Source organism: Moorena sp. SIO4A1 (genome assembly GCF_010672065.1).
In the GTDB taxonomy this organism is placed as follows: Bacteria; Cyanobacteriota; Cyanobacteriia; order Cyanobacteriales; family Coleofasciculaceae; genus Moorena.
On record NZ_JAAHHX010000002.1, the window covers coordinates 173,015 to 288,357 of the forward strand.

The window sequence follows — 115,343 nt, forward strand, 5'->3', positions numbered from 1 at the left end:
TTTTGTTTGTCTAAACGCGATTTCGTCAGATTTTTATAAGCGGGAAATGGGTATATAGGGATAATTATCCCCATTTCCCGCTTCTGTTGACTCCCCACTTTCGACTGTATATAGGGTTTTTATTTGAGATGTAAACGTGTATGGTCTTTTTTGATTGGACAATAAAACTTTGAATCTCTTTCCCCTCTTGCGTTTTGCATCTTGCCTCTTGCTTTTTTGAGCAATAATTTTGTTTACAACCTATATAAAAACCATATATATGAGTTTTTACATGAGTTTTTACATGAGTTTTTACATGAGTTTTTACATGAGTTTTATGAGATTAACAGACTAAAAACCGCTATACTCTCAAATGGTGATCGGGTATCGAGGTCAAAAATGTGGAGTACAAATCGTAAGCATATGCGCTACTTGAGGTGCTACTTGAGGTGCCGTCAGCCGTCAGCCGTCAGCCTAAGGCTCACGGCTGATAGCTGATAGCTGATAGCTGAATGCTTACTACAACAAATCAGCCCTGGACTCCAGTGGAGACCATACACCATTGTGTTGATCAATCAATTATGATCTCAGATATTCAATTAGAAGCCACTTCTACTGCATTGGGCCAATCTCATCACGTTTCACAGAAAGAGTTTTGGCAGCAATGGCGGCAATATCAAGATTATCTCTATCATCGCTGTCTCAGGTGGATGGGTGGAAACCCTACCGATGCTGAAGATGCCCTGAGTCGAGCGATGCTCAAGGCATGGGAGAAGGTGCAAAAATTTGCCGGGAAAATCGCTAATTTTAAGGCTTGGCTGACAAAGCTGACTCATAACCTCTGCGTGGATATACATCGAGAACATGGTCGCAGCGCGAACCACGTTGAGGATATAGAAGGGATTCGAGAGGAAAAAGGACTGGTTTCCTGTGAGGATACCCCAGAAAGGGCTTTGGAAACAGACGAGAAAAAGATTGCTATCAGCAGTGCCATTGATAACTTACCTGCTCGGCTCCACCACACCTTTATCCTGCATTTTTATCAAGAACTGTCTTATCGAGAGATAGCCCAACAGCAAAATATTTCCTACCAGAATGTCTGCAAGCGCATCTCCCAGGCGCGGGCGATTCTGAGAGAGGAGTTGAGGGGATATTTTATCGGCGAGGATGAGACTGATCAGGATTTATCGGTTACACCAACTAATCAGGCAACTGAGTCAGCAATTGGGGAAATGTCCCAGCCGAATGCGGAAGTTGAACCGATTGTGGGCGAGACGGTGACATCATCTGTTGCGGTGGAAGAACTGGACAGTGGTGTTGGTGAGGAAGTGCAGGAGGTAGTGCGATTGGTGCAGGAGTCTGAGTCGGTTCCTGTTGCAGCTACTTCTGATCAGAAGTTAGAAGTCAACAATGAGGCATTGCTGAGGGGCGGGATAAATATCAGTGGGGTGGGCATCTTGCCTGCCCGGAAATTGAAACAGGCAAGATGCCCGTTCCACCAAGATGGCCATTCCACAGCCAGATGCCTGTTCCAGCAAGATGGCCATTCCACAGCCAGATGCCCACCCCACCAAGATGGCCATTTCACCAAGATGCCTGTTCCACCAAGATGGCCATTCTACAAAACTCTTAAAATCATCCCCCATTTATGCAACCCTAAACATGGTTGTCTGTGTGTTGAAGCAGCGGTGTGTGAAAGGCAGCCTGCACCAATTAATAAAAATCTCCTCCATCTTCCCATTCTTCCCACACTCCCCACCTCCCCATCTCCCCATAGTCCCCAACAGTTATAGATTTACAACAAAAAGATGCACCCATCGTGTAGGTTGGACTCAAGGCAATGAAATCCAACATTATCTCTCCCTTTTGTTACCTTGAGAGAGTTAGATTTCAGAAAGTTCAACCCAACCTACGGCTACTGCTATAAAGTTCGATAAAGTGCCTTCCCGTAGCGGCTTGTACCGATAATCCCGTAGCGGCTCTTTCAGAGAATCGCTTTTTGGACGAGGTACAAATTTCTGGGTTTTAGAGAGCTAAGGCCGTAGCCCACGTTTTGGCCTACGGCCTCCGCTGCGCGTTCGCGTAGCGTGGCCCACGGCCAAACGCGAACAGAGCAGGAAATAGGAAACTTCAAAATTGGGAACAGGGAAGAAATTCTGTGTACCTCGAAAAACCCTGTCTTGAGACTTATTTATAAAAAAAGCCAACTAAAAAAATTCAGAAAAGGCTCTCTGGAATCGTCTTTAAAGTGTAGAGACTGAAGACAAAAAGTAAAATTTGTCCATCGGTTTATCCAAATTTAGAGGTTAAATCTACATGAAACTTAACAAGATTTTGAAGAGCTTCCTCATTGTTTTTGCTGGGTTCCTTATTACACTCAACTTCATGGCTGGTTCTGCGTTGGCGGATGCGCCTATCAAACTCGACCTGGCTGGACAATTTAAGGTGTATGCCAATAACGAACAAGGTGTTAAAGTTTTCTACCCCGCCACTAAATTTTCTGACTATGGAGATTACTTTTTTCACGCAGACGGTATATGGAAAGGAGGACCGGATATAGATAAATGTGGACCTGAAGGGGATCCAGATTACTGGAATCGAGGACAAATGATGGATCCTCAGTATGATCCATTTTCTCTGATTATAAACTGTGACATACCCTTAGAAGAATATCAATATACCAGGAATCCCGAAATACCACTGTATAAAGATCAAACCTGTGCCTTTTTGATGAATGATGCAAACTATCCCGACAACACAGGTTATCTAACTGTTGAGTACGTACGTATGAACTAACAGTTTAGGTGATATATGTATTTGTTGAATGTAGTAGACGTGTCCGAAAATTTGAAAGCAAGTCTAAGACAACCTTTGACTTCTGTTGAATGAGTTTGAATAAAAAACTCATACGCAACGATATTTAGGTACTCAGAAGCTTTTAATTTCAATAAAAGTGCGATCGCGAAGCGTAGCCCTTTGGGCTAATCGCCGATCTTGTCGGGTGCGTTAACAAAGTGTAACGCACCTGTTTAAATTATCAGTAATGGAATGGCTTATCCTAGGATTAATACTCCCATGGTAGAATCTACAACTAGTCGATTTTCATTCCCGGCTACATTTACCCCTGACCAGTCTGATGGCGGGTTTGTGGTAACTTTCAGGATTTGCCAGAAGCTATTACTCAGGGAGATTCCATGGAAGAAGCCTTAGCTGAAGCAGCTGACTGTTTGGAAGAAGCGATGCGCGCGCATTGAGCCGCTACGCGATCGCACTCGAGAATTGATGACCAACTCGACATCCCCAATCCCTCACCCGGTGGCAGGCGGAGACTATTTAGTCCCGGTGCCAATTCAGACTGCCTTAAAAGCTGCCTTTACCTGGGGATAACTGAGGCAGGGATCACATCACTGCTACTGGCCGATACTCTACAATTAGAATAGGAAGTTCTTGAGGAAGAAAGCCAATGACATGGCAAGAATTGCAAAACCAAGCATTGCAATTACCAATAAGCGTACGCTGGCGTTTAGTCCAGTCCCTTTTGGCCTCAATTGAACAAGAAACCCTGTTATCTAGGTCTTATAGCTCAAGTTCAACACCAATGACTGGTCTTGATCCTTGGACTCAAAGCCTACTTGGTGTGGTTGAGCTAAGTCCAGAGGATTCCAAAGAGTCGTACATCGATTATCTTGAGGCAAAATACAAGTGAGACGGGTGTTGTTTGATAGCGACGTATTACTTGATGTTCTAGCTCAACGCCAACCATTTGTGGTTGCTTCGGCACAAGCATTAAATACAGTAACCCAGGAAGACGTTGAAGGATATGTTTCAGGCCATGCCATAACCAATATTTTCTATATTTTGCGTCGTCAGGTGGGCAGTGAGGTTGCACTGAGACTACTATCAACTTTATTAGAACGTATTGAAGTTGCCAGCATAACCGATCAGGTGATTCGAGCTGCTCTGCAAAGCTCCATGACGGATTTTGAGGATGCAGTGAGCAGTGAAGCTGCACTTGCCTTAGGTCTCGACCTGATCGTTACACGCAATATATCTGATTTTGTGTCATCTTCAGTTCCCGTAATGCTACCGGAGGAATTCTTGGCAGCGCGATCAGAATCAACTTAAGTGCAGGGTTTTCGAGCGATGCAGCGCGGTCTTGGGGGTTTCCCCCATGAGCGACTGCATCAAGACAGAGAGCGATCGCATTTCTATTTTCAACCCCACACCCGACCCAAATCCAACACAAAACCCGGTAACACCTCTTCCCCCGACAACTCAGTTGGATTCTGCAACACTTCCACCGCCAAACCCGGTCGATAAATTTCCACCAGTCGCTGCTGTGGATCGATTAACCAGGCCAGTCTCGCGCCATTGTCGATATACTCTGTCATTTTAGCTTCCAGAGACTGAACCCGATCTGAGCTAGACCGTAACTCAAGCACAAAATCCGGGCAGATATTAGCAAACGTGCCTTTTTGTTCTGGAGTAAGTGCCTGCCAACGTTCTCGGCTCACCCAACAGGCATCGGGAGAACAAGTCGCACCATTAGGTAAAATGAAGCCAGTAGAAGAGTCAAAGGCTTTACCTGGTTCCCCTGCATTACGCCACCACAAATACAACTCTCCAGAAATACTCCAATTTAGTTTTCCAGTTTTCCAGCCTGTTGGTGGGTTCACAATTAACTCTCCAAGTGCCGTTCTTTCCAGTCTCAAGTCGCGGTTGGCTGCTGCAAGGGCTGTAAACTGTTCCTGGGTGACGTACAACCCGATTGTCCTAGGCAACTCAATCAATAGGGTTTCAGTTTCTGGACTGGCAGGTGTTTGTATCATCTTGACCTATATTTATAAGACCCGGTGGTAAGGAAATCCTCGTGTCACTATTCAAAAGGGAAAGAGTGGAAAGGCTAAAGTTTATCAAGTTCGTCAAGTCTTAGAGGCTATTGATAAGTTGGAGGACAGTAATGAAAGTTAATCACCAACACTACACTTATAGCATCACATGGTTAAAAGAAGACGAGGAGTTTGTAGGATTATGTGCCGAATTTCCCAGTCTATCTCACCTTGACACATCTCTGGTAGCTGCTTTAGAAGGCATTAGTAATTTAGTCGCAGAAGTTCTCGAAGACATGGAAACCTCTGGAGAACCTATGCCACAACCTCTTGCCGAGAAAAAATATACCGGTCAGTCTTATGAAGATGAAAGGATGATTCAAGCTATCCTTCAAGAGGGAGAAGGTGGAGAGCGTGAGGTGGAGTCACCAGTCGGCTACGTTGATTTGTTAACTGATGAGTATGTAATCGAGGTCAAACACGTTAAAGTCTGGAAGGACGGCACTAAAGTGCTTCTGTATGCTCCCTACTTTCCAGGTCGAAAACCACGAGTTCATCTGTTTGGTGGCTATAGTAAGGATTTCCGAACTCTGCTAGAAAATTCCTTTGAGACGTTGGGTATTACTACAACTTGGGAGCGTGAACCCTTTTAGGGTGTATCCACTGATGAAAAAGCGATCGCAACTCTTTGTGATTGGCCGTAGGCCACGCTACGCGAACGAAAAATTGCGATCGCCCTTGACTTTACCCTTAGAAAAGGAAAGTGCTTGAGGCAGAGAGCCAATGACATGGTAAGAATTGCCAAACCAAGCCTTGCAATTACCTATAGGGTTTATCCTACTTATGAGGTATAATAATACAGAGATTAACTAGTGAGTTATAACAATCTGGGATAAAACCTTACTCAATTGACTTTCGGCCAAAAATTCTAGAAGTCCATAAAAACTAAAATCTATTAATATGAGTAAGAAAAAAAAGAAAAAACATCCTGGGGGACATAAGTTTTATGAACCTAGCGACTATAGGCCGGTAAACTGTAAAAACGTCCCAGGAGAACGAGCTAGGAAAAAGTGTAAAAAATGGAACAAATTTGTTGCAGAAAGAGCTAAGCTGAAGAAACAAGGTCTGTTTGAAGAGATGAAAAAACTAGAGCAAGAGTATCACGGAATAGACTTAACAGAAGAGACGACTGTGGATACTCCAGATTGCCTTGAAGAAGAAGAATTGTACTACGACGGTTATTTAGATGAATACAGAACTTGGTTTTAAGTCACTGGTTTGACCTAGCCTATGAATGCTTCCCATTTAATCAGCTCTCCAAACTTTTCTGATAATCTAAGTTAAGAAATAGAAGTATATTACCAATGGTAATCCCGATGACGATAAATTGAGGGAAAACTACTGAAAGTAAATCACCCCAAATATTTTTCATAAAAGGAAGACTAGTTAAGACACTATTCAAGATAAATTGTAAGCATAAAACACTCAATACACTTAGAAAAATGAAGAAGAATACTTTCCACCAATTCCCTTCAACGATAGAGCGACTGTAATCGAAAGCATCTTTTCCCCTTTGGTCTCGGAGAATAAAAGCCAGCCCATAGTATTGATTATTTACCGCATAAACTATCCCTGGGATTATAAGTAGTATAAATCTGATCAAATAGTTAATACTAAATATCAAAGATAGCCCAACTAGAGGAATGAAACTCGAAACTATTTTTTGGACTATAGTCTGATAAGTGGTATGTCTTCCATGAAGAGAATTTTCTGTAATCAGCGATAGGGCTATGTAATAGTCAAACTTGCTAAACCTATAACAATAGAAACAACTACAAAAAAAGCCAGAAACAATCCTTAAGTCTTATTTGTATTTTCCGGGTTCAAAGCTGACAAAATTATCAGCAAAGGGAAATAGATTGTACAAAACAACAGTAGGATAGGCTTCAAATTTTTCAGATAAACACCAAATCCCATTGAGATTAATTCAATTAATCCAAGTTTTCGGCTTTTAAGTTCAGATAGACTACTCATAGTTACGGCTCCATCAACGGGTATTTATATAGTAGTTATCAACTAGGTAAGGTTGAGGTTACTTTTTGAGTTTAGGTAATAGGTAAAAGGTAACCGAAAAAAAATATGTTTACCTTATTACTAGGATAAGCGCTATCAAATAAACAAGGGTTTAATTCTATGTGATTTAATCTAAATTTCCTACTGGTATAGAAAAAAGGACTCGAAAGGCGATTGTCAGAAGTTTGATCACCAGAAGGAACGCCCTTGGGATAGCTAGAACGACACAAGTTGGGAGTCTCAAGCCAACAGCCACCCCATATGCCTCAATGTGAAGCTCTATAGTTAGTTGTCCTAGCGGTTTCGCCTACAGTTTTATTAGTATAATTAATTGTAATTATAAATTATAGTTATAGCAGTTTTCGTAGTAATGAGGTAAACAGGATTTTTTCCCACTTTCGTTCCCCCCTTATTAAGTTCCCCCCTTATTAAGGGGGGTTAGGAGGGATCCCTTTTCTGACTTCCCGACTCCCGACTCCCGACTCCCGACTCCCATTAACCCTGCAACTGTCTACCTGACCGATTTGAGAAATGCTAGATCATACCGGTGGTCGGCACACTACTCCCAGACAAAACCCATGCCAATCATCTAGTCCAATGGCATGAGCTGCTTCTTGATTGACCTTTGTAGGTTTCTGCTGAACACTTAACTTTCTAAACTTGATATAAGCCAACAATTAACAGCCGACAACCAAAGAGAGGTCTTCTGTCTGATGGAGTTATACAAACCTGGGCTTGTCCCTGACGATCCCTTGACAAAGAGAAAACGGTTTAACCAAGCCTCCCTAGGTTTAGTCTCTACTCTAAGTTTTCCAGTAATTGTTAGTACTGCTGACGCCATGCTCAAGTCAGCAGAAGTTACCCTTGTGGGTTATGAAAAAACTGGTAGTGGTCACTGCACTGCCATTGTGCGGGGAGCGATCGCTGAGGTGCGAATTGCTGTCGAATCGGGTAAGGATTATGCTCAACGAGAGGGTGAGTTGCTCTCCTCGACAATCATTGCGCGACCACTTCCCAACCTGGAAGTGATATTTCCCATCGGTGTTCACCTACTCGATCAAGTTAACCAAAATCATCGTAGCCGGGTCAGTAATCATGCCCTAGGTCTTTTAGAAACCAGGGGATTGCCAGCAATGGTTGGTGCCTCGGATGCCATGCTCAAAGCTGCCAATGTACAGCTTACTGCCTACGAAACCATTGGGGCGGGTTTATGTACTGCCATTATTCGGGGTCGTGTGGCAGATGTAGCAGTTGCTTTACAAGTTGGAATGGCTGAAGCCCAGCGTATTGGTGAACTAACCGCTGTGACAGTGATTCCTAGACCTCTTGAAGATTTAGAGAAAAGCTTGCCAGTAGCGAGTTGCCTGATCGAGGAGCAACCACAACCGTTGAGAATACCAGTTAAGGTAAAGGAAGCAGAAAAAGAGCTTGTAGAACTACCAGATTTAAGAAACTTACCCATACGTACCAAAGATTCATAATAGCTACCATGGAAAAAAGTCCACCATGAACACCATGAAATTCCCTTTTCCCCATTTCCCACTCCCTACTCCTGACTTTCAAGACTGTCAAAGACTAAGATCTATATCCTCATAGGAGTAATATCATTGAAGCAAGCCACATTGCATCAGTTAAGGGTCTTTGAAGCAGTCGCTCGGCACCACAGCTTTACACGAGCTGCAGAAGAACTGTTTCTCACCCAACCCACTGTCTCTATGCAGGTGAAGCAGCTAACCAAAGTTGTTGGTATGCCTCTGTTTGACCAGGTAGGTAAGCGAATCTACCTGACCCAGGTTGGTGAGGCACTAGTTAAAACCTGCCGCGATATCTTTGAGAATTTAGACCAGTTTGAGATGAAAGTGGCAGATCTCAAAGGTTTAAAACAGGGGCGTCTGCGCTTAGCAGTGATTACAACTGCGAAATATTTTATTCCTCGTTTACTAGGTCCGTTTTGCCAGCGTTATCCAGGCATTGATATTTCTCTCCAAGTCACCAACCACGAATACATCCTTGGTCGTCTCAGTGAGAATCTAGATGACTTATACATTATGAGTCAGCTTCCGGAAAACCAGGAGACCTGCTATAAACCAGTGCAAGAAAACCCCCTGGTTGTGATCGCACGGGTCGATCATCCTCTAGCTCAGGAAAAAAATATCCCCCTTAAACGTCTAGCTCAAGAAACCTTTATTATGAGGGAGCCTGGTTCGGGAACACGCAAAGCTGTACAAAAACTATTCGATTACCACCAGATTTCACCAAAGGTGCGGCTGGATTTGGGGAGTAATGAGGCAATTAAGCAAGCGATCGCAGGGGGTTTAGGAATTTCTGTATTATCTCGTCATACCTTAGTTATGGAAGGGGTTAACTCTGAGCTGGTGGTTTTGGATGTAGAACACTTTCCCATCGAGCGTTACTGGTATGCTGTCTATCCGCGTAGCAAACAACTATCGATTGTTGCTGGTACTTTTCTAGATTATCTATTGAGTTCAGAGCCACTGATTTGCCACAAATAAGATTGGTCAATAGCTCAAGCAAACCAGCTGTATCCTCCTTTTGACGGAACAGCTGGCTATTGTGCTTTTGCGCAAAGGTGCTATCGCTTAATTGGTTGACGCGGGATTTATTGAGATTTATTCAAATAATTTTGAGCTTGTTTGAGAGCGATCGCACCAATATTGTAAGCTACCCAGCCTAGTGCTAGGAGTAAAGGCAATAAGACTATTAATAGACGTAAATCCATGGTTCTAGTATCCTCCCTATAATGCTTGAAGTATTTTTACCCTCCCACCCCTAGAAGAAGTGGGGTTATTGGTTGAACAAGTTGCCGTGACTCAGTAATCAAATAACTCTTACCAAGCTAGATGGGTAACCTCCCTCAGCTTGATATGCCTTGTACCGGACGGTACTTAGTTGTTTATATATATAGTCGCACCTAATGGGTCAATTTTTTTTAGTTAATTTTTCAGTAAGCTGATCACCCATTTGTTCAAGACGTTGCACGCTTCTTGGGAAAAACTTAATCAAAGTCAATCAAAGTTACCCACAGTTTACTAATTGGGAAGGAATCGGTAAAACGCGATGCAGCGCTGTTCTGATGGTGTTTTTCTCAATTATTGTCCACTGTTCCGGGATCGGAAGTTCCCTGTTCCGGGTTCCGGGCAACGGCAGCGAAGTATTATGTTAGACTAAACCCTAAATCTGTGCCTTTACCTGCATGAACTAGAGCCAACTTTTCATAGTGCCGTGCATGTTCAATCAGTTCAGCGGCTTGAGCCTCCGAAACATCCCGTAATTTTTTGGCAGGTACACCGACTACCAGGGACAGGGGAGGAACGTCTTTACTAACCACAGCTCCAGCGCCCACGATACTACCATGACCGACACGAACCCCATCGATTACCACTGCTCCAATACCAATCAAGCTACCCTGTTCAATATATGCTGAATGAATGACAGCGCGATGACCAACAGTGACATGGTCTTCTAAAACTGTTGGCTTGCCGGGATCTCCGTGTAAAATTGCGCCATCTTGAATATTAGTGCGATCGCCAATCTCGATGCGCTCCACATCACCTCTGACTACAGCACCATACCAAATGCTAACTCCTGCAGCTACGGACACCTGACCCATAACTACAGCATTAGGGGCGACAAAGGCAGCAAGAGAAAGATCTGGGGGAGGCCAAAAAGATGTCAGTATTGGGGTTTGAGGTAAGGGATAATCCACAATTAATCACAATAGGGAGATAATGGTAATTAATACCTTAGGTTTTACATAGGTTTTACAGTGGGGTCACTGAGACCAACACCACTAAATACCCAGTTATAATGATGGAGCCATTAGGTAATAGCATATACCTCTAAGGCACTCCCTAGCATTTAATGATTGATTCTAGCTTGCAGTACCCGATATTCGGTTCAGAAATTAAATGTCCTCACTGCCGTCAGATAATTCCGGCATTGACGTTGACTGACACTTACTTGTGTCCACGTCATGGTGCGTTTGAAGCCAACCCAAAAACTGGGGAACTGATTCATTTACAATCTGGGCGTCACTGGCGTCTATGGCAAGATAAATGGTACCGACAGCACACTCATCCTGATGGAATTCGCTTTGAGATTCACGAAGCCCTAGACAAGCTATACACTGAAGGATATCGGGCAACACGGGTAATTATTGCCAGTCGTTATCGGGATTTAGTGAGTGCCTACCTAGAGCGCAGTACCCCCTGGCGAGGGAACTCAGAGTCAGGCCAACCCAGGTTGTATGGCTTGCCGGTAGAATTTAGCCCAGAACCTGAGGAAGAACCTTGTTGGGAAGTGATCAATTTTGATTTGGAAAAAGAACCTGGAGTACCTGTGCGCTACCCTTATTTCCGATTGTTTTAGTTATTGGTGATTGGTGATTAGTGATTGGTGATTGGTGATTGGTGATTTCACTACACCTGTTGTTGGTTAGAAAGGAAAAAGGGTAAAGGAAAAAGGCCAAAGGACAAAACCCATGCATCATGCTTCGATTCGCACAGCCAATATTCATCGCGCGATCGCATTTTATGAGAAGTTGGGATTCACGGTATCTGAACGCTTCACTACTGGCATGACTCTAGCGTGTTGGATGAAGGGACTGGGTGGACGCTTGGAACTAATCCAAATTCCTGAACCATTACCAGCACCGGATGCCTTTGGGGATGAGCATTATGTGGGGTATTACCACGTGTCTTTTGACCTAACGGATAGGGCTACTGACTTGCCAAGTTGGTTAGAGTCCTTGAAAGAAAGTTTTAAAGAGGCTTCTGAGCAGAACCCAGAGCAGTTTCAGCCCTTGAAGGTTCTGTTGGAACCTACCCAACAGATGATCGGTAATCATGTTTATGAGGTAGCCTTTATCGCTGATACTGATGGTTTACCGTTGGAGTTTTTGTATCTCATAAAAACCTAGACATAGCTAGACATAGGTGTTAGGAAGTCGGGAGCGGTGCGACCCGAAGGTGCGACCCAAGGGCGCGAGCAATCCCTCGCGCCCTTGGAGGCGCGCACCTTGAGCGAATTTAATTACGGGTCAAGCGCACCGAGGGAGTCGGAATGCCCTGAAAAAAAAATTACTGGTCTGTATAGCGGTTTTTCCCCTAATGAGGTAGACAGAATTTTTGCCCTGTTCTCTGTTCCCTGTTCCCTGTTCCCTGTTCCCTGTTCCCTGTTCCCTGTTCCCTGTTCCCTGTTCCCTGTTCCCTGTTCCCTGTTCCCTGTTCCCTGTTCCCTGTTCCCTGTTCCCTGTTCCCTGTTCCCTAAAACCAGAAACTCTGTATCTCACCAAATTGAAAACCGCTATATTGGTCACTTTTACCTTTTAGCTTTTACCTTGTGCCTTCTTTGCCGTCGTTCTGCTATATACTGGCGGCGACTTTGTATAGACACAACTTTCGCCTCACTACTCTCTCGTGCCACCCGAATCAACAACCCAGCGGAACACAAACTGGAAATCATCGAACTTCCCCCATAACTAAAGAATGGGAAGGGTAAACCAGTAGTGGGAAGAGCCCCAGAAGCAACACCAATATTTAACAGAGACTGTCCGACAATAAACAGCATTGCCCCAATCGCGATTAACTGATAGACTCGGTTTCTGGCCTTAATAGCTACAATCACCGCTAGGGTCATGTATGTCATCAACAATAACATTAGCGCTATACTACCAGCAAAGCCAAATTCCTCAGCAAAGACAGAAAAGATAAAATCAGTGTGTTGAATGGGTAAATAGAATAACTTTTGTTGGGATAACCCAAAGCCAGAGCCCCAAGTCCCACCGGAGCCAATAGCCAGAAGACTTTGAACCAATTGGTATCCATCTCGCATCGGATCAGCCCAAGGATTTAGGAATGACATCACCCGACGCCGTTGGTAATCCTTGATGCTGATACTGAGTACTGCCAGCAGGACACCACCAAATGCTGTACCTCCCAAGTAAGAAAACGGTAACCCTGCTGCTAGAGCAACTAGCCACAAGGTCATCCCACAAAGTGCTGTTGTACTCAGATTAGGCTGTAACAAAATTCCCACCAACACCACCATAAAAATCCCCAGCCACGTGAAACGGGTCCGCCACTGAAGCCGGTCCCACTGCCCAAATACCCGAGCTGCTTGTAACACTAGAAACGGCTTCATTAACTCTGAAGGTTGCAGGGGAACCGAACCGAAAGATAACCAGCGAGTTGCCCCATTAACCGTTGTTCCCACACCAGGAATTAAAGTCAATAACAGCAGCACCAAGAGCACCAAGACCAACCAATGGCTGATTTTTAGCAAATAACGCAACGGTGATCGCACCAATAGGTTAAATCCCACTAAACCCAAGACTACCCACATCAGCTGTCGCTTGACGTAGTATGTTCCATCCCCTAACTCGACATCTGCGATCGCATAAGAAGCTGAGAACAGAATTACTATTCCGATCAACAGCCATAGAAACGTTAACCACTTCAGTAACCGAGCAGTTACTGCCCAGTCTGTAGTGGAGGGATTAAATAATAGAATCAGGTTACGTAGAGCCACGTTTCATCAGGTTGGTTAAAGGTTATGTGGTTGAACGCGATCCCGTGGCCAAACGCGCCCCGCGTGGCCAATAGGCCAAGGCCAAGGTTATGTGGTTGAAGGTTATGTGGTTGAAGGTTATGTGGTTGAAAGTTATGTGGTTGAAGGTTATGTGGTTGAAGGTTATGTGGTTGAAGGTTATGTGGTTGAAGGTTATGTGGTTGAAAGTTATGTGCTTGAAGGTTATGTGGTTGAACGCGATGGACGAAGTCCCGCTTTCAGCGATCGCGTGGCCTTTTGGCCAAGGTTATTTGGTTATGTAGTTGTTGGCCCTCTCTTGCTTCTGTTTCCATCCCCCCATTTTGAACCAAAAATCACAAAGGGGTCCTAGTAGACCCCCTGAAATTTTTTTTTTGATAAACAGCTATTATCGAAAAATCCTTACAAACCGGTGTTTGTACCTTGCTTACCAGTTGCCAGCTTAACTTTAATAATTTTGCCACCCATTTTCTGGATGCGCTGCTGCTCACGGAACCAGTTCTCGTAGGAAACGAGCTTGGTAAAAAAAGTATTCTGTAACTCCCGTTGTGTCCTAATTCTGCTTTGGCTTGGCACACAAGCAGTTATTTCAAACGTCCGCATGAGGTTATTTCTCCTAGTAAAATTCCAGAAAATTTTAATTTTCGTTTGATTCCAAGATGGATAAAAAATCCCTACCGCCTATAGCGAGGGAACAAATTCGTTAATCGAATATCTCAACTATTCCAAAGTCTGGGAGTTAATTGTCAATACTAGACTGTCAAAACTCATCTGCTGCTTAACTAACGTGAGCCAGATTCGCCTTTAACAAGCTAGCACTCACAATCAACTTCCCAGACCTTAATTACACAGACAACTACAGGCTGGCGAATTCCATCAACACTAGCTAACTTAGCTTAAGCCAGAGCAGATGTAGTCAAAGTATACACCCATTTCCTTACCAGCATCAGGACCAACTAAGCTAGCGGTAACTTCCTTCATGCCTTGGATGGAATTGGTGGTATTGCCAATGGGAACACCAAGGGAGTTGTAGGTTTCCTTCAAGCCATTGAGTACGCGCTCATCAAGGATAGATGGGTCACCGGCTAACATGGCATAGGTAGCATAACGCAAGAAGTAATCCATGTCACGGATACAAGCTGCGTAGCGGCGAGTGGTGTACATATTGCCACCAGGACGAGTGCTGTCGGAATACAACAGGGTTTTAGCAACTGCTTCCTTAACGATGGTAGCAGCATTAGCACTAATGGCAGTTGCTGCACGTACCCGCAGCTCACCAGTTTGGAAATAGCCCTTGAGCTTTTCCATAGCGGAGTCGTCTAGATATTTACCTTGGACGTCCGCAGAGTTGATAACAGCAGTAATTGCGTCTTGCATGATTCTATTTCCTTATTTAACTCAAGTTGTGATTATCGGTTCTACAGACAGACTTGCCTCAGAACACTAGGCCAAGGGGTATTTATTGCCCTACAACAATCCACCAATCACATAGTCGAAGTAAGAGCCAGCTTCAGCAGCATCGTCTCCAGACATCATGCCAGTAGCGATACCCTTCATGCAACGGACGCTTTCGGCAACAGCATCAATGGAGGTACCTAAAGACTTGTACATTTCCTTAGCACCTACTAGACCAATTTCTTCAATTGGTGTGGTATCACCAGCCACAATACCGTAGGTAATCAAGCGTAGGTAGTAATCCATGTCCCGCAGGCAAGTAGCGGTCATTTCCGGACCGTAGGCGTTACCACCAGGAGAGACAACATCTGGACGCTTTTGGAATAGTTGGTCTCCAGCTTGCTTAACAATTGTCTCACGGGAGCCTGTTAAGGTTTGAGCGATACGTAAGCGCTGCTCACCAGAAGTAACAAAGCTTTTGATACCGTCTAATTCACTAGGGCTCAGATAGCGAGCCTCAGCATCTGCATTCACGATGGATTTCGTGACAATACTCATAGATGGATTCCTCCAGAAAAAAATATCACCAGGTTTGTGTAAACCGGCATTTCCAAAAATGAACGCTCTCTAACTAACCTTGCGGTGTAATTAGAGCTTCTGTCCCATTGCAGTTACTCGCAATGTGCCGGGTAAATCGCCGTTCTCGATACGCCGTCAGCACAGAGCGCCGACGCACGTCCCAGCAAAACTTGGTTTGGCTAACCCTGCCTAAATTAAAGGCCTAAATCAAAGCCTAAATCAAAGCAGGTTAATCATAAACCTAGCTTCCGGGAATATTTTGCTACAGATTGTTGACATTTTTCCCAGCTTCGCAACACATCGTAACATTTTCCCTAATCAAGTATGAAGTATGAAGTATGAAGTATGAAGGGTGAGTTACAGGTTAGTGGCCTTAGTTAAGGGAGTAGGGAGTAGGGAGTAGGGAGTAGGGAGTAGGGATTGCGAAAATTGACTGTACCTCAGTGATGGCAAAGTAATTTTAGTTTGGGGTTGCTATTCCGGCTTGATCAGGTTTGGGGGTTGAAAGTTGAACCTTTAAGGCTAGTCCAACCTACCGACAGCCTTTAAACCTCCAAACCTCCAAACCTTTAATTTTCAACCTTCAACCTTCAACCTTCAACCTTCAACCTTTAATTTTCAACCTTCAACCTTCAACCTTCAACCTTCAACCTTCAACCTCCCAACCTTGGCCAATAGGCCACGCGATCGCGTTCAACTTCCAACCTTCATAATTCAGACTTTTTGCTAACTAACCCGCTGATAGGGGACTAAGTCTTCACCAAAGAAGCGGGAGTATTCTGAACTATCAACCATAGCGGTTACTGCAGCTTCTAGACCCTGTCCCGCCAACAGCTGCTGGTAGGTTTGAACCTCACCGTGAGTGTTAGGGGTACGTCCGAGTAAGTGCCGGAACAATAACTCAACTACTTTCGCAGGGGGATAAGCCTGGTAAAACCGCTGACTATAGGTGTTACTACTCGCCAAGGCTTTAACAAACTGCCGCACGGAAATTTCCCCATTGCGCAGTTGACTGTCTAGATGCTGTTGCCGGTATTTTGGTGGTACTGGTTCACCGAATAAATCCAGGACCTGGTCATAAATGGAATCAATCACCACTGCGCTTTCGACCTGAGAAATGTTTGGGGTGATGCGGAAAATCCGTGTTGGCTTAGCAGATTTAGGATTCAAGGTTGGTTGGTTCCGATTAGAGGAACGACCTACCTTGGCCAGCTCGGAGGGGTTGGTAGCCATCTCCCACTTTTGGGCAGCCATATCTGCGATCGCTTTTCCGGTCAAAGGTAGCTTAGACGAATCCATGCGAGGCTCGACTGGATCAAAGCTTGGTACCACCACATCACTATTCTGCTTGGTCTGCTGATTATACAGCTTCTCGGTGTTCGGGAAATTAGCAGCTGGTAAGGTGGGGAAGCGGCGGTAAGGGACAGTATCTTCTCCAAATGCCTGAGCATATTCCATGCCATTGACCATTGCGCCAATAAAGCTCCGAATCCCTTCAGAGGCTAGAATTGCGTTGTAGGTCTGGATTTCCTTTTGAGTTAAGGGGGCACGTCCTAGGAAGTGCTTGGTACCCAGCTCAATCACCTTGGTGTTGGGGTAGGGGGTGTAGAACTCTTTGATGTAGAGATCAGAACAACCTAAGGCTTCAATAAACTCCTTGAGATTAATTTCGCCATTACTCAGTCGGCTTTCCAGGGAGGTGAATGCTGCTCTGATCACATAGGGTTCAAGATCCCGCTCAAATATCTGCCGATAAGCTGCTCCAATCAGGACTTTCAAGGCTGGCTTATCATTAAGGTCAATCAGCTTAAAGATCTTGGTTTGTTCACGCTGTACACTGACCCCCTGATTAATCCGGAATTCAACTTCCGGTTCGGTGAGCATGTCTTTGCCCATACCCAGCTCAACAAAGCGAGGTACTTTCTCCTCACCCATGATTGCCATTGCTGATGTCACGCTACCAGACACTCCGGTGCGCATTTTTAAACCAGCTGCCGTCACATAGCGCTCATAGGGAACCGTATCTTCCCCAAATGCCTCAGAGTACTCTTTTGTGTTGACAATTGCCTCTACTACACCGTAGAAACCTTTTTTATAGGCAACATCATAGTAACTGTTCATCTCGGAGCGCCCATAGCTAGGACGACCGAGCAAACGTCGGTGGATATATTCTATTGCCTTGACCACATACAATGGTGTCCAGTAACGTTTGCGGAAACCATCAGACTTCGCCAGCATTAGGATAAACTCGCGGACGGTAATTTCACCGTTTTCCAGCCGAGCTTCTGCTGAAGTCAGCCGTTCACCTTCATAGGGCATAAAGCCAAACACTTGAAGGTAACAGGCACGAATTACCCTTTGAGTAGAGCTTTCGGCAAATTTGATACTCTTGTCTTGTGTACTAGGGATCTGGTCAAGGCGGATCACCTTAGAGCCAAGGGAACCGGGGGACATACCCCTTGCCCCTGGATTACTATTTTGGTTATTGATCCCTGGGCCTTGGTGGATCAGCAGGCGTTTAGTATCTTTGCCAAAGAGAGCGGGGGTGGTAGTAGGATTCCGGGTTTCTTTCGGGAAAATTGCCCCAAACTGAATTTCCAAGGAGTCATTACCAGAACCATAGACATGTTGGTCAGGTAGGGGTTGCTCGTATTTGGCAAAGGTATTGAGAAACTGGGCATCCTTACGGAAGGGAGCACTATAGCGCAATAAATCTTGCTGCATCCCCCAGTTGCGGCATTCTTGAGCCTCTTGACCATAACCCCTCAGATAGGGAACCGTTTCTTCGGCAAAGTAATCCGAGTATTCCTCAGAATCCACCAGGGCATCTACTAGAGCGGGTAGACCACCATCGGAAACAATGGAGAAGTAGCTTTGCACTTCTTCCCTTGAAGATGGACCCCTACCTAGGAAATGGCGGAAAGCCAGTTCTAAGGCCCGACTATTGATAAAAGGTTCAAAGAATTGCTTCCGGTATAGTTCAGATTTGCCCAAACGGCGAACAAACTCCTTCATGGAAATGTTCCCGTTTTTCACTAGAGATTCTAGATAAGAAATCGACAAACCGTAGGCGCGGGTAATGTCACGCTCAAATATTTGCCGGTAGGCAGCTTTAACTACCTCAGTTTTTTCTGAGGATGACAGACCGGGCTTCATCACAAACTTAGGACGCCGCTCGGCTGCATTAAAGTAACTTTGGGGCAATTGCAGCCCTTGTTGGTCTATCGAAGGGCGTTGCCGCAGTTTATCGGAGGGTGTAGCAGCTTTAAATTCGTTCAGGGTAATGTCAAAGTACTGGGCAACAATCTCCTGTGCCGACTGATCACCTTTGAAATAATCTAGTGAAGCCGCCCGCATTCCCTGGATTGCCACGATTGTGGCATCAGCTGAACAAGCATTTTCAATGACTTCCCGCAAACCTCGAACATTAACCACTAGGATGTTGGGATCACCAGCAACAATGGCGTAAGTGATATAGCGCAACGTCCAAGATAGGTCCCGCAAGGACTTTTGCATATTCCTCGGGCCATAGCGGTTGATGTCGATGGGACGGAAACTCGCTGGGGTTGGTCCAGTCGGAGAACTAAACAGAGCGCGGAAGCCCGAAAATAATCCACCTCCACTCTCGACAAAGGTACTAGTTCCCAAGGTTTTGGTGTCGGGAACCCCTGCAGCCCCAGCCCCTACTAGGGCAGGTTCTTCCTTAGGCTTTTCCAGGAAAGCCATTGGGGAACCACCCACAAAAATCCGGTTAGCCGCCTTGGATACGATTAGGTCTGAGTTTTTGGTGATCAGATCAGCAATTGCTAAACGCTTTTCTCCAGAACGGAAGTAATCCAGTAGCTCGTTGATCTCTCCATTTCCTAAGAAGCGGTCTTGCTGTTCTGCTTGGATAATGGTTGCAGATGGGACAGTTTGATAGAGTTGCACAGGGGCAACTGAGCTTCCACCACTTGCCTTGACACTCATTGGTTTGTTAAAGCTCCTAAATTTTTATGCTGTCATTGCGGACTTATGCCGCAGTTAATAAACACGTTTTAGACACCCATTTGGTGGGTAGGCATTTGATGTTAGTCCTATCCAATCTCACGAAGAAAGACGGGAGTAGAACAAGCCCCACGTCTAATGACCGGGGAGGAAAAACGACACGAGCGGTTTTAACCGTCGTCAAACCACCCTTTTCAGGGTGAGGGATTAAAAAATCCCTCAAAACTCCCATTTCTGGGGTTAAGTTTGCCTCGCCAATGTTATCGATCGGTACTCTCCAGATGGCACTGTCTTACCCCTCGTACAACTGTTTAACCATCCGGTTCTAGAGCTTGAGACTGGCACGCATCCCAAGGTAGGAACTTTAACTCTTATCGATAACGTAGTCCTCGTAAGACTTAGGCTGGTCAGCTATCTAAATAAAGAGGCTCGTTCGTGTAAGCGTGTGCTTCGCACAAAGCCCCGTCTTTTCAGAGCGGGGTGCTGACTGCTAAACTCGACTAGCTTTTAGATTAAAACTTTTCTGATCTCTACGGTTTATTTATTAAGAATTGTATAGAATTTAGGGGATCCAGTTCAGGATTGATGGCCATTGATCCCAGTAAACCCTCGAAATTATACTTTATTTTCGTAAAAAATTTCTCCGAATAATTAACTTTTGTAAAGTTTTGTGATGAAAACCTCTCAAGAAACCGCTGCTGCCGTTGAGCGCCTCTACGATACCTACCCTTTTCCCCCAGAACCCTTACTCGATGAGCCACCTCCTGGATACAACTGGCGCTGGAATTGGCGAGCTGCTTATAGTTTTTGTACTGGGCAAACACCCCAAAGAGAGGAGATTCGGATTCTAGATGCTGGTTGTGGAACAGGGGTAGGCACAGAGTATCTGGTTCACCTCAATCCCCAAGCCTCAGTAGTGGGGATTGATATTAGTGCTGGGGCCTTGAAGGTAGCCCAGGAACGCTGTCGCCGCTCAGGTGCTGATCGGGTCGAGTTTCATCACTTGAGCTTGTATGATGTTGACCAAATCGAGGGTCAGTTCGATCTAATTAACTGTGTAGGAGTGTTACATCACTTGCCAGACCCGATCCGTGGGATTCAATCGATAGCTAAGAAACTAGCACCGGGAGGCTTATTTCATATCTTTGTCTATGCTGAATTAGGACGCTGGGAAATCCAGTTGATGCAGCAAGCGATCGCACTTTTGCAGGGTCAAAACCAGGGAGACTACCAGGATGGGGTGAAAGTAGGTCGTCAATTATTTGAAGCATTACCAGAAAACAACCGAATTGTCAAGCGAGACCGGGAACGCTGGGCTTTGGAAAACCATCAGGATGAATGCTTCGCGGATATGTACGTTCATCCCCAAGAGATTGACTATAACATTGAAACCCTATTTGAACTAATCGATGCCGCTGGCTTAGAGTTTCTTGGGTTTTCCAATCCCCGCTACTGGCAGAAAGAGCGCTTATTTGGCAAAAATCCAGAGTTAATGGCACGCTCAGAAGGTCTCAGTGAACGGGAGCTATATCGGTTAATTGAATTATTAGATCCCGAACTGACTCATTATGAGTTTTTCCTGACCCGTCCTCCCTTAGAGCGGGTAGATTGGTCAGAAGATAACGACATGTTAGCAGCAATTCCAGAACGGCACCCTTGTATGACTGGTTGGCCAAGTAAGTCCCTATTTGACTATGATTACCAGCTGGTTAAGCTATCAGACGAAGAATTTAAGTTTCTCGAAGCCTGTGACCAGAATGGTAACTCAGCCGACAACTCATCCCAATCCCAAACTGTAGCAGAAATTATCAAGCATGTTAACTTCGATTTAGATGGAGTGCGATCGCTACTCCAACGCCAGTTGATTATGCTCAACATTGATAGATAATGCAAGCGGTCAGCGGTCAGCGGTCAGCGGTCAGCGGTCAGCGGTCAGCGGTCAGCGGTCAGCGGTCAGCGGTCAGCGGTCAGCGGTCAGCGGTCAGCCTTGGCCAAAGGCCACGCTACGCGAACAGCTTTGTGGAACAGGCTTCTAGCCTGTGAGGTGACTTCACTCAGATTAAACCAATGCTTACCTGTTTTATTCAAAAGCTGATAGCTGATAACTGATAGCTGATAGCTCTATCCCGATTCCCGATTCCCGATTCCCGATTCCCAATTCCCGATTCCCGATTCCCGATTCCCGATTCCCTGTTCAACACTTCTGCCATTAGCCATTACCCGATGACAAATGACAAATGTTTGCCCAAGGTTTCAGTAGTTGTACCAATCTACAACGGTGAAGCAGATTTACCAGACTTAGTCCGTTGTTTACAGGCACAGACCTATCCCACTGACCAAGTAGAGTATCTGTTAGTGGATAATAATAGCCGCGATCGCACAGCCTCACTCATCGAAACTGCTGTTACTGAGGGAGCATCTGAGGGCATAACCTTCCACTACATCCTAGAAGACCAGATTCAAAGCTCCTATGCCGCGCGTAACAAAGGAATTCGAGCGGCTTCGGGGGAAATAATTGCCTTTACTGATGCAGACTGTCGTCCCAAACCCCATTGGTTAGCAGACCTGGTCTCACCCTTTGCTAAGGTTAGTATTGGTATTGTTGCTGGTCAAATCATCGGCTTGCCCGGTAAAACCTGGCTAGAAAAACACGCTGAGTACCATAATGTTCTATCTCAGGAACATACCTTAAACCATTCCTATTGTCCCTACGGTCAAACCGCTAACCTAGCAATCCGACGGCAAGCATTAGAGGAAGTGGGATTGTTCCGTCCTTACCTGACCACTGGTGGTGATGCTGATATCTGCTGGCGTATTCAAAAGCAAAGCAAGTGGCAATTACACCTTGCCCCAACCGCCATAGTAGAGCACCGACACCGTTCCACCTTTCGGGAGTATCACAGTCAATGGCATCGCTATGGTCGCTCTAACCGTTACTTACATCAGCTCCATGGTGTGCCCTTGATGCGGGATATTCCACCAAGGGAATATCTGTATCGGATCAGTCGTTGGTTGCTGAAAGAACTACCGCGCAATAGTATTAAGGCGATCGCAGGCAAAACCGATCCGATTGAGTTAATCAGCACACCGATTGGTCTATTTGGAACTTGGGCAAGGGCAAAGGGACAACAGGAAGCCCGGCTGCCAGACAAAGCCGATCAGATAGAGTGGTTTTCCCATGGAAGCTGATAGCTGCATCCCGATTCTCGATTCCCGATTCCCGATTCCCGATTCCCGATTCCCGATTCCCGATTCTCGATTAATCACAAATCACTAATAACCAGTAAATTGCACTACATTGCGCTACACTAAGGCTAGTAGGGGTTAAGGAATTAGCGATGTCAGCAAAACTCTTATTGGTAGACGACGAACCAGGAGTAAGGGAAGCAGTGAAAGAGTATTTGGCAGAATTTGGTTTTACCGTACAGGTTGCCAGCAATGCTAATGATGCTTGGCAGATGTTACAGCAGAGCACACCCGAACTAGTAATTTCTGACATCATGATGCCTAAAGTGGATGGGTATCAATTCCTACAGCAGCTTCGAGATGACCCCCGTTTTAAAGCACTGCCAGTGGTGTTTCTGACCGCCCGTGGCATGACCTCAGATCGAATTCAGGGTTATCAGGCCGGTTGTGATGCGTACCTACCGAAGCCCTTTGATCCAGATGAATTAGTCGCTATTGTTCAAAACCTCTTGGAGCGTCGCGCTGCTAACTCGGAAGATAGTGTAGGGAGTACAGAGCTTGAAAAGATAGCCAAGCAAGTGGCTGAAATTCGCGCAATGTTAGACCAGAAGCATGGGATTGTCCAAACTCCTCCACCCTTGCGCATTGATTTTACCGCTAGAGAGCAGAGTGTCTTAGATTTGGTTGCCCAAGGGCTAATGAATAAAGAAATTGCCCGACGTTTAGAGACTAGTGTTCGTAATGTTGAGAAATACGTTAGTCGTTTGTTTAGCAAAACGGGAACCAATAGTCGTACCGAGTTAGTTCGCTATGCTTTGGAACATGGTTTAACGAAATAGAGGATAAAGCATTTATAGCAATTCTCATAATCATGAGGTACAAAGTTCTGGCTTTTAGGGAGCAGGGAGCAGGGAGCAGGGAAGAGGGAAGTCGGAAGTCGGAAGTGGAGAAACAATGTGTACCTAACAGTTATGCAAACCGCCGTAAGCAACGCCATTAGCAATGCCGAAAATTTAGATGTACCTGACTAGACTAGGAAACGCTATCCTATCCGTCAGGTTTTGTAAATTTATGTTACAAAAAACCGCTCCCTGCATAAAAAGTACCAATCACTCAGAGTAATAATTAAACCCACAAATATTTAGCCAATATCGCAGGAAACGATGGTTAATAGGATTTATGCCTTGCTAGTGGGGATCGATCACTACCCACCGGATTCAGTTCTTAAAGTGGATCCATTACAAGGCTCTGCTAACGACATTACAGCAATATAAGAGTATCTTAACGAACGCGATGAGTTATTGCATAAACTAACCTACTGAAGTTGGTTGACAAAATTTAGGTGCAGCGATCGCAATTTTGATGTGATATTTCCCAGAGTAACTGGATAACACTCGGTAGCTAAACTTGGACTGTAATTAATTGGATATATAACCTATGGACAGAACTGCTAAAATTGCCTATATTCTTGAAAAGCGCCAACCTTTGGCTAATAGAATTGAAGAGGTCGGAGTAAATTTAAACTCTCTTTATTCTAAACTTAGCTATCTCGACAATTATCGCCAACAGCTACTGGAAAAGGTTGATGAACCAAGCATAAATGGACGCTTGAAGGAAATCGATTTTTCCAAGATTCAGCAGGATCTTGTATCTGAGTTACAAGCACTGGCTAAACTCAAAACTCGTTTCTCGCGAGATACTCTTAACATCGGTGTGATTGGACGAGCAAGACAGGGTAAGAGTCGTTTATTACAAAGTTTAACTGGATTGACTGCAGCAGAAATTCCTGATGGCAGCGGTCAACACTGTACGGGGGTTCGCAGCAAGATTCACCATAACCCAAATGTTGAAACATATGGTGAGGTCTTGTTCTATACAGACCGTACTTTTATGGATGAGGTTATTGCTCCTTACTATGAGCAGTTAAAATTGGGAACTAAACCAATTGATATCGATGATTTTGCCAAAAAAGACCTGCCTTCGCTACCGAACGACCTTAAGGGTGCAGAGGTTAAGGCCAAATATGAACATCTACGCCAATATCATGAGAATGTAGATAAATATCGTCTCCTGTTGCAAGCCCCTTCCCCACGCCAGATCAAGAAAGAAGAGATTCGAGAATATGTAGCCCAAGACAACCTCCAAGGGGAGCGTATTTATTTCAACTATCTGGCAGTTCGAGAGGTCAGAATTATCTGCAAGTTTCCCAAGGATGATCTTGGAAAGATTGCTTTAGTTGATATGCCGGGATTAGGAGATACAGGAATTGGTGATGAAAAGAGGATGGTAAAAACCATTGGTGAGGATATTGATGCAGTGCTATTTGTCCGGATGCCAAAGAGTACAGGGGACTTTTGGGGGGACGTTGATGTGCAACTGTACGACACAGCCTATAGAGCTTTGAATGATCTGCCCCTGCCACTATGGTCTTTTATGGTTCTCAACAAACTGAGTGATGAGAGTAACTTACAACTCTGCCAACAATTGAAAACCGACATTACCAACAAACACATCAATGTTGCAGACTGTGTCATAGCTAACTGCGCTGAAGCTCAAGAGGCTAACGATCAGGTTTTAGATCCGATTCTTAACTACTTAGCTAAAACAATTACTGACCTAGATCAGCAATATGCCTCTGCTTGTCAGGATCGAATCAAGCAAATCCAAACATCAGTGGTGGCTGAGTTAGATAAAGCCCGTCAAGCATTAGGACAAGGAAAAATTTCAGGAGAGATGGTTGAATTCATCCCATTGTTTAATGGGCTTTGGGACGATTTGACCAGCGGTCTTGAAAAACTACTTAAACAACTTAGTAACCAAATTAATGAGCAAGACCGAGACTTTAAACAATCTGTAGAAGAGGCTATACAAAATTGCTATAACGATACCAAAATTCCCTCATCTTTGGAAGAAATTGAAAGTAGGCGTGATAGTAAAGGGGCTTACACAAGTGCCTATAGCGATTACCTCAATGAAATTCGCGCTCACCTATCACAACATTTTCTATCTCTAGATACTGGTTTGAAAAAATCGTTGGATAGGGTAAAATATCTAGTAGTAGAGGTATTAATTGTAAAGGCACATTTAGGAGGAATCACAGAAGCACAAGGGTCTGATTTTCTTGGAGAGCTCGCTAACCTACTGCCTGATCAAATTTTAGAGGGGCAACCCAGTAGACTAAAATTTGGATTCCAAATCCTCTCTGAATTTCAGCTTTCTTATCGAGGTACTATCCAACACCGAATTCGCCAGTGTCTTAATGGATTAACTCCTGATAGGACTGATCTGCATCTGTCTGGGAAGTCTCCCAATGCAGAGCAAATCAAGAGCAATCTCGAATCACTTCATGCAGCAGCTGTTTTTCAATGCGAAACAGCCTTAGAAGATTTTCTTTGTGAACCTTCCCAAGCTGCTTTTGCCATAGTAGAAGAATTTCTTGACCGTGTACTCCGTGCTGAAGCAGTCAAGGATGAATGGCAAATTTTTCTTTACCAGGAACGCGCTTCTATCTGGCCTAAGGAATTTGAGTTATTGGGTGAACGCTCGAGGGTACGCCAAGAGTGGCTAGAGGCAGTAGAACAGGCAACAAACCTAAATCAGCAAGAGTTGATGTCATTATTCAAGTAACACAACAAGGAGAATCAAATGCCCAAAGAACTTAAAGTCACAATGCTAGGACATAGAGGTGTAGGCAAGACAAGTGTTTTAACTGCCATGTATGAGCAGTTCTCTGATACGTTTAAGGAAGCCGATTTGCAACTGACTCCCGATCCTGAAAGTTCCGCACTTCTCCAACAGCGTTTAGGAGAGCTAAAAGGTCTGCTTGATGATTTTGAAGCGACGGGAGGATTGGAAGGAACAGAGAATCCCCAATCTTTTAAGTTTGGTCTAGGGAAGATTGGTGACAAACCATCTTTACAACTGACTTTTCAAGATTTTCCCGGTGGCTACCTGGATGATAAGGATGGGGAATTTGTCAAAAAGATAATGCATGAATGTGTTGCAGTTCTGATTGCTATTGACGCTCCTGCACTCATGGAAGCCAACGGCAAATGGCATCATTTGATGAACAGACCCAAGCAGATTTGCGATATTTTTAGCAGAAGCTATGGAGATTTAAAAGAACCTAGGCTCGTTATCCTTGTTCCTGTTCGTTGTGAAAAATATTTGCAAAATGAAGAAGATGCCACAAAGTTACTACACTGCATCAAAGATAAATATGCTGAATTATTGAGGTTATTCAAGAGCGAAAATTTGCTGACTAAGATTGCGTGCGTAATTACACCTATTCAAACTGTAGGAACTGTGATATTCAATAATATTAGAGTAGTGAATCAAAGACCGCGTTTTTACTTTCGCAAAATTAGTCATGATGCTGGATATAGTCCCAAAGATAGCGATCAGCCGTTACGGTATCTTTTGAGTTTCCTACTCAAACTTCATTACGATACGAAATGGGGCTGGTTTAATCCTATTCGTCATTGGCTAGGTTGGGATAAATTTCTTTTAAAAGCTGCGAAAAAGTCTGCTGATAAATGTAAATCAGCTCATGGTTTTGCTATTATACAAGGTAAAGATAAATTTTATATTAATAAATAGGAGTTAGCCATGAAACTTTATGTTCAAAGTGCTGGTTTGTCTCAAGATCAGGATTACTTTTGGCAAGAAATTACAAAGCATGAACAAAAGCCAATAGATGAACCAGATTTGGTTAAAAAATCTAAACTATTGCTTGAAACCCAAGCGTATTCGATTTTTATAGGGCGTGAGAGTGGTAACTTAATTTTGCTTGTCACAGGCATGAAAGCAAGCAAACGCAAAGATTATCGAGGTCGCACTATACGCAACTCTATAGCGTTGATTGCTCAAGATAATGAACAGAATGAGCAACAAATACGAGGAATCGCTGTGCTTGCATTAGAGGGAAAATTCCCAAATGACATTGACAGTGCTATTAAGGAAGGAGGGGAATACGGATTTGAAATTTCTTATGAACAAATCGAGAATGCCATCAAAGCATCGCTTCAAACCAAGAACTCCACTGGAACGAAGCATCTGATGATAGGGAAAAACTCAGACGATAATAGAAAAATTATTGCTGAGGAACTTAAAGAATACCGTCTACCTCAGAAAAGCAATGCTTCGGCTTCAGAAGCATTAGTCGTTGTTACCGGAATTAAGAAACAAGACGATCTCAAAAAAGCAGGAGTTTGGCGGGGATTATCGAATCTTGGAGATAACGAAGACCTTTCTCCCTATGAGCCACCGAATTCAGTTCAAAAAAATTTTCCAAGCTTGGAGATCCCAAGCTTTGACGAAAGTAAAAAATATAATCCCCAATTGGTAATAAGATTGATAATTTTTGGCGTGATTGGGCTAATTGCTCTAGGGTTTTTGGGTTTTTTGCGGAATATTTTTTTGATAGGAAAACAAAATCATTCTGAGCCAAACACTGTTGTTTTAGCTGCTATTAGCCCAGGTGGTGAGTATTTTGTAACTGCTGATCCTCATGGTAAAGTGCTAGTGCAAGATCCCCAAGGTAAAACTAATAATACCATTAAAAATAAGGCTGCGGTCAAATCAGTTGCCCTTAGCTCTGATGGAAGTTATGTCGTTACTGGCGATGAGACTGGAAAGGTGCAATTGTGGGATGTAACTAACAAAAAAAACATTGAGCTAAGACGTAATGTCAATTTAAAACATGAAAAAGCAGTTTTGTCACTGGCGATCAATTCTAATTCTTCTAGGGATAAAGTAAAAATAGTTAGTGGTGGTGCTGATGGGCAAGTGCTGTTGTGGAACGTAAATGTTAATGTTAACCAAGGTAAGGGCGAAGCTAACATCGAACGTTATATTCCATGATTAAGTAATCAGGTTGGGTCCCACCGTCACAAACGGGCAAGATGCCCATTCCACAGGTGCGACCCAAGGGCGGAACGGGCAAGATGCCCATTCCACAGGTGCGACCCAAGGGCGGAACGGGCAAGATGCCCATTCCACAAAACTTTTAAAATCATTCCATTATTAAGCAACGCCCACACTTTAGTTAGTATTAACTTATGTAAAGTTACGTTAAGATACGTTGCAGTTTCTTATCAAGCTTGTCAAAAGTTTGTTATCGTTCATTATCGGCATACATAAATTTAACAAAGAAAAAGAGATATGAAGACTTCTCAAACTCCCAACCATTTGGGTCAATCAGTGGCTCTAGGTCTGGTTTTAGTGGTAGCCAGTGTTGGTATTTTCATCCTGATGATGGTTCAAAGTGGTGCTTTGCAATCCTAGTTATCGTTGTGAATATGGATCAGGTTTGCTATACCTGGTTCAACTTTTCCTGAAACTCAATAAACCCAGCTATAGCGCTATAGCTGGGTCATAAATAAAAAAGACATCTACTATATATATCTATATCAGGATTGTTAGGTTATTAAAATTAAACTTGACATCATCCAAGAATAACCCTTCCGGTCTAGGCCGGAAGGGTTATTATCATAAGTTGACCCCAAACAATCCTGTAGCTTAACAAAACTTAACCAAAATTTATCCCAACTAACCCTTCCCGATTAGCGGGTGTTCATGGTAAAAATCATCAGTAAGTGAACCTCCCAAAGTACACGAGCCTGATGACTATGAAAACATTGACCTTGCTACAGCAAACTTTGTTCCTCCTTCTTAGCTTATTTTTTTCCGTAGTGGCAACCCCCCTGCCAGAAATTGCTGAAGCAATGCCAACTCTGGTATCTAGCCGACAGCAGTATAATCAACACCTCAATGACCTTCTCCATCAAGCACGAGAGTTGGTAGATGCGGGGGACTATGAGGGAGCTGTTGCGGTTTATAAAGAAGCAGCTAAGCTGGAGCAGAGAAACCCTAAGATTTTTTCGGGCATTGGCTATTTAAAGGCAAGTTTGGGCAAATTCCAAGAAGCTGCCGCCGCTTACAAAAAAGCGATCGCACTAGAGCCAGAAAATGCTAATTTCCATTACGCACTGGGTTACAGTCTCGCCAATGCTGGGGACAATGCTGGTGCTGCTACGGCCTATCGTCGTGCCACTAGACTGAACCGAGAGAATATTAACGCCTATTTTGGTTTGGCCATTACCCTGCTACGTCAAAAGGACTATCAAGGGGCCATAGAAACCTATGAAAAAATCCTGGAAATTGAGCCAGACAACCTAACAGTATACCAGTTAATCGGTGCAGCCTGGTTAGAGCAGGAAAATTCCGAAGAAGCCATTAAAGTGTTCCAAAAAGCAGCGGAAATTGCTCCGAACGAAACCCGTATCCAACTAAGTTTGGGCACAGCTTGGTTGATAGATGGAGATGAGATGGCTGGACTGGCGGCTTTTGAAAAAGCGGTGAAATTAGCCCCTCGTAATCCTGAAATTCACCTCCAAATCGGTCAAATTCTGGAATCGAGAGGGAATTTATCCAGGGCCCTCAAAGCATTTCGGCGAGCAGCTTCTGCCCAACCTGATTTAGTAGAAGCACAGGAGTACATCGGGAAAATTCTTCTGACCCAAGAACAATATGTACCAGCAGTAGTGACCTATAGACGTTTGATTGAACTGGCTCCAGAAAATGCCCAAGCTCACTATAACCTAGCAGTAGCCTTAAAAAAACGTTCTCGCGTCACCGAAGCTCTCACTGCTATCGAAAAAGCCCTAGAACTTTACCAGACTCAACGGGATAACGAAGGGATTGAGCAGACCGAGTCTCTGCTTAAGCAACTGCAAGAGTTTCTTTAAGGATCAGCACAGATCCAAATCTTTTGGATCTATCCCTTTAGCTTTTAATTGCGACCGCAATGCTTTCATACGACTTCTTTCTTGGGCCAAGGTTTTTTGAGCTTGGTTTAAAGCTTCCTGTGCTTCTTCTAAAGCTTCCTCTGCTTGCTCTGCCCGTTGACGTTCTTGTTCTGCCTGTTGTTGAGCCCTATCTTTGAGCTCACTAATTTCCAAATAGCTAGCAAACCGCTGTCCATTTGGAGAATAAAGCACTAATTCCGACTCTACTAACTCAAAGGTAATTGCTAAACGGGGACTAACCCAACCTACCATCTGAGGGATGGGTTCTAAGGTTTCTCCTGAACGCAACCAGCCTTTTAGTTTTATCCGATTTGGGTCAAAAAGATAGTACTCTTCTACTTCATGGCTCTGATAAAACTTGAGTTTATCCTCTTCTAATTCTTTGATAGTGTTAGTTTCTGATGCAATTTCAAACACCACCTGGGGATTAAGATTATCTTCAACCCAGGTCTTGTAGGAACGCCGATGCCCTTTCGGTCTACCGACAACCACCATCACATCCGGTGCTTGGTTAATTTTTGGTTTTCCTTGTACTGGATACCACAACAAATCCCCAGCGACGAAAACATTGGGGTCATCCTTGAATCGGACTTCTAGGCCATACTTAATGGTGGTAATTAGTTCAAATTGAAGAGTATTGTCCACCAAAGGTTTGCCGTCACTTTCCGGATATAAGATGTCATCGGTGGTCGGCTGTAGCGGCTGAACCATTGGAAAAACTGTTACCTGAGCTGATAAGCCTATTTTATCTTATCTAGGGTTTGTATATGGGTTGTAAACACAGTAATTGCCATAAAAGGCTTGCATAAAAGAGGCAAAAGGCAAGAGCTCCGGAGTTTTATTGGAGAAAAAAAAAAGACCATTACAGTTTACATATCATTTATAACCCCTATACCAACGGTTTCAGAGATCAAAAACCGAAACTATCAATCCGCACGATTTTCGTAAATTTTTGTTAAAAATAACCTAAAAATTCCGTAAACTGCCTGGCTTTCCCTGGAAAATAAATAATAATCTAGAGGTAAAGTTCCTTGACTGCTATAGGTACTCCAGACAACTAGCTAGTTGTGCAGAGGCGGACAGATGAATAATCAGCAAAGTAAGCCCTCAACCAGAGGGCTAGGGATATTGCCCTTAACTGAGGGAGCCATAACCCTAGTGGGATGGATGGTGATGGCTTTTTCGGGAAATTATGCCCTAGCCCAGATTAGCCCTGATCAAACTTTGGGTAATGAATCTTCAGTGGTAACACCAAATCTAAGTATTAGGGGAGAGCCAGGGGACTTGATTGAAGGGGGAGCAGCGCGAGGTAGTAACCTGTTCCACAGCTTTCAAGATTTTAATGTTGGTCAGCTACAGCGGGTTTACTTTGCCAATCCAGCCGGAATCGAGAACATTCTCTCTCGGGTGACCGGGAGTAATATCTCCAACATTCTAGGCACTCTTGGTGTCGATGGTGGAGCGAATCTGTTTTTACTCAATCCCAATGGCATCGTGTTTGGCCAGAATGCCAGGTTAGATGTGGCAGGTTCCTTTGTCGCCAGTACAGCCAATAGTTTAGTGTTCAACAACGGTACAGAATTCAGTGCCACCAATCCACAAGCCCCCCCTTTATTGAGTATTAATATTACTCCGGGATTGCAGTATGGCTTGAATCACCCCAAACCCATAATCACTAACGGTGGTTATTTAGTAGTCGGGCAAGACCTAACCCTAGCTGCTGGCAATCTTGACTTACAAGGTCAACTAATTGCTGGAGGAGATGTGACACTCCATGGAGAAGATACAGTTCAAATACGCGATAGTATCGGGCGACCATTTATTGCCGCTGCTGGCGGTAAGTTATTGATTCAGGGCAATCAAGGGGTGGATATATTTGCCTTGAACCATCCAGACAGTGGTCTGTTTTCCGGTGGGGATCTGGTTTTGCGATCGCAAAATACTGTCGCAGGTGATGCCCACTATTGGAGTGGTGGCAGTTTCCGGATTGAACAGCTCGATGGCAGTCTCGGAGATTTATTTAGTCCCGATGACCCGATTATTCGCTCAGTTGGGGATGTTAGTTTCAACAGCTATCTAGGCACCTCCCTACATATTGTGGCAGGGGGAGCGGTAGAGATCGGCTCTGTGATCATTACAGGCTCAGAAACAGGTACAGAAGGAATAGACTTTATTTCCGAAGCCATTACCTTATCTAATGGCACAGTAGTGAATATTAACGGTCAGACTGAACCGACTCTTGATATTCGTGCTGGAGTAGATCCGAATCAAGTTGATCCCCGTGGACTTACAGGCAAGCAATTCCGTGACATTTTCAATGGGAATATCTTTTTTGGCAGACCCACTATTACAGATAGTGCTACGAGTGCAGATATTAAAATCGGCACTATCGCTTTTACTAATCTCAATGATCTGTTGGCAGGAACCGTTTTACTAACCAATCAGTACAAGCCTAATCCCTTACTAGCAGGAGATATTGAAGTTTCAGCTACTCTAGATTTTTTAGCGCCAAATCTAGCCATTCAGAACGGCGAAGTATCCAAGGGAGGATCAGTTACTATCGATTCTCGCGGTAGCATTACTCTCAACGGTATAGTAAATACCATTGCTATTCCAAATAATGATGCGTCTAACCCTTTCTCTGGCAATGGGGGTGATGTCACGTTTTTGGCCAATGAGAACATCACCCTCAATCCAGGTTCTTTCATTGCTTCTGCTGGAATAGTGGGTGGTAATATCACCCTCAACAGCGGTAGCAACTTTTTGCTGGATGACTCTGGTGTTGTTACTGTTACAACTGGGGCAGGTGTAGGAGGAAATTTAATTGTCAATGCCCCTGAGTCAGTGACATTAATTAATAGAGAAGGGTCAGGCTTCAAAAATTTAGGGAATTTGGTCAACGAGTTTACCAATTCAGACTTGGTAGAACAGCTCCTAGGTTTCGAGGGGTCTGGCTTGGCAACGGTTACAATTGGACCAGGGAATTCTGGGGACTTAACTATTGACACCAGAACTTTGAGTATCCAAAACCAAGCATCACAGAATCAAGAATCACCTAGTTATGCTGGAGCTACTACTATCGCTTTAGGTGGTAGTCGTGGCAAGAGTGGAAATTTAACTGTTAACGCTGAGTCGGTAGAAATTGTTGGCAACGAAACGGGTCCATTTACCCCTACTCCTAACGAACGGTTAGCCTTGGCTATCAGAGATATTCCCACGGGGTTGACGACTGCTACTGTAGGTAGTGGTCAGGGAGGGGACTTAACCATTAATACCCAACGTTTAACAATTCAGAATGGAGCTGGAGTAACCACAGGAACTGTTGCCAGAAGCCTAGAAAACCCAGGGGATGGGGGAAATTTAACCATAAATGCTACTGAGTCAGTGACATTGTCTGGTAAGGCGGCTTTGGCTACCGGTACCTTGAACTCATCTCAGGCAGGTAAGTTGGAGGTCAAAACACCCACATTGACTCTCGGGGATGGAGCGGTGATTGCTTCTGATACCATTGGTTCAGGGAATGCTGGGGACTTAACGATTAACACCGAGCAACTGTTAGTACGTGATGGCTCCAGAATTGGCGCAGCAACAGGAAATAGTGGTACGGGAGCCAATATAACCATTGCTTCGGACTTAGTCGAGTTAGTTGGTACTGCTGTCGATGATCAGAATACTGTAGTTCCTAGTGGTATATTCGCTAACTCTCAATTCATTGACATTGAAAATTTTACAAATGAACTTGGCGATGCTGGGAATATTAACATTGATACAGAAAATTTGATTGTTGGGGATGGGGCAGTTGTATTGAGTTCTACCGAAGGTCAAGGCATCGGTGGAACGATAACTATTGATGTTAATACTCTCGAAATTACTACTGGTGGACAACTTCGCACCACTGCCTTTGGGGAAGGTGGGGCTGGTGACATTACCCTGAATATCGATAACAGGGTGCTGATCGCAAATCTCAATAGCGGACTGTTAGCAGAGACTGAAGGCGCTGGGGCTGGTGGAACGATCACGATTAATACTCCAGAGCTGACACTCCAGGATCAAGGACAGATTTCTGCATTTACCTCTGGTACAGGAACTTCTGGAAGCATTGTTGTTGAGAATGCTGACTCTGTCGAGCTTGCCGACAACAGCTCAATTTCAACGGAGGTAAGGGCTGGTGCAAAGGTAAACCCTAGCCCAGGGGAGGAAGTGGGTAAGATTGATATTAAAACGCGATCGCTTACTTTAAACAATGACTCTCAAATAACTGCCAGCACATCTGGGCTTGGGAATGCAGGTAGTATCTTTATAAAAGATGCTCAACAGGTTAACCTTGATCTCAATAGTTCGATATCCACAGCAGTAAACCCTGGTGCAGTTGGCAATGGTGGGGATGTCGATATTGAAACCAAGTCTCTATCTCTAGATAACACCTCGGAAATTGAAGCAAGTACTGCCGGTACCGGAGATGCAGGTAGTATCACAATCCCAGATGCCCAGGAGGTTAACCTTGATCGGAATAGTTCGATATCCACAGCAGTAAATACTGGTGCAGTTGCCCAAAAAGACAGCAATATTGCGATTAAAACGCGATCGCTTACTTTAAACAATGACTCTGACATAACTGCCAGCACCTCTGGGATAGGGAATGCCGGTAGTATCACCATACAAGAGGCTCAACAGGTTGACCTGAATCGGAATAGTTCCATATCGACAGCAGTAAACTTTGGTGCAGAGGGCAATGGTGGGAATGTCGAGATTGAAACCAAGTCTCTATCCCTGGACAATCAGTCGCAAATTGAAGCGAGTACTGCCGGTAACGGAAATGCCGGTAGTATCAAAATCCCAGACGCAGAGGAAGTTTCCCTTAATCGGAATAGTTCGATCTCTACAGAGGTGAAGAAAGGTGCAATTGTCCAAAAAGACAACAATATTGATATTGACAGCAATATTGATATTAAAACGCGATCGCTTACTTTAAACAATGACTCTGACATAACTGCCAGCACCTCTGGGATAGGGAATGCCGGTAGTATCACCATACAAGAGGCTCAACAGGTTGACCTGAATCGGAATAGTTCCATATCCACAGCAGTAAATACTGGAGCAGAGGGCAATGGTGGGAATGTCGAGATTGAAACCAAGTCTCTATCCCTGGACAATCAGTCGCAAATTGAAGCGAGTACTGCCGGTAACGGAAATGCAGGTAGTATCACCATCCCAGATGCCGAGGAGGTTAACCTTAATCGGAATAGTTCGATATCTACAGAGATTAAGGAAGGTGCAGTTGCCGAAAAAGCTAGCAATATTGATCTAAAAACGCGATCGCTTACTTTAACCAATGACTCTGACATAACTGCCAGCACCTCTGGGATAGGGAATGCCGGTAGTATCACCATACAAGAGGCTCAACAGGTTAACCTTGATCGGAACAGTTCCATATCCACAGCAGTCAATACTGGAGCAGTTGGCAATGGTGGGAATGTCGAGATTGAAACCAAGTCTTTATCCCTGGACAATCAGTCGCAAATTGAAGCGAGTACTGCCGGTACCGGAGATGCCGGTAGTATCACCATCCCAGACGCAGAGGAGGTTAACCTTAATCGGAAGAGTTCGATATCCACAGCAGTAAACCCTGGTGCAGTTGGCGATGGTGGGAATATTGATCTAAAAACGCGGACGCTAAAATTAAATCAATCTCAAATAACTGCTGCTAGTACTGATGCTCAGGGCGATGCCGGTCAAGTCCAAGTGCGGGATGCTCAACAGGTTGACCTTAATCGGAATAGTTCGATATCTACAGAGATTAAGGAAGGTGCAGTTGCCGAAAAAGCTAGCAATATTGATCTAAAAACGCGATCGCTTACCTTAAACAATGACTCTAACATAACTGCCAGCACCTCTGGGATAGGGGATGCCGGTAGTATCACAATACAAGAGGCTGAACAGGTTAACCTTGATCGGAAGAGTTCGATATCCACAGCAGTAAACCCTGGTGCAGTTGGTAATGGTGGGGATATTGATCTAAAAACGCGGACGCTAAAATTAAATCAATCTCAAATAACTGCTAGTACTGATGCTCAGGGCGATGCTGGTAGTATCTTCATACAAGAGGCTCAACAGGTTAACCTTAATCGGAATAGTTCCATATCCACAGCAGTAAACTCTGGAGCAGATGCTGAAAAAGCCGGTAATATTGATCTAAAAACGCGATCGCTTACCTTAACTAATGACTCTCAAATAACTGCCAGCACTTCTGGGAAAGGGGATGCCGGTCAAATCAAAATACAAGAGGCTCAACAGGTTGACCTTAATCGGAATAGTTCCATATCCACAGCAGTAAACCCTGGTGCAGTTGGTAATGGTGGGGATATTGATCTAAAAACGCGATCGCTTACCTTAACCAATGAATCTGAAATAACTTCCAGCACTGCTGGTGATGGAGATGCCGGTAACATCACCCTTCAGGCTAAGCAAGTGACCATCCAGGGAGACTCACAGGTGTCAGCCACTACAACTTCTGGTGGTAAGGGTGGCAACATTGAAATAATTGAGGCCAATCGGTTTGAGGCTACCGACGGTGGCAACGTCAGAACCACCACCGAAGGTACTAACCAGGCTGGTGATATTACTCTGGAAGTACGAGATGATATTACTTTAGCTGGAACTGGAAGTGGGCTGTTTGCCAACACCACGTCCGGTTCTAGCGGCGATGGTGGCAATATTTTCGTTGACCCCAGAACTGTCACCATTCGGGATGGAGCCAAGATAGCTGTAGATAGCCAAGGCACCGGAAAAGGGGGCAATATTGAGCTTCAGGCAGGCACACTCACCCTTAATAATCAAGCAGAGCTATCCGCAGAAACGGCTAGCAACCAAGGGGGCAATATTACCTTAACCATTGACGAGTTGTTGTTCTTGCGACGGGAGAGTAAAATATCCACTACCGCAGGTACTGCTCAAGCTGGTGGAAACGGCGGCAATATTACGATTAATGCTCCCTTTATCATAGGCATTCGTCAAGAAAATAGCGACATTACTGCTAATGCTTTTGAAGGCAATGGCGGCAATATCAACATCACCACCCAAGGTATCATTGGGCTAGAGTTCCGAGAAAACCTCACTCCCCTCAGTGACATTACCGCTAGCTCTGAGTTTGGTGTAGATGGTACCGTCAACATCAATGCACCTCAAATTGACCCCAGCCGAGGGTTGTCGGAATTGCCAAGCGATGTCATTGATGTCTCTCAACTAATTGAAAAAAACCTCTGTGCTGCCGGTGAGGGCAGTGAATTTATTGCCACAGGTCGTGGTGGCTTACCGATTTCTCCTAACGAAACCCTGAACCCCAATGCTACATGGGACGATTGGCGTATCACTGAGCAACCTCAAACTAGGATCAGAAAACGTCGGTCAAGGTCAAGGCAGCATCAACTACAGATTAATCAACCACAGACCAATAACCCTAAACCTAAACAAATTGTAGAAGCCCAAGGCTGGGTTATCGGTGCCAACGGGGAGGTAATTCTCACCGCCCATCCAGTCATAGTGACTCCGAAGGGTACGTGGTTACATCAAGTAGATTGTCCGATGCTTCACCAAACCTTTAAGTAGCTGCGGTGAGTTTTCTGGGGAAGCCAGAGGATAGATCCTCCTCCCGTCCCCCTTAACAAGGGGGAAGCCAGAGGATAGATCCTCCTCCCGTCCCTCTTAACAAGATAGATCCCCCTCCCGTCCCCCTTAACAAGGGGGAAGCCAGAGGATAGATCCTCCTCCCGTCCCTCTTAACAAGATAGATCCCCCTCCCGTCCCCCTTAACAAGATAGATCCCCCTCCCGTCCCCCTTAACAAGGGGGAAGCTGTGCGATCGCTTTTCCCTGCTCCCTGCTCCCTGCTCCCTGCTCCCTGTTCCCTGTTCCCTGTTCCCTGTTCCCTAAAAACCCGGGACTGTGTACCTAACCGAATTGAGAACTGCCATAAATGAAGCGCCTAATTCAGTTTATTTTAATGACCTTGTTGGGGCTAATCTTAAGCCGTGGTGTACACGCACTACCCTTCTATGCTGCCCATCAGCACTCAGTCATCAGCACTCAGCCATCAGCAGTCAGCCATCAGCACTCAACTATCAGCACTGACCTATTAGCACTCAATAACAGTGAGCAGAACGCAACAGTAAGCAAGACACAACAGCAAGCAGGAAGCACGAAGCACTACCTGCTGCTGGAAAAAGGCAAACAATATTACGATGCTGGACAATATTCTGATGCTGCACGAGTATTGCAGCAGGCGGCACAAGCTTATCAAGCCACAGGAGATATCCTCAACCAAGCCCAAGCCCTGTGTTTGCTGTCCTTAGTCACTCAGCAACTTGGGGAATGGGATAAAGCCCAAGCAGCCATTGACTCCAGTTTGTCGTTGCTAGAAACTGTATCCAGGGGCGGTGAGGGAGTATTGGCTAAAGTGTTGAACACTCAAGGGCGTTTGCAATTGGTACAGGGAAATGCTGAAGCTGCCCTGAACACCTGGCAAAATGCTGAAGCACTGTATGCTAAAGCCAATGATCGGGTTGGTGTGCTTGGTAGCCAGATTAATCAAGCCCAAGCGATGCAGTCTTTGGGACTTTACCGTCGAGCCAAGAAGCTATTGACTCAGGTAAGACAAACCCTGCTGGCACAACCGGATTCTCCTCTAAAAGCTATTGGCTTACACAATCTTGGTAATGTGTTTCGACAAGCAGGGGATTTAAAGCAATCTAAACAGACCTTAACCAAAAGTTGGACAGTCGCACAACGAATAAAATCTCCAGAATCCCAGAGTCAAGTGTTACTGAGTTTAGGTAATACTGAGCGAGCCTTAGCCACAAGAGCAAAAGACTTGAATAATAACAAAGCATTCCAGCAGCATATCCAAGAGGCGATAACTCACTATCAACAAGCAGCAGCAACCACCACCTCACCTATCACCCAAATTCAAGCACAATTGAATCAGCTAAGTTTACTCATCGAAACAGACCAGGAGAAATCTGTTCAAGCGTTGTTGCCACAAATCCAGACATTGCTAACTAAATTACCATCCAGTAGAGCATCAGTTTACGCCCACGTAAATTTCGCTCAAAGTCTGATCAAGATCAGAAATCGAAAATTGCGTACGCAAATTACCAAACCAATTCCCACACCAATTCCCAATTCCCAAGACATTGCTCAACTACTCAACACAGCCATTGAGCAAGCTAAAACCCTAGAAGACAAACGAGCAGAATCCTATGCCCTGGGCACCCTTGGTAACTGGTTTGAACAAACTAAAGATTCGTCAAATGCCATAACCTTTACCAAGTCAGCGCTTCTGATTGCCCAAGGGATTAATGCACCAGATATTGCTTATCAGTGGCAGTGGCAAATGGGACGTATACTTAAGGCTGAAGCCGAACAAGCCACTAAAACCAGAAATGGTGATAGTGAAACAGTAAGCGACCTGATCCAGAATGCGATCGCTTATTATACCCAAGCCTCTAATACCTTAACGAATTTACGGAGTGATTTAGTTACTCTCAATCCTGACATCCAGTTTTCCTTCCGAGAACAAGTAGAACCGGTTTATCGACAGTTAGTTGATTTACTATTGCGTTCTCCTCAACCAAGTAACGATAATCTCAAACAAGCCCGTGATGCTATTGAAGCACTCCAGCTTGCTGAAATCGACAACTTCTTTCGAGACGCCTGCGCCAAGCCAGAAAAGGTCAACATTGATAATTTAGACCCTACAGCAGCGGTCATTTACCCGATTATCTTAAAAGACGGCTTAGCGGTAATCCTCAAATTGCCTGAACCAGATAACTTGCGTTACTATATCCATCATAACATATCAGAAGCTCAAGTAGACGAAGCGGTCAAAAAGTTCAGGAATTTCCTAAGAAGACGTAGCACTAGTATTAGCAAAGTCAAAAAAGAATCCCAACAAATTTATGACTGGCTAATCAGACCCTTTGAAGAAGAACTAGAGAGTAACCCTGAGGCAGACCAAAGCCCAATAAAAACCCTAGTATTTGTTCTAGATGGGTCATTACGAAATGTTCCTGTAGCAGCCCTTTATGATGGCAAACAGTATTTAATAGAACGGTATGCTGTAGCTGTGACCCCTGGCTTACAGTTAGTGGACCCCAAACCATTGCCACGGCAACAGCTAACAGCCCTAATTGCTGGAGCTACTAACGCTCCCAGCTTTAAAAAAGAAGGTTTAGGACCAATCGATAACGTAGGATTCGAGTTAACCAAAATTGGGGAACAGGTCAACCGTAGTCAGAAACTGGAAAATCAAGAATTTATCAAAGAAAACCTGCAAAATCAACTAACAGCAGCGTCTTTCAATGTTGTTCATATTGCCACTCACGGCCAGTTCAGTTCCAACCCAGAGCAAACATTTATCCTAGACTGGGATGAACGCATCAAAGTCAAGGATTTAGATAACTTACTACGGATGAGTGACTCCAGTGGCACCACCCCCATTGAACTGTTGTTGCTGAGTGCTTGTCAGACTGCTACTGGGGACAAACGAGCCGCTTTAGGACTAGCTGGGATAGCGATTAGAGCAGGAGCACGCAGTACCCTAGCCACCTTGTGGCAAGTTAATGATGCCTCTACAGCCGAATTTATGAATCAGTTCTACCAACAGTTAAATAATTCACAGTTGACTAAAGCCGAAGCCCTGCGAAATGCTCAATTAGCGTTTCTGAAGAAGAAATATCCCAGCACAGACTACCATCGTCCTCATATTTGGGCACCATTTATTTTGGTTGGGAATTGGCTGTGAATTCCAGTATGTTTAAGTTAAAGGTTGAATATTAGAGGTTGAATGTTGAATGTTGCAGGTTGAATGTTGCAGGTTGAATGTTGCAGGTTGAGAGGTTAAATGTTGTTCGCCCCGTATTCGGTGTAGGGTAGGTTGTCTGTTATAATTCTAACTTCTAACTTCTAACTTCTAACTTCTAACTTCTAAAACGAGCACCGCTATAATTTACTGAAGGTTACCCAAAATGTTTGTTTTAGAAATTGTTTCTACGAAACTTTGATCAGTCAATAGCTTAATCCAAGCAGTTTCAAGATTCATATTTTGTGGATCTTGCAGCCGTAATTCAGCTAGCTCAGTTAGGGTATCATACCATATGTGATGCTTGCCATAAGCTGCAATTCTCTCTAGAGGAGTATTAGCCCCATTTAACTCCCTTTCTAAGTCTTTAGACTGGGCAACTCGGCGAACTAGTCCTGTCACAGACGCTGGAGTTGGTAATTCATTGGATAATTCCGTAGAAGGGCAATTGATCTCTAGATTCCAGCGATAGGTTTGACCAACTTCCAAGGGATTTTCTGTCTTAGGAAGCGTAATACTAACAATGCCTGGCTGGTCTGGTAGCTTAACAGATTCTCGGTAAATATCGTTTTCCCCATCCTCATCCTGCAAGGAAAATTCTCCCGACGGTGCATCCTCTGAGGTGTAAGGTAGATATATCCAAAAGGTTGGATAATCACTTACGCTTAAATCCAAATTATAACCACCTACTAAAGGAGTCAGTAGTGGAAGCTCCGGCTTGTATAGGCAATCACCACGGGTTCCAGTACCGTGGGGAGCAGAAGGAGTCCCATTGTCTGGGGGTTTGGGATTGGGTTGGATAAAGTAAATTGGTACTTGCCCAAGATTGATGGATTGATCAGCCTCTACTCGGGAGACCAAGAAACAGCTGATCCAGCCAACAAAGACTAAATTAGAGGCAAATAGGTATTTAAGCCGAAATAATTTAGTTAACATCATAACTCAAAATTCAGATCAACATCGATAGATGTTTACCTGATATATCCAATTGATGGATTCAGATAAACACCCCTGTATATCACAACTTCCAGATAAAAATCCGGTCAAGTGTTGTGATTAGTTATTAGTAATTAGTCATACCAAATCCGGGTTAATAATCCCATTTTTAGTCAGTATGGGCAGACAAATTTTTTTTATTATATTATAATTAGCCCAATTTATTATAGCATCAACCACTATAATAAGTCGCGGCTAAAGGGGGGTTATCAAAAGTAATTTGGTATCATTATTCATTGGTCATTTGTAACTAGCAAGAGACTTAATGTAGATCACAAAAGACTAATTACTAATTACGAGTCAATTACTATGATCTCTTCTCTAAACGACAGTAAACGACCACACCAGTAGCCACCAATGCTATAGTAGCGGAAATTAATGGCACCCAACCACCTGTTACTATAAGCAAAACCCAGCAACTTCCATATAAAACAACCACAGCAGTTCCAGTACCCAACAGGACGGAACGCAGCACGTTAAAGTTTCCAGCAACCGTACCCCCGAGCGCAGCCCAGCACCAAATCCAGAGCGCTTCACCAGGCTCAGACCACCACCAAATCAACGGTCGGTTATCCAGCACTGCACTGAGGATGTGACTGATCATCTGTGCCTGAATTTCTATCCCACTCATGGTCTCAACAGACCACTGACCACCACTGTAGGGTGTGCGCCAAAAATTATCATTAAAACTAGGCGCAATGGTACCGATGATCACAATGCGATTCCTGACTAAGTCAGGATTGAACTGATCCCTAAAAACCTCTGCAAGGGAAACGGTCTCAGCAATTTGACCGGAAGCTCGATAATTCAGTAATAGTTGCTGACCACGAGAGTCTAGATTGTGATATCCACCAGAATCCTTTTCTAGGGTCTTAAAAACTGTAGTGCCAAGCTTTAAGTAATTTTCTGTCACCTCCAACTGGATTCCTAGATCAGCCAGATAACGTGTTGCCAACTGGACATTAAATGAGTAGTAGCTCTGACAAGGAGATGGTGACCCTACAGCCAACAAATGGCGACGGATAATGCGATCGGGGTCGAGTAAAACATTATTAAAGCCTTGGCGAACCTCTGGGACTTCTGGAGGTGGGGAAACTCCTGGGTCTCCGTATTGGCAGATGGCAAAAAAGTGATCACTAGTTTGCATCCGAGTCGCTAAATCCTGGTATTCCCCTCCCACAGGATTCTCCCGATAAATATCCAAACCAATAGCTCTCGGTTGATACTGCTCCAGCTTTGCCAGCAGTTTGGCTAAGGAACGATCCGATAAGGAGGCGGCTCTTCTTTCTTCCTTAGGTTGAGACTGCACATCCTCTTCAGTGATTGTGACTAATAACAGTCGCTGATCTGGTCCTTCATGGGGTCGCAGCCGCATCAACTGGTCAAACCCTTGCAGTTCCCAGGGCTGCAATAGGCCAAGCGATCGCACTCCCATTACCAAGCTAGTGACCACTATGCTAGATAGCAGCACTCTCTGGACACTACGCCACTTGCCTTTAGAAGAGACCGATGGTGTTTGTGATGGTGTTTGTGATGGTGTTTCCGATGGTATTTCTGATGGTATTTCTGATGGTATTTCTGACTCTTGGTACAAATCTTCCCAAGCTGGGGGTTCTTGTCCTAGATTCTGGTAAATTACTGGCAACCAACTGGCGCAGGGAAACTGACGCTCCAACCCCTGCAATTTCTCCCGTGCTTCCCGCGTTGCCAGATATAAAGACTTACCATTAGCAAACCCGTTCAAAAAATACTTCAAAAATTTTTGAGCGACCTGATCTGGCACCAACTCCCGCATTATAATCATTTGGGGAATTTGCAAATCATGGAGTTTCCGTGCCAATCCCAACCCATCACAAGAATTAAAAATTGCCAGTTTTAAGCCCTGGGCCACGGCTTTTTTGAGGGCATACCACAGTTCATCAATGGTTAAGCTATCAGTAGGATTAATATAAATTCGACCCGTTTCCCCCTCTGTCTCACTATGTCCTGCGAAAAAGATAATATCCCAAGGTTGCTCCCATAACTGGTCATTAATTTCGTGATGTTTGGGCTTCACTAAAAAGACGGTTTCTGCATGAGATAAATTCTCCAGCAGTTGTCGATCTGCCTTAATATTAATACCAGCACTATGACCTAAAATTGCTAAAATTTTAACTTTAGATTTCCCGGTAGGTGCAGAGCCTTCGGGTCGCTTAAACTGTTTTCCACTCAGAGCAAATTCAGCCTTGGGGTAACGCTCAAAAAAATCCCACAGATGCCAAGGCAGCTTTTGTAACTGGGTATTTTCCGTGCGAATCAGCACCCGAATGGTTTCCTCTGGGTTTAACTCTTCCCGTAATCGCTTATCAATGGGACGAAACTGTTCAGAATCCAGCCATCGTTTTAGTCTATTACCTAACTCATGGGCTGAATCCCCACATTCCTTGAGCTTTTGGTTAATGGAACCACCATAGATAATTTTTCCGGGCTGGATTCTCGCGGGTGAACCTAGGCTCCGATATTTTTCGCGCCAATGGTCTTGTAAGTAAGTAGTGAGTTCTGAATCTGCAGGCAAGTAACCTGTCATTTCCAGCGTTGGGCGTGACCCTTCTTCACCAATTTCTAAGCGTACCTGAAACCCCTGCTGCTGGGAATCATCATCTAGACTCAGGACAACTAACTTTCCCATTTTTGGTAATTATTTATTAGGTATTAAGTATTAGTAATCGAGTAAGTATTGAGCTATCAGCTATCAGCTATCAGATTATGCGCCCCAGCGTCGTTCGCACAGCGTGGCCAAACGCGCCCCGCGTGGCCTAAAGGCCAAGGCCAAAGCCTGTGCCACGCTACTTGAGGTGCTATCACCCATCATGGGCGTAGCGTGCATGGCTCAAAGGCCTTTGGCCTTGGCTGACTGCTGACTGCTGACTGCTGAATGCTTACGTAATCGATAAAAATATTCCCCATTACCCCTTACTTCTGATTAAGAAATTTTATGCAATAGCGATGGATTTATAGACGATGCTTTCCCTGAGTCAGTTTCTCACTAAAAAACTAGCCCTACTTACTCGGGCTTTCCTATAATAATACCAAATCCCCTTTATTACCCCTACTTCCTATAAGCCAAAATCTAGACAACTGCTATAGTAATATTATATCTAATTAATAATCGGATTAATACAAGGCTGGGTTTACGAAGCATACCGGTAGCGCAATCGCCGCTAACTTTAGATTAAAAAATTTTCCGTAATACTGACATCATTCAAAACTAACTTAATGCTAAAACGTTCTCTCGGTTCACCACTTACTTGCAACTTAATATTTTCCGTCTCTCTAGCTTGGGTTTGAATCACCGCAATTCCCTCGTGATCCAGCACCATAATCTGTAGATTCTTGGGAAGACGGTCTCTATCACCACGAGGATAAAGTTCAATGAATATATTCATTTTCGGTGAGTCCGTTGGATGTAGCTCTACAAATAAAGCCACCTTCTCACCACCCCAGGCGATTTCCGAACCGAGTAGTTTACCTCGTTTTACTCCCACGGTAGTATGCAATCCTTTACTAGGTTGGTCAAAGGGGAAACTTCTCAAATCCAGCCAAGGCTCCGGTGCTGGCTGTAAGATAGTTTCCACAGTCTTCCAATCTGCATCAAAACTATTGTCTAACCACTGGCTTAATCGCACTACTGCTGTCTGGCTTTGTGGTTGCTGTTGTTGGCTAGAGTCTGTTTCCATAGTGTTGGAGGGTGAAGCATCGGGACAGAAGACCTTGGGTTTGAGAGCATGACTATGGCTCGACTGCTTTGCCCCTGCCTGGGATTTAGGACATTGCCGATACTCTCTAATGTGTGGCGGTAACTCTTTCAGGGTTCGCAATTGGTTGAGGGGTAATTCTTCTGTTACCACTGTATCAATAAATCCTAGCAGAGTTGCCTCCTCCAATGCTTGATCAAGCTCCACCGCCACATAACCAATTCGTTCCTGCCAGACTGCTGCTGGAACTTTGACACACTTAGCCTCAGGTAAAACAAGTCTACACTCCAACTTACCATGATTTTTCACAGTCAGATCCGCAACATCCATCAGGGTTTGCATCACTGGGTTCCAACTGTCGCTTTCCTCTAAGTTTGTCTCAAATCCCATACACCGCAAGTAAAAGTTAACTGCATACACTGCCAGAGTATTGAAATAAACCTGTTTCGCTTTAGTCAGATTAGCTTGGTGTTGTTGAAATTCCTTTGCTCTGGGATGTGCTGCTAAAGCTAGCGGAACTCTAAAGGTTAACGGTTTAACAAAACTCGCCAAGATGTCCACTCTCTGTCAGAAATAAATTGTGGGCTATACCTATCAATATTCCGCTCTAGATCATGGGTTATATCAAGTCTGGTTGAATACCCATAATTAAGGAAAGGGTGGGAGGTGTGGGGAGATGGGGAGATGGGGAGGTGGGAACCCACCCCTAACCCCTCCCAGGAGGGGAATATGGGGAGGTGGGGAGATTTTTATTAAGGGTAAATCGGGTAAGTCAGCGGGATTGCTCCCGCTTCGTCCCCAAAGCACCGTGCGAACAAGTCTCCAAGTACACGGCGCAACCAATTCCAAAAGAACTCACTTATCATTGCTACTTCTTTTCCTTGACTCGCCATGAATTTAGTATTCGTAAACACTTCCAAAAAGAAGGGTTACAGCTCTCGGAAGACTTACTCACAGAGTTAAATTTATATGATCATGTTATCTACCGCTGTGTAGTAGGGTCGAGAGCATTTGGTCTGGATGATGAAAACTCTGATACAGACAGACGGGGTATTTACCTGCCACCAGCTGTGGTTCACTGGTCTTTGTATGGAATTCCGGAACAGTTAGAAAACCACGAGACTCAGGAGTGCTACTGGGAGCTGCAAAAGTTTATCATTTTGGCACTGAAAGCTAATCCAAATGTGTTGGAATGTCTCTACACACCACTAGTGGAAACAGCCACTCCCCTAGCCAAGGAATTGCTAGCTATTCGAGATATTTTTCTGTCTAAGTTGGTTTACCAAACCTATAATGGGTATGTGATGTCCCAATTTAAGAAAATGGAGCAAGATTTTCGGACTAAAGGAGCAGTTCGATTAAAACATGCTATGCACTTAATCCGTTTATTGCTCTCAGGGATCACAGTCTTGAAAGAGGGGTTTGTACCAGTGAAAGTTGAGGAGTATCGGCAACAACTCCTAGCCATCCGTCGGGATGAAATGCCATGGCAGGAGGTTACTGCTTGGCGATTGAGTTTACATCAAGAGTTTGATGCTGCTTTTGCCAACACTAATTTGCCAGAACGTCCGGATTATGAAGCAGCTAATCAGTTTTTGATTAAAGCACGTCAAAGTATGGTTTATAGGAAAGGGAACAGGGAATAGGGAATAGGGAACAGGGAACAGGGAGTAGGGAGTAGGCAACAGGAAACCAAAATTATCACAATTATTACACGGATTGCTATAGTTATACAGCGTTTTTCCTAACTATTAGGTGCGCTTGACCCATTAAGAATTAAATTCACCACAGGTCGCACCTGAGTTACACAGGATTGTTTCACTATTGCCTCTTGCCTCTTGCCTCTTGCCTCTTGCCTGCTCCCTTCTCCCTGCTCCCTACTCCCTGCTTCCTAAAAACATGTACCTCACCCAATTGAAAACTGCTGTATATGAATTTAAACCAAAAACTACTAACTGTAATTTATACTCAACCCCATCCACTGTTATTTGCTACCCTCAGTGGAGCCCATTTGTATGGTTTCCCTTCACCAGATTCTGATTATGATTTGCGTGGTAGTCACATTCTGCCAGTGCAGAAGGTTATAGGACTGGACCCGGGACCGGAAACGATTGAAGTCTCGGAAATTCGGGATTCCATAGAACTGGATCTAGTCACTCACGATATCAAAAAGTTCTTTGAGATGCTGCTGAAAAAGAATGGTTATGTCTTAGAGCAGCTGTACTCACCCCTAGTTATTCACACTACACCGGAGCATGAGGAATTAAAAGCGATCGCAAAACAATGCATTACTCGCTACCATGCCCATCACTATCTAGGATTTTCCCGAACTCAATGGAAACTGTTTCAAAAGATGAGTCCATGTCGTGTCAAACCTTTGCTTTACGTCTATCGGGTGCTGTTGACTGGTATCCATTTAATGAAAACTGGGGAAATAGAGGCTAACTTGGTTAAGCTGAATGAGGTGTTCCAGTTACCTTATATTCCAGATTTAATTGCTCGAAAGCTAGCAGGAGTAGAAAAGTCTGTATTGGAAGATACAAATTTGAATTTTCATGAGGGAGAATATAATCGTCTACAGAGTAAATTAGAGGAAGCATCTGAGTCTAGTTGGTTACCAGAAGCACCATCAGCTAAGGATGCTTTGAATGATTTGCTCTGTAGATTGAGGATGGCAAATTTACATTGAAATTGCTATATAGCAAAGGGAACAGGGAGCAGGGAGCAGGGAGCAGGGAGCAGGGAGCAGGGAGCAGGGAGCAAGGAATAAAATTTCTAGAAAATGCTATAATAATAATTATAAATAAATTTTTAAATGAAAGTAAAACAATTAGCAATTTCTAGTATGATATTTGCTCTGCTTGTGCTTGGTTGTGCTAGTGAAACCCCAGCAGATAAGACCCAGCCTCAGCAGGTAGCAGGGGATTGTGGTGAACGCCAATGTCAGGAAGTTTTAGCTGACCTTGGCGATAGTTTTCCCGAACAAATAGCTGAATGGGAAAGGGAGTGTAGTGATAGCAAAAGTTTCAGTTTAAAGGTTTTTCAGAATCAAGAAGAACCCCAGCGAGTCAGCTTTATTTGTTGGGATAAACCCGTAGGAAATGGCAATCGCACTGGTACATGGTTAGGGGTTTTGCCGTTAGTAGCGAATGATTATACTTTTGTGAAGCCATTGGTTTGCTCTAATTCTGACCAACAGTGCCAGAAAGTATTGCCTCAATTACGCAGAAATGCTCCAGAGCTAGTCCAGAAAGCAGAATTTAAATGCGCGACCAAACAGGGGTCTCTATTTTTGAGAGTTTCTGAGCAGGAAATCGATATTCGTTGCGGGTTTTTTGCGACCTCTGTTTGGGATGAAAATGGCGATGGTTTAGTGGATAATGAAGACCCAGTTAGTGTTGATATTTCAGTGGGTACTTTTAAACGCTAAAGTTTTATAATTAAGGGGATAGCTGATATCTAATACTATAGCATTTCCAAATATATCATGAAAACTCAGGCTAATTTACACTGCCCCCTACTCCCTACTCCCTACTCCCTACTCCCTACTCCCTACTCCCTACTCCCTACTCCCTACTCCCTACTCCCTACGGGGAGCGCTAATAAATGTCTATAGATAGAATTAACAATGCCAATGCCTTAATTATCGGTTCCAATGGAGGTATTGGTCTGGCTTTTGTCAAACAATTGCTGCAAGATGAATCCTTTACCAAGATTTATGGCACTTATCGTAACCGTGATTCTAGTTCGGAATTAATTGCCCTTGAAAGCAACTATCCTAATCGATTAGTTTGTCTATCGATGGATATCACCGACGAGTTGCAAGTATCTGAAGCTGTCAAACAAATTAGTGTAGGGATAGACAAACTCCACTTAGTGATTAATTGTGTTGGATTGCTTCATGACGGCAGCTTACAACCAGAAAAAAGCCTGAAACAGATTAATTCAGAACACTTGATGCGTTACTTCCAGGTTAACAGTATTGGAGCAGTGTTGCTGGCTAAACATTTATTACCATTATTCCGTCATAGCGATCGCAGTATTTTTGCTAGCATTTCTGCAAAAATTGGCAGTATTGGTGATAACCAACTGGGAGGATGGTATGGCTATCGAGCATCGAAAGCAGCCTTAAATATGTTTATGCGAACGGTGGCGATTGAATACAGTAGAAAAAGTCCTCAAACTATCGTTGTCACGTTACATCCTGGTACAACCAATACGCGCCTTTCTAAACCCTTTAAAAAAAATGTACCTGCTGATAAGTTATTCCCAGTAGAGCGTACTGTTAATCAACTACTGGCGGTGATTGAAAAGCTGGATAAAGGGGATAGTGGACAGTTTTTCTCCTGGGATGGAAGCCAGTTACCTTGGTAAACTAGTGTAAGCATTTAGCTATCAGCTATCAGCTATCAGCTATCAGCTATCAGCTATCAGCTATCAGCTATTAGCTATCAGTTATCAGCTATCAGTTATCAGCTATCAGCTATCAGCTATCAGCTATCAGCTATCAGCTTTTGAAGAAAACAGCTAAGGATTAGTTTAATTTGAGGAAAGTCTTTTAAAGAAAACAGGTAAGGATTAGTTTAATAGTCACGAAAGAGGTTGATTTTAAGCTGACCACTGACCGCTGACCGCTGTTCGCGTAGCGTGCGCGTAGCGCATATGCTTACATAAAGCCTTTATTCAGTCTTTAGGACTGACTCTTTTGAGTCGTCTTTGGCAACGTTATCTCTGGGAAAACCGGATATCAATCCGCTTTCAATCATCAAACCAATCCCGGCATTAATCACAACTAAGCTTAAGGTTCCTAACCAAAACCAAGGCTCTCCTTCAATTCTTTTAGAAACGGCTTCTCCAAATAAGCATAAGCCTAAGGGAAAAAGCAGAACTCCAGCTTGAGATTTGATATACCAAATTAGTTTCTTGTTCATGAGATTGCTATAGTCTTTACCAAGATAATATAGTAGCTTAATGGTGATCAATTTAAAAGGGGGCTTATTTACTAACTGTTTACCAACTGTTGTTAATAAAACGCTAAATTGTAACGGGCAAGATGCCCATTCCACATTGTGCTACACGGGCAAGATGCCCATTCCACATTGTGCTACACGGGCAAGATGCCCATTCCACATTGTGCTACACGGGCAAGATGCCCATTCCACATTGTGCTACGGGAACCCATGGGATTATACCAGATAGATGTTACACTTACCTGATAACTGAACACCATTATTAAAACCCGTGGCAAATTCCCCAGCATCTCCAGAGTCCCAATCCGAAACCCCTAAATTGGCTCGCACTCCCCTATTTGACCAGGTGGTAGCACAAAATGCCCGCTTGACAGCTTTTGCGGGTTGGGAAATGCCAGTCCAATTTAGTGGATTGAAAAAAGAACATGCTGCAGTACGAACTGCTGTCGGAATTTTCGACATCTCCCACATGGGTAAGTTTGCTTTTCATGGTAAGCAACTACGGGAGCAATTGCAGTCTCTAGTACCTTCGGATTTAACCCGCCTGCAACCGGGTCAAGCTCAATACACGGTGTTGTTAAATCCCAATGGTGGAATCATTGATGACATTATCTTCTACTACCAAGGTGAAGAGGAGTCTGGGGAGCAGCGGGGGATGATGATTGTTAATGGAGCAACCTGCACCAAAGACAAAGACTGGTTGTTAGCTCACCTGGATGCTGACTTAGTTACCTTACAAGACCTCTCAACATCAAAAGTGTTGATCGCAGTACAGGGACCATTGGCGATATCACATCTTCAGCCATTTGTCAAAGAAGCGTTAGCACCAGTCAAAGCCTTTGGACATCTAGAGGCAACGGTGTTGGGGAAACCGGCATTTATGGCTAGAACCGGCTACACGGGGGAAGATGGATTTGAGCTGATGCTAGACCCAGATGTGGGCATAGAGCTGTGGCTGACACTTTTAGAGTCTGGTGTCACTCCCTGTGGTTTAGGTGCCAGAGATACCCTGCGCCTAGAAGCAGCAATGGCACTGTACGGACAAGATATTGATGATACCACGACACCTTTAGAAGCTGGGTTAGGTTGGCTAGTGCATCTTGATAGCAAAGGAGACTTCATCGGACGCTCGGTGCTAGAGCAACAAAAAGCAACAGGGATCCAGCGCAAGCTAGTTGGGATCCAGATGCAAGGAAGGCAGATTGCTCGCCATGGTTACCCAGTCCTAGCTGATGGTGAGGTGGTAGGAGTTGTCACTAGTGGTACATTAGCACCAACCTTAGGAAATGCGATCGCACTAGCCTATGTTCCCAGAAAGTTGGGCAAAGTTGGACAGCAGCTGGAAGTAGAAATCCGGGGTAAATCCTATCCCGCCGTTGTGGTCAAGAAGCCTTTTTATCGCTCTGAAAATCGTCCATCGGCCAAGTAAAGCTATCCATGGCTGACAGATAACCTTAAACTTTCAACTTTCAACTTTCAACTTTCAACTCTCAACTCTCAACTTTCAACTTTCAACTTTCAACTTTCAACTTTCAACTCTCAACTTTCAACTTTCAACTTTCAACTTTCAACTCTCAACTTTCAACTTTCGATTGCCTAATGCCTAATATATTTCTGGACAACTTCCCAACCAGTCAGGGAAACCCAGGTAAATCCCACTAGCAAGGCAATGTTGGTAGCAACGTGAACAGCCCTTGCTAAGGGTTGTTGAGGACTAATTTGGGTAGCACTAAAGGCTGAGAGCAACACCAGTGCTACCACAGACCATCCAGCTATTAAGTGGGCTGAATGACCTAGATGACCGTAATGGCCGATGGTACCTACTAAACCAATCCCCAGCAGAACTAAGACTAGAGCGACCATGATCCAGCCAATGATGTAGTGCAAAGGGCGTAACCAAGTCGGTCGTGGGCGTCCGGAGTGACGTTGATAAAACGCAATGCTGCCGGTGATTGCCAGGAGTACATAGGCAAAGAGGGATAAACCCATTGACCAAGCAGCAATTTTCCAGAGCCAGAGAAAAGAAGGGAGATTCACAGGGTGATGGGGTGATGGGGTGATGGGGTGATGGGGTGATGGGGTGATGGAACAGAATCTCAAGATCTGTTCTTGTTCACTTTTGAATTACCCTTGCTATGGTTACAGACCAAGTGACAAGTTACAAGTCTAGCACTATAGCCTATTTAGCTTGAACTTTCAACCTACCTGACAAGGGACGCCTGGGTAAGAACAACCTTGGCCAAAAGGCCACGCTACGCGAACAACCTTGGCCAAAAGGCCACGCTACGCGAACAACCTTGGCCAAAAGGCCACGCTACGCGAACAACCTTGGCCAAAAGGCCACGCTACGCGAACAACTTTCAACTTTTAACCTTCAACCTTCAACCTTCAACTAGACAACCTTCAACCAAACCACCTTCAACCAAACCACCTTCAACCAAACAACCTTCAACCTTCAACCAATGAAAAAGGGGTTGCTCCTGTTGTAAGCAACCCCAAAGTATAGATTATAGTAACTAGACCGCGCTAACCAGCCTAGGCAATTTTTCAGCTAACACTCTTGGACTATCAACTGTTTCTGGATGTGGTTTGATATCAGCAGGTTTGGCTGATTGGGCGGAAACAGCATAGCCATAAGCATTACCACTTTGGCTAACCAATAAGCGGTAACAAGGGATGGTATCTGAGAGAATAGAACTTGCCATCATCCCCGTATGTATTTCTAGAAGAGCCTGTGGCGGTGCTTCAAAAACTAAGCGCTGCCCTGGGAAAACAACTCTTTCAAAGTACCAGTTAGGTATATTAGTTATTCTAGCAATCTGGATCTGGCTAGTAGCGTTCACATAGCAGCACAGAAGGGAATCTTGGCTATCTGAAGGAATAGGATCAAAAACTTGTGTCATATCTATTAATTCTCTAAAGGTTAATTTATTACAAACACCAAGGTAGCATTGATGATCCCGGCGAGCTGTAAACATGGCTACTAATTATTGGAGTTTACCTCAGCCGATCACCAACAAAACACCGTTAATATGCTGATTATTGGGATTATTTAGGATTATTTGCTGGTTTTAGCGATATTCAGCATCATTCAGGTGTAATGCTCACTCTAGAAACCCTATTATATGACTTTACTCTATTAGATGACTTTATGCTGATTTTTGATCCCTATAGACAAAACTACCATACGCTTGAGGTAAGTCCCTAATTTTGGTAAAGTTAAGATATGTAAACACCAATTTCATAATTGTTGCCCACCCTTGGTAAGTTCTGCCCGCCGTAGTCTCAAAGTAGAGAAAACGGCGGTAGATAAATCTGTCTATAACTCTAGCTATAACTCTAGGTATAGATCTGCCTTGAAATCTTGAGCTTAATTGGCCTTTGGGCCACGCTACGCGAACGGAATTGGTCAAGAATAACCCAAACTAACCTTCCTGATAAAAAAAACTTATAATAACAAAAAATCATTACTATAAACAGTTACCAATGGAACAGAAAATACTATATGTTCGCCTTCCGTGTAATCCAATCTTTCCGATCGGGGTGGTTTATTTAGCTGACCATGTTCATAAACAGTTCCCGGATGTAGAACAGCGCATTTTTGACTTGGGAACTGTACCTCCCCTAGACTTTGGCAGCGCCTTGGATACTGAGATAGACCAGTTTAAACCAACCCTGTTGGTATTTTCCTGGCGCGACATTCAAATCTATGCTCCAGTGGGTGGTAGGGGTGGTAACCCGCTCCAAAATGCCTTTGAGTTTTACTATGCTGGCAATCCCTTGGTGAAATTACGGGGAGCGCTGGGGGGTCTGCGTTTAGCTGCCTCTTACTATGGCGAACTGTGGGGGAACTTGGGGTTAATCAAACAAGGACTCAAACGAGCTAAACGATATAACCCAGACGCTCGCCTGATTGTGGGGGGTGGAGCAGTTAGTGTATTCTATGAGCAGTTGGAAAATAAACTGCCAACTGGAACCATCGTTTCCGTTGGAGAAGGGGAAACCTTACTCACGAAACTTCTCCGGGGTCAGGACTTCGATGATCAGCGCTGTTATGTGGTAGGGCAAGCTAAGCCACGCGATCGCATGATCCATGAGTCTCCCACTGCCATTGAAAAAATTGCTTGCAACTACGACTATATTCAAAGCATCTGGCCGAGCTTTGATTATTACTTCCAACAGAACGACTTTTACATTGGAGTTCAAACCAAGCGTGGGTGTCCCCATAACTGCTGCTACTGTATCTATACCGTTGTAGAAGGCAAACAGGTACGGATTAACCCGGCAGATGAAGTGGTAGCAGAAATGCGGCAACTCTATGACCGAGGCATCCGCAAGTTCTGGTTCACTGATGCTCAGTTCATTCCTGCCAAAAAATTCATTGGTGATGCGGTTGAACTGTTGCAAAAAATCCTTGATTCTGGTATGAGTGACATTAACTGGGCAGCATACATTCGGGCAGACAATCTTACCCCAGAATTATGCGACCTGATGGTAAAAACCGGGATGAATTACTTTGAAATCGGGATTACCAGTGGTTCTCAGGAACTGGTGCGGAAAATGCGCATGGGCTATAACCTACGCACCGTACTGCAAAACTGTCGTGATTTAAAAGCAGCTGGCTTCAATGACCTAGTTTCCGTCAACTATTCTTTCAATGTGATCGATGAAACCTTTGACACCATTCGTCAGACTATTGCCTATCACCGGGAACTAGAGCAAATATTTGGTAGGGATAAAGTAGAACCAGCCATCTTCTTCATTGGTCTACAACCCCATACCCATTTAGAACAGTACGCCTTTGACAAAACTATCCTCAACCGGGACTATGATCCCATGAGTTTGATGCCCTGGACAGCAAAGAAACTCCTATGGAATCCCGAACCCCTAGGGTCTTTCTTTGGTGAAGTTTGTCTGGAAGCTTGGCGGCAAAATTCTAATGATTTTGGGCGTGAAGTGATGAAAATCCTTGAAGAAAGACTAGGAGTGGCTCCATTAGAAGCAGCCCTCACTGCCCCAATATTACCAAATAAACACCAAGAAAAAAAACTAGTTTTAAATAACTAGAAAGGGATAATGGCAAAATTAAATTAACAAGTTTAAATAACAAAATTTAATTAACAATTTTTAAGTAACCATGCGCTCAGGTTCAATTTTACAAAAACTAGAACAAGCCTATCGCGGCACCAAAAAACCTCTAAGCTTTGGAGTTTATTACAAAAATACCTTAGTGTCGCTGTGCCATGCCCTAGAAGACTTTATCCTAGAGTCTGACAGTCCTCCACTAATGATTACCGCCTTCCAGCGGGGCCAATGGTATCTTGAGGAAGCTGAACGCTATGGCGATATAGCACTGAAATCATCTCAGGTGGTAATTCTAGCCGCACCGGATGCTGGCTTTGCTGAACATCCCACCAGCCAGCGGTCGAATGTTGCCCTAGTTAGTTTAGAGTCCTCCGATCCTGTAGCTCAAGAGTGGCACTTGATTATTATTTCTGAGACATACACAGCAATGGTGTTATGTCAAGAATTATCTGAGTCGGATTATGGCACTCAAGGACTGCCAGAGCAAGACCGAGAGCGCAAATTCTACGGATTCTGGACATTTGAGCCAGACTTGGTCAGGGAGACAGTGGAGTTTGCGATCGCTCATATTGGTAACTATAACCCAGACTTGCAAGCCAGCTTAACTGCACAACTTCAACAGATGATCGACAGCACCAGGCCACGAGACTATATTGGGGCAGTGGTGAATCGGGTCGTGAACTATCTTCAGAAAGGTCAACAAGAGTTACCGTCCCATACCTCCCCGAGCCATGTTCAGGTGTTAGACGATAACCTCGTTTCTAATGAAATGCAAGCTTTCTTGCGTATGGCTCAGCTAATTGACCAAGCGGATGCTGTCAATCCCAACGCTGGCGCTGAGGTAAAAAGCTTGTCTGAGACTATAGGCCAGTTGCTGGATTTACCAGCATGGCAACTGAAACGTTTAAGTCTGGCAGCACTCTTGCACCGTCTATCTCCCTTGCAGGGGGTCAAGATAGAACTACCCCCTAAGTCAGCTGCTCAGAAAGAGGTGATCGAGAAGCAGGAATCTCTTCCGAGGGGATCGGTGTTACGGATTATGCCTCGATTGCAGGCTGTCGCTAACATTATTACCCACCAAACCGAATCCTGGGATGGTTCAGGACAACCGGATGGCTTAGCTTACGATAACATTCCCTTGGAATCGAGGATTTTGAGGCTGATGGCTTATTTTCAGCAGCAACTCAATACCTATAAATCTGAGGAGGATGCTCTGTCTCAAGCTCTAAGAAACTGTCAGGCATTGTCAGGGGAAGCCTTTGACCCTAAACTGGTGGAAACCCTGGGACTGATAGTGATGGGAATGCAGCAGGGTATGAGTTTGCAGGCTAATCAGCCTAAAATTGCTTCAGGGATGTGGTTGCTTGATTCCTTATCTGAGGAAAAAGTAACGGTTGAAGGATGAAGGTTGAAGGTTGAAGGTTATCAAGGTTGAAGGTTATCAAGGTTGAAGGTTATCAAGGTTGAAGGTTATCAAGGTTGAAGGTTATCAAGGTTGTTCGCCTTTGGCGTTCCCGTAGGGTAGGTTGAACGCGATTGCGTGGCCTTTTGGCCAAGGTTGAACAGTTCAAGATTGTTCTTGCCCAGGGGTCTGGTGTAGGGTAGGTTGAAGGATGAACAGTTCAAGGTTATCTGGTTGATGGAAATTGAAGCAATTCGGGCGGGGAAAGTAAAGCAACTGCCAGGAGCAGATTTGGAAGATGAGGATCTTTCCGGTAGCCAATTGGAAAAAATTAATCTTGCTGGTGCAACACTTGTGGGGGTAAATTTTTCTGGCTCTAATTTAAATGGTGCTCGTCTCGATGGTGCTAACTTAATCGGTGCCAAACTGGAATCTGCTGACTTACGGGCAAATTTGCTTGGTGCTAATTTGATGCAGGCGGATTTGAGTGGTGCGGACTTGCGGGGTGGTAATCTGCGCGGCGCTAATTTGATGGGGGCTAAGTTGAGTCAGGCTTGCTTTACCGGTGCTTTTTTAAGTGGTGCCAATTTGATGGGGGTGAATTTGCAAGGGGTGGATTTGCGAGGGGCAGATTTGCGAGGAGCTAATCTTAATGGTGCCAATTTGAAGGGAGCTGATTTGTCTCAGGCGGATTTACAAGGGGCAACCTTAAGTGAAGCAAATCTGGAAGAGGCCGATCTCCGTGGAGCTAATCTATCTGGTAGTAATCTCAGTGGGGCGAACTTGCTTTGTGCTGAGATGGATGGGGCTTCTTTAAGTGGTGTTAATTTGGATCGAGCTTGTTTAGTGGGGACCTGTGTGCCTGAGGAATAATTGACAATAGTGGGTAACGGATAGAAAGGATGGCAGCTGGGGAGGTGTGTGATGGAATTGCTTAGCAAGAAGTAAAAGTTATCTGGATTGAAAAAATTGATTTTTTAATTCCCGTAACATTCGGCTTGTTCCTTGATTAATTGCCTGTTCTACGAGTTGAGGAATCTGTGTAGTTAAGGATAAATTGGGAAAGGTTGGACTGAACGACTTTTCTTGATAATTTCCATCTTTGATGATGTAAATTTTAAGTTGTTGTTTGCTATAAATCCATACTTCAGGAACACCAATGGCTGCATAAACCTCAAGAGTTGTTTTTGAAGTAACATCAGATTCAATAGCTAAGTCTGGGGGTGGATAAATGTCCAAGTCAATGTGAGTACAGCCTCGCATTTGAGGAGCATTCTGAATATAAAGACAGGTATCCGGTTCAACACCAGCAATTTCAGGACGTTTAAAGGTAGTTGAACCAAAATCTTCCCAGTCGCGCCCCTGTAGGTTTAATATGCCTTTAACAATATCGGCAATAATCCGGTGGGGTCTTTCGTGAATAGCAAGGGGGGACATGATTTCTAAATTTCCTTGATAGTAGGTCAGCCGCACTCGTCGCTTTTCCCCAAGTTCGTCAAGAATTGTTTCAAAGTCTTGCCATTTAAGGTTATCTATAGTAATGGCACTACCGGGTGTGAGTTGGATAGCTTTGATGGGTATGGTAACGGTCATGGTTTTTCCTCAACTGTACCGACGTGATGGGTAAGTCCTAATTGGATTAATTTGAGGGGCGGAGTGCGATCGCAAAATGCCTACACAAAATGCGATCGCATTTACAAATCCTAACTAGTCCCTGGGTTTAAGCAACACCGTTCAGCAGTCAACAAAGAAATCTATTCCACAGTCACCGACTTCGCCAAATTCCTGGGCTGATCCACATCCAACCCTCGCCTTGCCGCAATGTGATAGGCTAACAACTGCAACGGAATCACCGCCAGAATTGGTGAAAGCAACTCCTCCACCTCTGGTACAGGCAACAAATCATCAAAGATATCCATCGCCTCTTTGCCATTGCTCGGTGTCACCCCAATCAACCGAGCATCCCGAGCCTTAGCTTCCTGAGCATTAGAAATTACCTTCTCATAGACAGTACCAGGCATTGCGATCGCAACCACAGGCACCTTAGCATCCAGCAGAGCAATCGGACCATGCTTCATTTCCCCAGCTGGGTAGCCTTCAGCATGAATATAGCTAATTTCCTTAAGTTTCAGCGCCCCTTCTAAAGCAATCGGAAAATTAATCCCCCGTCCTACAAAGATAAAGTCTTGGGTTTCCGCAAAGTCATGGGCTAATTCTTCAATATACTTTTCTTGACTTTCCAGCACCTGCTCAATCTGATTAGGCAATTGCCGCAAGCCTGCCATAATTGCTTGAATTTTTTCAGGGGCGAGAGTATTACGTCGATCTGCTAAATCTAGCGCTAGACAATAAAAGGCCACTAACTGGGTCACAAAGGTTTTAGTAGCCGCCACCCCAATTTCAATCCCTGCCTGGGTATCAATCACATCAGGCACCAACTGAGCCAAAGAACTTTCTGGTCGATTCGTAATTCCCAGCAGTCGGGGCTGATACAGAGGGTCTAATCCACTGCGACGGTGTTTTTCCATCTCCAGTGCTGCTAAGGTATCAGCAGTTTCCCCAGACTGAGTTACCCCAATAGTTAGGGTATTCTTAGTTAACGGACCTGGTGCATAACGAAACTCAGATGCATACTGCACCATGGTAGGAATTCCTGCCAACTGCTCCAACAAATATTTACCCACCAAACTAGCGTGCCAACTGGTTCCGCACGCCAGAATCTGAATCTGTTCTACATCCTCGTACAGTGACTCTGGTATGCCTAACTGAACTGGGGAATTAGCCAGGTCTGCCTCTGTCTGTGTAGGATTAGCATGCCAATTACTATTGAGATACCGCTCGAAACAGTTGCGCACTACCCCTGGTTGCTCATAAATTTCCTTAAGCATAAAGTGTCGGAATCCTTGCTTTTCCACTTGAAAGGGATTCCAACTGAGGGTACGGGGGAACTTATTCAACCGACGACCCTCAAAGTCGTAAACTTCTGCCCCTAGGGGAGTTAACCGTGCGATTTCCCCATTGTCTAAGTTCAATACTGCCCTGGTATGGGGTAACAATGCTGGGGTATCCGAGCCAAAGAAAAATTCCCCTTGACCAAACCCAATAATCAGAGGAGCCTGTTGCCGCACTCCAATCAATTCATCAGGATAGTCAGCACAAAGGATAGCTAGGGCAAAAGCTCCCTCTAATCGATTCACGGTTTGCCGCACTGCTTCTAGGAAAGGAGAGAAGAAGGAAGAGGAAGAAGCCGAATTTTGGTGTAAACACTCAGCAATTAGATGGGGAATAACTTCTGTATCGGTATCGGAGCGGAATTCATGTCCCTGCTGGATCAATTCTTCCCGCAATTCCCGGTAGTTTTCAACAATGCCATTTTGTACCACTGCCACCCGCATTGCCATATCCATGTGGGGGTGAGCATTATACTCTTCCGGTTTACCATGGGTTGCCCAGCGCGTGTGTCCAATGCCAATCCGCGCCTGGTTTTCGATTTGTACCAGTTTTTCCCGCAAATTGTGCAATTTTCCCTTAGCACGTACACAATGAACGTCCCCTTCCGAGACTGTAGCAATCCCAGCAGAATCATAGCCTCGATATTCGAGTTTCTCTAATCCTGCCATTAAAATTTCTGTAGCGATTTGCGGACCGATATAGCCGACTATTCCACACATAGTGTTGAGTTTAGTAAGTAACCATAATACTCAAACTATAGCCGTGCTAACAGTGGAGTGTCCTGTGTTGACGGTTAACCGTCAACGGTTGACCATCAACAGTCAACCGTCAACATCAGATAGATTGCTAGGTTAATGGTTAGTAAGCCAAGCCCATGCTACGAGTTGTTTCAGCTCCCAGGTAAACCCGGATGCTCAAGAAGTCAGTAGGACAAGCAGTTTCGCACCGCTTGCAACCAATACAGTCTTCTGTACGAGGAGAAGAGGCAATCTGACCAGCTTTACAGCCATCCCAGGGAACCATCTCCAATACATCTAGAGGGCAAGCCCGAACACATTGGGTGCAACCAATACAGGTATCGTAAATTTTAACGCTATGAGACATTGATTTAAGAACTCCTACATTTTTTTATCGGACATTGCGGAAAAACCGCTGACCTGTCTCCTTGGGAAAATTGGGGATATTCCCGATGATTCCACCAGGATTATCTTTGCCTAGGTTCGTGCTTGTTGGCGTTTCAGGCAAACGACAGGGAATTTTAAGGATCAAGGGCTAGTTTACCGCAGGGTTTTGATAGTCTTGCGCCAGAGGTTACAGAACTTTAAATTCTTTAATATATCAGTATCAGAAACTATTGTGTGATCGAGCCTAATCTATGGGTCAACCTCAAGAAGAGCGATAACGGGGAAACCTTGGTAATTCAATAGACGCTAAGGATTTGCGCCCTTTGGAGGGACGTAGGGGATAGAGTACTGGTGATGGCGACTTACCCTGAGACGGAAATACGTCATTGGTCTGATTTGACTGTGACTCAGCCTCTATGATATCTTCTGGCAATTCCTGACTCGATGGATTTGCTTCAGGCTCCAAGGTCTGAGTATGGTCTGACCTACTGGTTTGCTCAAGGTCACTAGTCAATTCAACGGTTTGGTCAGATTCATCTGAGTTAGTCGTTTCTAGTTCTGATCTGCCATCGACTTTGGCATTAGCCGACTCTGATGGCAACTCCGACAACCCAAATTCCTCTGCCAGGGCAGACATTTGCTCAATTAACTGTTGTGCTACTTCTATCTCTTTGGCTGTCACATTTTCAGGGGAGATTACCTGAGTTTGCCCTGGACCCGAGGCATCTGCTGGGGATATAGGATCAGTTTGGTTAGGTTGGCTGCTGTCAACCGATAACGCTTCTGTGGTAGATTGAGACTGGACAGAAGAATTACCAGTACTGCTGAAAATAAATTCTTCTGCAAATAACTCTGGGTCAGCAGACCAGGGTCTAATCGCCTGGGCTTTTTGTAGCAGAGATTGCTGAGCAATGATGCTCCGACTCTCTTGCTGTTGTAGTACAGAATTCTCAGAGGCAGGCATTTCCAGACACTTTTCTAAGGCTACCTTAAATTGCAAGGTTTGCTGTTGTTGTCGGTATAGACGGGTTCTAAGTTCTCGACAGGTATCTTTCAATTGCACCAGCTGATGAGATTGTTCGTTGTAGCGCTGCTGGGTTTGGGAATAGTCCTGTTCGAGTCTGGCAACTTGATCCTGAGAGCTTTGTAACTGTTCTGATAAGGTTTCAACCAAAATTTGCTGGCGTTGACCGGATTGATGGGATGATTCTAGAGTGTGGAACAAACGGGTTAATTGGTCTTGAACTGTATTGAGTTCCAGATCTTTTGTGGACAGGAGTTTGTCGTACTCTCGCAATTGCTTAGCTTGTCCGTTTAACTCCTGCTGTTTTTCCTGGAGTGCTTGCTGCAGCTGGGTCACTTGCTGCTGTAAGCGATGATTGTCCAAGCGCAGTTTTTGGGCTAAGGCAAACCATTCACCATCCTTGGCTAACTGTTCCTCAGAAACATCAGCTATCTCAGTGTCAATATCAGTGTTATCAGTATCATCAGTGCCATCATTATCGGCTTCTGTAACTGATGATGCCATGGTGGTAAGGAGAGATTCTATAGTCTGTTCTAGTATTGACTGTTCAATAAGATTATCTATATCATCAGATACTATGGTGAAATCATCAGGTACTGGTGCGAAGCTGAGCATTTTTGGGTTATGGTCGGTCTGCTGCTGATCTGGCTTCTTAGTATCCTGGTTATCCATTTCGGTAGTAGACTCAGGAAGGGGAAGGTTATTGGGGTTTTCAGATTCACTCATTGCTCTTCATCAAGGGGTTCACAATTTCACCATTGGGGCAAGGAGCCAAAAAGTCAATCGCTCAAGATGATTTTAGTCTTGAGGGGCAACTTTGGGTCAAGATGCAGACTCTCGAAAGTGCCGATGGCTTGGCATTGACTTAAGTTTGGGCGCAGATGGTTGAGATTACCTTACTACTTACTAACCCAAGAGTAATGCATAAAAATTGACTGGCTAAAAATTTTGAGACAAAAAATGGATGCTGATTAGAAAACAGGAGCTAGGGAGCAACACTTTAATACAAATGTACTATCATTGAGCAATGAGCTAATGCGTTCCCGTAGCGTGGCTGTAGACCAATCGCAATTTCAGTTTTTGATAAATCTGATTACTATATACCGTTTTACTATGAAAAACTAGCAGTATTTTTCATTAGCTATTTTCCAAGAGTATAGATCTTAAATTAAGTCATTTATCTTTGATAATAGCATTTTATTTATTCAATTGTCAACTAGTAAAATTTCAATCCCTTCATCTGTTTTAAAGACAGGGCAAGGGATTACAGAGAGGGCAAAGTTTGGCTTGAAATGAGACGAAGGGGGATTGATATGAGAGTCCGAAATAACCCGTGGCTGATAACCAGTGAAAAAAGCGATTGGCCTCTGGCCACGCTACGCGATTGACCTTGGCCTAAAGGCCACGCTACGCGAATGGTCACGCTACGCGATGCTCGGTACGAGCCGCTACGCGAACGCATAACCAGTATGGGGACGAACGTCTGGTGGGTGAAACCCTAGCACAATATCTGATTTGGGAACCCCTGCGGCGACCAGTTCTTCTGTGATGCCATCTTCGATACCATCCCGTTGAATCCAGATTTTTCCATCAATAATCTGAACATGGGTAATGCAGCCGTGGACTCGACGTTTGCCATCCCAGCCAACAACCATTGGCCTAAAGGCCACGCTACGCGATCAGCATAAAGTGATTGTTTAGAGAATCGGCAATGGCATAACTTTGGATATCGCCGTGACTGTAACTAATCCGAGCTTGACACTCCCCGGTCTAAAGACGCGGGGATTCTTCATTCAACGAGCCAACTTGCTCAATCAGGCCGGAACCAGAAAGAGTAGAGGTCGATTCTCCTGAAGCGTTGGGATAATGGATCCAGGTTCCGGTGTGCCCCACCGTACCCAAGGCTCTTTTTAGGATGTTGATTGCAGCGTTATGGTCTCTATCAAGTTCACACCCACATTCGCACACGTGAGTTCTAGTCGATAATGACTTCTTGACTATTTCGCCGCACTCTGAGCAGTTTTGGCTTGTATAAGCAGGATTTACCGCAACGGTGACCCTACCGAATTTTTGGCCAAAGTGCTCCAACCATTTTCTAAATTGATACCAACCTGCATCGTTAATAGATTTAGCTAGACAGTGATTTTTAACCAGGTTTTTCACTCTTAAATCTTCATAGGCGACCAGGTCGTTAGACCGGATTACGCAACGCGCCAGTCTCTTGGCATGTTCTTTACGTTGCCTACTTACTTTAAGGTGATGCCTACCTAATCTATTGACGGCTTTCTTACGGTTGGATGAGCCTTTCTTTTTCCGGGAAACCCGGCGTTGATAAAATTTTAGACGCTTTTCTCCTTTTCTATAAAAGCGGGGATTAGGTTCAGAGTGACCATCAGAATCAGTGTAGAAGTCTTTTAACCCAACATCTAATCCGATAGTTGTTCTAGATGGTTCCAATTCTTCTTTTATGTTTACTGAAACACAGAATTGGACATAGTACCCATCAGCTCTTTTGACTATGCGAACCCGTTTTATTTGTTTTTTGTCAAAGCGCCACAAGTCCCAGGTACCTTTGAGCTTTAGTCTACCGATTCCTTTCTTGTCACTAAAGGTGATTGATTTTTTGTCAGGGGACAACTTCCAACCTGACTGTTTGTATTCAACCGTTCGCGCAGCGTCGGCTACGCCGAATCTACAGTGTTTTTGAAAACGGGGAAAACCTTTCTTCCCTGGAACTTTTTTCTTACAGTTTTCAAAAAAGCGAGAAATTGATGACCGGAGATGAAACCTTAGAATAGTGGAGCCTTTATAGGCGATAGGCTATGCAGAAAAGGGTTAAAACTCATGAAATAAGGCTCCACTATTCTTACGGTAACTTCTAACCATGCTCTCTCGGCAGCAGCCTGTCGAGCGGTAGAGTTCAATTCATTAGCAAAAGGGAATTCCTTTGCCAGTATTTGAGAATACTTACTAAGGTCGTACTTCCCTGTACCTTTGTTGTCTATCCATAAACGAAGGCAGCTATTTCGGATAAATTTAACTGTCCGAATTGCCTCGTCTATAGCTTGATACTGAATGGGCTTACCGTAGGCTTTTAACTCTAGAATAATCATCATAAATCGACATCAATTTAGACAATTTTATAATAACAAAGTTGGCGTAAACCGTCAAGTCTTGCCTGATATATTTTCACGGCGACTAAAGTCGCTGCCTGGCTTTCATCCCGGAGACGAAACCTTAGAATAGGGCAGCCTTAATCATAAAGTTTTAAACCTTTTATGCATAGCCGACCAACCATAAAGGCTGCCCTATTCTTGCGGTAACTTCTAACCCGGTTTTAAAACACGAGGCTTTCAGCCTGGAGCGTTTCCGTAACGCTCTAGAATTTCTCGAATTAATCTGGAATACTCATCTAATCTATCCATTCCAAGATTTCCTCCCCGTTGGCATCAAAAACTAGCAAATTTAACTGATTGCTATCAATAGCAATTCGAGCAATTTTATCTTGAAAAAAATCTAAGTAAACTGCATTGCGAATCCCTAGATATAATCTTCGATATCGATCGTAACTTGATCACGCTTTAGGAATTGGTAACAAGCATAAACTTTGAATCTTGAAATAAAACGTTACACAAACCGCTAGATTTTTACGATATTGCTTTATATCCTAATGAGATACACAGGATTTTTCACCTATTGCCTATTGCCTATTGCCTATTGCCTATTGCCTATTGCCTATTGCCTATTGCCTATTGCCTATTGCCTATTGCCTATTGCCTATTGCCTATTGCCTATTGCCTATTGCCTATTGCCTATTGCCTCTTGCCTCTTGCCTCTTGCCTGTTCCCTATTCCCTGTTCCCTATTCCCTGCTCCCTGCTCCCTGCTCCCTAAAAATGTACCTCTGCTAGTTAATCCATGGGCAAGTCCCGCAGGAAATAAAAGCAATCACTTTTACTATCCGTTTCCTTGATTCGCCCCAAGTAGCCAGTTAAGGGAGAAGAAAGCTCAATCAATATTTCGTGTAGTTCTGGCTGAGTCAAGGACTGGGGTGGATTGGAGAAGTTATAGGCTCCATAGATCATCTCTACTCCCACCGTGTGATTATCTCTATCGTCAATTAGCTTTTTCACCAGCTGGACAATATGCGATCGCAATTTCAGTTTTTCAGAAATATGATTAATATATTTTTCAACTTCCTGATCAGCTTGACCAGCTATCAAGTAATTCTTTAGTATAATTAAATCAACGGAATTGGGATACTGGCTTTGGAGTTTCACCAGCTTCTGAAGAGTGTCAGGATTAATAATTGCCATACCATGTACAATAGCTGCATCCATAAGTTGTTTAGTCGGCTCACCAGGGCCAATAATTAACTTAGCAGTTTTCTTAAGTAGTTCTTGATTGTTTAAACGTAACGTTCCTAAATTCAACAGTTGTACTGCCGTATCGTTAGGAATTTTTTTCCCAGCCTTGCACTCACCCACCAAAGGATAAGGTTTTGAGCAGAATAAATCTAAACCACCAGCACCACCTTTGTGAGCATGGTCGATGGTAAATCCCAGAAACTTAAGGCTATCACGAACAATATTTTCAAAATCTGTTCCAGCTTGATAATTAGTTTTACCTTGATCCAACTCTTTGCTGCGATTTCCCAATGCTGCTATGGTATTTATCCAAGCTAAATCTGGATTAGATGACGTTAACTGCTTGTTGCTACTCCAGCCTATAAATTTTTTGATCTCTTCGTCAAGGGCTTCAGCCGCTGGGTTAGTAATCGCCAGGTTAGCGATTTGACTCTGTAATTCTTCCAATTCCGGATACAGTGGCGGGAGTCGATTTTCTAGCTGGTGTCGCCGTTGGCTGAAAATGCGATCGCTTAATACTGGCCAATCGTCACTAACCCTAATATTATCACCTAAACTAACAAACTTCCCAAGGGGCTGACTAGTATTATTTATAGCTACTTCAAGCACTTTAGGCAACTGATAGACCCGCAAGTAAGCCAGGAAAATACCCTGTTTTTTCTCAAGTCTTGCTTGTAATCCTGCTGCTGTCCATACCGTTAACGGTGATAAGCTCTCCAAGGATTCAGTTTTATTCAGGTGTTGGCAAAGTTCACACCTAGCCCAAGCCTTAATCAAAACTGTCTCAGAATTCAGTGCCGTTAGACTTTTTTGGGCTATTTCTCTAAAACTAGGGCGATAATAGTGCTCAAGAGACAGGGGATTACTTGATGTATGATTATTACTTGATAGTGTACTACTTGATAGTGTAGACGGATATAGGGCAAATTTCCGCCCTGGATTGATAAATAGCTGAGGGATAGCAGCAATCATTCGCCCTTGGATTAAGGCTTCGATATCTGGTGCTGGTAAAAGGAGAGCTCTTGGAATTAAATCTTGCTGACTCATTATCTTACTGACTCAATAGTAGATATCTATATCACTTCCTATCAATCAATCTCATTCCTGCCTGGCATCGTCAACTTTGTAAGTCTTGTTAACTCTAGCAGTTAAAACTAAACCATCTATAAGAATCTGTGTAGGAACTGTGATAATTTTGTTTTCTTTTCCCTACTCCCTACTCCCTTTTCCCTACTCCCTACTCCCTATTTCCATATCCGCTTTTACCTATTCCCTTTGCTATATAGATCCATTGAGTTAATCATCCTTTAACTTTACGCCTCTTCATCCACTGCCTCTTCAGTAATTTGTCCCGATGGAGCACTCAAAATTTCTCGCAGTAATCGGTTATCTATAGCTAGCTTTGTGTTAGAGATAAAATCTTTAATCTGCTCTTCACTCAACTCATAGTCTTCACGACTGTCATAAACAGCGCGAATCGCAATTAAAGGCTTAACCTCCTCTGTTTTCAACGCTACGGATTTTCCTCCTTGAGCCTTAAGGTTATTCAAAGACTCTTGAGCCTTCTTGGCATTTGGACTTATCGGTTTAGAGCGGACTAAACAACCACGGGTCAGATCATATTTTTTATAATTCCCAAGATGAGATAACCCAGTCGTTACCCTGTTTCCAAAAGATGCTTGGATCACTGCTAGTCCGATTTTGACCGTATTACCTTCTTGTTTACCAACTATCTTGACGCCGAGGTATTTATTTTTTGGTTTAACGGGAGCTTCAATTTTTTCGATTGTGACTCCTTCCACTATCTGTCCTATGAGTTGCTTGAGAGCAAACTTAATAGCGTTAGTTAGTTGAGAGTCATCCTCCATGTACTCTTCATTGTCAATATTGTCAATATTTTTGATCTCGTTATTATAAGCAGAGCTAACGGGATTTATAGGAGGTCTATGGGATGAAACTTGCTGACCATTAGGTAATCCCCAGTTAGTTTGACACCATTGCAGAACCCTTCTTGCTGTTGGTCGTTGTTTCCCCAATTCTTTCAGTGTTTCTTCGGTAAAGGGATAAACCCGCTGAGGAGGAGTCAGTTTATTTTCAGCATAAAACCCTTTTAACCATAGGGAAACTAAATCAATGATCTGCTCAGAGTTGAGATAATTCAACTCAACTACTCGCTCGCCTATTCTGTCAACAACTGCCTCATCCAAAGGTAATGCTCTGATTTGATGTGTCCAAGTGTCAGGATACATAGCAGTCAGAAGCACACCCCGTTTAAGGCTACTGTATAAATCTGTTGCTAAGCTAGCAATAACTTGTGCTCTGGTAAACCCTATATCATTACATTCTATACCATCTAATTGATCAAAACATACCACCAAGGGATTGTAATCACTAATTAGAGCTAAAATTTGACAAGTTATATCAAAAGCGTCTTTGTCATCTTCCGAATCGTTGGGTAAATCCATCTCGTCAGCTTTTTTCTGAGATAAACTTTTCCCAGACAGCCATTTAATAGCATAAGGAGCATGCTGCTTTGATAATGTCCATAAAATCGCTCTGATCAGATCCGGATTGTCGATGTCGGTCTTGATTTCAAGAACTTTATCAGTCAGTTGATCAATTAGCTTAGGATTTTTAGCCAAGGCATTGTGAAATACATTGACTAACTGCTGAGATGTGTAATTTTTTTGCATCGCCTCATTGGCTAAAGCAGTTCCTAACTCTTGCCACTGAGTCACCCCCTGGCTACCAACCTCCTTAAGACTTAATGCCAGGGTCTTCAAAAATTCCGGCTTGATCCGATTAAGGTCATTGTAATCAGTCATGTATACAAACCAAGCACCGCCTTCAGCTTGAAGAATTTGATGGCGAACCCTACTGAGCAAATGAGTTTTGCCTAACCCTTTTTCCGCCTTGATGGTAATGCCAATAACGTGACGCTCCCCGGTACGCACTTGTTCAACTGCCTTAAAAACAGCGTCGGAGGCATGAGCATTGATAGAAGGAACGTCAGGAAATGCTTTTTGCCATACATTTTGCTTCTTGACAACTAGCTCTTTGTTAAAAGGGTTTTGTTTTTTGATGATATTTTGGAGTTGTTCAAGGGGAGATGAACTGTTATTCATGAGCAACTGTTAGTCATTTTGGTGTGAGGAAACGCTACAAACAGTCAACAGAGATTTATTACAATAACCAGGGCAGCCTAGGATTATAGCCGCTTAGCATAGCAGCGTAATCCACTTAGTTCTGTGGTGATGGAATCTTCAATTTTGGATGGATCGCTATCCGGTAAGCTACCACCTTGGAGTTGTAAAATCTCGTTAGCTTGCATTTCCAACAACCACTCATTAAACTGGGAACGACTGACACTATCTCCAATTTCCCGTCTAATCCGATAAATCGGTACGAGATCATCAAGGTTATAGTCCTGATTTAGCTTGTCATACACCTCCAAGACCACCGACTCAAAGGTTTCATAAGAAGCGATCGCATTTTCCCCAGTTTTCCCAGCATCAGCGCCTGCCTCAACGACCTTAGCCACTGAGCTTCTCTCTCTAATCCAATTTAGAACAGCCTTGACATCCTTGGCTCTGACCAGACTACCATCAAACTCAAAATCAGCGCTTTTGATGCCAGCGTCTAGCACTTCCAAGCCTTGCTCTGTCAAAAACACATACTCGATTCGGGCTTTTTTTGTTTTCTTGATCGTCCCATCTGTTTCCAATGTTTTAAAGATGTCAGTATAATCACCAGACCTCTCATTATTCAGTTTCACTGTGTCACTTAAGTCTTTTCTTTTCACTTCCTGCTTTGATCCCCCTAGATCCCACAAGTGTAGCAGCAGGCGAGTTGTAGCTTGAGCTGGGGTTCCTCGTAACCCTTTCTTATTTTCTTTCTTATTTTCGGGTTCAGGGTTTGTGGACATTTCCGTTTGTTCTGTTTGTTCTACTGTTGACATTTCCATTTGTTCTAGGTATTTTTTTCCAGTATTTACGTAGATCAGATTATGGCTTGTCACCTCTCTATCCAGTGATAGCCTACCCAATAGTCTGATGCCAATTCGGCACGATTGAGTCAGAAGCCATAAATTTTTATGGCTAGCCTAGCCTTAGGCAAGCCAAATTAAGCCTCTGCCTTTGTATAGCCCTAAAATTGCATTTTGAGGGCTATGAGTCATAGCTAAGTCAATCACACTTCCGCAATCACAATTCCCCATGGGATTGCCCCTTGGGGTGCTGCGAAAAGCGAAATCGTACTCACTTGCCTCTAGGATCAGAATTTCAAAACTATCCAGTCTTTCCCCCCAGAAAGCGATCGCATTTACTGGGAAAATCTCCAATTCTGCTAGCTTGAGTAGAGCAAGGTAGTCGAGTCTCGATATTATATCACTTCTGTTCAGTCCTAGGTTACTTTCAACTATTATTTCTGTGCCCCCTCTGGTTCCTCTGCTCCCTCTGTGCTGATCGGATCACACTTCTCTAACTAAATAGGTTTGAGCCAAATCAGCTGGACTCATGGACTCATAAGGTTCAAAAGGCTGATGAATCCAAGGATTATCTGGCAAATAATCCACATAGTAATCAGGAGCAATCCCAGAACAGCCTTTATACCAGATCACAGCAGTACGAATCTCCTCAATTTCTGTACCATAATGACTATAAAGCCATTTAATCCCCTCTCGTAGACTAATACCAGAATCCACTAAATCATCCACCAACAGGATCCGATTACCTAATTTTGCCGTTGTCATTGCCAGGTGGCTCGAAAACGTAATCGGTCCTCGGATCCGATTGTCTGCTCCGGTATAGGAAGCAGCAGACAGAATCCCTAAGGGCTGATTGTAAATGCGGCAGAGGATATCACCAACCCGTAATCCTCCCTTAGCAATACAGACAATCTGGTTGAAATCCCAATCGGCTTGATAGAGTTTGACAGCTAGCCGTTCGATTTTTTCATAGTACTCTGACCAGGAGACATAAAGTTCTGACATAGTTCGCGCAATTGATATTGGTTAGGTATTGTTCAGGGAATCGACCATTAGCAAAAGTCGAAAACTATTCGACCATTACCAGCGGTTGTTCCGAATTTCCCAAGTTCGGAATTTCCCTACTTATACAAGAAGTCTAATGTTAGAAATGGCTTATGAGTGATTCGTTTTGCTAAAAAAATCCCGATCACCACATTGCCTAGCTAAATTATCTTATCGGTTATGAGTGATGTTTCTAGTTCTGATGCCAGTAATCCTGCCCAAGTCTCCGGTGGACTCGAAAAGCTTAACTTTACCACCAAACTAGCTTATGGTGCTGGAGATATGGGTCCAGCCATGACCGCCAATCTCTTAGTCTTTTACCTCCTGCCATTTTTAACCAATGTGGCTGGTTTACCAGCGGGTTTGGCAGGGAGCATTCTGATGATTGGCAAAGTTTCCGATGCCATCAATGATCCCATGGTTGGGATTATGAGCGATCGCACTCGTTCTAGTTGGGGGCGTCGCATTCCCTGGATGCTCTTTGGGGCAATTCCGTTTGGTGTTCTGTTTTTCTTACAGTGGATTGTCCCCCACTTCAGTCATAACAATACTATCAATAACTGGTTGCTGTTTAGCTACTACCTTCTGATTGCTATTCTGTTCAACATTGCCTACACTGCAGTTAACCTACCCTACACCGCCCTAACTCCAGAACTCACCCAAGACTACAACGAACGCACTAGCCTCAACAGCTTTCGCTTTACCTTTTCCATCGGTGGCAGCATCCTAACCTTAGTTCTAGGCGGATTAATTTTTAGTGCCTATGCCGGTGATAGTGGTCAGCAATATCTAGTGCTAGGGTTAGTCACCACCTTGCTGGCGGTGGTGCCGATATTGTGGTGTGTGCTGCGCATCCAAGAACGAGGTGCACAGCCTATATTGGGAACTCAGCAGAAAAAGACTGTAGGAACTCTGCTCACCCTAATTGGACCCCTATCATTTTTCTATGGCATTGCCCGGATTATCCCAGTGACTGCCCAATTATTGGGTGCCACTAGCAACCCTGATATCACTGGTATCTTTCTCAGTCTTCTTGGTTTACTAATTACCGTCTTTGGTATAACTCTGATATTTTCTACCCCAGAACCCCACCTGAAAGATAGCTCTGCTTTCACAGAGCGCTCTGAAGCTGACACTTCAGCCTCCTTATCTTTTTTTGAGCAACTGCGGATTGTATTCAGTAACCAGCCTTTTCTCTATGTGATTGGCATTTATCTGTGTTCCTGGTTAGGTGTCCAGTTAATCGGTTCTATCCTGCTTTACTTCGTAGTCAATTGGATGGGATTGCCCGAGTCTACCTTTCCCTTAGTCGCCCTTGCGGTTCAAGGTACTGCCTTATTAATGCTGTTTTTCTGGAAGATGGTCAGTGAGCGATTGGGCAAAAAAACCGCTTACTTTATGGGCACTAGTATCTGGGTTATCGCTCAAGTTGGTCTATTTTTGCTACAACCTGGTCAAGTGGCCTTAATGTACTGTTTAGCTGTTATGGCTGGTTTTGGCGTTTCTGTGGCTTATCTGATCCCCTGGTCCATGGTGCCCGATGTGATTGAACTCGATGAATTGACCACAGGTCAGCGTCGGGAAGGGGTATTTTATGGCTTCATGGTTTTGCTGCAAAAACTTGGTTTAGCCCTAGGACTGTTTTTAGTCGGTATTGTCCTAGAGTGGTCAGGATTCATCTCATCTACTGCTGGGCAACCAGTCCCCACCCAACCCGATTCCGCACTGCTAGCCATCCGTATCGCTATTGGACCATTGCCAACCCTATTCTTGATTGGTGGTATAGCACTCGCTTACTTCTATCCCATCACCAAGGAATTTCATGCCCAAATTCTCTTGCAGCTACGAGAGCGTGATCAAGCTACTAGGCAAGGGGAATAGGAATTGATCGGTTCTGTTGAAGATCTAGTTTGACTCAGGAGTAGTTTTCTAAAAATAGGAATGGGTCAGCCTGGGGTTAATTTGCCAATCAATGGCAATCAATGATCAAAAAGGTAGATGCGTTATAGCTTGAGTCGTAGCAATTACGATCACCATCTTGGCTTGAGTTTAAGACGCCTGCCATTCCAATTCAGGCAGACTCTCCCAGGCTTGGACAACGAGGTCATTGAGTAATACTCTTTGTGAGTGATCAAGCCAATCGTCTTCTGCTAAGACTTCGGCAGTTAAATCGTCAAGGGACTGTCCCTCTTGACGGGCAATGTGAATGACACCAGCAATCGCCACTACCACCAGTTCTTCATCAACCGGTTGTTGACGTAGGGCGACTATTTCTTGTGGACTGGCTGGAATGGGATAATTCATACCTAACAAACAAGGGCACCCTTGACTATAACTAAACTGAAATCAATGTAAAGTATTTTTACGAATATTAAACAAGTCGATACTTGGAAGCTTAGCGTATTTTCAGCACTGATTACCTCCGTCTCTCCTCTTAATGACATTTATGATCACATAACCCCTATGAAAGAGATTCTGTACGTAGAAATCCCTACACCAGACACAAAGAGTGTCTGCCACTGGTTGCAACAGGAATGGCAGCCTAAGCTCGGGGATAAGATAATCACGCCGGATGGTATCCGTCTGCAATGGGAGACTACTCCTGATGAGAATTCTAATCACAAGACTACAGTTGTAGTTTCTTTGATTCCAGAAATCTCGATTTTTGTGTGGTCCGTGCAGCGAACCACCTACCTCAAAGCCTTTCGTTGGTCCGAAAAGCCCCTGAGCGGCGAAAACCTAATTCTAAGACAGCTGACCCAAAGTCTTCGGGACCAATTCCCCTACCACTATCCAGAACCACCGGATGTAGAGTTATCTGAGCAATCCATCTTTGAAGCATTAGCACCCTATTATCCTCAGACTGTGCACTTTTTCCGGAAAATGCCTAGAGGAGAATATGACCTTAATCGAGTTTATTGGTGGGAAAAGCGCTGGCGTGAGGGGGTTCGTAACCCCCAGCAGCCCAAGCAGGTAGTGTTTAAGGGGTTGAAGGTTGAAAGTTCCCAACAGTTGAAGGTTGGCCAGTTGCAGGTTGAAGGTTCCCAACAGTTGAAGGTTGGCCAGTTGCAGGTTGAAGGTTCCCAACAGTTGAAGGTTGGCCAGTTGCAGGTTGAAGGTTCCCAACAGTTGAAGGTTGGCCAGTTGCAGGTTGAAGGTTCCCAAAACAACCTTGGCCAAAAGGCCACGCTACGCGAACAACCATCTAACCTTCAACCATCTAACCTTCAACCATCTAACCTTGAACCAACTAACCTTCAACCATCTAACCTTCAACCATCTAACCTTCAACCATCTAACCTTCAACCAACTAACCTTCAAGCATCTAACCTTCAACCTTCAACCTCTAAGTACGACGTAATCTACATCGGTGGTGCCTTGGGAGTGATCCATGCTGCAACAATGGCGCAGCGGGGTTATCGGGTATTGCTGATTGAGCGGTTAACCTTTGGGCGGATGAACCGGGAATGGAATATTTCACGGGATGAGTTTCAAAACCTGATTGATTTGGGTTTATTTACCCCAACTGAGTTTGAAGGGATCATTGCTAGGGAATACGTTGATGGATTCAATAAGTTCTTTGATAGCAACAACCCACCCCACTTGAAAGCAGCCATCTTGCACACCCCAAGGGTGCTCAATATCGCCATTGATTCTGCTAAGTTTTTGCAACTGTGTGGGAAAAAGCTAAAGAGTGCTGGGGGAGAAATCTGGGATGAGACAGAGTTTATCCAAGCAACTATCACCCCAGAGGAAGTTGTGGTGGACTTGCAACACTTACCGACTAAATCTAACCGACAAGTGAGTGGTCGTCTGTTGGTGGATGCCATGGGAACGGCTTCACCAATTGCTTGGCAGCTCAATGGGGGTAGGGCGTTTAATAGTGTCTGTCCCACCGTGGGGGCTGTGATTGAGGGATTAGAGCCTCAGGTGTGGGATCCCGATTATGGTGATGTTCTCAATAGTCATGGGGATATTTCACGGGGACGTCAGCTGATTTGGGAGTTGTTCCCTGGTGCAGGTGAGGAATTGACAATTTATTTGTTCCATTACCATCAGATACATCCTGAGAATCCCGGCTCTTTATTAGAAATGTATGAAGATTTCTTTACTATCTTACCGGAATACCGCAGATGTGATATAGAAAAGTTGGTGTGGAAGAAGCCAACCTTTGGGTATATTCCCGGACATTTTACGGTGGGAAGTCGCGATCGCATTGTGGCCTTTGACCGACTGGTTGCCATTGGTGATGCTGCTTCCCTTCAGTCCCCCTTGGTGTTCACTGGCTTCGGTTCCTTAGTGCGTAACCTCTATCGCTTAACCGATCTCTTGGACACTGCCTTGCGGCACAATCTTTTGAGTGTTAAGGATTTAAATCAAATTCGTGCCTATCAAAGTAATATTGCTGTGACCTGGCTCTTTTCCCAGGGGATGATGGTACCAACAGGTCGTCATCTACCACCCCAACGGATTAACGCCATGCTCAATACCTTTTTTGGGTTGTTGGCAGATGAACCACCGGAGGTACCAGATACGTTTATTAAAGACCGTTTCAGTTGGTTAACCTTTAATCGACTGGCACTCAAAGCAGCTCGGCGAAACCCTGCCCTCATCCCCTGGATTTTGGAAATGGCTGGTGCTAAGGATTTCTTGCTTTGGGTAGGCAGTTACTTAAGTTTTACTAGCAATGCCTTGGTCAGCGGGTTGCTCAAAGGTTGGTTTCCCAGTCTAGTTCGACGGTTACAGCCCTGGCTTGAAAAGCGTTCTCCACGGCTTTGGTTACAGTTGTTGGCTCAAAGTTATGCCATCACAGCTGGGATGGGGCGTCCTGAGAAAATAAACCGTGAGCTCAAATTCCATTGAATACTTATCATTGAAGGTTATTCGTTAATTGTTAATTAACGAATAATCAAGAATTAAAATGATGATGAGTAAAAGAAAGAGTTTAGTAATTATCTGTCTAATTTTAATCGCTGTTGTCGGTGTTGTCATTAATGTCAAACTTTTGCAAGTTTGGAACTATAACACTGAGGGACACGATATTTACTATAGCTGGGTAGAAGGGAAGCGAATTTTATCGGGGGAAAATCCCTACGCTAGAGTCTTATCGGGAAATATGAGAGAAAATCAGAAGTATGCTACGTATTTCCCCCTTTTTTATTGGCTTTCAGCATTAACTCAATTATTAGGATTCCAAGACTATTCAGACTGGATTTCCCTATGGCGACCGATATTTTTAATGGTTAATATCGGGATTGCTGGTTTAATTTTATATCATTTGTATAACCATAACCTATTTATTTTTGGCTGGTTTGCTGCTTTATTATGGTTACTGAACCGATGGACGCTTTATGTGAGTATCGACGCTAACTTAGATTTCCTAGCCATATTTTTTCTGATTCTTTCCCTGATGTTACTGCCGAAACACAAGTCCACAGCTTTCTTGATGTTTAGCTTGTCTTTAGCGATTAAACAAATTGCTATCTTTTTACTACCACTTTATCTGATTTGGGCTTGGCAATCATCAGAGGAGAATCCTGTCAAGGATACCTTTATCGCTTTGTTATTAATACTTGTTATCCCTGGGATAACGTCACTACCATTTATTTTATGGAATGCAGAAGGGTTCTTTAAATCGATTCTATTTTCAGCCACTAGAAATCCAGACGGACATGTTAATGCTCCTTCCTTAGATGGGTTAATTACATTATCAAATCCTGATTTCATTGGTATCAAAGCTAAGTTGCCAATGGTGTTGGTAATGAGTCTAGTATTTCTGAGTGCCATGAAGCGACAAATTGGCATCTATACTAGTGCTTTGCTGACCATGTCGGTATTTATTGAATTCAATTCAGTAATATTTAACCAATATTTTTGTTGGGTTGTACCTTTGTTGCCTCTCGCTAGTTGCGAGATACTTCTTAAGAAGGATGCCAAATGAGATATCCTTCCGTTAAACGTGATGCTCGGTACGAGCCGCTACGCGAACGCATCAGGATCTCAATAGCGAAACCCAACAAAACCATTGCCAATGTTGGGTTTAGCTACCGCTCCACCGCTGCCTATCTAAAATCAAGGGTTTTAGGAGTAAAGTCAGTCAATCACCGTCTAGCACTAGCCCCCTGCCCCCTCAAGGGTGGAGCTATACACACCAAGTGCGCACCTCAAGGACTCAGAGAAAATCATCGATGTGGTGAGCCTAAGTCTGCAAGCTTAGTTTGTGTAGTCGCTACCTATGGGTTACATGCACCCATCCCTTGCCCCATTTATCATCACCCTGTCAGCCGAAACCCTTACTTATACCGCACTTCCGAGGAATTAGTTATTTTTCTACCAGATTTGTTAAGTATTGTGACCTTTCCCATGATATGATTACCTCTGGTTTGTGAAAACAAGCCAGATGACTGGACTAGCATTTGCTGCTACCGGTGAACTTGTCAGATGACCCTCTTGAGAAACCATTGACCATGGAGGAAAACACGCAAACAAGTTACTTGTCCCCTTCAACGAGTTCGTCAATGCAGGAGTATTACCAACTCAAACAAACTCTGTTGTTGGTCACCCTAGTCGCGACAGGGATTATTTTCATCTGTGTGTGGCTGGTTTACTCCCTCAACATTGCCTTAAATTATTTGATCGGGGCGTGTACTGGTATGGTTTACTTGAGAATGTTGGCTAAAGACGTAGAGCGGCTAAGCCAACAAAATAGGCGTCCGAGCATGGCTCGGTTTGCGGTTTTTATTGGGATAATTGTAGTAGCCAGTCAATGGCAAAAATTACAAATACTTCCTATATTTTTAGGGTTTCTGACGTACAAAGCCGCAATTATCGTCTATATCCTGCAAAGCCTACTAAATCCTACCTCTAAGTAAGATTTATTTAAGTCGGATTTCTTGGTAGGATAAACAGACGTTTCACCCTTGACAGAAATCTGGGTAAATCTCCAGAATGGAAATGATAAATTCTTTAAACGTTCTGAATTCTTTACCCCTTGCTTCCTTAGAAGTTGGTGAACACTTTTATTGGCGGATTGGCAATTTAACATTACACGGTCAGGTTTTTCTCACCTCCTGGGTAGTGATTGCTATTCTGGTAGTAGCTTCCCTTGCGGCAACTCGAAATGTCCAAATGGTTCCTGGCGGTATCCAAAATTTGATGGAGTACGCCCTAGAATTTTTGAGGGATTTAGCGAAAAACCAGCTGGGGGAAAAAGAATATCGCCCTTGGGTACCTTTTATCGGTACACTGTTTTTGTTTATCTTCGTGTCAAACTGGTCAGGAGCCCTCATTCCTTGGAGTATTATCGAGCTCCCATCCGGTGAGCTGGCGGCTCCTACCAATGACATCAATACCACCGTTGCTTTAGCCTTACTAACATCGTTGGCGTATTTTTACGCTGGTTTGAGCAAGAAGGGTTTAGGTTACTTCGCTGGCTATATTCAGCCAATACCAATCCTCTTGCCGATCAAGATTTTAGAAGACTTCACCAAACCCCTCTCCCTAAGCTTCCGTTTATTTGGCAATATTCTGGCAGATGAACTGGTAGTAGCCGTGTTGGTGCTGCTAGTGCCTCTGTTTATCCCGTTGCCAATTATGGCGCTAGGTCTATTTACCAGTGCAATTCAAGCCCTGGTCTTCGCTACCTTGGCAGCTGCCTACATTCACGAGGCAATAGAAGTCGAAGGCGAAGAACATTAAGGGATAACCTTATGATGGGAATGGCACGGTAGCCTTAAATTAGGAATAGTTGGAATTGATCACTCCTTCGGAGAATCCTTCTGACTAGTAGCTCTCTATTTTGTTCTTTACTCACGGATAAGAAAAATCATCATGGATCCAATCATTGCTGCTGCTTCAGTTGTCGCTGCTGCTCTCGCTGTCGGTTTAGCTGCTATCGGCCCTGGTATCGGTCAAGGAAATGCTGCTGGTCAAGCTGTAGAAGGTATTGCTCGTCAGCCGGAAGCTGAAGGAAAAATTCGCGGTACTCTCCTGTTAACCTTGGCATTCATGGAATCCCTGACTATCTATGGTCTGGTAATTTCTCTGGTACTGCTGTTTGCTAACCCATTTTCTTAGAACCTGATACTTTATGTAGAGACGTTGCAGGCAACGTCTCTACATGGTAGGTCTGATAAGGTGAATTGTTCGGTTTTATTCCGATTTGGGATTTGTAAAAAATGTTTGATTTTGATGCTACTCTGCCTCTGATGGCATTGCAGTTTCTGGTTTTGACAGTTGTATTAAATACCATATTCTATAAGCCACTGACAAAAACGCTGGATGAGCGTGACGAATACATCCGGAATCAGGAATCTGATGCCAAAAAACGCTTGTCTAAAGCCGAAGAAATGGCTAAAGAGTATGAAGAACAGTTGGGTCAAGCCCGGAAGCAGTCTCAAGCTGTGATCGCTTCTGCTCAAGAAGATGCCAGAAAAATGGCAGCTCAAGCGATCGCTGAAGCCCAACAAGAAGCTCAGGCTGAACGAGCAAAAGCTCAAGAAGAAATTGATCAACAGAAACAGCAAGCAATGGCTTCCCTCGAACAACAGGTGGATGATCTATCTCGCCAAATCTTAGAAAAATTGTTAGGGCCAGCGTTAGTAAGATAAATGGTGGCGTCTTGACCGCCTGACCCATATATTTACTAAAACTCCTAAGAGATTGGCGATGTGGGAGTACTGTCAAACTATTTCAAACTATTAATTATCTTGAGATAATTGTCTTGAGATAATTGTCTTGAAATAATTGTCTTGAGATAATTATCTTGAGAGTAGGTGGACAGGTCATAGCTTAGCAAGATTATGCGTTCAAAACAATTGTAAACGGATATGATGGGGAATTTAGTATTATTGGCAACAGAAGCTCATGGAGAAGGTGGTTTTGGATTAAACTTTAATATTCTTGAAACCAACCTAATCAACCTGAGTATTTTGTTGGGAGTACTCTACTACTTCGGAAGCAAATTAGTGGGAAACATTTTGAGTGAGCGACGCTCAAAAATTGAACAGGCGATTAAAGAAGTAGAAGCTCGTCAAAGACAAGGAGCCGAAGCCTTAGCAGATCAACAGCAGAAGTTAGCTCAAGCCCAAGTCGAGGCAGAAAACATTCGTGCTGCAGCAGAAGTTAATGCTAAAGCAGCTAAAGAGGCAATTTTGGCCGCTTCGGCTCAAGAGATTGAACGGATGAAAGAATCAGCAGTTCAGGATTTGAACTCGGAGAGGGAACGAGCCATGGCCGAACTACGCCAGCGAGTTGCTACCATGGCAATGGCTAAGGTTGATTCCCAACTAAGAGAGACATTAGATAATTCCGCTCAACAACAATTAATTGACCGCAACATCGCTCTGTTGGGAGGTGGCTCATGAAAGGTGGTTTTTTGAGTGGCCAAGTACTCGAACCTTATGCAGAAGCGTTGCTCGATTTGGCTAAGTCCGATAACGAACTCAAAGGCAAACTGAGTGAGGATGTAGATACTCTGCTGAGTCTTTTGAAAGAATCGCCACAATTGCAGGAGTTTTTAGGCTCTCCTGTGGTCAGAGCTGAGGATAAAATCGGGGTCTTGCAACAAATTGCTGGGGACCAACTTCACCCCTACACCATGAATTTTTTGAGGATTCTAGTAGACCGTGGGCGCATTGCGTTTTTGGAAGGCATTTGCCTGAAGTACCAAGAACTTCTCAGAGAGTTAGATCAAACTGTTTTGGCTGAGGTGAGTTCAGCAATAGAACTTTCTGAAGCTCAGCAAGAATCAGTTCGTGAGAAAGTTAAGTCCCTCACGGGAGCCAATCAGGTAGAACTGGATACAAAAATTGACCCGGATGTAATTGGTGGTGTGATCATTAAAGTCGGGTCTGAGATATTTGATGCCAGTCTAAAAGGACAACTCCGTCGCATCGGTATGGCTCTGACGAGTTGAAGTACGTCACGTTCGTTGTTCGCCCAAGACGAGTCGGTGTAGGGTAAGTTAGTTGGTTCCCTAAGGCTTACCTTTTAGGGTAGGTTAGTTGGTTAAAGATTAACCCCTTGGGACATAACCTTGAACAGTCAACAGTCAACAGTCAACAGTTAATAGTTAACAGTAAACAATTAGTTAGTTAACGATAAAAACACATCATGATTAGCATTAGACCAGACGAAATTAGCAGCATTATTCGGCAGCAAATTCAAGGATATAACCAAGGTTTTGCCGTTTCCAACGTTGGAACGGTTTTGCAAGTTGGTGATGGTATTGCCCGGATTTATGGCTTGGAAAAGTGCATGGCTGGGGAACTGCTGGAGTTTGAAGATGGCACCGTTGGCATTGCCCAGAACTTAGAACAGGACAATGTGGGTGCAGTGCTGATGGGGGATGGTTTAAATATCCAGGAAGGTAGCTCGGTTACTGCTACTGGTAAAATTGCTCAGGTACCCGTCGGAGAGGCACTGATTGGTCGGGTAGTTGATGGCTTGGGTCGTCCCATTGATGGTAAGGGGGACATTCAAAGCACTGAATCCCGTCTGGTTGAATCCATGGCCCCAGGGATTATTGCGCGGCGTTCAGTTTGTGAACCCATGCAAACGGGAATCACCGCTATTGACGCTATGATTCCCGTTGGACGCGGTCAGCGGGAGTTGATTATCGGTGACCGACAAACCGGGAAAACTGCTATTGCTGTAGACACAATCATCAACCAGAAACAGGAAGATGTAATTTGTGTCTATGTTGCTATTGGTCAGAAGGCATCTACTGTAGCCCAAGTGGTGAATACCCTCCAGGAAAAAGGAGCATTAGACTACACTGTGGTCGTGGCAGCGAACGCCAATGACCCAGCTACTCTACAGTTCTTGGCTCCCTACACTGGTGCCTCGATTGCCGAGTACTTTATGTACAACGGTAAGGCAACCCTAGTGATTTATGATGACTTGTCTAAGCAAGCTCAAGCCTATCGCCAGATGTCCCTACTGCTGCGCCGTCCACCAGGACGGGAAGCTTATCCAGGAGATGTGTTCTACGTCCACTCCCGGTTGTTGGAACGGGCAGCAAAACTGAATGATGAACTAGGTGGTGGTAGTATGACCGCACTGCCTATTATTGAAACTCAGGCTGGTGACGTATCAGCTTACATCCCGACTAATGTAATTTCTATTACTGATGGTCAAATCTTCCTCTCCTCTGACCTATTTAACTCTGGTGTCAGACCAGCGATTAACCCTGGTATCTCAGTGTCACGGGTAGGTTCTGCGGCCCAAACCAAGGCCATGAAGAAAGTGGCTGGTAAGTTGAAGCTAGAACTAGCCCAGTTTGACGACTTGCAAGCTTTTGCTCAGTTTGCCTCCGACTTGGATGCCGCTACCCAAGCTCAGTTGGCTCGGGGTCAGCGTTTACGGGAAGTGTTGAAGCAACCTCAGAATTCCCCCCTAGCTGTGTTTGAGCAAGTGGCAATCGTTTACGCTGGACTCAATGGCTATCTAGATGATGTGCCTACTGATAAGGTGACAACTTTTACTCAGGGACTGCGGGAGTACTTGAAAACCAGCAAGCCAGAGTACGTTGAGATCATCAAAAAGGAGAAGAAGCTCACTGATGAAGCCGAAAGCATTCTAAAGGAAGCGATCGCAGAATACAAACAGACCTTCCTAGTCTCCGCTTAACAGGTTAAAGATTAGTTTCGGTTGCAGGTTAGTTTCCGTTGCAGGTTGCAGGTTAGTAGGTTGCAGGTTAGTAGGTTGCAGGTTGCAGGTTAGTAGGTTGCAGGTTAGTAGGTTGCAGGTTCTATAAAAAACAGTCAACCTTAAACCTTAAACCTTCAACCTACCCTTCACCGAACGCCTTTGGCGAACAACCTTTTTGAATTAAGAATGCGCGAATGCAGAATGTAGAATTCTTAATTCTTAATTCTTAATTCTACATTCGCGCATTCTGCATTCTGACAAACAACCTTCAACCCGAGACAAATTTAACCCTTCATCCTTCATCCTTGAACAGATTATGCCTAATCTAAAAGATATTCGCGATCGCATTAAGTCAGTCAAAAATACCCGGAAAATCACCGAAGCGATGCGCCTTGTGGCTGCGGCTAAGGTACGTCGTGCTCAACAACAGGTAACTGCCACCCGTCCCTTTGCTGACCGCTTAACACAAGTTCTCTACGGTTTGCAAAACCGGATGCAGTTTGAAGATGCCAATCTGCCCCTACTAAAAGAACGGGAAATCAAGAATGTAGGCTTGCTCGTCGTTTCAGGGGATCGAGGACTATGTGGCGGTTACAATACTAACGTTATCAAGCGTGCCGAAAACCGTGCAAAGGAACTACAGGAGAAAGGGGTTGGCTACAAATACGTGCTAGTTGGACGAAAAGCTATTCAGTACTTCGAGCGCCGCGACCAGCCAATTGATGCCAAGTACACCGGTTTAGAACAGATTCCCACCGCATCAGAAGCATCTATGATTGCTGACCAACTCCTCTCCCTGTTTCTGTCTGAAACCGTAGACCGGGTGGAGTTGATATACACCAAATTCGTCTCATTGATTAGTTCTCGACCTGCGGTTCAAACCCTGCTACCCCTAACAGCTAAGGGACTAGAATCACAGGATGATGAGATCTTCAGATTGACAACTAAAGGTGGTGAGTTCAAGGTGGAGCGGGAGGTAGTCACAAGGACAAGTACCGAGACTTTCCCCCGTGACATGATCTTTGAACAAGACCCTGTCCAAATTCTGGATGCCCTGTTGCCTTTATATCTAAATAACCAGTTACTACGGGCATTACAAGAGTCAGCAGCTAGTGAACTGGCTTGTCGGATGACAGCAATGAGTAATGCTAGTGATAATGCTTCGGAACTGACTGGTAAACTAACCCTAACCTACAACAAGGCACGGCAAGCCGCAATTACCCAGGAAATTCTGGAAGTTGTGGGTGGTGCTGAAGCACTCGGTTAATTTCATTTCATTTAATTTTTTTTATCATCAGCTGCAAAGATTACCTGCGTCTGGAATTAACCAGGCGCATTTTTAATTTTTGCTAATTTTATCAGCAATTATAGTGTTTGTTAAGAAAGGGAATATCGGGTTATATCATATTACTATAGCAATTATTATAGCTATGAGGTACAAAGCGATCCCCCTAAATCCCCCTTAAAAAGGGGGACTTTGAGGTTGAGAAGCGTACCTCATAAATGCAAGAAAAGCTATATAATCAGTTATCAAAAAACTGAGCTTCCTTCTTGTAGGTAATCTCCCTTATCATCGCCTGTTACCTGTTCCCTGTTGCCTGTTACCTGTTCCCTATTATCTACTAATTATAAGTGTTCAACCGAAAATGATATTAGGTCATGAAACAATTATGGAATCGGCAGCCTATTGAGATTAGGCATACAATATTGGCTGCTATTTTAGTATTAGTTATAGTAAGTTTCTTTTATTTTGTAAAATTTGAAGGGAACATTACTGGCTTTTTCAGAATTGGGTCACTATTTCCTATTTCTCCTTATCTCAATAGTGATCAAGTATTGATTTATCAGGGAGAGCAGGGATATGATGGTCAACAGTTTCTGAGTATTGCCCTCGATCCATGGTTAGAAAACTCAGGGACAATAGAAGCTATTACTCCTCCGCAATATCGCTACAGAAGAATTCTGTATCCACTGCTAGGTTATTTATTAGGTTTTGGGAATCCCCAGCTAATTCCCTACGCAATGGTTGGAATTAACTGTCTAGCTATTATTCTGATAGTATTTGTGAGTAGTTTATATCTCAAACGATATAGTGGTAGAACTTGGCAATCACTCCTGGTTCTTTCTATACCAGGAGTTTGGATGGTTTTATCTCTTTCAACAGCTGATTTAATCAGTAGCTTGCTGCTGGTAACAGCTATCTATTTTTATCGCAATGAAAAACCGATTTACACAGCAATAGCGATCGCAGCTGCTTGTCTGACGCGGGAGACAATGCTATTAATGTGGTTGGCAATTTTATTAACCAGTATATGGGAACGCAAAGGTCGGCAGCTGCAACATCTATTATGGGCTTGGATACCAGTAGCTGGGTGGGCTATCTATGTTTTCTATCATCTAGAGGCTCAAGAGAATCTAGAAGGTAGTGAAAATTTTGGCTACCCCCTATTTGGCATAGGTCAAAAGCTGATTAATAGTCTCACAGGAGGACTAGGGGTAAAAAACCTGTTTGAAGCTTACTCATTTGCCTTATTAATAGCAGCTTTTGTAGTTACTATACTGCTAGCCAGTCAGTCCCTGCGGCAAAACAAAGTTATCCTAATCAGTGCCATTATTTATGCTGTGCTATTTTCAATGACTAGCATGACTATCTTAGGGTATTATTTAGATTATTCTCGTGTATACCTAGATATCTATTTCTTATTATTACTCAGCAGCAGTTACTCAAAACGCTATTTAAGCTATTTAAAAAATATCGTCATGGCTGGTGCCAGCTTGGCAAGCATCACCTATTTACTTGCCCATTCGTGAAACAGCGGAAATTTGTAAGCTATCAGCTATCAGCTAATGCGCTATGCCCACGCTACGCGAATAGGTTTTTAATAAAATAGGTAAGCATTAGTTGAATCTGAGTTAAGTCTGCTGAGGAGTGACAGCTTACGGCACATCAAGTAGCGTTCGGGTATCGCATATGCTTTTTTCATTAATCTCTCAACATTAAATTATCCCTAAACAGGTTTATGTTAAGCTGAGGGCTGACAGCTGACGTAAATTGTTTAAATAAAACTCTAACAAAGAAAAACAACTTACTTATATAGCTTCTTTGATCGCGCTCTAATTATATATTAGACCTCTTGCATAAGTCTCATAAACCGTGGCTGTTGACAAGGCAAAAGGCAAGAGGCAAGAGGCAAAAGGGATAGATTTTGCTTTCATAACCACTGTCAATGTGATCACTGTGGACAGATTACAAAAGACCATTGAGATTACCAGATAGTTTCTGGACAGGATTTGGAATAAGAGCTGCAAGGATTTATCGAAGGATAATAGCCCACATTTGATATCTCATAAAATTAGTAATTTGTAATTATTTAGTTGTAGTTAATCATAAATTATAAGTCTTAATTTATGATTCCTAAAAACCAGCAACCACAGCATTTTGAATAACTCTCATATGTGCTCGAAGCATTAATAATTAAATTCGCCACGGGTCTCACCTCAGGTACACAGGATTTTTTCCTTTTGCCCTCTGAACTCTTACCTGCTCCCTGCTCCCTAAAACCCAAGAATTTGTACCTGACCGAATTGCCAAACGCTTTAAATGCTTTAAAGGACATGAATTATCATCCAATTAAAGCTTTTTATAAATTCTCTAAGTGAAGTAAATTTATTTCACAACATCTTTAACTAATCGATACGTAGAATTATGCTGATTTTATAATCAATAGCAATTTTTTCGCTTATTATGAATCTATAAATTCAAACATTCAAATTCAAACATTCAGCCATCAGCTAACGCCCTAGGCGCATCTACGCTGACTATATATCAGCCCTGGCCTGAGCTGAATGCTTACCTTTTTTCAGAAAAAGGGAAAATTTAACTTGATTAACCATTAGAGGCTGAAAACCACTGTAGTTTTCAGATACAACCTCAGATACTACCCAGGTGTGCATTACATAGCAACTTACGATTAATTAATTAATTAAGGAGGGAACATCAATGGTTTCTAATGATAACTTTGCCGACCGGATATCCTTAAACGGTACACCAGTTAGTACCACAGGCACTAACGTGAGTTTCACTGGGGAGCCAGGTGAGCCGGATCATGCAGAAGTTAGCAGCCCGTTAAATTCTGCTTGGTGGTCTTGGACAGCTGCCGCTGATGGTATCGCGACCATTGATACTTTTGGGAGTGACTACGACACTAGCCTAGCAGTCTATACCGGTTCAGCAGTTAACAGCTTAACTGAAATTGCCAGTAATGATGATAATGGCATGAGTTTTCAAAGCGCAGTTCAATTTACCGTTACCGCTGGTACAACCTACCAAATTGCTGTTGATGGCTTTTCGTCCAACACAGGCTTGATTGATCTCAACATCAACTTAGATGAGGGAGCATCAATCGTTTCTAATGATAACTTTGCCGACCGGATATCGTTAAACCGTACATCAGTTAGTACTACAGGCAATAGTCTGGGTTTCACTGGGGAGCCAGGTGAGCCGGATCATGCAGGCATTAGCAGCCCGTTAAATTCTGGTTGGTGGTCTTGGACAGCTGCCGCTGATGGTATCGTGACCATTGATACTTTTGGGAGTAACTACGACACTAGCCTAGCAGTCTACACTGGTTCAGCAGTTAACAGCTTAACAGAGATTGCCAGTAATGATGATACCTCTGGTTTGCAAAGCCAAGTTGTATTTACCGTTACCGCTGGTACAACCTACCAAATTGCTGTTGATGGCTTTTCGTCCAGCACAGGCTTGATTGATCTCAACATCAACTTAGATATTGATGACACTCTGATTTCAGGAACATCAAACGATGATACCCTGTTCGGCACTGTCGAAAACGATCAGATTGAGGGTTTGGCTGGCAATGACACAATCTTTGGTAGTGAGGGAATTAATACCCTTCTCGGCGGTGATGGTAATGACCTGATCTACGGTGGTTCACAGCTGGATGTGATTCGCGGTGGTAGCGGTAACGATACCATTTTCGCCAGTGAGGGTAATAATGAAATCTTTGGTGGTTCTGGTGATGACATCATCTATTCTGGCTCTGGCAATGATTTCATTAATAGTGGTACTGGTAACGACACCCTTTTCCTAGGGGGTGGTGATGATCTAATTGTCCTCGAAACCGGCAATGGCTTTGATACTATCAATAACTTCCAGCTTGGTCTAACTACCTTTGATGTTGCCAATCCTAATCAGCTGAGCATCGTTGATGGTAATAATGGTGCCGAAATCTCGAGCGGCGGAAACCTCTTGGCTGTGGTGAGTTCGACTCAAGCTAGCACTCTCAACGACAATCTCGATCAGGTGTTTGTCTAGGGTTTTTCTGCAAGCCTGCGGTGGAGCAAAGCTTACCCGAGTATAAAATCATTTTTTAATTAGCATAGTGCGTCTGAGTGAACTCAGGCGCATTTTTGATCAGGGTTGGTCTGCCCAGGGCTTTTGTTAAAAAATATTACAAAAATCGGACCTTTTGTAGAAAAAAGGCAAATTTAGTTTGATTAACTATTGGAGGCTGAAAAACACAGCAGTTTTTAGATACAGCCTCATACACCACCTCAGATGTAACTTCAGATACAACCGAGGTGTGGGTTACATAGCAACTGAGGATTCCTTATTAAGGAGGAAACATCAATGAATTCTATCAATATTATCACGGGAACAGCAGGCAATGATAACCTGTCCGGCACTGTCGAAAACGATTATATTAACGGTTTCGATGGCAATGACACGATCTCTGGTGCTGAGGGAATTGATACCCTTGTCGGCGCTAGTGGTAATGATCTGATCTACGGTAGTTCACAGCAGGATTGGATTTACGGTGGTAGCGGTAACGATACCATCTTCGGCAGTGAGGGTGATAATCAACTCTTTGGTGGTTCTGGTGATGACATCATCTATTCTGGCTCTGGCGATGATTACATTAATAGTGGCAGTGGTTACGACACCCTGTGGCTAGGGGGTGGTGAGGATCGAATTGTCCTCAACACCGGGGATGGATTTGATACCGTCAACAACTTCCAGCTTGGTCTAACTACCTTTGATGTTGCCAATCCTTATCATCTGAGCATCGTTGATGGTCAGGATGGTGCTGAAATCTTTAGCGGCGGAGACCTCCTGGCTGTGGTGAGTTCGACTCAAGCTAGTACTCTCTACGACAATTTCAATGAGGTGTTTGTCTACTAGGGTTTTTCTGTAAGCCTGCGGTAGAGCAAAGCTTGCCGGAGCATAAAATCATTTTTTTGCAGAATTATTGTTAGATGAGGAGAGGAAGATCACCGAAGTATAATTAGGTGATATTCCTCTTCTTTCCCTTGTTGCGATTTTCACCAATGAATGATATTATGTCCAGATAATTAGTAAGAAAAAACCATCTCCGATTAAATCTTACTCCCTTCCTTCACCATAACTGCCTTCCTTTTTGGCCGTGCGCGAACCACAATCCCATACCATATATCAACGCCACAACCTCTTAATTTCCTGCCAAATTTGTGATTGTCCTAACTGAGTATTTGGATGAGTTAAAACTCCCTGACTGGGACTAAATAAAAATGCCAGCATAAATAAACCAAAAGCTACTAAAACAATTGCTGGTCCAGAAGGCAGATTAAAAAAATAACTCAGGTACATACCAGTAATACTAGCTACTACCCCAAGGGCTGAACCCAAAATCATCATCTGGTGTAACCGATGGACTAATAAGTAAGCTGTTGCTCCTGGTGTGATTAACATCGCTAGCACCAAGATCACTCCAACTCCTTTGAGGCTAGCGACAATGGTCAAGGCAATCAAAATCATCAGACCAAAGTTTAGCAAGTTGGTTGGTAAACCTGCTGCTTTTGCCCCTAAGGGATCAAAGGTATAATACATTAATTCTTTGTACAGCAGGAGAATAATTGATAGTACAATCGCGGTGATAATGGCTGTATTGATAACTTCTTCATTGGTGACACTCAGAATATTACCGAATAGGAAGTGATTAAGGTCAATTTTGTTATCTTTCTGAATCACGGTAATTAAGGTGATGCCTAGGGCAAAGAAAGCGGAAAACACAATCCCCATGGCGGCATCTTCTTTAATTTGCGATCGCGTCCGGATCCAAGTAATCACGACAGTGCTAACCACCCCAGCAATAAAGGCTCCCACAAAAATGTCAGCACCGATCATAAATGCGATCGCTAATCCCGGTAGTACAGAATGACTGATAGCATCTCCGAGTAACGCCAGTCGCTGTACCATGAGGTAGCTACCAACTGCCGCACAAACGATGCCCACTAATACCGCAGTAATTAGCGATCGCTGCATAAACCCATAGTGCAACGGCTCAATTAAAACCTCTAACATATAGCATTTTTAGGTGATATCTTAACATAAGATTGATGGTAAAAGGGAACAGGGAACAGGGAACAGGGAACAGTATAAAAGAGCAATAGTAATATTTTTTTGTGCTATCATAAATCAGCTTTAGCATGCATGGCTTTTGCCTTCTTTCACTTTACAGCAACTGGATCTAACCAAAAAACGACTTGACCACCATAAGCCTGTTGCATATTAGCTGCACTCAATACCTCTTGCCTAGAGCCACTAGCAATTAACTCCCGATTCAACAAAATCAAATCATCAAAATTAGTCATCGCTTCTCCCAAATCATGGTGAACTACTAGCACAATTTTTCCGGCATCGGCGAGTTGATGGAGGATAGTAAAAATTACAGCTTCAGTTTTTTTGTCAATACCAGCCATCGGTTCATCAAAACAGAATATATCTGCTTGTTCAGCTAATGCTTTAGCCAGAAAGACGCGCTGCTGCTGTCCTCCCGATAGCTGTCCAATCGGACGATTGCGGTAATCACTCATGCCAACTTGTTCAATGGCATCCGCTGCGATCCGCCGGGATACCGTGGAAAAGCGACGAAACCATCCTGTTTTCCGGACTCTACCCATTAGCACAACATCCCAGACAGTGGCGGGATAAGTCCAGTCAATTTGCGTCCGCTGTGGCATATAAGCCACATTTTCTAACTTTTCTATCAACGGTTTTCCCTGATACATAGCAAAGCCCGTGGCAGTGGGAACTAACCCCAGCATGGCTTTCATCAAAGTACTTTTCCCTGCACCATTCGGACCAATAATTCCGGTTAATCGTCCTGGTTTGATCTCACAGTTGATATCCCTGAGTGCTTCTACTAAGCGGTAGTGTACACCCAGTTGCCTTAGGGTAATGGTTCCTGTCTGGGACAGATTGCTATATCCAGCTTGGTGTTTCCTCTTGGGAGAAGCAAGGTGATCAACCGAGGCAGCATGTGGCATAGAGGGTTCCGGAAACAAAAAATGATACAAATATGAAAATAGTTTATCATGAAAAATGAAAAGAATATGATAGGATTTATGCTGCAAACCCACTTTGTTAGCCATGTAGCGCCTTCATGAGGCGGTTTCCAGGCCAGTTGCTCATGGTGCATGGGTCTGTGTGGGTCACCTGGGTCCGCACCTTGAAAGCCCCGTGGAACGCCAGTTGCTCATGGGGGTTCCCCCCATGACCGGGCTGGATCGCTGTTTCAATCCCCTGAATTCCTTCGTGGGGTATTTTTGAATTTTGAATTGATAATTTTGAATTGGAGCGAAGCGGTTGAGAGTAATTATTCAGTCTCACAGTAGAAAGCGCCAATGGTGGCTGACAGTAGTAATCATTTTAGGAGTCTGGATCAGTGGGTGTGATACCACCGGAACAAACCAGAGTGGTATTGATGGCGATGATAAGCCCAATGTAGTGACCACTAGCACTATCATTACCGACTGGACGAAACAAGTAGGAGGAGATGAAATTGAACTGACGGGTATCCTAAAACCCGGAGCAGATCCCCATGTCTATGAGCCAGTCCCAGCAGATACTATTGCGTTGGAACAAGCTAATCTGATTTTATACAATGGCTACAATCTGGAACCAGCACTAATTAAGCTGATTAAGTCTGCTGGGGTTAACATCAAGAGCTTTGCGGTTGGGGAAGTGGTGTCACCCTTGGATTTTGAATACGAAGGAAAGAAGGAACCGGATCCTCATGTTTGGGGAGATGCTAAAAATGCGATCGCAATGGTGAATGCCATTCGGGATCAGTTGATTGAACTCTCACCAGAGGACAAGGAAGAATTTACCAAGAATGCAGCACAGCTAACTGCTGAATTAAAAAAGCTTGATGCTTGGATTCTCCAGCAGATTCAAACTATTCCTCAGAAGCACCGCTACCTAGTCACAACTCATGATGCTTTTCAATATTATGCTAGTGCCTATGGGATACCAGTAGCTGGAAGCTTAATTGGCATGAGTACTGAGGAACAACCCAGTGCTCAGACTGTCAAGGGTTTGGCAGACGCTATCAAAAAAATTGGGGTTCCGGCGATTTTTGCTGAAACCACGATCAACCCAGCTTTGATCAACACTGTGGCCCAGGAAGCTGGGGTGAAGTTAGCCCCACAAGAATTATACTCTGATTCCTTAGGTGTACCAGGTAGTGAAGCTGATACTTACATCAAAATGTTAATCACTAATACTCACACAGTTGTGGAAGCATTAGGAGGGAACTATCAAACGTTTAATCCAGTTGACTAATGTAGTTGACTAATGCAGTTTACTACTTTCCATAAACTTGTTTTAGTTTTTAATAATTTAGCTCCCTGCTCTCTAGATTCTAGCAAAGGTAGACGAAGATATAAATACCATGGTCAGATCTATGGATTAATTAGGTCTTGGAACCGTTGCTCGTCTTTAATCATGTCAAAATCCGCATCAATATTAATGATAGACTTAAGTCTATCATTCAAACTCATCGCTTGTTCTAAACTGGCAATTGCTGAGTCAATCTCACCGTTTAAGGCATAATAACAAGCTTCGTTGTAGTAAAGATTAGATGAATTTGATTTTACCTGCCGTACTCTTTCCAAACTGTCCCAGGCTTCTTGATAGCGACCAAGTTTGATCAAGGCATAGGCTCTATGGTTCCAAGCATGATGAAAATCTGAGTTGAGCTGAATAACCTGATCATAGGAAATCAGTGCTTTTTCATAGTGTTCCATGTATCTGAGAGTATAACCTTGTCCAAACCAACTCCTAAAGTTGTTCGGATTAATTTTAATCGCCTCGGCATGGGCAGCGAGGGATTCTTCATATCGCTTTAATCTCTGCAGGGCTTGGCCTTTTCCTGACCAAGCCACATCGGAATCTGGCTGGAGCTGAAGCGCTTTTTCATAGGATGCGATCGCATCTTCATAGCGATTTTCAATCCAGAGAGCGTGCCCTTGATTGATATAGTCATCAACTGTTAAGTAGAGCTGGGGATTAGCAGACTTTAAGGACTCCAGCTGTTTAGTTAGCTCTTCTAGTTTTTGTTGGACTTCTGGAGCAACAAATTCTTCTTGGATAATGGAGGGAGTAATTCGAGAAATTTCGTTAAAAATCTGCTCTTTCTCATGTTGAGCAGCCACAACTAGATGCTGGAGTTGAGAAACAAAATCAGATTTAAGGGTTTCCAGCTCCTGCTTAAAAGCTTCAACTTGTCGTTTTAATTCCGTAGTGACTTCAGCATCAATTTGCTCTTTTATTTTTTGTTCAGCTTCTTCTTGGAATTGCTTTTGCGTCTCAGACACTAATTGGTTGATGATGCTACGACGTAGCAATAGCACTGCCAGACTAGTAACAATAGGAATGGCGATTAGTACTGTAATTAAAAGGTTAAGCAGGTTAATCGTCCAGTCAAAGGTTCGATGAACTTCCGATTGGATCTGATTGCGAATTGTGTAACTTTTCTCTAGATGATCATTAATTAACCTTTCCACTTCCTCCCGTTGTTGGTTCGACAGTAGTGGAGTCGGTGGTGTAGCGTTAGGAAATGATGAATTAGGTTGAGCAATTGCCCCCTCAACTGATAGCAGTAAAGTAGCCAAAGTAATAGCAAGGTTAGGCTGGATTTTCATAACAACTGATATCAAGTATTGCCAATCCGAATCAACTGTGTTTTCATAATTGAGCGACAAGTAATTACATTTTATATACGAGCGCGAACATTTCGGATGTTAGGCAGTACAATTTGGATCTTATTGATGGGCTTTTTTGGGGGTCAACTTGCCCGTCGGTTGGGAGCACCTCCTTTGATTGGTATGATTGTGGTGGGTATCCTGATCGGACCAGAAGTGGGGGATGCGATCGCACTACAAGTCCTAGTTATTGCTGATGACCTACGCACCTTCGCAGTTATGGTCATTTTAATGCGGGCAGGACTAGGATTGGATATTGAGAAACTCATGGAGCAAGGAACTGTTGCGGTAAGGTTAGGCTTTTTGCCCGCCATCACCGAAGCGATCGCAGTAGCTGTTGCTGCCATGATACTGTTTAATTTCGATTTTCCCACTGGATTACTCCTAGGCTGTGTAGTCGGAGCAGAATCCCCCGCCGTGATTGTGCCAGGAATGCTGCGACTCAAAAGTTTAGGCTGGGGCGTAGCTAAAGGGATACCAGATGTGATTCTAACTGGGAGTGCCTTATCCGATGTTTTAGTATTGCTACTCTTCAGTTTGATGGTGAATTTCTTGGCACAAGGAACCATCAACAGTAATGCTCTCCAGTTCCTGCCCCTGCAAGTTCTAATCCAGGTCGCCCTTGGTGTCTTAATTGGATATATCGCTGCTCAGTTAATTATTTTTATAATAACCAAACAAAAGTGGACCGAAACTATCGTCCAAGATACCTTAATTACCGCAGCACTTGCCTTATTGTTGGTAGTGTTAGCTAAAAGTATGCCATACTTTTCTGGCTATTTAGCTACCATGGCAATGGGATTTTTCCTAATACAATTAGACCCTCCCTTAGCACGACGCTTGCGAGTAGAATTTAACCATCTGTGGGTGGTAGCAGAGATTATTCTATTTGTCTTGATGGGAGCCAGTATTCAACTGCGGGTATTAGAAACAACCCTGTTACCTGGCATTTTAATCCTAGCCATTGGGTTATGTATCGGTCGGATGGTCGGGTGGTATCTCTCCACATTGGGCAGTAATTGGACTTGGCGAGAGAAACTGTTTTTGTTGCCCGGAAACTCCGCAAAAGCCACAGTACAAGCAGCCATTGGTGGTATTCCCTTGAGTCAAGGGCTAGAAGGAGGTCAGACAATTTTAGCGATCGCAGCCCTCTCAATTTTGATTACCGCACCCCTAGGGGCTTGGGCAATTCCCACCTTTGCCCCTAAACTCTTATCCCAAGACCCTGTAGACCCCACCAAAGTAACCGTTGCCTCTCATACTCTGCTACTAGCCGCTGTCGATACCTCCAGTTTAGCCACCCACGTATTAACTAAAGTAGCAGATTTAGCAAGACGAAGTAATGGGGAAGTTATTGTTTTACATGTGATCACCACATCAAATCAGTTAGAAGTCAAGCAATTAAAGAACCAAACCAAACGCTTGCTCTTAGATATTCGGCATCAGTTTATTACCGTAACCGGTTCGATTCCCGAAGAAATTGTTCGCATAGCCCAAGAGCATCAAGTAACAGATATTGTGCTCGGAAAACGGGGACATCAACCCTGGCAGCAAGTTCGGATCGGTTCCGTATCTCAGGCAGTGTTAGAAACCAGTCCAATTCCAGTAATTTTGGTTGAAGAAGTAGAAATAAACAAAGTCAATTATCCTAGCAAATAACAACTATTGTAGTGATCGAAATGCTATCAGGTGCTAGGCTTTAATAAGGACTAAAACCTAACACCTAAAAGCTAACACCTAAAATCTAACATCTTGCCCTAACCCTAAAAACTAAATTAACAGGGTATTAGTACTTAAGCTATCAGCTATCAGCTAATGCGCGTAGCGCAATCGGTGATTTTGAATAAAATAAGCTGAGCGCTGACGGCTGACTGCTGAATACTTACATTAGTACCGCTCCCAATAAGGCTGAAAACCTCGCCGTTTCAGAATATCTACCTCCAGCCGCAGGATGCGATTATCGAGCTTAGGATTAGCTGTCCCTGTAGACTCTTGCTCTTCCGAGTTGAGTCCTTCAAACCGTTGGAGGGCTGTAAACGGAAAATCTTGGGCAACACTTAATTCAGCCAAATTTTGGCGAGCCGATAAATTCTTTGGCTCCAGTTCTAGTATCTGTTTATAAAACCCCGTTGCCTTAGCATAGTGCTGTTGAGTAAAGCTAATCCCTGCCAAAGCTAGTAAGGCACCAATGTTATCAGACTCCCGTTCTAAAATTTCTTCGTAAGCGTTGCTAGCTAATCGCAAATCCTTCAATCCCATAGCCAATTCTCCCTGCACAAAATAGGCATCAATATTATCAGGATTATCCGCAATCCACTCAGCTATTTCAGCTTTAGCTAACTTAGGCTCTCGCTGTGCTAAAACCTGTAGTCGTCGCAATTGTACAGGAGCATTATCTGGTGAGACCTCTAGTAGAGTAATGTACAGGGTTTCTCGTGCTGGGTCAGCAGGCAAAGCACCCACCAAACTCAACAATTCCGGCGGTGGATCAATAGAAGGCTGAGTCTGTAGCCATTGATTGAGTACCCCTTCCGCTTCCTCTTGGTCAATACCTTTAGTTTGATATGCCACACTAGTACGCCCCAGCTGGGCTAATAAATCATTGGGATCGCGAGATACCAGCTGGTCATAGATAACCAGAGCTTTCTGTGGATCACCTTGGGCAATATAGATTCCCGCTAACCCCCGCAAAGCACCATTGAACAAATTATTATTTGGATTACTCTGAATAATTCTCTGATACCGCTGGATACTAGCATTAAGATTTCCCTGGCGACGGTCAATCTCTGCTAGCAATAATTCCGTACTCTGGTCCGATCCACCAGTAGACGTTGCCCTGTAACTATCAATCGCACTTGTTGCCTGGGCTAGTCGATTCTGCTTTATCAAAATCTGAGCAACACGGAAATGCAAAAACGGTACATCTACCCCTGTAGCCAGCAAATCTTGGTAAACACTCAGCAGTTCTGGCTCAGGAGGGTCTAGACGCAACAAAGCTTGGGCTAAATCTCGCTGCTGAGCTGGTTCACTCGGTAGAGTTTGGGTTATCTCAAGCAACCGCTGTCGCCGTTGAGTTCCGGATAACTGTCCCAATTTACCTTCTAGAATAATCTGCTTCACCAACAAGCTTTGGTTATTCGACTTCACCAACAAGCTTTGGTTATTCGACTGCTCCTCGGTCAACTGCTGATAAAGCTGTAGAGCTGAGGCCCACTGGCTTGGTACCTCACTCATCACATCAGCCACTTCCCTGACTAAAGCAACAGATGGCTTTGGTTTTGAGGCCAGTACCTGACGGTAGAGAGTAACCGCGTCTTCGGTTAGGTCAGAGCGACTCTCACGACGACCAATTTCTGAAAGGGCCCGGGCTAAGGGTAAAGCCGCCTCATCCCTCCCTCGCAACGGTTCTAAGACAGACAAAGCTTCTGTCAGTTGCCCAGAAGCTTGATAAGCTTGAGCTAAATCAGCCCGTAGATAGCTATCATTGCCATAGAATTGGGAAAATTGATTGAGCTGAGCTTCCAATACCTGTACCGCCTGAGCAGGATTCCCAGTTTCCCGTAGAGCCAGAGCATAGGCTCCCGCTGCATTTCCCGGAATCGGCTGACCGTTAGCTTGGTAACGATCAAATAGCTCTAGCCCTTGCTGATAGTCACCACTGTAGGTATAGATTTGAGCAGCACCAACAATGATTTCTGGTGTAGGATTGCTCTCCAGCACAATTTCATAATCAGCTAGGGCTTCCGGAAAACGACCTTGGTAGCCCAGCAGTAAAGCCCGCTGAGCACGAACACCAGTATCATTAGGAGTTAGGTTTAATAAAGTGGTTAGGGCTTCAATCCCATCCGCCTGCCATTCAGCACGATAACCTCCCAATTCTCCTACCGCTTCCAGAGCCTCTTTATTGTTTGGGTCGATGGCTAGGACTTGTTGATAAGCAGCCCAAGCATCGGCATCTCGCCCTGCTCGCTGATACGCTATCGCTAGACCTAACCTCCCTTCCTTCGATTGGGGAGAGCCTTTTAGAGCTTGTTCAAAGGTTGCGATCGCATTATCTACCCATCCTTTCTTTAACAGATCGTAACCTCGGCGTACAGCAGAAGTAACTTGTGCTTGGAGCGCTGGTACCACCGATTCAACTGGGCTGAAGATTAATACTCCTGCTAACCCAAAAACCATCAAAAAGACCCACCAACGCTGCCAGTATAAATTTTTTTTGCCAAGAGAATCGTTATTCATTGGTCAAAAGCATGAAGGATAAACTATCAAGCATGAAGGATAAACTATCAAGGATGAACTATCAAGGATGAATCAGTGTTTATGTTCTATCTATGTCAGCAATTCTATTAGCGAGTAGCTTGAAAAACCTATTACTCATTACTCAGGACTGATTACTGAGCACTCAGCACTCAATCCCACAGATCACTCACATCAAAATCAGCCCTGACTCGAACACCAAGAATTGTATCTGAAAACTCATCTCGTCCTTGCAAAGTCACACCTGCACGCACATTAGGTGAAACACGCACGTCATAGAACAATTCCCAAACATCTGGTACTTTATTACCTTGGTCCCGGCGCAAGTCATCATTAGACAATTGCCGACCATAGCCAAGCCCTAGTCGGTCATCATCCATAAACAAATCTAAGAAGTTCAGACCCACACTGTAGGTATCCCCGCTTTTATCTAAATCAAGATTTTCGTACCAACCATAGCGCCCAAACAGTCCCATCTTGAGGGCAGGAATATATAGTTCTCCGTTAATACCGTAAGCTTGTTCGCGGTCAGAGGACTTCGGACCAAACTCGTTATCCCCTCGGTTCAAAGAAAAAATTTCCTGGAATCCATCTTTCTGAGCATCCCGAGCCGATAGGTAAGTCCCCCGAATGATTGCTGTACCTACCCGGAAAGCTAGCTCTGAAGAAAACCCATCAAACGCAAAATCATCCAGGTCTCGGTCTGAAGAAAAGCCCGCAGCTCTTACTTCCAGGTTGTCGGTTAGATTCCAGTTGAGCAGTACCCCCGGACGAGACGCTATACCTGCTGCTGCCAGAGCAGGATTCGTCTGAAACACCGGGTTAAAGAAATGGGTCGTACTATCTTTAGCAAAGCTATTGCGGTCAAAATAAGATGTCAAATCCATTAGACCAACCACAAAGCGCAGATTAGAATAGCTAGGCACAGAAGTGGTAAAGTAAAGTTCATTGAGACTTAATCCCGTTTCCTCGGTGTCGGAAAAGCCCTCCCCAGTGGTGAGGTCAACTGTGGCACCAAACAAAGCATGGGGAGAAAGGGGATAAGTTCCTTGCAGCCGTAGTCTCGCTGATGTGTCTTCCTGATTCACCAAGGCACCTTGTACGTTTAGGGTCGGAGCTAACGGGTTATCATCCTTAGGGTCAATCTCTGGAATTAATTGACGCTCTGGTGCTTCCTCAAAGTTGGTTTGTGCCAGCTTCTTAGGCTCAATCGATACCCAATCATCTTCACTGGGGTGGAAGTTCTTAGGGTCATATTGCTTGGATAAACCTACAGTCCTATCAAAGTCCCTCAGGCAGCTTTCGTTTGTGTAGCCACAACCAAATTCTTGTCCGCTACTAACCGAGTAGTATTGGCTGTTCGGGTTTGCTTGAAACCTAGCCCTCATCCTCGTGCATGAATCCTTAACAGCCCAGTCCTCCTGGGCCTTTTCAGACAAATTTGTAGAGTTGAACCTGTCCAGCCGGTCTTGGTCTGTGTTGCTCCAGACATTATTCTGTGATGGTTTCGAGGTTTCGCTCTTAGGGCTAAGAGGTTTTTCCGAAACAATTTGATCCGGAAGACTAAGACATAGCCCCGAAAAATGAGCATAGGCTGGTTCTGTTTTCAGACTAGCAACACCTAACAAAAGTGATAGGGTGATCGGGGCTATAAAACCCCATTTGGCTAAGGGGGAAGTCGAGGCAATGGATAATAAGAAGTAACTTAGCCCAACCGAACGCTTTAAGGCGCTCATACTTGGTTGATTAGGATCAATAGCAATAGGGATTTGATTTATGTCTATCATGAGCACCACAATCAATTAAATATAACTGTGCTTAGTTCACATTTATAGGGAATAAACGTTGTTTTACCAGCAGATAAAATATTATCCGTTTTTTTTTCGGTATAGATAATTATGTAGGTTATATAATTACGAAGCTTGATTACTTTGTTCAAAGTATTAGGGTGAATTTTATATCACAAGGTTTGGTAATTAATCCATGTTATTATACCAAGGCTAATAGACTTGATATCACTCTCAAATTCATACAACAAAAAAAATAAATAATTGCTTATTAGGAGATAGTTAACGCCCAATTATTCATCATATAAATAATAGATATGGTTGAAATAGCCGCCTGAAACCATAACATAAAAAAATTAAATCAATAAATAAAAATTAACCAGAGTAAACCTTAATCAGTTTTATTTGATTAAAATAAAATTTAACCTGTTAAAATTTTATTTAATGACATTTTTATGCAAGTATCGGCTATGCACAAAACCTTTATTTTTATTTGGGCAAAAAAAATAGTCAAACAAAATCTGACCCATTTGTTGAAAAGGGTATTTAGCATCTTTATACTCTTACTATTAAGTACTGGATGCACCCAGATTCCATTACCAGGACGGCAATTAACTAATCGATTACTCCGTCAACCTCCCGAAGCAATTTTTCAGCTTACGGTGACCAAATCAGACCGTCCAGGGATCTACACCGTAGCAGGAACCACGAATCTTCCGGAGGAAATTCCCATCACGGTAGCAGCGATTCGCTATTTGCACCCTAATCAACAGCTCTCTTTCAACAGAGACGCAAATTTTATCTATTCAATTCTGGCTTATCAAAATGTCGATGTAAAGAAGGGAAGATGGCAGACCGACTTGAAACTATGGCAAATTGCACCAGACGGTCAGTTTCAAGAAGTCTGGCAAATGGATCAGTCCAAACTTGGCTTATCACTAAAACCAGCAGAGGAAGTAACCTTCCTAGCCACCCTCACCCCCAAAGAGTCCCTCTGGGAACTAGAAGAGGAGTTAAAGAAGCAGCGAATAACCCTAGCAAGCAGCCTGATCAACAATACATCTGATGGTCAACGGTATGTCCAGGCACGTCAAGTTCTGTCCGTTGCCTTACCCACCGGTCAGACCAAACCACCTGAACCTAGACCTGAGGATATTAATCATGGCTGGGGCAAGCGGTATCTGCTGCTACCAGAACCACCGATTATTTATAAGCTTGACAAGCCTAATCAACGTCGAATCGATGCTCCCCTTTCAACTCCTGAGTTTTTACAATGATATCTAGTTTAAGGAGTGATGGAGTAGGGTGGGCAATGTTTTGCCCACCCTACCCATGGAGTCTGTGCGTAAGTCCTGATCTAGTTTAAGGAGTGATGGAGGGATGGAGTGATGGAGTGATCACTCCATCCCTCCGTTCTTGTGCTTAGACAAAAAATAGTGTGGAAAGGGAATTTTCCTGACCCGTTCATCCCCTCAACTGTTCATCCGCTCACCCCTTGAGAGTAGTGATACTAATATCCCCCATCACAACACACTGGCAAGCTAGACGTGCATGAGGATTGTCTGGAGCTAACACATCAAGCAAATCCTGCTCATCAAAGGAGAGCTTATACGTCCACCCATCCCTTTAAAGGCAGCTAATGTTTTATCCATATCCTTAGGTTTGGTTGACCTAGGACAGTGAAAAACTGTTTCGCCCATTAGGGCTAATTCTGTCTTATTACCAATAGTGTTAAAGGCACGAACGTGGTAACATTCTTGATTAGTTTCAACATCTAGCCCATGGCAGATAACTTCGTAATCATCAAAGGGTAAGAAGCAGGGTAATTGCAGCTATTTTGTATAAATTGTACTTGACAAAATAGGTATTTAACATAGTCAGTGATAGGACTAGACAACTCTTCTGGAATGAAGGACACTACAAACAGATGGAATCAGTCCCTTTCNATGTAGAATTTAACCTGGTGTATGACCGAGGCACAATTTTTGGTCTGCAAACTAACGGGCGTACTGAATCCATCCTGATGTCCTTACCCCCCTTGGTGCGTTGGGAATACGGTTACCAACCTGAGCCCAATACACCAGAAGCCGAACTCTATGAGACATTCCTCAAGCCTCAAGACTGGGCGAACTGGACAGCTTAAACTGTTGTCAGATCACTTATGGCAATACTAGGATGGTTCGACGTACGCATTCAGCTATCAGCCGTCAGCTATCAGCCGTCAGCTGAAGTAACTCAGCATTATTCCAATGCTTACCTGTTTTATTCACAAGCTGATAGCACCTCAAGTAGCATGGCCTACGGCCAATGACTGATACGCGACACGCTAATAGCTGAATGCTGAATGCTGAATGCTGAATGCTGAATACTGAATGCTGGAGCAGTGGGGGAAGATAGAATAGAAATCCTGGATTCATCCCCCTCATTCGACTATCCTGTCATTTTTCCCATTGTCTTGATGCACTCGCTCGCCATCATTCCCTTCATCCTCAGTTCCTCTGACCAGATTTGTGCAACAATTTGGATACGCTCCCTTAAATTTCACCAATCCCTCTAAGCTAAACTAGCTTGCAGTGAGTAGCTCGATGAGCCGAATCACATAGGGCTTGGTTTAGAATAGGTCTTCCCGGCTTAATTTGTTAGTCAGGGCGTATTAATAAAAATCACGAGGAGTTTTTTCAGTCGGCTGGGAAGCAGTCAGGGACTACAGGTGGCGATAGTCCTACAGGTGCCCTTGACCCATTAAGAATTAAATTCGCTCAAGGTGCGCGCCTCCAAGGGCGCGAGGGATTGCTCGCGCCCTTGGGTCGCACCTATCGGCTTTCGCCGACGCGGGGCGCGAACGGGCGCGCACCTGAATCGTTCGGGACGCACTCTGAAATCTTAATGATTAGATTTGGTATGGTTTCAATCAGCGGTAGCTGTGACAAGGAGGTGCTGATGGTTCATATCGATCAGAAAACTCATACTACTGAAGATGGTACAAATGTGATTGTTTTGAAACCGATTGGACGCCTGGACATCACTACAGCTTGGCCCTTTCGTCTGAAATTGCAAGAGTGTATCTCCCAACTGCGAAGGCATGTAGTGGTTAATCTGAGTCAGGTTGACTTTATTGATAGTTCGGGTTTGACATCCTTAGTGGCTGGAATGCGAGATGCTGACAAAATTAAGGGCAGCTTTCGCATTTGTTCTGTTCATCCAGACGCCAAGCTTGTGTTTGAAGTCACTATGATGGACACAGTGTTTGAAATTTTTGAAACGGAGGAAGAAGCCTTAGATGGTTTATCCAGTATCGCCACCTGAATAGACATCTGCGACCGATTAGGTTTCAGATTAAGCTGGGCTTGGCTTGGGTGAATCTTTTTCCACAGATGTCTGATCAGAGGGTGTTATAATAGCAAAGGTGCTTATTGAACCGACAGACTAAAAGGGCTTGGATGCTACTAGCGGCAGCTCGGGGAAAGAACTTGGCTGAGCTTTGTAAAAATAAGTCCACAGCAAGTTGAACTCAAAGAAATAAAACGACCTGCGGGAGGCGGGTTGCAGCCAGGGTAGTAGGGGAACAAAGCCTTTAGCTCCTACTGCGGGAGTGAGTGCGACAGAGCAAAACCTCCGGACGTTGATTAAGACCAATCTGGCATCAGCGGATGAAACTGGAAACCCCCACCATCATCTTGGATTTGGTGGTAGGTACTTCATGGTAGACAATAAGACAATAACAATAATATAAAGCTTCAATTCTGATCTGCCTTGTGAATACTGTTCGCACAGTCTCGGATACTAAACGGGATTTTTACACCTATCACACTCGCCCCATCAACTCTATTTACCGACGTGTAGTGGAAGAGTTGATGGTAGAGATGCATTTGCTGTCGGTTAATGTCGATTTTAACTACGACCCCATCTATGGCTTAGGTGTGGTGACATGCTTTGACCGGTTTATGCAGAGCTATCAACCGGAACATGATAAAGAATCAATTTTTAATGCTCTGTGTCAAGCAGTCGGAGGTGAAGCTCAGCAGTACCAGGAAGATGCCCAAAGGCTCAAAACCAGCGTAGAGTCTATGTCTGGGCAAGATTTGATCTCCTGGTTAAGTTCCCCAACCTCTGAGAATGGGACTGGGGATTTGGCTACCACTATAGCTGCGATCGCACAAAATTCTCAGTTTAAGTACAGCAGATTGTTTGCCATTGGTTTATTTTCACTACTAGAGCAGGCGGACTCGGAGTTAGCTCAGGATCAAAAACAGCTCGAAGAGGTACTTAACAAAATTAGCAGTGGATTAAACCTTCCTTCCGAAAAGCTAAAAAAAGACTTGGAGTTGTACCGCAGCAACCTGGAAAAAATGGCACAGGCTCGGGTAGTGATAGAAGATGCCATTCAAGCTGATCGTAAAAAGCGGGAGGAGCGTGCTAAAGAGAAAGAAAAATCAGCGACACCTAGCAGCGATGCGACCCCATCTGCCCAAGAAGAATCGGATTCCTCTTCGGATTCTTCTTCCGATGCCTCTTCCGATGCCTCTTCCGATGAAGCCCCGTCTTCCTAGCTAGGTTTTTTGGTCTAGCACGCTGATATCCCCCGGATAAATCCCAGATAAATCAGGGGGGCTCATCCCATTACCCTGGGAAAAAAGGTCAAAGAGCAAGGTACGTAAGCAATCAGCAATCAGCAATCAGCAATCAGCAATCAGCAATCAGCAATCAGCTGATAATCTCAGTCCTGCTATCAACGACAATCTCACCCCTAATTATCTTAAATCAAAGCTTGTAATAGTGGAATAAGGTCTTCTGCTGGTCTGAACCCCTCTATCCGTTGTTGAGGCTGACCGTTTTTAAACAGTACCAAGGTTGGTAACGCCTCAATGCCATACTGGGAGGCTAGCTGGGGGTATTTGTCCGTGTCAATTTTTACAACTTGCAAACGATCTTTGAGCTCAGCCTTGACCTGTTCTAGGATAGGAGCCATCATCTGACATGGCCCACACCAAGTGGCATAGAAATCTACCAACACCGGCACATCTGAGCCAGATAATAATTCTTGGAATGTTTTGAACTGCTTTTTAACGGCCATGAGCAAGAAAACCTTTCCTAGTCCTTCTGCTCGATTCTAGTCCAAAATCTTTGGGATTGTGTGATAGCTGGATTAACCAAAGATTCCGGTAAAGTTAACTTTGGAGGAAACCTTTACTGCCCACAGGACAAAATCAGGCAGGATAGAAAACAGTTCAAGGTTTATGGAAACATTACAGACATCTGCGCAACAATTAAGCGATCGCATAGCCATCGTGACCGGTGCCTCGCGAGGAATTGGTCGAGCTGTGGCCCTGGCCTTAGCTGGGTCAGGGGCAAAGGTTGTAGTCAACTACGCCAGTTCCAGTACTGCAGCTGATCAGGTCGTAGGGGCTATCATGGATGCTGGGGGTGAAGCCTTAGCACTTCAGGCTGATGTGTCTCAAGCTGAACAAGTCGATGCCCTAGTTAAAGGGACTCTCGAAAAGTTTGGTCGTATAGACGTGCTAGTGAATAATGCTGGGATTACCCGCGACAACTTGTTATTGCGGATGAAACCCTCAGATTGGCAGGCAGTAATTGATCTGAACCTGACTGGGGTATTTTTATGTATCAAAGCAGTGAGCAAACTGATGCTCAAGCAAAAGTCTGGTCGGATTATCAATATTGCTTCCGTGTCAGGACAGATGGGAAACCCTGGTCAAGCCAATTATAGTGCTGCCAAGGCTGGTGTGATTGCCTTGACCAGAACCGTTGCCAAAGAGTTTGCTAGTCGTGGCATTACAGTCAATGCCGTAGCTCCCGGTTTTATTGACACTGATATGACCAGTGACCTTAAGTCAGAAGCCATTATCGAGCATATCCCTCTAGGTCGTTACGGTCAGCCAGAAGAAGTAGCTGGGATGGTGAGGTTTTTGGCAGCTGATCCAGCTGCTGCCTATATCACTGGACAAGTGTTTAATGTCGATGGTGGTATGGTTATGGCTTGAACCCCCCGGCACGTCGGTGTTTCAAGTTCTTAAAAGTTCAAAATTGTCAGACGAATTAGCACTCTTCGTGTAAGAGTGCTAAATTTGCTAATGGAGACACAAAGCAAGTTCAAACAACCTATGGCAAAAATCGTTTCGTTTGACGAAGAATCCAGACGTTCATTGGAGCGGGGGGTCAATGCCCTAGCTGATGCTGTACGTATTACCCTTGGTCCAAAAGGTCGTAATGTGCTTCTGGAAAAACAGTATGGGGCACCCCAGATTGTCAATGATGGTATTACCGTTGCCAAAGAGATTGAACTGGAAGACCCCTTAGAAAATACTGGCGCTAGACTAATTCAAGAAGTCGCATCCAAGACTAAAGACGTTGCTGGGGATGGCACTACCACAGCTACCATTCTGGCTCAAGCCATGATTCGGGAAGGTCTTAAGAATGTCGCAGCTGGGGCAAATCCTGTAGCTGTGCGCCGAGGAATTGAGAAAACTGTTGCCGAGCTGGTCAAAGAGATTGAGGCAATGGCACAGCCGGTTCAGGGAACTGGGATCGCTCAAGTTGCTACAGTCTCCGCCGGTAACGATCAAGAAGTGGGTGACATGATTGCCCAAGCCATGGAAAAGGTCACCAAAGATGGTGTGATCACCGTTGAAGAATCTAAATCCCTCTCCACCGAATTAGAGGTAGTGGAAGGGATGCAGATCGATCGGGGTTATATTTCCCCTTACTTCGTGACCGATAACGAACGGATGACAGTGGAATTTGAAAACCCTTGCATCCTGATTACCGATAAAAAGATTAGTGTTATCCAGGATTTGGTACCGATTCTGGAAAAAGTAGCTCGTGCCGGTCAACCGTTGCTGATTATTTCCGAAGATCTAGAAGGAGAAGCCTTGGCAACTCTGGTGGTGAATAAGGCTAGGGGTGTATTGAATGCTGCAGCCGTCAAGGCACCAGGATTTGGCGATCGCCGCAAGCAAATGTTACAGGATATTGCAGTTTTGACCGGTGGTCAGGTGATATCCGAAGACGTTGGTTTGAGCCTGGATACTGTTTCCCTAGATATGCTAGGAAATGCTACCAAAGTTAGCATTGACAAAGACAGCACCACCATTGTAGCTGGTGGTCAAACTAAGGGAGATGTAGAAAAGCGAGTTGAGCAAATCCGCCGCCAGCTAGCAGAAACTGACTCCGAATACGATAAGGAGAAACTGCAAGAACGGATTGCTAAACTGGCCGGTGGTGTAGCAGTGATTAAGGTTGGTGCGGCAACTGAAACAGAACTCAAAGACCGCAAGCTGCGGATTGAAGATGCCCTCAATGCTACTAAAGCTGCGGTAGATGAAGGGATTGTTCCTGGTGGTGGTACAACCCTGATTCGCTTAATAGAAAAAATTCCTGCAGTGGCAAATGGCCTAGAGCAGGAAGAGAAAGTTGGTGCAGGTATTGTAGCCAAGTCATTAGAAGCTCCCCTGTGTCAGATGGCGGATAATGCTGGTGTTGAAGGTTCCGTAATTGTGGAGAAAGTACGGGAGAGTACTGGTAACGTTGGCTATAATGCTGCTACTGACACCCTTGAAGACTTGATTGTTGCAGGTATTATTGACCCTGCCAAGGTAGTACGCTCATCCCTACAGAATGCTGCGTCTATCGCTGGTATGGTCTTGACCACAGAAGCCCTGGTGGTAGAGAAACCTGAACCTAAATCCGCTGCTCCTGCTCCCGACATGGGCGGCATGGGCGGCATGGGCGGCATGGGTGGCATGGGCGGCATGGGCATGATGTAGTGCCATGATCTAGTGCCATGATCTAGTGCCATTAGCTAGTCTCTTGCTTTGCTAGCATAAAGCCTTGAAGCAGCTTGTCCGTTAGGACAAGCTGCTTTTTGATTCGTCATTAGTAATGGCGTGAGTCAATCTTGGGTAAACTTATTTATGGAGTATAATTTACCAATAATTATCCAAACTGTACTTATCCCCCGTTACGAATAAAACCTTCAACTACTATTTTTAAGAGGTTTACTATAAATGGATAACGACCAAAACTTGCTAATTCTGACGATTTATATAATCGGTGTTACTTACGTTTTGTACAAAGCTTTCCAGGAAATAGACAAACTCATAACCGTTGAGGTAGACTCTGATGCTATCAATCAGCAACTGGAAAAGAAAGAACTTAATGATTTCATGGAAGTCAACTTTGGCTTCGATCCTAGCTATAAATTGGATGAGTTAAAGGATCTTAAACTGACTGTTAAAAATAAAACCAACGAGAATCCTGTTTATATTGAAATAGACTGGGACAAGAGTCTGATAACTGACTTAGAAAATAATGGAAGACCCATGGTTTGGGTAAACTCTGATGATATGGAAGAAGCCCCCAAAAGCCAAGACGTTGGTAAAATTCGTCCTGGTCAAAATTGCGAATTTAAGCTGAGCGATGAAAAGATTAAAGATGCCTTATTTCCGGAGAAAGACTTGAAGAATGTGATTAAAAAGGGTGGTAAATTTAATCTCCAATTATACTTCAAGATAGAGGAAGCAAATACTGGAAAAAGCAGTTCGTGCTACTTACCCTGTAGGTTTAAACCTATCAAGTTAGACTGGACCGAGGCTATAGTTCTTGCCTTGCAGCCTAAATAGGGCTAGCAGTTGGGAGTCTATTTAGAGGATTTTGGTTTTTCTCCAGTATTACGAACGTTGACCAACTTATTTAGTACTTCAAACCAAAAGGGGGCTCCCATACAGATCGCGATCGCACTCAAAATAATCCCTACAACGAATTTGAAGTAAACCCAAGTCAAACCCAGCTCTCTGGGAAGATGATTGGGTTCTTCAAACTGCTCTACAAGATTAGTTTCTCCCCAGCCAATGGGAAGGAAAGCTAGGTCATCTACAGCTGAGGTGATACTATCATAACAGTCATTACTGTTTGATTCTTGCTGTAAACAGGCACCGGTTTCATTAACAATCCTATTAGTGACTTGATTGACAGCAGCTCTTACACTGTGGTTTTTATAGAATTGATTGCTGATATTGATGGTATCGATATTCAAGGCTAGGGAAATCACTAATCCAATTAAAAAAGATATGGCTTTAGACTGACGCTTGTATACCCCGGCAGCTCGTGCCATGGATTCGTCAAACCATGTTGCTAGTTCTTCTTGGAGTTTTTTCAGGTCTTTGTTTCGGTCAGAGTATTCAAATTTGGCTTTATCAATCAGGGTTAAAAGAGTTATATTTAAGTCTTCAGGAAGTAAATTTTTTATCTTCTCTTCTTCAAGGGCTGTTTTAAAATTGTCCAGGGTAATTTCGGCATTATTTTTGAAGGTTGATGCCTGCTGAACAATGGTCATGATTAAAGCGGTGGCAAAGGTATCTGATGGAATATAGGAAGGGCCACTAACCTTTGAGTTAGATTTTGACTTTAATTCATTTTTGTTATCTAGGTCTTTGGCTTCGTGATTAACTGATTTAAGCAACGGATTTTGATAGATTTTTTTTAAAAGCCGTTTGGTCTTTTTTAAATTGTTAATCTGATCAACGGTTACATTAACTGATTCTCCATCTGACTCATCGACCACATCTTTCAGGGTTAGATTTTGTAACTGAATCCCACCATTAATTAAATTTTCGATAGCCCTCTGTAAGTGTTTAGTCCGCCATTGTAAAACGCTAGCGAGATATTCTTGGATTTCAGAGGCTAACAGACTGGTGATCAGGTAGACAAAAAATAAGCCAAGGGCAACGTTTAAAATAGCAGATAAGTCCATGATTGACCAGCAGTCTTGTTAAAAAGAACAGCAAAGGGAACAGGAACCCACCCCTAACCCCTCCCAGGAGGGGAACAGGGAGTAGGGAGTAGGGAGTAGGGGAAAAAAATTCTCACAATCCCTACAGGGATCCCTATATCCTATCGTGAACTGTGTCCTAGATCCTAGCCTGAACATCCTAGGCAAATTATGGTCTATTTACTCTCTAAACCTCTACCTCTAGGGTTCTGAGTAAGAACGCCCACTTATCAGCAATCTCCTCAATTATCTTACTGGTGGGCTTCCCTGCACCATGTCCTGCTTTGGTCTCAATCCGGATTAACACTGGTTGTTCCCCTTCATGGGCCTCCTGTAAGGCTGCCGCAAATTTGAAACTATGGGCAGGGACAACCCGGTCATCATGGTCAGCGGTGGTAATCAGGGTAGGGGGATAAGCGGTTCCTGGTTTGAGATTGTGTAATGGGGAATAGGCGTAAAGGGCTTTAAATTCCTCTGGGTGATCTGGGGAACCGTAATCGGAACACCAGGCCCAACCAATGGTAAACTTATGGAAGCGCAACATATCTAGTACTCCCACCGCTGGTAGGGCTGCACCGAATAAGTCTGGACGCTGAGTCATGCAAGCACCGACCAATAATCCCCCATTGCTACCGCCTGCGATCGCAACTTTCTTGGGTGAAGTGTACTGAGCACTAATTAGCCACTCCGCTGCCGCTATAAAATCATCAAATACATTTTGCTTGTTGAGTTTTGTGCCAGATTGGTGCCAATCTTCCCCATACTCACCGCCACCACGGAGATTGGCAACAGCATAAACACCTCCCATTTCCATCCATACTAGATTGCTAATGGAGAAATTGGGGGTTATCGAGATATTAAAGCCGCCGTAGCCATAGAGGTAAGTGGGGTTATTGCTATCTAACTGCAATCCCTTCTTGTGGGTGATAAACATAGGCACTTGGGTGCCATCTTTGCTAGGGTAGAAAACTTGTTTGGTCTCGTAGTCATCGGGATTAAAGTCTACCTGGGGCTGCCGGAAAATAGTACTTTCCCCACTTACCATGTCGTAGCGATAGATGGTTGCAGGGGTGGTGAAGCTGGTATAGGTGTAGAAGGTTTCAGTATCATAACGTAACCCATTGAAACCACCAGCGGAACCAATACCAGGTAATTCGACTTCCCGCACAAAGGAACCATCCAGGTCAAAAATTTTGATGGAGGAGTGAGCATCTTTGAGGTAATCGGCCACAAATTGGTTGTTGAGTAAGCCTACAGCTTCTAGGGTTTCATCCGCTTGGGGAATTACTTCTTGCCACTGTGCCTGAGCAGGATGATTAGTATCTATGGCAATGACTCGACTGCGAGGGGCATCTAAGTCTGTGCGGAACCAAAATACTGATTGATCATTGTCGATGAAGCTATAGCTGGCATCAAATTCTTTAATGAGTTCCACAACGGGGGCATCTGGGTCTTGCAAATTTTTATAAAACACCAGATTCTTGGGGTCAGTACCCAGGAAGACTGTAATGATCAGATAATTACCATCTTCAGTGACTCGACCACTAAAACCCCATTCTTTCTGGTCAGGGCGCTCATAAATGAGAATATCCTCTGACTGGGGTGTTCCCAGCTTATGGTAATAGAGCTTTTGATAATAATTGAGGTCTTCTAACTTAGTGGCTTCATTGGGTTCATCGAAGCGGCTATAGAAGAAACCTTGATTGTCGTGAGTCCAAGATGCCCCAGAAAACTTTACCCACTTAATCTGATCCGAGAGGTCAAGACCGGTTTCTACTTCCCGCACTTGCCACTCTTGCCAGTCAGAACCAGACCTAGACAGACCATAGGCCAGCAGCTTGCCATCTTTACTAATGGCTAAACCTGATAGGGCAACGGTACCGTCTTCTGAAAGGGTGTTGGGGTCAAGTAATAGGGTTGGTTCAGCATCGAGGGAGGTCAAGGTGTAGAGAACACTTTGGTTCTGGAGACCATCGTTTTTGAAATAGAAGTAGCGATCGCCTTTTTTAAAGGGAGTGCTATATTTCTCGTAATTCCATAGCTTGGTGATGCGCTGCTTAAGTGTTTCCCGTGTTGGTATTTCGCTGAGATAACCAAAGGTGACTTGATTCTGTGCTTCTACCCAAGCCTTTGTTTCCTCTGAATCTGGGTCTTCTAGCCACCGGTAAGGGTCAGCAACTAGAGTACCGTGGTAATCATCGACTTGGTCGGATTTGCGGCTTTTGGGATAGTTCAGGGGTTGACTGGTAGATGGCATGGTGGCAGATGGTGAAGCAGCTTTTCTAGTGTAACGTTTCTATTCCCTAGGTCGAGGTTGGAGGACATGGGCAGCTATGGAGCTGTCGCGAATTGAGCTAAAATCTTAGTAGAGCGATAAGCATTGCTGACGGGCGGAATGACTATGAGTGGGGTGGCTATCCTGCCTGCGGTGGAAATTGTAACCGGCAAGATGCCGGTTCCACTAAGATGCTGGTTCCACCAAGATGCCCGTTACGGAACGCAAATCGCGCCTGATAATTATGACTGGATCGATCACACCACAACTAGCAACGCCCTTAGAGCTCAAGACTCGTCCGGCTTTTGATATGAGTGATGAGGAATTCTTTGCTTTTTGTCAGCTTAATCGGGAGTTACGGATCGAACGGGACCAAGATGGAAGGCTTATTATTAGCACTCCTACAGGAGGGGAAACTGGCGGTCGCAATTTTGATTTGATTGTTCAGTTTGGCATTTGGGTATGCCAAGATGGTACAGGAAAAGGTTTTGATTCTTCTACTGGCTTTATACTTCCCAATGGAGCCAATCGTTCTCCTGATGTTGCTTGGGTCAAGCTAGAGAGGTGGGAATCCCTAACTAAAGAACAACGAAAGAAGTTTGTACCCCTATGCCCGGATTTTGTGATTGAGCTGCGTTCTGGGAGTGATCGCCTGGAAAACTTGCAAGACAAAATGGCAGAGTATAGGTCAAATGGGACTTTGCTCGGTTGGCTGATTGACCCAGATCAGCGCCAAGTTTATATTTATCGTCTTGGGGCGGAAGTTGAACAGCTGGATAATCCAGCGACGGTGAGTGGTGAGCCAGTTTTACCTGGGTTTGTGCTCAAGATGGATCAGATCTGGGATTGAGGAGCCTACCCAAGATACGTTCAATTTTTGCGATCGCGTAGCGTGACCTACGGTCAATCGCTTTTAGCGGCTCTTTTGGAGCATCGCGAAGCCTAGCCCTTTGGGCTAATCGCCGATCTTGTAGTGGACTGACACAGCCATCACAACAATTCCCTGAATTCCTCACGACTAAGCTGAGTGTCACGCAAGATTTGGGACAATAAACCACGTCCAATGGTTTCACCAGAATGTACCGGGATAACTGTTCTACGTCCGTCATCATGAATTAAAATATGGTTACTTCCACGTACCCTCGCCACTGTAAACCCTGCTTTCTCCAGTGCTGCGATAATTTCCCGTCCAGTTACATTTGGGAATTGACTCATACTTCCACGTCCTCTCGCTGTACACCAAAGAAGTCAAGGGAATTTTCTAGATTTTATTCAAATTCCAAACAAAGGGCGTTCGCGTAGCGTGGCCTACGGCCAATCGCTTCTCGAATACGCTCCATCAATTCATCCAAAGATTTTGCTTGGGTATGACACCCTTTAAGAGTGGGAACAGAAGCTACAAAGTAGCCATCAGCATCGCGCTCGATAATTACATTAAATTCTCGACTCATTTTTGATTTCAATTTATTTACTAAAGATAGTATTTATTGCTGAACAAAATTTACTATAAATTAATAGTATAGCATTTCCCAAATAGATGAGGTACTTTTGTTCTGGGTTTTAGTGCCTACGCAAAGCCTAGCCCTTTGGGCTAATCTACGATATTGTAGAGTGCGCCCTCGACAGGGTAACGCAGCAAGCGCAAAAGAGTAAAAAATTCCAAATCTTAACCAAACCAGCATCATTAGCACCGGTGGGTTGCTGAACAGCTGGGATTGATGATCGTGATTTTTCTGCCATCATGGAAGTAACTCCTACTTGGTTGGGAGGAAAGCCGCGCTGGTAGTTATTAACGGTTCTGACCAGCGCGGCTATTAGTATCGGTCGTCACCTTCTATAGTATAGATAACTCCTCGAAAAAATGCAAGGGTTAAATGAATAATGTTTAAATTTATTTACAACTATTATAATTAGCCATTTATAGACTCATTTATGTGTAATTTAATTTGACATTTTTTTAAAATTTACTGATATAAAAAGGGAGCTTATGATATAAAATTAGGGAGCATAGAGTAGGTAAGAGTTAAAGTACTAAAAAGCCTGTCTACATCATTAGAATAAAATGCGTTCGCGTAGCGGCTCAATGCTCACGCATCGCATCCAATACCCGTACAAGATAATGCGATCGCATCCAATACCCGTACAAGATAATGCGATCGCATCCAATACCCGTACAAGATAATGCGATCGCATCCAATACCCGTACAAGATAATGCGATCGCATCGAGTGCTCGACCAGATTACGCGATCGCATCGAGTGCTCGACCAGATTACGCGATCGCATCCAGTGCTCGGCCAGATAATGCGATCGCATCCAGTGCCATACAATATCATGGGTCAGCAGTCAGCTATCAGCTCATACCTGACTTCTGACTTCTGACTTCTGACTTCTGACTTCTGACTTCTGCTATAGCTACTTCATTTGTAATTGCTGAATCAAAGGAGCACATTGATAAACCATAGCCGCTCGACTATCTACATCCAGCTTCAGGAAGATCCGACGTAGATGAGCAGAAACTGTCCATTCACTAATTTCAAGCTGTTTAGCAATTAGCTTATTAGACTGACCTAAAGCAACAAGAGTAACAATTTGTAACTCTCGT

108 protein-coding genes and 5 pseudogenes (1 of these 113 cut by a window edge) are annotated in these 115,343 nt (G+C 44.1%); 65 read left to right on the top strand and 48 right to left on the bottom strand.

The genetic code is table 11. The features are described from left to right. The first annotated feature begins 560 nt into the window (after positions 1–560). The 4 genes from F6K53_RS01630 (at position 561) to F6K53_RS01645 (ending at position 4,104) form a co-directional block, all read left to right on the top strand. A complete protein-coding gene (locus F6K53_RS01630) occupies positions 561–1,772 on the top strand; it encodes a sigma-70 family RNA polymerase sigma factor (protein WP_293065808.1) in 1,212 nt (403 codons plus the stop codon). Positions 1,773–2,364: 592 nt separating this feature from the next. After that, the gene (locus F6K53_RS01635; RefSeq protein ID WP_293065813.1) at positions 2,365–2,775 is read left to right on the top strand and encodes a hypothetical protein; all 411 of its coding nucleotides are present in this window, start codon (positions 2,365–2,367) and stop codon (positions 2,773–2,775) included. Positions 2,776–3,442: 667 nt separating this feature from the next. Continuing rightward, on the top strand, positions 3,443–3,685 hold the full coding sequence (locus tag F6K53_RS01640) for a hypothetical protein (RefSeq protein ID WP_293018875.1): 243 nt from the start codon (positions 3,443–3,445) through the stop codon (positions 3,683–3,685). Continuing rightward, the gene (locus F6K53_RS01645) at positions 3,682–4,104 is read left to right on the top strand and encodes a PIN domain-containing protein (protein ID WP_293018873.1); all 423 of its coding nucleotides are present in this window, start codon (positions 3,682–3,684) and stop codon (positions 4,102–4,104) included. Before F6K53_RS01640 ends, F6K53_RS01645 begins: the two co-directional genes overlap by 4 nt. Positions 4,105–4,193: 89 nt before the next feature. Here F6K53_RS01645 and F6K53_RS01650 read toward each other — a convergent pair whose 3' ends face one another. After that, positions 4,194–4,808, bottom strand: coding sequence for a Uma2 family endonuclease (locus F6K53_RS01650; RefSeq protein ID WP_293018871.1), 615 nt, complete (start codon positions 4,806–4,808; stop codon positions 4,194–4,196). A gap of 131 nt (positions 4,809–4,939) precedes the next feature. Here F6K53_RS01650 and F6K53_RS01655 point away from each other — a divergent pair, with 131 nt between their 5' ends. From F6K53_RS01655 to F6K53_RS01675, 5 genes are all read left to right on the top strand, one after another. Continuing rightward, positions 4,940–5,461, top strand: coding sequence for a hypothetical protein (locus F6K53_RS01655; protein ID WP_293065817.1), 522 nt, complete (start codon positions 4,940–4,942; stop codon positions 5,459–5,461). Then, positions 5,448–5,579 carry a hypothetical protein gene (locus F6K53_RS01660; protein ID WP_293065820.1) on the top strand — a complete coding sequence of 44 codons (132 nt, stop codon included), beginning with the start codon at positions 5,448–5,450 and terminating at the stop codon, positions 5,577–5,579. Before F6K53_RS01655 ends, F6K53_RS01660 begins: the two co-directional genes overlap by 14 nt. A 189-nt stretch (positions 5,580–5,768) precedes the next feature. Continuing rightward, the gene (locus F6K53_RS01665; protein WP_293018865.1) at positions 5,769–6,077 is read left to right on the top strand and encodes a hypothetical protein; all 309 of its coding nucleotides are present in this window, start codon (positions 5,769–5,771) and stop codon (positions 6,075–6,077) included. Positions 6,078–7,594: 1,517 nt separating this feature from the next. Continuing rightward, complete coding sequence (locus F6K53_RS01670) at positions 7,595–8,362, top strand: BMC domain-containing protein (protein ID WP_075896843.1); 768 nt, start codon at positions 7,595–7,597, stop codon at positions 8,360–8,362. Between the two features lie 126 nt (positions 8,363–8,488). Beyond that, positions 8,489–9,394 carry a LysR family transcriptional regulator gene (locus F6K53_RS01675; RefSeq protein WP_293035716.1) on the top strand — a complete coding sequence of 302 codons (906 nt, stop codon included), beginning with the start codon at positions 8,489–8,491 and terminating at the stop codon, positions 9,392–9,394. A gap of 107 nt (positions 9,395–9,501) precedes the next feature. On the opposite strand, the gene F6K53_RS01680 is transcribed toward F6K53_RS01675, so the two are convergent. Both F6K53_RS01680 and F6K53_RS01685 read right to left on the bottom strand, forming a co-directional pair. Further along, positions 9,502–9,621 (bottom strand): photosystem II protein Y, encoded by a 120-nt coding sequence (locus F6K53_RS01680; protein WP_293035713.1) that lies wholly within the window; start codon positions 9,619–9,621, stop codon positions 9,502–9,504. 435 nt (positions 9,622–10,056) lie between these two features. Beyond that, positions 10,057–10,608 (bottom strand): gamma carbonic anhydrase family protein, encoded by a 552-nt coding sequence (locus F6K53_RS01685; RefSeq protein ID WP_293035710.1) that lies wholly within the window; start codon positions 10,606–10,608, stop codon positions 10,057–10,059. Between the two features lie 155 nt (positions 10,609–10,763). Here F6K53_RS01685 and F6K53_RS01690 point away from each other — a divergent pair, with 155 nt between their 5' ends. The 3 genes from F6K53_RS01690 to F6K53_RS01700 all read left to right on the top strand — a co-directional run bounded on the left by F6K53_RS01690 (position 10,764) and on the right by F6K53_RS01700 (position 12,232). After that, positions 10,764–11,270, top strand: coding sequence for a TIGR02652 family protein (locus F6K53_RS01690; RefSeq protein ID WP_293035708.1), 507 nt, complete (start codon positions 10,764–10,766; stop codon positions 11,268–11,270). Between the two features lie 112 nt (positions 11,271–11,382). Next, positions 11,383–11,820, top strand: coding sequence for a VOC family protein (locus tag F6K53_RS01695; RefSeq protein WP_293035706.1), 438 nt, complete (start codon positions 11,383–11,385; stop codon positions 11,818–11,820). A 208-nt stretch (positions 11,821–12,028) separates the two neighbouring features. Then, positions 12,029–12,232, top strand: coding sequence for a hypothetical protein (locus F6K53_RS01700; protein WP_293079763.1), 204 nt, complete (start codon positions 12,029–12,031; stop codon positions 12,230–12,232). Here the strand turns inward: F6K53_RS01700 and F6K53_RS01705 are convergent. From F6K53_RS01705 to F6K53_RS01730, 7 genes and pseudogenes are all read right to left on the bottom strand, one after another. Then, the gene (locus F6K53_RS01705) at positions 12,222–13,430 is read right to left on the bottom strand and encodes an FtsW/RodA/SpoVE family cell cycle protein (protein WP_293079766.1); all 1,209 of its coding nucleotides are present in this window, start codon (positions 13,428–13,430) and stop codon (positions 12,222–12,224) included. The genes F6K53_RS01700 and F6K53_RS01705 overlap by 11 nt on opposite strands. A gap of 22 nt (positions 13,431–13,452) precedes the next feature. Further along, positions 13,453–13,695 carry a pentapeptide repeat-containing protein gene (locus F6K53_RS45665; protein ID WP_366511312.1) on the bottom strand — a complete coding sequence of 81 codons (243 nt, stop codon included), beginning with the start codon at positions 13,693–13,695 and terminating at the stop codon, positions 13,453–13,455. 155 nt (positions 13,696–13,850) lie between these two features. Continuing rightward, positions 13,851–14,051 (bottom strand): phycobilisome linker polypeptide, encoded by a 201-nt coding sequence (locus F6K53_RS01715; protein WP_293036843.1) that lies wholly within the window; start codon positions 14,049–14,051, stop codon positions 13,851–13,853. A 288-nt stretch (positions 14,052–14,339) separates the two neighbouring features. Beyond that, positions 14,340–14,825 (bottom strand): allophycocyanin subunit beta, encoded by a 486-nt coding sequence (gene apcB, locus F6K53_RS01720; RefSeq protein WP_070394727.1) that lies wholly within the window; start codon positions 14,823–14,825, stop codon positions 14,340–14,342. Between the two features lie 90 nt (positions 14,826–14,915). Further along, complete coding sequence (locus tag F6K53_RS01725) at positions 14,916–15,401, bottom strand: allophycocyanin subunit alpha (RefSeq protein ID WP_008180111.1); 486 nt, start codon at positions 15,399–15,401, stop codon at positions 14,916–14,918. 747 nt (positions 15,402–16,148) lie between these two features. Further along, positions 16,149–16,721 carry a phycobilisome rod-core linker polypeptide gene (locus F6K53_RS45670; RefSeq protein WP_365939928.1) on the bottom strand — a complete coding sequence of 191 codons (573 nt, stop codon included), beginning with the start codon at positions 16,719–16,721 and terminating at the stop codon, positions 16,149–16,151. A 9-nt stretch (positions 16,722–16,730) separates the two neighbouring features. Next, positions 16,731–19,391, bottom strand: a pseudogene (locus tag F6K53_RS01730) (phycobilisome rod-core linker polypeptide); the annotation flags it as partial. Between the two features lie 691 nt (positions 19,392–20,082). On the opposite strand from F6K53_RS01730, the gene F6K53_RS01735 reads away from it, so the two are divergent. Continuing rightward, the gene (locus F6K53_RS01735; protein WP_293070558.1) at positions 20,083–21,297 is read left to right on the top strand and encodes a class I SAM-dependent methyltransferase; all 1,215 of its coding nucleotides are present in this window, start codon (positions 20,083–20,085) and stop codon (positions 21,295–21,297) included. After that, positions 21,297–21,452, top strand: coding sequence for a hypothetical protein (locus F6K53_RS01740; protein ID WP_293070556.1), 156 nt, complete (start codon positions 21,297–21,299; stop codon positions 21,450–21,452). Before F6K53_RS01735 ends, F6K53_RS01740 begins: the two co-directional genes overlap by 1 nt. A 41-nt stretch (positions 21,453–21,493) precedes the next feature. Here the strand turns inward: F6K53_RS01740 and F6K53_RS01745 are convergent, their stop codons facing one another. Further along, entirely contained in the window at positions 21,494–21,619 is a 126-nt protein-coding gene (locus F6K53_RS01745) for a hypothetical protein (RefSeq protein WP_293070554.1), read from the bottom strand. A gap of 13 nt (positions 21,620–21,632) precedes the next feature. On the opposite strand from F6K53_RS01745, the gene F6K53_RS01750 reads away from it, so the two are divergent. The 6 genes from F6K53_RS01750 (at position 21,633) to F6K53_RS01775 (ending at position 28,457) form a co-directional block, all read left to right on the top strand. Continuing rightward, positions 21,633–22,598, top strand: a complete 966-nt coding sequence (locus F6K53_RS01750; RefSeq protein WP_293070552.1) for a glycosyltransferase — start codon at positions 21,633–21,635, stop codon at positions 22,596–22,598. Positions 22,599–22,747: 149 nt separating this feature from the next. Further along, positions 22,748–23,434: a response regulator transcription factor gene (locus F6K53_RS01755; RefSeq protein ID WP_293070550.1), complete on the top strand. Its 687-nt coding sequence runs from the start codon at positions 22,748–22,750 to the stop codon at positions 23,432–23,434. Positions 23,435–23,466: 32 nt separating this feature from the next. Further along, a complete protein-coding gene (locus F6K53_RS01760; protein ID WP_293019579.1) occupies positions 23,467–23,595 on the top strand; it encodes a hypothetical protein in 129 nt (42 codons plus the stop codon). A gap of 437 nt (positions 23,596–24,032) precedes the next feature. Then, positions 24,033–26,222, top strand: coding sequence for a hypothetical protein (locus F6K53_RS01765; protein ID WP_293070548.1), 2,190 nt, complete (start codon positions 24,033–24,035; stop codon positions 26,220–26,222). A gap of 18 nt (positions 26,223–26,240) precedes the next feature. Further along, positions 26,241–27,194: a hypothetical protein gene (locus tag F6K53_RS01770; protein WP_293070546.1), complete on the top strand. Its 954-nt coding sequence runs from the start codon at positions 26,241–26,243 to the stop codon at positions 27,192–27,194. Positions 27,195–27,203: 9 nt separating this feature from the next. After that, on the top strand, positions 27,204–28,457 hold the full coding sequence (locus F6K53_RS01775) for a hypothetical protein (RefSeq protein ID WP_293070544.1): 1,254 nt from the start codon (positions 27,204–27,206) through the stop codon (positions 28,455–28,457). Here F6K53_RS01775 and F6K53_RS01780 read toward each other — a convergent pair whose 3' ends face one another. Then, positions 28,458–28,595 (bottom strand): hypothetical protein, encoded by a 138-nt coding sequence (locus F6K53_RS01780; protein ID WP_293043070.1) that lies wholly within the window; start codon positions 28,593–28,595, stop codon positions 28,458–28,460. 162 nt (positions 28,596–28,757) lie between these two features. Here F6K53_RS01780 and F6K53_RS01785 point away from each other — a divergent pair, with 162 nt between their 5' ends. Next, positions 28,758–28,880, top strand: coding sequence for a hypothetical protein (locus F6K53_RS01785; RefSeq protein WP_008180130.1), 123 nt, complete (start codon positions 28,758–28,760; stop codon positions 28,878–28,880). 338 nt (positions 28,881–29,218) lie between these two features. Further along, positions 29,219–30,343 (top strand): tetratricopeptide repeat protein, encoded by a 1,125-nt coding sequence (locus tag F6K53_RS01790; protein ID WP_293079769.1) that lies wholly within the window; start codon positions 29,219–29,221, stop codon positions 30,341–30,343. A 3-nt stretch (positions 30,344–30,346) separates the two neighbouring features. On the opposite strand, the gene F6K53_RS01795 is transcribed toward F6K53_RS01790, so the two are convergent. Further along, positions 30,347–31,114, bottom strand: a complete 768-nt coding sequence (locus tag F6K53_RS01795) for a Uma2 family endonuclease (RefSeq protein ID WP_293070539.1) — start codon at positions 31,112–31,114, stop codon at positions 30,347–30,349. A gap of 372 nt (positions 31,115–31,486) precedes the next feature. Here F6K53_RS01795 and F6K53_RS01800 point away from each other — a divergent pair, with 372 nt between their 5' ends. The 3 genes from F6K53_RS01800 (at position 31,487) to F6K53_RS01810 (ending at position 41,200) form a co-directional block, all read left to right on the top strand. Then, positions 31,487–38,008, top strand: a complete 6,522-nt coding sequence (locus F6K53_RS01800; RefSeq protein ID WP_293079772.1) for a filamentous hemagglutinin N-terminal domain-containing protein — start codon at positions 31,487–31,489, stop codon at positions 38,006–38,008. A 247-nt stretch (positions 38,009–38,255) separates the two neighbouring features. Beyond that, positions 38,256–38,378: a hypothetical protein gene (locus tag F6K53_RS01805; RefSeq protein ID WP_293019598.1), complete on the top strand. Its 123-nt coding sequence runs from the start codon at positions 38,256–38,258 to the stop codon at positions 38,376–38,378. Further along, on the top strand, positions 38,375–41,200 hold the full coding sequence (locus tag F6K53_RS01810) for a CHAT domain-containing protein (RefSeq protein ID WP_293070533.1): 2,826 nt from the start codon (positions 38,375–38,377) through the stop codon (positions 41,198–41,200). The genes F6K53_RS01805 and F6K53_RS01810 overlap by 4 nt, the downstream gene beginning before the upstream one ends. Before the next feature lie 204 nt (positions 41,201–41,404). Here the strand turns inward: F6K53_RS01810 and F6K53_RS01815 are convergent, their stop codons facing one another. The 4 genes from F6K53_RS01815 to F6K53_RS01830 all read right to left on the bottom strand — a co-directional run bounded on the left by F6K53_RS01815 (position 41,405) and on the right by F6K53_RS01830 (position 46,539). After that, complete coding sequence (locus F6K53_RS01815) at positions 41,405–42,196, bottom strand: DUF928 domain-containing protein (RefSeq protein ID WP_293029997.1); 792 nt, start codon at positions 42,194–42,196, stop codon at positions 41,405–41,407. Positions 42,197–42,560: 364 nt separating this feature from the next. After that, the gene (locus tag F6K53_RS01820) at positions 42,561–44,921 is read right to left on the bottom strand and encodes a CHASE2 domain-containing protein (RefSeq protein WP_293030000.1); all 2,361 of its coding nucleotides are present in this window, start codon (positions 44,919–44,921) and stop codon (positions 42,561–42,563) included. A 75-nt stretch (positions 44,922–44,996) separates the two neighbouring features. Then, positions 44,997–45,119: a hypothetical protein gene (locus F6K53_RS01825; RefSeq protein ID WP_293030003.1), complete on the bottom strand. Its 123-nt coding sequence runs from the start codon at positions 45,117–45,119 to the stop codon at positions 44,997–44,999. Between the two features lie 340 nt (positions 45,120–45,459). After that, positions 45,460–46,539, bottom strand: coding sequence for a DUF1822 family protein (locus tag F6K53_RS01830; protein ID WP_293030006.1), 1,080 nt, complete (start codon positions 46,537–46,539; stop codon positions 45,460–45,462). A 185-nt stretch (positions 46,540–46,724) separates the two neighbouring features. On the opposite strand from F6K53_RS01830, the gene F6K53_RS01835 reads away from it, so the two are divergent. From F6K53_RS01835 to F6K53_RS01855, 5 genes are all read left to right on the top strand, one after another. Further along, on the top strand, positions 46,725–47,633 hold the full coding sequence (locus F6K53_RS01835) for a nucleotidyltransferase domain-containing protein (RefSeq protein WP_293079775.1): 909 nt from the start codon (positions 46,725–46,727) through the stop codon (positions 47,631–47,633). A 284-nt stretch (positions 47,634–47,917) separates the two neighbouring features. Then, on the top strand, positions 47,918–48,676 hold the full coding sequence (locus F6K53_RS01840; RefSeq protein ID WP_293065643.1) for a nucleotidyltransferase domain-containing protein: 759 nt from the start codon (positions 47,918–47,920) through the stop codon (positions 48,674–48,676). Positions 48,677–48,802: 126 nt separating this feature from the next. Continuing rightward, on the top strand, positions 48,803–49,417 hold the full coding sequence (locus F6K53_RS01845) for a hypothetical protein (protein WP_293065646.1): 615 nt from the start codon (positions 48,803–48,805) through the stop codon (positions 49,415–49,417). A gap of 57 nt (positions 49,418–49,474) precedes the next feature. Further along, complete coding sequence (locus F6K53_RS01850; RefSeq protein ID WP_293065649.1) at positions 49,475–49,603, top strand: hypothetical protein; 129 nt, start codon at positions 49,475–49,477, stop codon at positions 49,601–49,603. After that, positions 49,594–50,361 carry an SDR family NAD(P)-dependent oxidoreductase gene (locus F6K53_RS01855; protein ID WP_293065652.1) on the top strand — a complete coding sequence of 256 codons (768 nt, stop codon included), beginning with the start codon at positions 49,594–49,596 and terminating at the stop codon, positions 50,359–50,361. The genes F6K53_RS01850 and F6K53_RS01855 overlap by 10 nt, the downstream gene beginning before the upstream one ends. A gap of 305 nt (positions 50,362–50,666) precedes the next feature. Here the strand turns inward: F6K53_RS01855 and F6K53_RS01860 are convergent, their stop codons facing one another. After that, a complete protein-coding gene (locus F6K53_RS01860) occupies positions 50,667–50,918 on the bottom strand; it encodes a hypothetical protein (protein ID WP_071103539.1) in 252 nt (83 codons plus the stop codon). A gap of 122 nt (positions 50,919–51,040) precedes the next feature. Between F6K53_RS01860 and F6K53_RS01865 the strand changes: the two genes are divergently transcribed. Continuing rightward, positions 51,041–51,223: a hypothetical protein gene (locus F6K53_RS01865; RefSeq protein WP_293079778.1), complete on the top strand. Its 183-nt coding sequence runs from the start codon at positions 51,041–51,043 to the stop codon at positions 51,221–51,223. Between the two features lie 5 nt (positions 51,224–51,228). Then, the gene (gcvT, locus tag F6K53_RS01870) at positions 51,229–52,386 is read left to right on the top strand and encodes a glycine cleavage system aminomethyltransferase GcvT (RefSeq protein ID WP_293065655.1); all 1,158 of its coding nucleotides are present in this window, start codon (positions 51,229–51,231) and stop codon (positions 52,384–52,386) included. A 167-nt stretch (positions 52,387–52,553) separates the two neighbouring features. Here gcvT and F6K53_RS01875 read toward each other — a convergent pair whose 3' ends face one another. Beyond that, positions 52,554–52,994: a DUF4079 domain-containing protein gene (locus F6K53_RS01875; RefSeq protein ID WP_293018160.1), complete on the bottom strand. Its 441-nt coding sequence runs from the start codon at positions 52,992–52,994 to the stop codon at positions 52,554–52,556. 198 nt (positions 52,995–53,192) lie between these two features. Between F6K53_RS01875 and F6K53_RS01880 the strand changes: the two genes are divergently transcribed. Next, the gene (locus F6K53_RS01880) at positions 53,193–53,423 is read left to right on the top strand and encodes a hypothetical protein (protein WP_293065658.1); all 231 of its coding nucleotides are present in this window, start codon (positions 53,193–53,195) and stop codon (positions 53,421–53,423) included. A gap of 50 nt (positions 53,424–53,473) precedes the next feature. On the opposite strand, the gene F6K53_RS01885 is transcribed toward F6K53_RS01880, so the two are convergent. Then, positions 53,474–53,860, bottom strand: a complete 387-nt coding sequence (locus F6K53_RS01885; RefSeq protein ID WP_293039462.1) for a DUF1830 domain-containing protein — start codon at positions 53,858–53,860, stop codon at positions 53,474–53,476. Between the two features lie 583 nt (positions 53,861–54,443). Here F6K53_RS01885 and F6K53_RS01890 point away from each other — a divergent pair. Together F6K53_RS01890 and F6K53_RS01895 are read left to right on the top strand one after the other, a co-directional pair. Continuing rightward, a complete protein-coding gene (locus tag F6K53_RS01890) occupies positions 54,444–56,024 on the top strand; it encodes a photosystem II high light acclimation radical SAM protein (RefSeq protein WP_293079780.1) in 1,581 nt (526 codons plus the stop codon). A 70-nt stretch (positions 56,025–56,094) separates the two neighbouring features. Continuing rightward, positions 56,095–57,447, top strand: a complete 1,353-nt coding sequence (locus F6K53_RS01895) for a DICT sensory domain-containing protein (RefSeq protein WP_293065664.1) — start codon at positions 56,095–56,097, stop codon at positions 57,445–57,447. Between the two features lie 68 nt (positions 57,448–57,515). On the opposite strand, the gene F6K53_RS01900 is transcribed toward F6K53_RS01895, so the two are convergent. After that, positions 57,516–57,668 carry a hypothetical protein gene (locus tag F6K53_RS01900; protein ID WP_293079782.1) on the bottom strand — a complete coding sequence of 51 codons (153 nt, stop codon included), beginning with the start codon at positions 57,666–57,668 and terminating at the stop codon, positions 57,516–57,518. 13 nt (positions 57,669–57,681) lie between these two features. Here F6K53_RS01900 and F6K53_RS01905 point away from each other — a divergent pair, with 13 nt between their 5' ends. Further along, positions 57,682–58,317, top strand: a complete 636-nt coding sequence (locus F6K53_RS01905; protein ID WP_293065725.1) for a pentapeptide repeat-containing protein — start codon at positions 57,682–57,684, stop codon at positions 58,315–58,317. A gap of 78 nt (positions 58,318–58,395) precedes the next feature. Here the strand turns inward: F6K53_RS01905 and F6K53_RS01910 are convergent, their stop codons facing one another. The 8 genes and pseudogenes from F6K53_RS01910 to F6K53_RS01945 form a co-directional block, all read right to left on the bottom strand. Further along, entirely contained in the window at positions 58,396–59,037 is a 642-nt protein-coding gene (locus F6K53_RS01910; protein ID WP_293079785.1) for a Uma2 family endonuclease, read from the bottom strand. A 161-nt stretch (positions 59,038–59,198) separates the two neighbouring features. After that, positions 59,199–61,115, bottom strand: coding sequence for a glutamine--fructose-6-phosphate transaminase (isomerizing) (gene glmS / locus F6K53_RS01915; protein WP_293018167.1), 1,917 nt, complete (start codon positions 61,113–61,115; stop codon positions 59,199–59,201). A gap of 139 nt (positions 61,116–61,254) precedes the next feature. Beyond that, the gene (gene psaC, locus F6K53_RS01920; protein WP_015145320.1) at positions 61,255–61,500 is read right to left on the bottom strand and encodes a photosystem I iron-sulfur center protein PsaC; all 246 of its coding nucleotides are present in this window, start codon (positions 61,498–61,500) and stop codon (positions 61,255–61,257) included. 282 nt (positions 61,501–61,782) lie between these two features. Then, positions 61,783–63,270: a hypothetical protein gene (locus tag F6K53_RS01925; protein WP_293018168.1), complete on the bottom strand. Its 1,488-nt coding sequence runs from the start codon at positions 63,268–63,270 to the stop codon at positions 61,783–61,785. 722 nt (positions 63,271–63,992) lie between these two features. Continuing rightward, a pseudogene (locus F6K53_RS01930) lies at positions 63,993–64,293 on the bottom strand (XisI protein). 21 nt (positions 64,294–64,314) lie between these two features. Then, positions 64,315–65,319: pseudogene (locus F6K53_RS01935) on the bottom strand (transposase); the annotation flags it as partial. Between the two features lie 107 nt (positions 65,320–65,426). Continuing rightward, positions 65,427–65,657: pseudogene (locus tag F6K53_RS01940) on the bottom strand (RNA-guided endonuclease TnpB family protein); the annotation flags it as partial. Positions 65,658–65,956: 299 nt separating this feature from the next. Further along, positions 65,957–66,097, bottom strand: a pseudogene (locus tag F6K53_RS01945) (element excision factor XisH family protein); the annotation flags it as partial. 117 nt (positions 66,098–66,214) lie between these two features. On the opposite strand from F6K53_RS01945, the gene F6K53_RS01950 reads away from it, so the two are divergent. Beyond that, positions 66,215–66,454, top strand: coding sequence for a hypothetical protein (locus F6K53_RS01950; RefSeq protein ID WP_293065669.1), 240 nt, complete (start codon positions 66,215–66,217; stop codon positions 66,452–66,454). Here F6K53_RS01950 and F6K53_RS01955 read toward each other — a convergent pair whose 3' ends face one another. From F6K53_RS01955 to F6K53_RS01975, 5 genes are all read right to left on the bottom strand, one after another. Next, a complete protein-coding gene (locus F6K53_RS01955; protein WP_293065672.1) occupies positions 66,455–67,957 on the bottom strand; it encodes a DUF1802 family protein in 1,503 nt (500 codons plus the stop codon). Positions 67,958–68,223: 266 nt separating this feature from the next. Beyond that, positions 68,224–70,035: a hypothetical protein gene (locus tag F6K53_RS01960; RefSeq protein WP_293065674.1), complete on the bottom strand. Its 1,812-nt coding sequence runs from the start codon at positions 70,033–70,035 to the stop codon at positions 68,224–68,226. An 83-nt stretch (positions 70,036–70,118) separates the two neighbouring features. Beyond that, positions 70,119–70,928, bottom strand: coding sequence for a hypothetical protein (locus F6K53_RS01965; protein ID WP_293065677.1), 810 nt, complete (start codon positions 70,926–70,928; stop codon positions 70,119–70,121). Between the two features lie 90 nt (positions 70,929–71,018). After that, positions 71,019–71,249 (bottom strand): hypothetical protein, encoded by a 231-nt coding sequence (locus tag F6K53_RS01970; RefSeq protein ID WP_293048004.1) that lies wholly within the window; start codon positions 71,247–71,249, stop codon positions 71,019–71,021. Between the two features lie 129 nt (positions 71,250–71,378). Then, a complete protein-coding gene (locus F6K53_RS01975) occupies positions 71,379–71,900 on the bottom strand; it encodes a phosphoribosyltransferase family protein (RefSeq protein ID WP_293065680.1) in 522 nt (173 codons plus the stop codon). 219 nt (positions 71,901–72,119) lie between these two features. Here F6K53_RS01975 and F6K53_RS01980 point away from each other — a divergent pair, with 219 nt between their 5' ends. Then, positions 72,120–73,820: an MFS transporter gene (locus F6K53_RS01980; protein WP_293065683.1), complete on the top strand. Its 1,701-nt coding sequence runs from the start codon at positions 72,120–72,122 to the stop codon at positions 73,818–73,820. A gap of 168 nt (positions 73,821–73,988) precedes the next feature. Here F6K53_RS01980 and F6K53_RS01985 read toward each other — a convergent pair whose 3' ends face one another. Beyond that, on the bottom strand, positions 73,989–74,243 hold the full coding sequence (locus tag F6K53_RS01985; protein WP_293039139.1) for a hypothetical protein: 255 nt from the start codon (positions 74,241–74,243) through the stop codon (positions 73,989–73,991). Positions 74,244–74,402: 159 nt separating this feature from the next. Between F6K53_RS01985 and F6K53_RS01990 the strand changes: the two genes are divergently transcribed. The 15 genes from F6K53_RS01990 to F6K53_RS02060 all read left to right on the top strand — a co-directional run bounded on the left by F6K53_RS01990 (position 74,403) and on the right by F6K53_RS02060 (position 89,793). Continuing rightward, positions 74,403–76,802 carry a hypothetical protein gene (locus F6K53_RS01990; RefSeq protein ID WP_293079788.1) on the top strand — a complete coding sequence of 800 codons (2,400 nt, stop codon included), beginning with the start codon at positions 74,403–74,405 and terminating at the stop codon, positions 76,800–76,802. 58 nt (positions 76,803–76,860) lie between these two features. Continuing rightward, a complete protein-coding gene (locus tag F6K53_RS01995) occupies positions 76,861–77,880 on the top strand; it encodes a hypothetical protein (RefSeq protein ID WP_293065690.1) in 1,020 nt (339 codons plus the stop codon). Continuing rightward, the gene (locus tag F6K53_RS02000; RefSeq protein WP_293065693.1) at positions 77,877–78,311 is read left to right on the top strand and encodes a hypothetical protein; all 435 of its coding nucleotides are present in this window, start codon (positions 77,877–77,879) and stop codon (positions 78,309–78,311) included. Before F6K53_RS01995 ends, F6K53_RS02000 begins: the two co-directional genes overlap by 4 nt. Before the next feature lie 146 nt (positions 78,312–78,457). Further along, entirely contained in the window at positions 78,458–78,811 is a 354-nt protein-coding gene (locus tag F6K53_RS02005) for an ATP synthase subunit I (protein ID WP_293018260.1), read from the top strand. Positions 78,812–78,887: 76 nt separating this feature from the next. Continuing rightward, a complete protein-coding gene (gene atpB / locus F6K53_RS02010; RefSeq protein WP_293018183.1) occupies positions 78,888–79,637 on the top strand; it encodes a F0F1 ATP synthase subunit A in 750 nt (249 codons plus the stop codon). 132 nt (positions 79,638–79,769) lie between these two features. Next, positions 79,770–80,015 (top strand): ATP synthase F0 subunit C, encoded by a 246-nt coding sequence (gene atpE, locus F6K53_RS02015; RefSeq protein ID WP_070392129.1) that lies wholly within the window; start codon positions 79,770–79,772, stop codon positions 80,013–80,015. Between the two features lie 101 nt (positions 80,016–80,116). Beyond that, complete coding sequence (locus F6K53_RS02020; RefSeq protein WP_293039151.1) at positions 80,117–80,548, top strand: F0F1 ATP synthase subunit B'; 432 nt, start codon at positions 80,117–80,119, stop codon at positions 80,546–80,548. A gap of 222 nt (positions 80,549–80,770) precedes the next feature. After that, positions 80,771–81,304: a F0F1 ATP synthase subunit B gene (locus F6K53_RS02025; RefSeq protein ID WP_075898224.1), complete on the top strand. Its 534-nt coding sequence runs from the start codon at positions 80,771–80,773 to the stop codon at positions 81,302–81,304. After that, positions 81,301–81,855, top strand: a complete 555-nt coding sequence (atpH, locus tag F6K53_RS02030; RefSeq protein ID WP_293018185.1) for an ATP synthase F1 subunit delta — start codon at positions 81,301–81,303, stop codon at positions 81,853–81,855. The genes F6K53_RS02025 and atpH overlap by 4 nt, the downstream gene beginning before the upstream one ends. A 197-nt stretch (positions 81,856–82,052) precedes the next feature. Next, positions 82,053–83,570 (top strand): F0F1 ATP synthase subunit alpha, encoded by a 1,518-nt coding sequence (atpA, locus tag F6K53_RS02035; protein WP_293018186.1) that lies wholly within the window; start codon positions 82,053–82,055, stop codon positions 83,568–83,570. A gap of 337 nt (positions 83,571–83,907) precedes the next feature. After that, positions 83,908–84,858, top strand: a complete 951-nt coding sequence (locus F6K53_RS02040; protein ID WP_070392134.1) for a F0F1 ATP synthase subunit gamma — start codon at positions 83,908–83,910, stop codon at positions 84,856–84,858. A 392-nt stretch (positions 84,859–85,250) separates the two neighbouring features. Further along, positions 85,251–86,402, top strand: coding sequence for an AZOBR_p60025 family cell surface glycopolymer formation protein (locus F6K53_RS02045; protein WP_293065700.1), 1,152 nt, complete (start codon positions 85,251–85,253; stop codon positions 86,400–86,402). 343 nt (positions 86,403–86,745) lie between these two features. Further along, positions 86,746–86,868, top strand: coding sequence for a hypothetical protein (locus tag F6K53_RS02050; protein ID WP_293079792.1), 123 nt, complete (start codon positions 86,746–86,748; stop codon positions 86,866–86,868). 723 nt (positions 86,869–87,591) lie between these two features. After that, on the top strand, positions 87,592–88,926 hold the full coding sequence (locus F6K53_RS02055; protein WP_293065703.1) for a hypothetical protein: 1,335 nt from the start codon (positions 87,592–87,594) through the stop codon (positions 88,924–88,926). 315 nt (positions 88,927–89,241) lie between these two features. Beyond that, positions 89,242–89,793, top strand: a complete 552-nt coding sequence (locus F6K53_RS02060) for a calcium-binding protein (RefSeq protein ID WP_293065706.1) — start codon at positions 89,242–89,244, stop codon at positions 89,791–89,793. A gap of 270 nt (positions 89,794–90,063) precedes the next feature. On the opposite strand, the gene F6K53_RS02065 is transcribed toward F6K53_RS02060, so the two are convergent. Both F6K53_RS02065 and F6K53_RS02070 read right to left on the bottom strand, forming a co-directional pair. Further along, on the bottom strand, positions 90,064–90,951 hold the full coding sequence (locus tag F6K53_RS02065; protein ID WP_293018191.1) for a metal ABC transporter permease: 888 nt from the start codon (positions 90,949–90,951) through the stop codon (positions 90,064–90,066). Positions 90,952–91,097: 146 nt separating this feature from the next. Continuing rightward, positions 91,098–91,916 carry a metal ABC transporter ATP-binding protein gene (locus tag F6K53_RS02070; protein WP_293065710.1) on the bottom strand — a complete coding sequence of 273 codons (819 nt, stop codon included), beginning with the start codon at positions 91,914–91,916 and terminating at the stop codon, positions 91,098–91,100. 319 nt (positions 91,917–92,235) lie between these two features. On the opposite strand from F6K53_RS02070, the gene F6K53_RS02075 reads away from it, so the two are divergent. Next, positions 92,236–93,213: a metal ABC transporter substrate-binding protein gene (locus F6K53_RS02075; RefSeq protein WP_293018194.1), complete on the top strand. Its 978-nt coding sequence runs from the start codon at positions 92,236–92,238 to the stop codon at positions 93,211–93,213. 119 nt (positions 93,214–93,332) lie between these two features. On the opposite strand, the gene F6K53_RS02080 is transcribed toward F6K53_RS02075, so the two are convergent. Next, complete coding sequence (locus tag F6K53_RS02080) at positions 93,333–94,574, bottom strand: tetratricopeptide repeat protein (protein WP_293065713.1); 1,242 nt, start codon at positions 94,572–94,574, stop codon at positions 93,333–93,335. 96 nt (positions 94,575–94,670) lie between these two features. Here F6K53_RS02080 and F6K53_RS02085 point away from each other — a divergent pair, with 96 nt between their 5' ends. Continuing rightward, positions 94,671–96,293 carry a cation:proton antiporter gene (locus F6K53_RS02085; protein WP_293065733.1) on the top strand — a complete coding sequence of 541 codons (1,623 nt, stop codon included), beginning with the start codon at positions 94,671–94,673 and terminating at the stop codon, positions 96,291–96,293. Positions 96,294–96,521: 228 nt separating this feature from the next. Here the strand turns inward: F6K53_RS02085 and F6K53_RS02090 are convergent, their stop codons facing one another. After that, positions 96,522–98,873: a tetratricopeptide repeat protein gene (locus F6K53_RS02090; protein ID WP_293039178.1), complete on the bottom strand. Its 2,352-nt coding sequence runs from the start codon at positions 98,871–98,873 to the stop codon at positions 96,522–96,524. Positions 98,874–99,043: 170 nt separating this feature from the next. Continuing rightward, entirely contained in the window at positions 99,044–100,678 is a 1,635-nt protein-coding gene (locus F6K53_RS02095; RefSeq protein ID WP_293065716.1) for a hypothetical protein, read from the bottom strand. 470 nt (positions 100,679–101,148) lie between these two features. On the opposite strand from F6K53_RS02095, the gene F6K53_RS02100 reads away from it, so the two are divergent. The 5 genes from F6K53_RS02100 (at position 101,149) to psb29 (ending at position 105,228) form a co-directional block, all read left to right on the top strand. Next, a complete protein-coding gene (locus F6K53_RS02100) occupies positions 101,149–101,955 on the top strand; it encodes a hypothetical protein (RefSeq protein WP_293047227.1) in 807 nt (268 codons plus the stop codon). 596 nt (positions 101,956–102,551) lie between these two features. Then, positions 102,552–102,821: a coproporphyrinogen III oxidase gene (locus F6K53_RS02105; protein ID WP_293079847.1), complete on the top strand. Its 270-nt coding sequence runs from the start codon at positions 102,552–102,554 to the stop codon at positions 102,819–102,821. A gap of 18 nt (positions 102,822–102,839) precedes the next feature. Next, a complete protein-coding gene (locus tag F6K53_RS02110; protein WP_293025105.1) occupies positions 102,840–102,989 on the top strand; it encodes a hypothetical protein in 150 nt (49 codons plus the stop codon). Positions 102,990–103,618: 629 nt separating this feature from the next. Next, on the top strand, positions 103,619–103,984 hold the full coding sequence (locus tag F6K53_RS02115) for an STAS domain-containing protein (RefSeq protein ID WP_293025103.1): 366 nt from the start codon (positions 103,619–103,621) through the stop codon (positions 103,982–103,984). 449 nt (positions 103,985–104,433) lie between these two features. Beyond that, a complete protein-coding gene (gene psb29 / locus F6K53_RS02120; RefSeq protein ID WP_293063969.1) occupies positions 104,434–105,228 on the top strand; it encodes a photosystem II biogenesis protein Psp29 in 795 nt (264 codons plus the stop codon). A 206-nt stretch (positions 105,229–105,434) separates the two neighbouring features. On the opposite strand, the gene trxA is transcribed toward psb29, so the two are convergent. Further along, on the bottom strand, positions 105,435–105,752 hold the full coding sequence (gene trxA / locus F6K53_RS02125) for a thioredoxin (protein ID WP_293025099.1): 318 nt from the start codon (positions 105,750–105,752) through the stop codon (positions 105,435–105,437). A gap of 163 nt (positions 105,753–105,915) precedes the next feature. On the opposite strand from trxA, the gene fabG reads away from it, so the two are divergent. The 3 genes from fabG (at position 105,916) to F6K53_RS02140 (ending at position 109,317) form a co-directional block, all read left to right on the top strand. Continuing rightward, positions 105,916–106,680 (top strand): 3-oxoacyl-[acyl-carrier-protein] reductase, encoded by a 765-nt coding sequence (fabG, locus tag F6K53_RS02130; RefSeq protein ID WP_293041734.1) that lies wholly within the window; start codon positions 105,916–105,918, stop codon positions 106,678–106,680. Between the two features lie 120 nt (positions 106,681–106,800). Continuing rightward, complete coding sequence (gene groL / locus F6K53_RS02135) at positions 106,801–108,462, top strand: chaperonin GroEL (protein ID WP_293025095.1); 1,662 nt, start codon at positions 106,801–106,803, stop codon at positions 108,460–108,462. Between the two features lie 240 nt (positions 108,463–108,702). Next, positions 108,703–109,317, top strand: a complete 615-nt coding sequence (locus F6K53_RS02140; protein ID WP_293063966.1) for a hypothetical protein — start codon at positions 108,703–108,705, stop codon at positions 109,315–109,317. Positions 109,318–109,334: 17 nt separating this feature from the next. Here F6K53_RS02140 and F6K53_RS02145 read toward each other — a convergent pair whose 3' ends face one another. From F6K53_RS02145 to F6K53_RS02155, 3 genes are read right to left on the bottom strand one after another with little or no spacing between them, the layout of a single operon-like run. Next, positions 109,335–110,447: a hypothetical protein gene (locus F6K53_RS02145; protein WP_293025091.1), complete on the bottom strand. Its 1,113-nt coding sequence runs from the start codon at positions 110,445–110,447 to the stop codon at positions 109,335–109,337. Between the two features lie 18 nt (positions 110,448–110,465). Beyond that, a complete protein-coding gene (locus F6K53_RS02150; RefSeq protein WP_293025089.1) occupies positions 110,466–110,624 on the bottom strand; it encodes a hypothetical protein in 159 nt (52 codons plus the stop codon). A 28-nt stretch (positions 110,625–110,652) separates the two neighbouring features. After that, entirely contained in the window at positions 110,653–112,722 is a 2,070-nt protein-coding gene (locus F6K53_RS02155; protein WP_293063964.1) for a prolyl oligopeptidase family serine peptidase, read from the bottom strand. A 262-nt stretch (positions 112,723–112,984) separates the two neighbouring features. Here F6K53_RS02155 and F6K53_RS02160 point away from each other — a divergent pair, with 262 nt between their 5' ends. Then, a complete protein-coding gene (locus F6K53_RS02160; protein ID WP_293063962.1) occupies positions 112,985–113,590 on the top strand; it encodes a Uma2 family endonuclease in 606 nt (201 codons plus the stop codon). A gap of 140 nt (positions 113,591–113,730) precedes the next feature. On the opposite strand, the gene F6K53_RS02165 is transcribed toward F6K53_RS02160, so the two are convergent. The 3 genes from F6K53_RS02165 to F6K53_RS02175 form a co-directional block, all read right to left on the bottom strand. After that, a complete protein-coding gene (locus F6K53_RS02165; RefSeq protein WP_293025083.1) occupies positions 113,731–113,955 on the bottom strand; it encodes a type II toxin-antitoxin system HicA family toxin in 225 nt (74 codons plus the stop codon). A gap of 53 nt (positions 113,956–114,008) precedes the next feature. Continuing rightward, on the bottom strand, positions 114,009–114,191 hold the full coding sequence (locus F6K53_RS02170; protein WP_293046656.1) for a type II toxin-antitoxin system HicB family antitoxin: 183 nt from the start codon (positions 114,189–114,191) through the stop codon (positions 114,009–114,011). Positions 114,192–114,792: 601 nt separating this feature from the next. Beyond that, positions 114,793–114,933, bottom strand: a complete 141-nt coding sequence (locus tag F6K53_RS02175; protein ID WP_293063959.1) for a hypothetical protein — start codon at positions 114,931–114,933, stop codon at positions 114,793–114,795. Here F6K53_RS02175 and F6K53_RS02180 point away from each other — a divergent pair. Beyond that, positions 114,922–115,113, top strand: coding sequence for a hypothetical protein (locus F6K53_RS02180; protein ID WP_293063957.1), 192 nt, complete (start codon positions 114,922–114,924; stop codon positions 115,111–115,113). The two genes, F6K53_RS02175 and F6K53_RS02180, sit on opposite strands and share 12 nt — an antisense overlap. Positions 115,114–115,153: 40 nt before the next feature. Here F6K53_RS02180 and F6K53_RS02185 read toward each other — a convergent pair whose 3' ends face one another. Continuing rightward, positions 115,154–115,343, bottom strand: the end of a protein-coding gene (locus tag F6K53_RS02185; RefSeq protein ID WP_293063955.1) for a LuxR C-terminal-related transcriptional regulator. The gene runs 299 nt beyond the window's last position; 190 of the gene's 489 nt are visible here — the last part of the coding sequence; its start codon lies off the right edge, out of view; its stop codon occupies positions 115,154–115,156.

Coding starts and splice junctions, on each gene's coding strand:
- F6K53_RS02090 (WP_293039178.1), bottom strand. CDS start 98,873: ATGAATAACGATTCTCTTGGCAAAAAAAATTTATACTGGCAGCGTTGG.
- glmS (WP_293018167.1), bottom strand. CDS start 61,115: ATGTGTGGAATAGTCGGCTATATCGGTCCGCAAATCGCTACAGAAATT.
- F6K53_RS01850 (WP_293065649.1), top strand. CDS start 49,475: ATGAAAACTCAGGCTAATTTACACTGCCCCCTACTCCCTACTCCCTAC.
- trxA (WP_293025099.1), bottom strand. CDS start 105,752: ATGGCCGTTAAAAAGCAGTTCAAAACATTCCAAGAATTATTATCTGGC.
- atpE (WP_070392129.1), top strand. CDS start 79,770: ATGGATCCAATCATTGCTGCTGCTTCAGTTGTCGCTGCTGCTCTCGCT.
- F6K53_RS01725 (WP_008180111.1), bottom strand. CDS start 15,401: ATGAGTATTGTCACGAAATCCATCGTGAATGCAGATGCTGAGGCTCGC.
- F6K53_RS01955 (WP_293065672.1), bottom strand. CDS start 67,957: ATGAGTCAGCAAGATTTAATTCCAAGAGCTCTCCTTTTACCAGCACCA.
- F6K53_RS02180 (WP_293063957.1), top strand. CDS start 114,922: ATGCGATCGCATCCAATACCCGTACAAGATAATGCGATCGCATCGAGT.
- F6K53_RS01715 (WP_293036843.1), bottom strand. CDS start 14,051: ATGCGGACGTTTGAAATAACTGCTTGTGTGCCAAGCCAAAGCAGAATT.
- F6K53_RS01630 (WP_293065808.1), top strand. CDS start 561: ATGATCTCAGATATTCAATTAGAAGCCACTTCTACTGCATTGGGCCAA.
- F6K53_RS02145 (WP_293025091.1), bottom strand. CDS start 110,447: ATGGACTTATCTGCTATTTTAAACGTTGCCCTTGGCTTATTTTTTGTC.
- F6K53_RS01745 (WP_293070554.1), bottom strand. CDS start 21,619: ATGGCAGAAGTGTTGAACAGGGAATCGGGAATCGGGAATCGGGAATCG.
- atpA (WP_293018186.1), top strand. CDS start 82,053: ATGATTAGCATTAGACCAGACGAAATTAGCAGCATTATTCGGCAGCAA.
- F6K53_RS01635 (WP_293065813.1), top strand. CDS start 2,365: ATGGCTGGTTCTGCGTTGGCGGATGCGCCTATCAAACTCGACCTGGCT.
- F6K53_RS02045 (WP_293065700.1), top strand. CDS start 85,251: ATGAAACAATTATGGAATCGGCAGCCTATTGAGATTAGGCATACAATA.
- F6K53_RS01960 (WP_293065674.1), bottom strand. CDS start 70,035: ATGAATAACAGTTCATCTCCCCTTGAACAACTCCAAAATATCATCAAA.
- F6K53_RS01690 (WP_293035708.1), top strand. CDS start 10,764: ATGATTGATTCTAGCTTGCAGTACCCGATATTCGGTTCAGAAATTAAA.
- F6K53_RS01845 (WP_293065646.1), top strand. CDS start 48,803: ATGAAAGTAAAACAATTAGCAATTTCTAGTATGATATTTGCTCTGCTT.
- F6K53_RS01865 (WP_293079778.1), top strand. CDS start 51,041: ATGCCCATTCCACATTGTGCTACACGGGCAAGATGCCCATTCCACATT.
- F6K53_RS02005 (WP_293018260.1), top strand. CDS start 78,458: ATGCAGGAGTATTACCAACTCAAACAAACTCTGTTGTTGGTCACCCTA.
- F6K53_RS01885 (WP_293039462.1), bottom strand. CDS start 53,860: ATGACACAAGTTTTTGATCCTATTCCTTCAGATAGCCAAGATTCCCTT.
- F6K53_RS02150 (WP_293025089.1), bottom strand. CDS start 110,624: ATGTTCAGGCTAGGATCTAGGACACAGTTCACGATAGGATATAGGGAT.
- F6K53_RS01750 (WP_293070552.1), top strand. CDS start 21,633: ATGACAAATGACAAATGTTTGCCCAAGGTTTCAGTAGTTGTACCAATC.
- F6K53_RS02155 (WP_293063964.1), bottom strand. CDS start 112,722: ATGCCATCTACCAGTCAACCCCTGAACTATCCCAAAAGCCGCAAATCC.
- F6K53_RS01895 (WP_293065664.1), top strand. CDS start 56,095: ATGCGCTCAGGTTCAATTTTACAAAAACTAGAACAAGCCTATCGCGGC.
- F6K53_RS01650 (WP_293018871.1), bottom strand. CDS start 4,808: ATGATACAAACACCTGCCAGTCCAGAAACTGAAACCCTATTGATTGAG.
- F6K53_RS01975 (WP_293065680.1), bottom strand. CDS start 71,900: ATGTCAGAACTTTATGTCTCCTGGTCAGAGTACTATGAAAAAATCGAA.
- F6K53_RS01755 (WP_293070550.1), top strand. CDS start 22,748: ATGTCAGCAAAACTCTTATTGGTAGACGACGAACCAGGAGTAAGGGAA.
- F6K53_RS01775 (WP_293070544.1), top strand. CDS start 27,204: ATGAAACTTTATGTTCAAAGTGCTGGTTTGTCTCAAGATCAGGATTAC.
- F6K53_RS01800 (WP_293079772.1), top strand. CDS start 31,487: ATGAATAATCAGCAAAGTAAGCCCTCAACCAGAGGGCTAGGGATATTG.
- F6K53_RS01795 (WP_293070539.1), bottom strand. CDS start 31,114: ATGGTTCAGCCGCTACAGCCGACCACCGATGACATCTTATATCCGGAA.
- F6K53_RS02100 (WP_293047227.1), top strand. CDS start 101,149: ATGCACAAAACCTTTATTTTTATTTGGGCAAAAAAAATAGTCAAACAA.
- F6K53_RS01890 (WP_293079780.1), top strand. CDS start 54,444: ATGGAACAGAAAATACTATATGTTCGCCTTCCGTGTAATCCAATCTTT.
- F6K53_RS01910 (WP_293079785.1), bottom strand. CDS start 59,037: ATGACCGTTACCATACCCATCAAAGCTATCCAACTCACACCCGGTAGT.
- F6K53_RS01810 (WP_293070533.1), top strand. CDS start 38,375: ATGAAGCGCCTAATTCAGTTTATTTTAATGACCTTGTTGGGGCTAATC.
- F6K53_RS01855 (WP_293065652.1), top strand. CDS start 49,594: ATGTCTATAGATAGAATTAACAATGCCAATGCCTTAATTATCGGTTCC.
- F6K53_RS02025 (WP_075898224.1), top strand. CDS start 80,771: ATGGGGAATTTAGTATTATTGGCAACAGAAGCTCATGGAGAAGGTGGT.
- F6K53_RS01760 (WP_293019579.1), top strand. CDS start 23,467: ATGAGGTACAAAGTTCTGGCTTTTAGGGAGCAGGGAGCAGGGAGCAGG.
- F6K53_RS02170 (WP_293046656.1), bottom strand. CDS start 114,191: ATGAGTCGAGAATTTAATGTAATTATCGAGCGCGATGCTGATGGCTAC.
- F6K53_RS01990 (WP_293079788.1), top strand. CDS start 74,403: ATGAAAGAGATTCTGTACGTAGAAATCCCTACACCAGACACAAAGAGT.
- F6K53_RS01695 (WP_293035706.1), top strand. CDS start 11,383: ATGCATCATGCTTCGATTCGCACAGCCAATATTCATCGCGCGATCGCA.
- F6K53_RS01820 (WP_293030000.1), bottom strand. CDS start 44,921: ATGGGAAAGTTAGTTGTCCTGAGTCTAGATGATGATTCCCAGCAGCAG.
- F6K53_RS02160 (WP_293063962.1), top strand. CDS start 112,985: ATGACTGGATCGATCACACCACAACTAGCAACGCCCTTAGAGCTCAAG.
- F6K53_RS01825 (WP_293030003.1), bottom strand. CDS start 45,119: ATGCACGCTACGCCCATGATGGGTGATAGCACCTCAAGTAGCGTGGCA.
- F6K53_RS01985 (WP_293039139.1), bottom strand. CDS start 74,243: ATGAATTATCCCATTCCAGCCAGTCCACAAGAAATAGTCGCCCTACGT.
- F6K53_RS02000 (WP_293065693.1), top strand. CDS start 77,877: ATGAGATATCCTTCCGTTAAACGTGATGCTCGGTACGAGCCGCTACGC.
- F6K53_RS01785 (WP_008180130.1), top strand. CDS start 28,758: ATGAAGACTTCTCAAACTCCCAACCATTTGGGTCAATCAGTGGCTCTA.
- F6K53_RS01905 (WP_293065725.1), top strand. CDS start 57,682: ATGGAAATTGAAGCAATTCGGGCGGGGAAAGTAAAGCAACTGCCAGGA.
- F6K53_RS02095 (WP_293065716.1), bottom strand. CDS start 100,678: ATGATAGACATAAATCAAATCCCTATTGCTATTGATCCTAATCAACCA.
- atpH (WP_293018185.1), top strand. CDS start 81,301: ATGAAAGGTGGTTTTTTGAGTGGCCAAGTACTCGAACCTTATGCAGAA.
- F6K53_RS01665 (WP_293018865.1), top strand. CDS start 5,769: ATGAGTAAGAAAAAAAAGAAAAAACATCCTGGGGGACATAAGTTTTAT.
- F6K53_RS01980 (WP_293065683.1), top strand. CDS start 72,120: ATGAGTGATGTTTCTAGTTCTGATGCCAGTAATCCTGCCCAAGTCTCC.
- F6K53_RS01950 (WP_293065669.1), top strand. CDS start 66,215: ATGAGATACACAGGATTTTTCACCTATTGCCTATTGCCTATTGCCTAT.
- F6K53_RS02040 (WP_070392134.1), top strand. CDS start 83,908: ATGCCTAATCTAAAAGATATTCGCGATCGCATTAAGTCAGTCAAAAAT.
- F6K53_RS02070 (WP_293065710.1), bottom strand. CDS start 91,916: ATGCCACATGCTGCCTCGGTTGATCACCTTGCTTCTCCCAAGAGGAAA.
- F6K53_RS01815 (WP_293029997.1), bottom strand. CDS start 42,196: ATGATGTTAACTAAATTATTTCGGCTTAAATACCTATTTGCCTCTAAT.
- F6K53_RS01790 (WP_293079769.1), top strand. CDS start 29,219: ATGACTATGAAAACATTGACCTTGCTACAGCAAACTTTGTTCCTCCTT.
- psaC (WP_015145320.1), bottom strand. CDS start 61,500: ATGTCTCATAGCGTTAAAATTTACGATACCTGTATTGGTTGCACCCAA.
- F6K53_RS01925 (WP_293018168.1), bottom strand. CDS start 63,270: ATGAGTGAATCTGAAAACCCCAATAACCTTCCCCTTCCTGAGTCTACT.
- F6K53_RS01735 (WP_293070558.1), top strand. CDS start 20,083: ATGAAAACCTCTCAAGAAACCGCTGCTGCCGTTGAGCGCCTCTACGAT.
- fabG (WP_293041734.1), top strand. CDS start 105,916: ATGGAAACATTACAGACATCTGCGCAACAATTAAGCGATCGCATAGCC.
- F6K53_RS02060 (WP_293065706.1), top strand. CDS start 89,242: ATGAATTCTATCAATATTATCACGGGAACAGCAGGCAATGATAACCTG.
- F6K53_RS02020 (WP_293039151.1), top strand. CDS start 80,117: ATGTTTGATTTTGATGCTACTCTGCCTCTGATGGCATTGCAGTTTCTG.
- F6K53_RS01840 (WP_293065643.1), top strand. CDS start 47,918: ATGAATTTAAACCAAAAACTACTAACTGTAATTTATACTCAACCCCAT.
- groL (WP_293025095.1), top strand. CDS start 106,801: ATGGCAAAAATCGTTTCGTTTGACGAAGAATCCAGACGTTCATTGGAG.
- F6K53_RS01860 (WP_071103539.1), bottom strand. CDS start 50,918: ATGAACAAGAAACTAATTTGGTATATCAAATCTCAAGCTGGAGTTCTG.
- atpB (WP_293018183.1), top strand. CDS start 78,888: ATGGAAATGATAAATTCTTTAAACGTTCTGAATTCTTTACCCCTTGCT.
- F6K53_RS01655 (WP_293065817.1), top strand. CDS start 4,940: ATGAAAGTTAATCACCAACACTACACTTATAGCATCACATGGTTAAAA.
- F6K53_RS02175 (WP_293063959.1), bottom strand. CDS start 114,933: ATGCGATCGCATTATCTTGTACGGGTATTGGATGCGATCGCATTATCT.
- F6K53_RS01640 (WP_293018875.1), top strand. CDS start 3,443: ATGACATGGCAAGAATTGCAAAACCAAGCATTGCAATTACCAATAAGC.
- F6K53_RS02085 (WP_293065733.1), top strand. CDS start 94,671: ATGTTAGGCAGTACAATTTGGATCTTATTGATGGGCTTTTTTGGGGGT.
- F6K53_RS02080 (WP_293065713.1), bottom strand. CDS start 94,574: ATGAAAATCCAGCCTAACCTTGCTATTACTTTGGCTACTTTACTGCTA.
- F6K53_RS02140 (WP_293063966.1), top strand. CDS start 108,703: ATGGATAACGACCAAAACTTGCTAATTCTGACGATTTATATAATCGGT.
- F6K53_RS45670 (WP_365939928.1), bottom strand. CDS start 16,721: ATGGATTCGTCTAAGCTACCTTTGACCGGAAAAGCGATCGCAGATATG.
- F6K53_RS02165 (WP_293025083.1), bottom strand. CDS start 113,955: ATGAGTCAATTCCCAAATGTAACTGGACGGGAAATTATCGCAGCACTG.
- F6K53_RS02110 (WP_293025105.1), top strand. CDS start 102,840: ATGGCAATACTAGGATGGTTCGACGTACGCATTCAGCTATCAGCCGTC.
- F6K53_RS01670 (WP_075896843.1), top strand. CDS start 7,595: ATGGAGTTATACAAACCTGGGCTTGTCCCTGACGATCCCTTGACAAAG.
- F6K53_RS01770 (WP_293070546.1), top strand. CDS start 26,241: ATGCCCAAAGAACTTAAAGTCACAATGCTAGGACATAGAGGTGTAGGC.
- F6K53_RS01680 (WP_293035713.1), bottom strand. CDS start 9,621: ATGGATTTACGTCTATTAATAGTCTTATTGCCTTTACTCCTAGCACTA.
- F6K53_RS01740 (WP_293070556.1), top strand. CDS start 21,297: ATGCAAGCGGTCAGCGGTCAGCGGTCAGCGGTCAGCGGTCAGCGGTCA.
- F6K53_RS02065 (WP_293018191.1), bottom strand. CDS start 90,951: ATGTTAGAGGTTTTAATTGAGCCGTTGCACTATGGGTTTATGCAGCGA.
- apcB (WP_070394727.1), bottom strand. CDS start 14,825: ATGCAAGACGCAATTACTGCTGTTATCAACTCTGCGGACGTCCAAGGT.
- F6K53_RS01765 (WP_293070548.1), top strand. CDS start 24,033: ATGGACAGAACTGCTAAAATTGCCTATATTCTTGAAAAGCGCCAACCT.
- F6K53_RS02055 (WP_293065703.1), top strand. CDS start 87,592: ATGGTTTCTAATGATAACTTTGCCGACCGGATATCCTTAAACGGTACA.
- F6K53_RS02115 (WP_293025103.1), top strand. CDS start 103,619: ATGGTTCATATCGATCAGAAAACTCATACTACTGAAGATGGTACAAAT.
- F6K53_RS01995 (WP_293065690.1), top strand. CDS start 76,861: ATGATGATGAGTAAAAGAAAGAGTTTAGTAATTATCTGTCTAATTTTA.